Genomic DNA, 115,343 nt, shown 5'->3' on the forward strand with positions numbered 1-115,343 from the left:
GGTAGACCTCGTAATCATTTACTCATGCCAACACGAGAGGCAGCCGTATTGGTGGCTGTACTTTTATTGTCTGCATGCGCACAGTCTGATAATACTGATGACTTAAGTGTCAATACCAATGCTAAAGATGCAAACGTTGATGCGGTGTTAGAATCTACAGCCCAGACGCAAGCGAGCCAGACTGGTATTTTGAAAAATGTATCTGCAACCGTCTACAAAGATGCCAATTGTGGTTGCTGCAAAGAGTGGATAGGTCATGCACAGACACATGGTCTAAGCTCGACAGTACAGCACCCAGCTGATTTGTCATTGATTAAAGACCGTCATAGCGTGCCTGATGAGCTACGCTCTTGCCACACGGCAGTCACGACTGATGGTTACGTGTTTGAAGGCCATGTCCCTGCTAAGTATGTGGCAGAGTTTTTGCAGAATCCACCAGAGCAAGCTATTGGCCTCGCTGTACCCGGCATGCCAGTTGGTAGTCCAGGCATGGAGTATCAAGACCAGTTCATGCCGTATCAAATTATGCAAATAAACAAAGACGGGACAAACCAAGTATATGCGGAGGTTGGGTCTATGGCTCAGCAGCTATAATATTTAGTAGTATAAATAGATTGATAACTACCGTTTTTTGGTGAATATTTTGGGGAGACTGTCTGATGAATCATTCAGAGCAAAACCATATGAACCCTTACGTGAAGTTCACGCTTATGATTCTGACATCCACTGCTGTGATGTATATCATGATGTACTTCAACACCTATCAATGGGATCATATTTATTTTAGTGAGACCAGAGCCTATATGGCGCTATATATGGGTGCAGGTATGGCAGTGGTGATGCTGGCATTTATGACCAATATGTACAAGAAGACCAAGGTCAACTTGATGATTTATGGGTTAAGCGTATTGATGTTTGCTGTTGGAATTTGGGGCGTGAGATCTCAGGCAACGGTCGATCAAGTCGACTGGATGCAAGCGATGATACCGCATCACTCTATTGCAATTTTGACCAGCTCGCGCGCGGATATAGAAGACCCTAGAGTACAGAAGCTTGCCGATGATATTATTGAAGCGCAAAAACGCGAGATAAAAGAAATGCAGGCGCTTATCAAAGAATTAGAGTAAGTGCAGAGTTTCCTTCAAATATCAGCCATAAAAAAACCCCCATCAAACTGATGAGGGTTTTGGCAAATGCCATAATTGAATCTATAGTGACTCAAAACTTTTACTACTAAAATGTGGCTCTCCAACCTGGGCTCGAACCAGGGACACACGGATTAACAGTCCGTTGCTCTACCAACTGAGCTATTGGAGAATAGGCTGTAAGTAACTAATCGCTTACAACGAGCCTTAGAAGTCTCTAACGAGTTCTTGCTAAGTGGGGCGTATTCTAGCAAAGATAAAAAATACGTCAAGCGTTTTTTTTCATAATTCGTAAAAAATATCACTTTAATGATGAGAGAGAGGTCTTTTGCGGATAAATAGTGAAAATGGGCATAAAAAAGACGCCACATAAAAACTACGCGGCGTCTTTTTTATTAAAGCACTTGTAAGGCTAGTGATGCTTTGTGACTTATTCGGCAACGTCCAAGTCAGCAACAGCTTTTTCGATACGTGACAAGGCATCTTTCAATGTGGCTTCATCAGTCGCGTAAGAGATACGCATATAGCCACCAAGACCGAAAGCATCACCAGGTACGACCGCGACACCAACTTTTTCTAGCAACCATGCTGAAAACTCAGTACATGATGATAGGCCAGCGGCTTTGATGAGTGGCACGATATTCGGATACACATAAAACGCACCATCAGGGCGTAGGCAAGTGATACCTTTAATCGCATTTAGGCCATCAACAACTAGGTCACAACGTTTCTCAAACGCCGCTACCATTGGCTCAAGTACGCTCTGATCGCCACTGATTGCTGCTGTCGCTGCCACTTGACTGATCGATGTTGGGCATGAAGTAGACTGTGACTGTACTTTTTTCATCGCGCCGATGAGTTTGGCAGGGCCACCAGCGTAGCCAATACGCCAGCCTGTCATCGCATAGGCTTTAGAGACACCGTTTAGGATAATGGCACGGTCTTTTAACTCAGGCGCTGCATTTAGAATATTGTAGAACTTATCACCCGTCCAGCGGATATGCTCGTACATATCGTCAGAGGCCACATACACGTGTGGATGCTTTTTCAATACTTCAGCGATGGCTTTTAGCTCGTCCAACGTATAAATCATACCAGTCGGGTTAGACGGGCTATTCAATACCAACATTTTGGTTTTTTCAGTGATGGCGTCTTCTAGCTGCTCAGCGGTGATTTTGAAGTCTTGTTCAGCTGGGCATTTTACGATGACTGGTACGCCTTCTGCGATGATAACCATGTCAGGATAGCTCACCCAGTACGGTGCTGGGATGATGACTTCGTCGCCAGGGTTGATAAATGCTTGGGCAAGGTTAAAGAATGATTGCTTACCACCAACCGATACTAGGATTTCGTTTGGCTCGTAGCTGATGTCATTGTCACGTTTGAACTTCTCTATGATGGCTTTTTTGAGTTCTGGCGTACCATCAACAGCAGTGTATTTGGTGAAACCGTCATTAATGGCATCGATTGCAGCTTTTTTGATGTGGTCAGGGGTATCAAAATCAGGTTCGCCTGCGCCCAAACCGATAATGTCTTTGCCAGCTGCTTTTAGTTCTTTTGCTTTATTAGTAATCGCTAGCGTAGGAGAGGGTTTGATGCTATTGACGCGGTCAGACAGTTGCAACTCGCTCATGAGAGATCCTTTTTTATATGGGAGTGGGATTGGTAAAAATCGATATTAATTATATAACGCTTTTATCACTATCAGGACAAGATATCAGGCAGTTTAGATAATTGCCTCATCTTATCGTGAAGATAGCCACAATTCGATCATAAATGAGACGCTCATCCATGTCTGCGCGGCTATTTTAATATTGTAGCATGCTGATATAGCGCTGTCTTATTACCCCGATAACAAAACATTGCGGACCGTCTTGCAGTATGACTCACTATATAAATATAAAAACCACAGTAAAGATAAGATGCTTTTGTTGTAGCAATTGCGAAGTCACAACAATAAACCTATAGCCGACCACTATAATTATTTAGGTTTGTTAAATAAGATGGCGTATAGGTTAATAAAAACAAGCAATATAACAGAGCACAAATACGCTCAGCTAAAAGCTTGCCATCCAAATTTAAAGACAGAGCTATTCAACTCTTTGTTGAGCGATACGCTTTTCATATTATAAGAACATTTAAAAAGGATATTTACGATGACAGACGCTACTAAAAAACTACATATTCTCATTACTGGTGCGACCTCTGGTATTGGTAATCAATTGACCAAGGATTATCTGCTAGAGGGTCACACGGTTTATGCTGTTGGACGTGATGATGACGCGCTGGCTGAGCTCAAGTCTCTCGGCGCAGAGACGATTGATTTGGATCTCATGGATCGGGATAAAGTTATTGAAGCTTTTGAAAAAGTCGAGAACGTTGATTTGGCGATTTGCGGTGCTGGGATGTGTGAGTATTTAGATATGCCAAACTTTGATAGCGAAGTATTTATGAAAGTGATGTCAGTCAATATGGGCACGTTGTCTCATGCCATCGAAGGCGTATTGCCAAAGCTCATTGCGTCTAAAGGTCGCTTAGTCGGTATCGGTTCAGCGTCTGCTTATGTGCCGTTTGCCCGTGCTGAAGCTTATGGTAGCTCAAAAGCTGCTATCCATTATCTGATGAAAACACTACAGATTAGCCTCGCACCACACGATGTGTCGGTGAGCCTCGTTGTACCGGGGTTTGTTGAAACGCCTATGACCAAACAGAATGATTTCCCTATGCCGTTTATCCAGACGCCAAAGCAGGCCAGTCAAGCCATCCGTGATGGCATAGAAAGCGGTCATGAGGTCATTGAGTTCCCCAAAAAACTAACGATGCCTTTGAAAGCATTGGGCACATTGCCTGACTTGGTCTGGCAGCAAGTCAGTGAAAAGCTTAATAAAAAGTAATTTATCATTATTAACAAACCTATTATCCACTATAAAAACAGCAAAAATATAGAAGGGAATGCTTTTATGCCGTTTATTCGTTTCAAGCGTGCAAATAATCAAAAAACTGCAGATAGCAATGATGCCAAAAATGCTGACCATCAGGAAGCACAAAAACGTATCGCCATTATTGGCTCGGGTGTGTCAGGGCTGACTTGTGCGCATTACTTAGGCGCGCAACATGAGGTGACAGTTTTTGAGGCCAATGATTATATCGGCGGGCATGTAAACACCATTGATGTGGCACTACAGGACGGCAAAAAAGCAAAGAGTAGTAACGTAGAGAGCAGCGCCATAGACACCGGTTTTATTGTTTTTAATGAGCGTACTTATCCCAATTTCTTCCGTTTGCTCCACGATCTGCAAGTGCCATTTCAGGCGACAGATATGAGCTTTTCTGTCAAAAATACCGCACGTCATTTTGAATATAATGGTCATACGCTAAACACCTTATTATCGCAGCGCAAAAACGTACTCAATCCGAAATTCTGGCAATTTATCAAAGATGTCTTGCAGTTTAATAAGCACATTAAGCAACTACGTCAAGATTATGATAATGCGCGTGCTGCGGGGCAAGACATTAGCGAATTTACTGAGCAGACACTCGGTGGTTATCTAGCACAAAAAAACTATGGTCAGCTATTTACCAATAATTATCTGCTACCGATGGTCTCAGCTATTTGGTCAACCAGTCTGGATGAAGTACAAGATTTCCCATTGGTGTTTTTTGCGCAATTCTTTGACAATCATGGCTTACTTGATGTGGTCAATCGTCCGCAATGGTTTACGATCAAAGGTGGCTCAAAACAGTACGTTAATAAGTTGATTCCACGCTTTATCAAAGCGGGCGGTAAGGTGCGAGTCAATAGCCCAGTACAGTCTGTGACGCGTGATGGTGAGCAAGTGATTTTGACAATACAGGATAAAGGTAACGTTGACAACCGTAGCGAAAATCTTGTATTCGATGAAGTCATTTTTGCCTGCCATGCAGACACCGCGTTGAAGATTCTAAAAGATGCCAGTACCGATGAGTCTGAGGTGCTGAATCACTTCCGCTTTACCAAAAATACGGCAATATTGCACACCGATACGAGCGTCTTACCTAAGAAACCACTGGCATGGGCAAGCTGGAATTACCTTATCGATGAAAAAACTTCAGACAGTATGACAGGCGATGAACAAGCTGGCGTAAATACACAAGCACCTGAAAAACCAGTGCTAACGTATCATATGAATATCCTGCAGCGTCTGACCAAGAAGCATAATTATTTGGTTACGCTTAACTATGAGGTAGATGATAAGCAAATCGTCAAAAGCATTGATTATAGCCATCCAGTGTTCGATCTAAAGATGATTGAGGCGCAAACCAAATGGTCAAGCATCTCTGGCGCTGGGTTGCACACGCATTTTTGCGGAGCATATTGGTTTAACGGCTTTCATGAAGATGGCGTACGCAGCGGTCTACGTGTGTGTCAGGCGCTCGGCCATTATATCGATATAAAAAATGAAGTTGATCCAGCGCATTTGCCTAATGCGGATAGTGCACATACGCCGTTTCGTTATAAAGACTTGCCTATAAAGGCTGACACAAAGGCACGCAAACTTGATAAGCGTCAGGTTATCACTGCGACTACCAATCAGGAACTGGTTGAGTATGCTGAGCGTTTACAGAGTGCGACTGATGATAGTGCCCAAAATAAAAAACGTGGTTTATTTGCTCGCCGCAAAGCCAAATAGCCTTGCGAGTAATATTGCGAATCGTTCTATCATCATGTGCCGTTACCGAAGAGAGTGTCTATGACCGTGTCCACCAAACCTACTAATGATACGTCACGTCATGAGCTAGCTTGTGATACTACTGCTTTACCGCATCAATTGCTTGAGGGCACGACATGGCATAGTCGGTTGCTACCTAGTGTGAATAAATTTGTTTATCCGTACCGTTATTGGGGTATCAATATCAGTGCATTGGCCGCAGGACAGGAACTTCCTGAAATTAACGCGGCAGCTTTGGGTGACCATAAGTTTTTAGGTGCCTCACACCTGAGCAAGATATTACCAAAGAAGTTATTGGCAAAAGGATTGCCTTTATTTTCAGCCAAGACAAAGGCGCTGCAACAATTTTGCCCTAATGATTATTTAGAGGGTTTCAATAGCCTAAGCAGAAATAAAAGCCTAAATGACAATGAGAACATAAGTGACAATCAAGATATTGATAGCAATTTGCGGTCTAATCAAGCATTGAAGCAGCGTCTAAGCCAAGCATTTGAAAAACATGCAGGTAGCGCGCCTGAAGGCGATATGGTGGGGTTAATCGTCTGCCGTAATGTGGGTATGTATTTTAGCCCGGTCAATTTTTACCTAGGGTTTGATGAGCAGCAGACACCTACGCACTTATTGGCTGAAGTTTCTAATACACCTTGGGATAGGCGTCATTACTATGGGTTTTTGCTAGAGGGAGAGGACACAGAGTTTTGTCATGATAAAGACTTTCATGTGTCACCCTTTAATCCTATCGATCAGCTATACCGTTGGCAGGTGACGGTAAAACGTACACAACGAGATACGGCAGATAAGCAGTCAAATACGGGCTTGCAAGTTCGTATCGCTATTGATATCAGTGATGAGCGTGGTGACGTCCTAAAAACGGGTATAAAGATATCTGGGGTGCCGCTGACAGAAACCACCGTTCGCAATAGCTTGCGAAAAAACCCACTGATGAACATAACATCGTTAGCGCGTATTTATGGGCAAGCCTTTAAACTCTATGCGATCAAAAAGGTGCCTTATATCAATTATGATGAAAAGCTAGCCGACAGCAATCAGAAAACATCTGCCTCTTTAAAAAGCGAAGCTTTAAACGATTGATAATCTAGAAATGCAAAACCCAGCAACACATTTTATATAGTCAATTTCAAAATAAAAGAACCTAAACAAGGACAACCATACGATGTCAGTACGACCGACCGACCGAGCACCAGTGACAAGATTAGAGAAGTTAACCGCTCGCATGAGTAAAGTGGTTAACGAAAGTGCCGTACTACAACCAGTAAGTGACGGCGTGAATCATTTAGCCAGAAAGCTTATCTTTCGCGCACTGCAGCATATCCAGTTTGGCAGTCTTACTTTGATTGAGACATTCGGTAAACAAGAATCTAAGACAACTAGCTTTGGTATTGTCGCCCCTAGCGTGGCAAGTAGTTCAGCGGTTGGTCGTCATCCTCTGCATGTGACGTTACAAATTCATGATCCTGCTGTCTATCGTCAATTGCTGCTTGGTGGCTCTATCGCTTTGGCAGACAGTTATATCAACGGCGAATGGGATACGGATGATTTGACGGGCTTGATCCGATTGGCGGCGCGTAACTTGGAAGTGCTCAATAAGTTAGAAAACCGTTTTGCAGGTGTCAGTAAAGCATTTGAGAAAGCGAAGCATCAGCTGCGTGGTAATGATAAATCTGGGTCTAAATCTAATATCCTAGCGCATTATGATTTGGGCAATGATATGTATCAGCGATTCTTGGACGATACGATGATGTATTCGTCAGCAGTATACTCGACGCCTGATGTGACGCTCAGCGATGCTCAGCAGCACAAACTGTCGCTAATCTGCCAACGTTTACAGCTTAGTGATGATGATAATGTTATTGAAATTGGTACAGGGTGGGGCGGTTTTGCTATTTTTGCGGCCAAGCATTACGGTTGCCATGTGACCACCACGACGATATCTGATGCGCAATATGACGAGGCGCAGAGACGAGTCGAAGCGGCAGGATTGTCTGATAAGATTACGCTTCTTAAGCAAGACTATCGTGAGCTGACGGGAAAGTACGACAAGCTAGTCAGTATCGAGATGATTGAAGCGGTGGGACATGAGTACTTGCCGACGTTCTTTGCTAAGTGTAATAGCTTACTCAAGCCGACGGGTCTTATGGTATTGCAGGCCATTACTTTTAATGATCAGAATTATCAAGACTATATCGATTCGGTTGATTTTATCCAAACGCATATATTCCCAGGTGGTTGTCTGCTTTCCAACCAAGAGCTGACGACACAGTTTACTGAGCAGACTGACATGGTCGTCAAGCAATTACATGATTATGGCTTTGATTATGCATACACGCTGCGTGATTGGCGTGCTGCGTTTATGGCACAGCGTGCAGAGATTCAAGCGCTTGGCTATGACGATGCCTTTATCCGACTATGGGAGTTTTATTTCTGTTACTGCGAAGGGGGATTCTTGGAGCGTACGATCGGTGTGGTCCAAGTCACTGCGGTGAAGCCTAACAATATTGACACGCTGCATTTTTCCGATTTGCCAAGTGCAGTCTTGAAGAACGAAACGGTTTCGAACGATGAGACGGCCTTTCATGATGCAGATATGGCAGGCACAGCATCGGTATAAGTCTGATGATGTAGATATGGTTTGTTCATAATATTCATAGAGTCTCATACTGTATAAACAGTTTGAGACCCATATGTTGAGAGGTTGTACATTGAAAGGTTATATATTGAATGGTTCTATGATATTTGCAGGGCACGCTTATCACGCAGACCTGAATAGCGTGTCACTGCTAATGCCATTAAAGAGATAACAGCACCTATCCAAGCTGTGTCTTGCAATGACATGTTTTCAACCACGCTACCACCGATGATGGAGCCCAGTGCAATACCGATATTGAATGCAGCAATGTTCAGTCCAGAGGCGACATCGACGGCGTTTGGCGTATACTTTTCAGCTTGCTTGACTACGTAGATTTGTAGGCCTGGTACATTACCAAAGGCGAAAGCACCCCATACCAAAATAGTCAGTACAGCAGCAATCTTGGATTGCATAGTAAAGGTGAACAGTAAAAGAATAATACTTAAGGCGCTAAATATAATGCTAAGCGCACTAATAGGGCCGCGTTTATCTGCAAGTTTTCCGCCCCAGATATTACCGATCGCAACGGACACGCCATATACGAGCATGATAAGGCCGATGGCTGATGGCGCAAATTTGGTCTGCTGCTCTAAGATAGGTGCTAGGTAGGTAAATGCCGTAAACGTACCGCCATAGCCGAGAATAGTCATTAGATAGACCAGTAGTAATTGTGGTTTTACAATGACTTGTAATTGCTCTTTGAAGGTTGCAGGGATAGATTTTTTTAGGTTTTTTGGTACTAATATCGCGCTACCGATTAAAGCGATTAAGCCCAGTGCTGAGACGACCAAAAACGTAGCGCGCCAACCAAAATGTTGTCCAATCCATGTGCCAAGAGGTACGCCAGTGACGAGCGCTACAGTAAGTCCTGTAAACATAATGGCAATTGCGCTGGCTTCTTTTTCTTTACTGACAAGGTTGGTAGCAATCATGGAACCAATAGAGAAAAACACACCATGCGCCAGACCGGTCAAGATACGGGCAAGTATTAAGGTTTCATAACTGGGTGCCTGCCAAGCCAGCAAGTTGCCGATGACAAATAGACCCATTAGGCTCATCAGTACTATTTTACGATTCCAGCGACCAGTGAGCGCGGTGAGGATAGGGGCACCGATAGCGACACCGACAGCATATAGGCTGACGAGCAACCCTGCTGAAGGCAAGCTCACGCCCAGATCGGTGGCAATAGTTGGTACCAATCCAACGATGACAAATTCGGTTGTCCCAATTGCAAATGCGCTCAGAGTAAGCGCCCATAAAGCGAGTGGCATAACGACATCCTAATAATTAAATGATGTGCGTAGTTTGACGGATTTATAGTTTGCAAAAAACAGCACAAATGACAAAATACCTTTGTCAATTTTGTAAAGGTCATCATGATGATGGGACATGCTAAAACAGAAGATATAGAGATATTTTTGACGGTAGTAGACACGGGTAGTTTCACTGGCGCTGCCAACGTGCTGAATCAGCAAGTCGCTAAAGTATCTCGTGCGGTGTCCAGACTCGAAGATACGCTGCAATGTACGCTGCTAAATAGAACGACGCGGCGCTTGGAGCTGACGGAGGAAGGGCATGTCTTTATTAGATATGCGCGTGAGGGTTTAAATACGTTATATACCGGTGAAGAGGCGATTAAGCTGTTAAAACAAGCGCCGAGTGGACATCTACGAATTGACGCCGCCAGCCCGTTTGTCTTTCATCAACTAACGCCATTGGTTGGTGATTTTGTGGTGCAATATCCAGATATCACTCTCGACCTCACCTCACATGACAATATTATTGATTTGCTTGAGCATAAGACAGATCTGGCTATCAGAATTGGCGATTTAAAAGACTCAAACCTGCATGCGCGTCTATTGGGTAAGAGTAAGCTGCGGCTAGTAGCCAGTCCTGAATATTTATATCAGCATAATGAAGTAGCTCATATTAATGATTTAAGCACTCATAAATTAATTGGCTTTAACGATGCATCAAAACTAAATAGCTGGCCATTAAAAACACCAGTGAAACTTAATTTTCATATGACTGGCAGTAGCGGCGAGACCTTGCGTCAGCTATGTTTAAATCACCAAGGTATCGCTTTACTGTCACATTTTATGATTGGTGACGATTTGAAATCTGGACGATTGGTTGAGGTGTTACCTGAGGCGATAGTCAGACCAAACAATCGCGAAACCATACAGGCCGTATATTACAAAAACAGTGCCGTATCATCGCGTATTTTAGCATTTTTAGATTTTATTCAGCCACGACTGAAATTATAAGTTTTATCCGTTTTTATTCATTTTATAAAGGGTATTATCATGGGTTATGTTTTTATTTATCTCGCTGCTGTGGTCATCTTTTTGGGCGTGGACGCTGTTTGGCTAACGACCATGAAAGGGGCTTTTTATGAGTCGCGTATCGGTCATCTATTGGCGGATGAGCCAAATATGATGGCCGCTGGTATCTTTTATATGTTTTATGTCTTGGCACTCTGCATATTGATTCTATATCCACAAATTAAAGCAGGCGCATCGGTTGGTCATATTTTCTTACTTGGTGGTTTGATTGGCCTGATGGCTTACGGTACATATGACTTTACCAATTTGGCACTATACAAGGGTTTTACGTTAGATACAGCGCTCGTTGACTTTGTGTGGGGCGGTGTTTTAACGGGTTCGGTTAGCGCCATAGTGGCATGGCTTGCGTATCGCTTTCATTGGTTGAGCTAATCAAAGATCGCCCTTATTCATAAAAGCTGGCCCTATATAGCTCTGATTTACATAACCTAGACCGATTAGAGACACAGGGCTGTTTGCGCTATTTGGTGTCCTACTGTATAAATGGTAGGCACAACAAATAAGTGTCAAACCATTTAAGGAACGTTATGCCGCAATACAATACCAGCTCGACTGCCAAAAAAGCCCCATTAAACCATGAGCTGTACATGTCGATTCTGATGACGCCTGATATGGCAAACTTCATTGGTAACGTACATGGTGGCGATTTGCTCAAGATGCTCGACCAGGTCGCTTACGCTTGTGCCAGTCGCTATAGTGGTAACTATGTAGTGACATTATCGGTGGATCAGGTCATGTTCCGTGAGCCAATATACGTGGGTGAGCTGGTTACCTTTGCGGCTAGCGTCAACTATGTCGGCACCACGTCAGTGGAGATAGGTATTCGCGTCGAAGCGGAAGACGTACGTGCTCGAAAGGTTCGCCACACCAATAGCTGTTACTTTACGATGGTTGCTATTGACGATAATGGTAAACCAACCGCTGCGCCGCCACTTGATATAAAAAATAATCTACAGCAGTGCCGTGCTGATGCTGCAAAAGAGCGAAAAAAACTGCGAATGGATAGCTCACATCGTCCCAGTTGTGACCTTGAAACCATGAATAGCAAGTTTGATGAAGCTGAAGATAATGCTAAATAAGCTAACAATTTTAATTATCAACTTTTAGCTGGTTAATAACCAACACCTTATACAACGACTCACTAAAAAGACACTGATATTGTAAAGCGCTTACTTTAAGCTGATGGGTATTTCAAGCCATTCGTCCATGGTGAATATATTCACTATAAACGTGTTATTCCAGTGAGTTTAGTATGAGTCTAAAGCCATCCGTTGGTAATCCCCAACATCATTCGTCAGCTCCTTCTAAAGTGCCGAGTCATCGTGCGCGCGGAGCTGGCAATCTGACAACCTTCAATGATCCTGAATTAAAGCATACCCTCAACCAAAGTCCTGAAACCAACGATGAGCATTCAGGCTCGCTCATTACGGTGTTGATTGCCGTTGGTGCCAATCTCATTATCGCCATTGCAAAAACAGTTGCCGCCTTTATGACAGGATCTGCCTCCATGATTGCTGAAGCAGCTCACTCATGGGCAGATGCGGGCAATGGTACGTTGCTGATTGTCGCAGAAAAAAAATCTGTCAAACCTGCTGATAAGAGCCATCCATTAGGCTATGGCAAAGAATCCTATGTCTGGTCAATGATTGCTGCTTTTGGTGTATTTACGGCAGGCTCGATTGTGTCTATTTATACGGGCATTAAAGAGTGGAATGCTACTGAATCTGAGACCAACTATACAATTGCTTTTATCGTTTTGGCAGTAGCGTTTGTACTTGAAGGGTTTTCGCTAGTTCAGGCCTATAGACAAAGTAAGAAGCATGGTGAGGCGCTTGATATTAGCGCGCTTGGCTATGTGGTAGATACCTCTAATCCTACATTGCGCGGTGTGTTCTTTGAGGATTTAGCTGCCGTTATTGGTTTGGTGATTGCCGCCGCCGCTATGGGCATGCATGCTTATACTGGAGAGGCTTATTGGGATGCGCTTGGTTCTATCATTGTAGGCTTACTATTGGGTGTGGTCGCGATATTTTTGATTAGCCGTAATCGTGATTTTTTGGTCGGGCATAGAGTTACCGATCGCATGCATGAGTATGTCTTAGGCGAGCTACTTAATCATCCAGATATCGATAGTGTGTCTTATCTGCATTTAGAGTGGGTTGGTCCCAAAAAGATCTTTATGGTCGCCGCAGTGGATATCGCAGGCAATCAGAAAGAAGAGCATATCGCTCGAAAGTTTGAAGAGATTGAAAACTTGTTCCGAGATAACCCTGTATTCCAAGAGGCCATTTTAACACTGTCGGCACCCAATGCTGATATTCTGAAATTAGAAGATATTTGATCCATAAAGTCAGTCAATAAAAGAGAATACAGTAGACGGATTCATTGACAGCAAGCAGAAGACACAAAAAAGCCGTCAATAATGACGGCTTTTTATATCGATAATTATGAGTCTAAAAAACTCATTAATTCATGAATACTTATTTCTTTGGCGCGTTCGCACCGATGAACCAAGCATCTTTATCAATGATGCGGCTGGCTTCAGTGAATAGGTCGGCGGTATCTTCATCACCGGCGTCGCCAGCAGTAGCGATTGCTTCTCTTAATGCCTCTGCTACTTTTTTATAGCGGCTAGTTAGCTCACGTACGTGTTGATCTACTTCAGTAATATCAGTTGGGTAATCATCTAAGATAGACTCTTTTACCACACGACTTGCTAAGCCATTTGGTTGGCCACCCAAAATCACAATACGCTCAGCGATAGTATCTGATACTTCAAGGATACGATCTGACGTTTCGTCTAATAACTGATGCACACCGATGAAACCAGTACCTTGTAGGTTCCAATGGCACTGTTTGCCATCTAAAGTTAAATCGATGACGTTTGCTAGGTTAGCATTTAGCAAATCAATCATTTTTTTTGCGGTATCGTCTGAAATTCCACTTGCGTAACGTTCTCTCATATTTTACTCCGTTATTTATTTAAAATTATTATATTGAATGAAAAGTTCAATGTATTGTTATTAGTCTTTTACTCTTACTTGATGACAATCAATCCAAAATAAACGATATCAGAAATATCTCTATCAATCGGCTGATAAGTCACCTGCTTGTTAATTCATGATCGATAATAGCAGCTTAAATCGATGTTGGAACCCCTGAGTGTTAGGCTTTGTTAGGTGGTCGTGTAACGGGTTTGTTAACCGTGAAAATCTTTGTAAATTTGTCAAAGTCTGTGTGCGTTTTTTATAACAACGGCAGGTTTATTTATCAATAAATAGTATCTTTACAGACTTATATTTTGCGTAGCGCGATATGGCAATATGTATAAGATAAGCCTTGTCACTATCCTTTAAAAAGCCTTTAAAAACCGCTGCTCAGACCCCATATTGTTATAAACTTTAATAAGAAGAAAATCATTATGAGAATGCCTGAACCGCGCTCATCGCGTCAGTTAAACCAATTGGCCACTCAGCTCCAAGGCGAAGCTGAAATCAGTGGTGTTAATGCATCGGGGACGCAAATCTCAAGCCGTGCCTTTGAGATGGTCACAGATTTTGAGCCAGCAGGCGATCAGCCGCAAGCCATCGAAAAGCTGGTCAAAGGTATTGACTCTGGGATGGATGAACAGCTATTGCTAGGTGTGACTGGCTCTGGTAAGACTTATACCATGGCTAAGGTCATCTCTGAATGTCAGCGCCCAACCATCATCATGGCACACAACAAGACGCTTGCTGCTCAGCTATATGGTGAGTTCAAGTCGTTTTTCCCGAACAATGCGGTTGAATACTTCGTTAGCTATTATGACTACTATCAGCCAGAAGCGTATGTCGCTGCTAGCGATACCTTTATCGAAAAAGACAGCGCCATTAACGATCACATTGATCAGATGCGTCTGTCCGCTACACGCGCTTTATTAGAGCGTCGTGATGCGATCATTGTTGCTTCAGTGTCTTGTATTTATGGTTTGGGTGATCCAGAAAGCTATCTAAAAATGCTACTACATGTGGTTGTTGGTGATCAGATAGATCGTACCGCGACGATTAAGCGCTTGGTTGAAATGCAATACACACGTAATGAGCTAGATTTTGGCCGTGGTACGTATCGTTTGCGTGGTGAGCTGTTAGACATCTATCCTGCTGAGTCTGAGCAGTTGGCGGTACGCGTGCATTTGTTTGACAATGAAGTGGAGAAAATCACGTGGTTTGATCCGTTAACGGGCAAAACTGTACGCAGCGTGCCACGTATTACCATTTATCCAAAATCACACTATGTGACGCCGCGCAATAAGTTAGAAGCGGCCAGTGAAACCATACGCGCTGAGCTGGAGCCGCGTTTGGAGTACTTCCGTGAAAACAACAAGCTGATTGAAGCACAGCGTCTCAAAGAGCGTACCCAGTATGATCTTGAGATGATTCAGCAGCTCGGCTACTGTAACGGTATCGAAAACTATTCTCAGCATCTCTCTGGTCGTCCATCAGGGGAAGCGCCGCCGACTTTGTTTGATTATATTCCAGAAGATGCGTTACTGTTCCTCGATGAATCGCATGTTACGGTCTCTCAGATTGGTGCGATGTATAAAGGGGATAGATCACGCAAAGAAAACTTGGTCAACTATGGCTTTCGCCTACCAAGTGCGATGAACAATCGCCCAATGAAGTTTGAAGAATGGGAGCGCATCAAGCCTAAGACGATTTACGTCAGTGCCACGCCAGCGCTGTATGAGCTGGAACACAGTGAGCAGGTGGTTGAGCAGGTCGTACGTCCAACGGGTTTGATTGACCCTGAGATTGAGATACGTCCGGTCTTGACACAGGTCGATGATGTGCTGTCTGAGATTACCAAACGCCGTGAAAAAGACGAGCGTGTACTGATTACGACGCTGACTAAGCGTATGTCAGAAGATTTGACCAGCTATTTGAAAGAATATGGTGTCAAGGTTGCCTATCTGCATTCGGATATCGACACGGTAGAACGCATGGAAATCATTCATGAGCTACGTACTGGCGTGCATGATGTGCTAGTCGGTATCAACTTGCTGCGTGAAGGCTTGGATATGCCTGAGGTCTCATTGGTAGCGATATTTGACGCTGATAAAGAGGGCTTCTTGCGTTCTGAGCGTTCACTTATTCAGACCATTGGTCGTGCAGCACGTCATTTGAACGGTAAAGCCATTCTCTATGCTGATCGTATTACACCAAGTATGCAAAAGGCGATAGACGAGACAGATCGACGCCGTGATAAGCAAATCGCCTTTAACCTTGAGCATAACATCACGCCAAAAGGCGCACGCCGTAGTATCACTGATAAAATTGATACAGGTGATGACCACGATGCCAATGACAATCAAGTGATACCAATCAAGAGCAATTTGCCTGATGTGGATATCAGTATCTTGCGTAGTCCTGATTTGCTTGCCAAAGAAATCAAACGCCTTGAGAAACAAATGCAGCAAATGTCGCGTGACCTGAAATTTGAGGAAGCGGCAAAAACACGTGATAAAGTGTTGGAGCTTAAAGCGCATTTAATCTGATAGATTAGGATGGATATAGCAAAGGTGAGGTACTTAGGAAGTGCTTCACCTTTTTTCATGGTTGAATTCTATAGTAGAGCATCTAAAAAGATTGTGATGTGGAAATTTATATGAACAGAATGCGCGTGCATGGTATTGCTGTTGGTCGGTCGTGAGTTTGTATCTATCACGGGCTTTAATCGATTAACACTGGGTAGGCTTGATGAGATGGCAATATTCGTGTAGGTGCTCAAGTTGTTTCGCGAGAAAGGTTGGTTTAATCAAGACAGCTAGAATAGTGTCACGACAACAGAAAGTCACGTTGCTCATTGGTCGCTTTCTTTTTTGTTACTTCTATATTGAAGATAAAGCCAAACTGCCTTCTTACCAACATCAAACGCAGTTTTACATATCGTACCTTAAAAAATCGCTCTCTATCTTATAAGATAACGGTGTAAAGCATGACCCACTAAGCATCTATGTAAATGCTGTGCAATAACTATAAAGTTAGGCATGCTCACGTATCTGATAATTATAAAGTTAGGGATGTACTTATGTTTGATATCAAGTCGTTTTTTAAAAGAGAAGTAGAAAAAAAGCTCATTAACGTAGATGATTATATTTTTATGCCTGAGCGCGTAGAGATGGAGCTCGAAGGTGGTCAACTGAACTGTGTATTGAATAGTGATGGTCGCGTAGATATTTTTTATAGTAAAGAAGGCGTGACTGAGGTCGGTTCAGCATCGCGTAAGCATCCGTTTACTGCATTCGAAAAAGAGCTATATCACGGTATCTATGACGACGTTATCAGTGATTTGGTTAAGGAAGTGGATAAAATCATCGACGGTTCTTCTAAATATTTCCGCCGTGGCCAGCTATTGCCTTTTACCGCCGCTCTATCACAGAACCCAACGGACTCCAATAAGTTCTAGGCCGCTGTACTGAATTGCGTATATGGTAAAAAAGCAAGCTAATAAAAAGGTGCGTTATCTATAACGCACCTTTTTATTAGCTTGCTTTGACGTGCAACGATAGGATGATGCACATCGTTGTATAGGCTACGGCTTATTTGACAAAACTGGCATAGCAGCTTTGTAGAGATTTTGCGACAACTCTGGCGACCAATTGAGTGCGATACTGTGAGTCGATAGCGGCATTGCCCAATTCAACGATAGTCACTTGCTGCGGCGCTTGCTCACTCACGCAACCACAAACGTTAGTTTTGACAGACTCTTGCTGCGCTTCTGTCATAGCGACACTTGCAACACGCCAAGCGGTTTGTTTTTCAATTTGGCTACGGCATTGGTTGTCGATCGCCGCTCTAAAGACATTCATGCCAATCTCATTTGCGGTACCGATTGCTGTGCCTGTGCCATTATTTGTAGCACCTGTCGTGGTGCAGCCTGCTAGGGCGACAGTAGCCAGCATAACTGTCGAAGCCAAAAGTTTTTTCATACATGAATCCTTTAAGGTATTTGATAATCTCTAAAGTTGTATATTATCAGTAAAACATAGTAATGGCATCATTAACCAGTCGCTTGAGGCAGTCTGCAATGCTATCACTCACAAAAAAGCCAGCTAAAAAAGCTCATAGCTGGCTCTATAGATATGGCGTTATCTAATTTCTATTAGACATTTTTACCATGTTCTTTTTGCTGAATGTCTTTTGCTAGCTTGTAGCACTCGTTGATATGATCAGTGGCGATTTTCTTAAAAATCGTATAACCCATCGTTGCTGCAACCAATTGACCGCCTAATGGGATAAATTTGGTGACTTGTTTTGCGGCGATACGACCACCAAAGCCTTGAATGGTTTTCTTAACGATACCACGTGTCGCCATCAATCCTGCAAAATCGACGGTACGGTCTTTGACAGCGCTCCAATGCACTTCGCGTGATTCTAGGTTAATGGCTGATTGACGGTCTTCGATCAAACCAAAACGTTCGCTAATCTCAGGAATCAATTGTGTCAGCATACCAGCATCAACCGCCACATCAAAGAACGGTACAGGAACGATGGCAACACCAGCAGATACTCTGGCGCGTTTTTTTACCATGCCGAGGCATTCTTTTTTAACTTGATCAAGATCTAAGCTAGGATCAATCGTATTTGGTAGTTTTTCAGCAGCTGGTGTGGTTTTCATAAAGTATCCTTATAAATAATTAAAATATTAATGACGTAAAATTCAATAATTAGCAAGTCTCTCAGTTGTTTACTATTCTATGGATTTATAGGCGTCATACAATCATTGCTTTGTAGCAAAATGCAGAAAAGTACGGTCACTATGCATCCTTTTTGTAAATAAAGAACCATATGCGATACGTGTTCACTGGATAAATCCTTTTTCCAAATTACCATTTAAACCAACATCTTTGGTAAATAAATGCAATATTAGCTAGTGTACAGAGACGCTATAAATTGTCGTTGTGACCCTGCCTTAAAGGCAGTAAAATACGCTCATGCTAAATTTAACCCCCCGTAATACCAGCACTCGCATTGACGAGTTGCCCGCCGCGTTGCAACCACTGGCCGCCCAATCATTGACGCTCGCTCGCTTATATGCGGGTCGAGGTATCACTGCGCCTGATGAGCTGGAGACTGGTTTGTCTGGCCTGTTGCCTGCTGACATGCTGCACGGTATCACTGATGCCGTGCGTCTATTGGACATCGCTATTGATGACGGTCAGCGTATCCTGATCGTTGGTGACTTTGACTGTGATGGCGCAACCAGTACCGCGCTGATGATGCGCGCACTCACGAAGATGGGTGCAGTCGTCGATTTTTTAGTACCCGATCGTTTCAAGTACGGTTATGGGCTAACACCAGAGATTGTCGAATTGGGCATCGCAACCTTTCAGCCAGACATGATAGTGACGGTCGATAACGGTATCTCCAGTCATGAAGGTGTGGCGCGCGCCCAAGCGGATGGTATTACGGTAATTATCACTGACCACCATCTCACAACTAAAGAGACACCACCCGCTGAAGCCGTCGTCAATCCCAATCAGCTTGCTTGCAATTTCACCAGTAAAGCTCTGGTCGGGGTAGGAGTCGCGTTTTATGTGCTGGGACGATTGGCAAAGTTACGCCGCGACGCTGGCAAGTCTACGGTACAGGTCAGTCAGTATTTAGATTTGGTAGCGCTTGGCACGATTGCAGATGTCGGCGTGCTCGATAAAAACAATCGTATCTTAGTGCATCACGGGCTATCTGCTATTCGTCAAGGTCGCTGCTGCATGGGTATTTTGGCGTTGCTTGAGCAAGCAGGCCGTGACCCCAAGCAATTACACGCGCAAGATTTTGGCTTTGTCTTAGGGCCACGTATCAATGCGGCTGGACGTATGGATAATATGCGTATCGGGATTGAGTGCCTATTGACTGAAGATTGGAGCACCGCCCAGCGTTTGGCGCAAGAGCTTGAGCAACTAAACCGTACACGCCGTCATGTAGAAGGCGAGATGCGTGCGCAGGCAGATAGTATCGTACAGGCATTGGCTACTGAAACTGATATTGAGGTCAATGAAAGCATAAGTGACAGTGGCGATGACCTCATTACTCAGGAAGTTAATACTCAATTCGCCACTACTCATAAGACAAGCTATACAGACACTCGTAGTATCGTTCTGTATCAGGATGATTGGCATCAAGGGGTGATTGGTATTGTCGCTGGACGTTTAAAAGAAAGTCATTACCTACCTAGCATTGTCTTTGCGCCAGCCGATACGGAGCAGACTGGTGAAGACGATGCGATCAAAGGCTCTGCACGATCGATCGCTGGCGTGCACATTCGTGATGCGATTGAACAAGTCGCCGAGCGTCAGCCTGATTTAATCAGTCATTTTGGTGGTCACGCGATGGCAGCAGGTCTGACTCTAAAGCGTCGTAATTTTGAGGCATTTGTCGCCGCGTTTAACGAAGTTATGGCTCAAATGGATGATGACGTATTTGCAGAGCAGAAATTCACTGATGGACCTTTGCAAGCGGGAGATTTTAGCTTGTGGTTCGCTGAACATTTAGCAGATGCTAGCATTTGGGGTCATGGATTTGCACCGCCGATCTTTGACGGTGTCTTTGAGGTATTGAGTTTTAAGATATTGAAAGACAAGCACCTTAAACTATCGCTGCGTTATCCAGACGTTCAATATCCGATTGAAGCAATCTGTTTTAACTTTGATAATGACGCTTGGGACTATCGTGCCAAAAAAGTGCATTTATTATTTCAGCTAGATATCAATGAATGGAATGGCAAACAAAGCCTACAGTTGATGGTAAAAGACTTGGCTGTGGTAGAGCAGGGTTAAGGCTTAAATGATATCAGTATAGTCAAGTTTGAGTGTGCTGATACCATTTGCTACTTTTTGATTTAACATCAATATTTCCACTCAAGAGTGGGGAACTGCCAATCATAACGAATAGCCAGCATACGCAAGGTAAAAATCGTACTCATTGCAGAGATATCAGCAACCCAATCGGCAACGCCTAAATTTTTTAGAGCAAAATATAGAATACCTCCAGTTAATGCTGCGGTGATATAAATCTCTTGCTGCAATACCAGTGGAATCTCATTACAGATCATATCGCGAATGATGCCACCAACGATGATGGTAATCACGCCCAATAATAATGCTACTGGTACATTGGTACCCATGCTATCAGCGACCTTGATACCTATGAGCGTAAAGGCGGATAGACCGATTGTATCAGACAGTTTTAGGAACTTATCGACTCGTCTTGAGTTCGGATGAAAAAATATCTGCATGGCTAGTGAAGAGATCGTAATGAGCGTCAGATAGCTCATATCTACCATCCAAAACAGCGGATGACGATCCAAAATCACATCGCGTACGGTGCCGCCGCCGATAGCTGTGACGATAGAGACTAGTAGGCAACCAAAGACATCAAAGTTCTTATGTTTGGCCAGTATCGTCCCTGAAACGCTACAGGCGATAATCCCAATCATGTCAAAGAAATAGATCAAAGAGCGGGGGTCAAAAGTAGTGATTAGAGCTGCAGGATCCAACGCGATAGCCAACATAAGCCATTCTCACTATTTTTAATTATCGTTCGTCATGTCTAGAGCCATCAATCTACCAAGTAGCTAATTAAGCAACCAGACGAATAGAGGGCAGATGCCAGTCGAATCTAAGCGCCAGCATGCGTACCGCAAAGATCACAAACAGCATAATAAACTCATTGATGCCAGCGCTGACACCGACGTATTGTAGGCATAAATACGTCACAGACCCTGCGATACTGGCCGTGATATAAATCTCACGCTGTAATACGAGCGGTATCTCATTACAGATAATATCACGTAGCATCCCACCAATAATGGCTGTCCAGACGCCCATCATAATCGCAACAAGGGGTGACATACCTTGGGTCAATGCGACCTTAAAGCCAATCACGCTAAATGCGGCGAGACCAATGGCATCAAAAAGCTTAAGCGCATTATCAATCTTGTGATAGAGATGAAAGAATATTTGTAAGATAAGGGATGTCACAGTAATGACGATCACATAGTTAAGATCCGTCATCCAAAACAGTGGATGACGATCTAGTGCCATGTCACGTAGCGTACCGCCGCCGATGGCATTGACCATCGAAACCAAGATGCAGCCAGCAATATCAAAGCCTTTGTGCTGAGCGAGCAACGTCCCTGCAATTGCGCAAGCGATGATACCCACCATGTCCAATAAATATAATAGAATATCAGGAAAAATTAAATCATTAACCATGGTTATATTGCCAATTCTTGATCATAAAAAATGATGGATATTCTCGTTTTAAATGGGTGTTTTGTAGATGAGCCAAATAAAATCAGACCATTGTCAGATAGTCATTTAGCCGTCTTTTGCAAACAGTATCAAGCCGATGATAATCAGTACAATACCGACCAGACCTAAGGCTGACGGTAGTGGATTTCCCAGCAGGATCATACCACCAATTAAGGCAAAAATGATTTCACTGGCTTGGGTCGAGTCAACGCCAGCGACCTCGCTTGAGGTCACCGCTTGCTCACGCGCATATAAAAACAGACTGGTCGCGGCCACCCCTGATAACAAGGCGACCAGCAGCGTGTTAAATACCTGCGCGCTGCCCGGTAACTCAGGGCGCACTATGATGCCTAAAACGAGCCAAAATGGCAAACTCCCTACGGTCATCAGCCATACTTTGTTAAAGGCATTTTGTAACAGATCCGTCTCGATAACAGGAATACGTCCGATCAAGGTTTGTAGCGTGGCGCTATTCGCAGTATCACGGTCAGTGCTATGCGTATCAGTAGCATCGTGGGCACTGGCCAATAGCGCTGTTTCTGCACGCATCGGCTGCGAATGGTGCTCACTATCTTGGTGCCTAGCTTTATGCTGTTTCGCATTGTAAGAGGCCTGCCAGACCAACTGATTGCCAATAGGGTAGCTAAACGCCGCGATCAATGCTGGTAGCGCGCCATATAGTAGCATTTGCGTGAGCGGTATGGCATTGGCATCACTAGGTGCATGCAGACCTTCACTGACGTTGACCAGTACGACGCCTATAAAGACAATCAAAGCATAAACGATGAATTTTTTATCAAAGCGTTGTCCGAATGCCAGTAAGACAAGCAAACTGGTCACGACGGTAAACATAAAGGTTGCCGCTACGACCCAACCACTGGCATGATCACCTGCGTAACAGATGCCAGTATAAAACACGCCAAAGCCAATACTACCAGTAAGGCACCAAAACCCTATATGTTGACGAAAAATCGCCCATAGCTCACCGATCCGTCCCACGCCATGCTGAACACCAATCATCGCTGTCAGTAGCAGTAGCATAAAGACATAGCGCAGACTTGCTGACCAAAACCAATGCCCACCAGCAGCGCTCATCAGCTCATTTAATACAAAGGTTGAGCTAAAAAACGCACCTGACAGTAGCCCTAGTAAGATCAGCCGAATCATGTTTCCTCCTTGAAAATGTGTGCCTGCATATGGATTTGTATTTATTGTTCTAAATGGATGTTCTATCAGTGACGAGCGTATAGTTTATCTTTTTATTTGCCTTTGGCATCTGCCCAAATGATTTTATGCAATTGCAACTGGAAGCGAACGGGTAAGGCATCTGCCAGCATCCATTCAGCAAGCTCTCTTGCCAATACAGGCACTTCAGGGCTAAGCGCTTCATCAATATCATCGACAACGTTAAACATCGGAGAAAACCAAACCGTACCGACCAATTCATTTAACTTATGCTCGACTAATTGGTCTTTTGCCCAGTCATAGTCCTTGCGGTTCATGATTACAAACTTGATTTGGTCGTGCTCGGTTAAATGGTCAAGATTTGACCATAAGTTTTTATCGACTTCGCCTGAGCTTGGGGTTTTGAGATCCATCACTTTACTGACGGCTGGCGGTACGTTTTGCACCGAGAGCGCGCCCGCTGTCTCAAGGGATATCTCATAGCCATCGCTTAGCAAGCGTTTCATCAACTCAATCGCGTTTGGCTGTGCTAATGGCTCACCGCCAGTCAAGCAGATACGCTTACATGGGTAGCTTTTGATCGTGTCTATGATGGTTTCTAATGACTGACGCGCGCCGCCCGTAAAGGCATATTCGGTATCACAGTAGACGCAGCGCAGCGGACAGCCGGTTAGGCGTACAAATATCGTCGGCAAGCCAGACGTCAGTGCCTCACCCTGTAGGGAATAAAAAATCTCAGTCAAACGCAACCCTGCTTCAGGGTCAGTGACGGGGATAGCGGCGGTGCGCAATAGTGATTCACTCATAATGTGTCAAATACAGTTAAAGGTTGATAAGGCGATGAAGCGGTTATCAATCGTAATAAAGAAGAAGGCAGGTTGTGGTATTTGTCGTTTTATGTTTGGATAAAACAAAACCAAAAAACGGATTATAACGCAACGCTCTGCATTAGGGTGCAAAAAAGACGCTGAAGTTTTCTTCAGCGTCTTTAGTAAAGATAGTTTATCGCCGTCCGTACCGTTCGGGTAAGAGGCTATGAATATTAAAAATACTAGGCTAAACGTAATAGCTCATTTACTGATGTTTTAGCACGAGTTTGCGCGTCTACCTTTTTCACGATGATGGCAGCGTACAAGCTGTGAGTGCCGTCTTCTGATGGCAAGCTGCCTGGTACGACAACAGAGCCTGCTGGTACACGGCCGCGATGAATCTCGCCAGTCTCACGGTCATAGATACGTGTAGATTGACCGATATAGACACCCATAGAGATAACTGCGCCTTCTTCGACGATCACGCCTTCAACGATTTCAGAGCGTGCACCGATGAAGCAGTTGTCTTCGATGATGGTTGGGTTGGCTTGTAATGGCTCTAAGACACCGCCGATGCCAACACCGCCTGATAGATGTACATTTTTACCGATTTGCGCACATGAGCCAACGGTCGCCCACGTATCAACCATCGCGCCTTGATCGACATACGCACCGATGTTGACATAAGAAGGCATCAATACCGCACCCGCTGCGATGTATGAGCCTTTACGGGCAACTGCTGGCGGTACAACGCGAACGCCTGCTTCTTTGAATTGAGCTTCAGTCCAATTGGCAAATTTGGTCGGTACTTTGTCATAAAACTGGACGTGCTCGCCCGCTGGCATGGCATAGTTGTCGTTTAGGCGGAATGATAGCAAGACCGCTTTTTTTGCCCACTGATTAACGACCCACTCGCCGTCTTTTTTCTCAGCGACACGCAGACTGCCGTCATCAAGCTTAGCCAATACTTCTTCGATGGCATCACGCACGTCTTGTGGCATGGTGCTTGGGCTATATTCGTTGCGGTTTTCAAAAGCTTGTTCGATGGTTTGTTGTAATGACATAAAGGTTCCTAACATAAGTAAAAGGGAGAGGTGATTCGTATTTATAGTGACATAACTTGGGTAGACCAGCTTAAAATACAATGCTTATAAAATATGGACGATTGTACAAGATAACTGGGCCAAAAAACTTGCTTGCCATATTGTCGCTAATTTGACCACTTTTAGCAAACAAGTTCAGTATTTCATTATGGCAGTGCCCGAGGAAAAGCGCTCAAAAGACTACTCAAGATAAATTGTTTATCGTGCTTTAAGCGTCTGGTGCAGTGTTTTTTATCCACGCCAAAATATCTTGATAAACCGTTTGATGGTCTGTTTCATGTAACACTTCGTGGCGCATATCAGGGTACAGTTGAATATCAACATGGCTAAATTTTTGTTTATGTAGGCGTTTGACCACTCGGCGAATACCGCGTCCCATGTTACCAATAGGATCATCTTCACCGCTGATAAATAGCATTGGGAAGTTTTTAGCAATGGTGGTGGCCCAGCCTTTGTTTAGTCCGGTATCCATCAAAGTAAATAATGTCATAAAGCCATTGTTGGTAAAGTCAAAACCAGTCTTTGGATCAGCTTCATAGGCTTCAATATTTGCAGTATTTTCACTTAGCCAAGCAAACTTCGATGATGCGGTGCGATCCTTTAGTTGACTGTTCAATACTTTGTTCATGGTATTGTCAAGTACTGAGTTCGGCTGTCTAGGTGCCACTTTTGCCAATACTTTATTGATAGGTAGCAAAACTTTGGTCAATGGATTGACGTCTGCTGAACCCATCAATATCGCGCCAGTGAAATTATGCGCATGATGCTTAAGTACGTTACGCACGATAAACGAGCCCATGGAGTGGCCCATCACAAAATGCGGTACATCAGGATGACGTGCTTTTAGGCTATCTGCCATAACAATCACATCTTTTAGCAGCGACTGTACTGGATGCTCTTCACCAAAAAAACCCAAATCCGCTTCGGTTTTGATAGTCTGGCCATGTCCAAGATGATCATAGGTTGCGACAGCAATGCCATGGTCCGCCAAGAACTGTGCAAAATCTGCATAGCGACCACTGTGCTCTGCCATACCATGCACAATCAATAGCGTCGCACTGATGGCAACATTTTTGTCACTTGGCTCAAAAAAGTTGTGGTGCAAGTAGTGAGTGTTGTCGGAGGAGAGAATGTTATCATTACTGGTATCGAGAGTGTTACTCATATAAGCTTCCTTGACAGGTTTTAATGGTCTATATTTTTTATGGATCGTTATTTCAAAAATACCGATCAGTTAGGTGGCGTCGTTATGATTTTATTTTACTAGGCGCTGATTGGTCGACCATTTTACCTTATTTTTTTGTGTTACGTGACAGGGTAATGAAATCTATACTTGGTAGCACCATTTAATGACAAAAATGAGTATGGTCAATATTATCTAAATTATCTAAGCCACTTATACCATCCACCCGATCATCAGGGTCGTCTATCAGACATATCTTATTTGTAGGCCGTTTTTTATGCTACTTATATGAAAGGCATTACAACTCGTTCGTCAAACATATATCCATCACTTTGATTAGGATGCCAATGAAACAGCTGTCGCCAAAAAAACTACTATTAGCAGGGGCAGGTCATGCTCATATTGGACTGTTACGTCGGCTTGTTGCTGGGCAGCTAGAGAGTACGGGTTTCAAGGGAACGGCTATAGACATCGCTCTAATTAGCGAGCAGCCGCAGACTATATATTCAGGAATGCTACCTGGTTGGATGGCAGGACATTACTCGCTTGACGATATCAGTATCGATATAAAATCACTTTGTAGGCGAGCGGGTGTGCGCTTTATTGAGCAGTCGATCGTGCAGGTTGATGCGGCATCCAATATGGTCGCGACAACGGGCGATGAGCGATTGGCACTTGATTATGATATGTTGTCATTGAATACTGGCGCAGATACAGATATGCGTTGGTTAGATAAACGAGACAGCTATGCTAAGACGGATACTCACGCCAGCACGGATGTAATCGCTATTCGTCCCTTGTCAGGTTTTATCACGCATTGGCAGCAGATTTTGGCTGAGGCGCGGCAAGCTAGTCAATATCAATTGGCAATCGTTGGTGCTGGGGCTGCCGCGACCGAATTGGTCATGGCAGCTCAAGTCGCGCTACAGCATATCAATCGTAACCATCAAGTGACACTGGTGTGCGGTGAGCATCTGTTATCAGGATTTAATCCACGATTTCAGCAACGCGTTATTAGGCAGCTGCATCGCCATGATATTAAGATAGTCCATGAGCGAGCGACTGGTTATCATGATGGTCATTTATTGACCGCACATGACACGCTGCCCATGAATGCTGTGATCGCTGCAACTGGGGTAGTGGGTTCAGCATGGACCGCTGCCACTGATTTACAGACGGTAGATAATGGTTTCATCGCCGTTAATACCATGCAGCAGAGTGTCTCTCATTCTAATGTATTTGCCGTTGGTGATGTTGCCACGCGAGTAGATGCAGATATGGCGCATTCAGGCGTTCATGCGGTACATGGCGGCTCGATAGAGGCAGATAACCTATTGGCCTATCTCAAAGACGAACCTATGCAAGACTATCAACCCAAGACACGCACGCTATATTTATTGTCTTGCGGGGACAAGTACGCCATTGCCAGTTGGGGAGCGCTCAGTCTGCAAGGTCTCGGGCTTTGGTATCTAAAACGGTATATCGATCAGCGTTTTGTGAAGGCTAAGTAGAGCAGCATTGGTTGGCATAAATAACAAAATTGATCTTACAAAACTGATATTACCAGTGATTCACAATCAGGTATGATTGATTAAACAAAATGTAAAATGACAGGTCAGTAAATAAGGTATGATGTTTATCAAATAGCAAATAAAAGCAATTACTTATATGTAAACATATCTTTTTTGAGTTGTGTTATTAACGGGGTCTATACGATTATGAAATCGACTATCGAACTACTTGAGCACACCGACTTTCCGGCGATCAAACGTCGCGAACTAACGATACTGCAAGTCAACATGGGCTACTTATGCAATATGTCTTGCGTCCATTGCCATGTGGCGGCCAGTCCTTATCGCACGGAGATGATGTCACGTGAGTTGGTTGAGCTGATTCCCAAAGTATTGCAAGCGCAAAATATCGATACGCTCGATTTGACGGGCGGTGCCCCTGAAATGCATGAAGATTTTAAGTATTTGGTCACAGCGGCTCGTGCGCTGGGCGTCAAAGTGATAGACCGCTGTAACCTGACTATTCTTATGGAAGATGGCTATGAGGATATGGCGCAGTTTTTAGCAGATAACCAAGTCGAAGTGGTGGCATCCTTGCCATGTTACTCCTTAGAAAACGTAGATAAGCAGCGCGGCAAAGGGGCATTCGACGACAGTATATTAGGTCTACAAAAACTCAACCAGTTAGGATATGGTAGGACTGATTCAGGACTGACCTTAAACTTGGTCTACAACCCGCAAGGCGCTACCTTACCGCCCAATCAGCAGCAGCTTGAAGCGGACTATAAGCGGGAGCTAAAAGAACACTTTAATATCGAGTTCAACCATTTGTTTGCCCTCACCAATATGCCGATTCAGCGTTTTGGCGCGGTACTATTGGCCAAAAATGAATTTCACCCGTATATGGATTTACTCAAAGAGAACTACGTGGCGGACAACTTGAGTGAAGTGATGTGCCGCTCGACAATCAGTGTTAATTGGCTGGGCGAATTGTTCGACTGTGACTTTAATCAGCAATTAGAGATGCCTGTACCTAATAAATCGCGCCGTCATCTCAGCGATCTACTCACTCAAAATCCCTCTGGCGATGCGATTGCTATTGCGGATCACTGCTATGGATGCACAGCAGGACAAGGGAGCAGCTGCGGCGGCGCGTTAGAAGAAGAGATCGTAGAGCAGACGATAGCAGACACGACTGTTTAGACGCCCATATTTACCATTAAGGGTCGTTGATAATAAATAGTTGTTAGGCTATCGAGCTGGACACTTGCGACAGACAAACATCATCAACTCAAGTGGAGTGAATCTCATGTCAAGATTGAATGTTTCAACAAAGGCCTTGATCGTGCAACCCATCATTGCGCTCGCGATTTTATCATCAAGCGCGGTTGCCTATGCAGATTTCAACCATCAAAGTTGGGATAGCTTATTAAATAAGCATGTCACCATGACCAACGGTGGTAAGGCTTCTGTGGTGAATTATGCGGGCATGCAAGCGGATAAGAGCAAGCTGGCAAGTTATCTTGAAGCGACGAGCAAAGTCTCTCAAGCAGAATTTAATCGTTGGAGTAAAAACGAGCAGTTGGCATTTTTGATCAATGTCTATAATGCAGGTACGGTCGATTTGGTACTCACGAAATATCCTAATATTAAATCCATCAAAGACATTGGCGGTCTGTTTGGCTCGCCGTGGAAGCAAGAGTTTATTCCGCTATTGGGTAAAACGCGCTCGCTTGACGATATCGAGCACAACCTCATTCGTGGTTCCAAACGCTACAAAGATCCGCGTATTCACTTCGCTGTTAATTGCGCGAGTATTGGTTGTCCTGCACTGCAAGATGACGCCTTTACTGGCAAAGGTTTGGATGGTCAATTAGAGCAGGCAACTGCTAAATTCTTGGCAGATGGTAGTCGCAACAATCTTAAGGGTAATACACTAAGGGTGTCGCCGATTTTTAAATGGTATAAGTCGGATTTTGAGAGTAATTGGCGTGGTACAAAAAACTTAGAAGGGTTTTTGGGTCGTTATAGCTCATCACTCGGAATGAGTAAAGCGCAGACAGCAGATCTAAACCAAGGCAAAATAAAAATCAGCTACACTGACTACAATTGGAATTTGAACAAAAAATAAGTCAAGGTTTTAATCAATGCTCGCGAGTTTATTCTTATTAAAACGGGACATACCTTGAACCTCTCTATCATTATTCCATTGTTAAATGAAGTGGATAATTTGCCACACCTCATTTCTCATATCCATACGCTCAGCCCCGCGCCGCAGCAAGTGATAGTGGTTGATGGGGGGTCAACGGATGGCTCGATTACCGCCGTCCATAATTTGCTAAAAGCGTTGCCAAAAACGAGACAGTCATCGATTGACTGGCATGTTATCGAGTCTGTTGCTGGACGCGCTCGGCAGATGAATGCTGGTGCTAAGCGAGCGACTGGGGATGTGCTGCTGTTTTTACATGCGGATACTCAGTTGCCGACTGATGCAATACATCAGGTACAGCGAGCAATGGCAGAGCATGACTGGGGGCGCTTTGATGTGCGCTTAGATAGTCATCATCCGTTATTAAAAGTCGTTGGTATGATGATTAATAAGCGCTCACGTTTAGTCAGTATTGCAACGGGCGACCAGGCTATTTTTATCAAAAAATCTTTATTTGAACGACTGGGTGGCTATCCTGATCAGCCATTGATGGAAGATGTCGAGCTATGTAAGCGCCTAAAAACCATTAGTAGGCCCGCTTGTTTAAAAAGCACAGTGACGACGTCCGCACGGCGTTGGCAGCAACATGGATATTTCCGCACCATATTTTTGATGTGGCATTTGCGCTTTGATTATTGGCGCGGGATATCGCCTGACAGCTTAAAACAGCGTTATTATAAGTAGGAATGATCCAGCCATATTGGACTAATAACAATAACAAAAAGGGCTTCGTATTGATGCATGCGACCAGCGACCGAACCACTACCATAGATGTCAACTCACAGATAAAAGAGCAACCTACCTGCGTCATCTTATTTGCCAAATATCCAGCACGTGATAAAGCAAAGACTCGTCTGCAACCTGCATTGGGTATCGATGGTGCTGCGGATATGGCAAGGCAGTTGTTATTACATAGTGTCGAGCAAGCTGTGGCGAGCGACTTTGCCATTGAGCTATGCGTGAGTCCAGCGCCAATGGATGCCTGCTGGCAATCGCTTGATTTACCCCAGTCTCTACAATGGTCTGCTCAGGCAAAGGGTGATTTGGGTATGCGTATGCTGACAGCCAGTCAGAACGCATTGGAAAAATATGAAAAAGTTGTCCTAATTGGAACAGATTGTCCTAGTCTCACGGCAGAGCGTATACAGACCGCCGTACAGCAGCTAGAGAAAGATAACGCGGTGATGATTCCTGCAACCGATGGGGGATATGTATTGCTCGGATTTAAGCAGATCAATGAAAGCCTTTTTTCAAACATCAACTGGAGTACGTCTAGCGTCGCTGAAGTCACTAAGCAACGTATTGCGGCACTAGGTTGGACATTGGCGTTATTGCCAGCGTTGCATGACATTGATGAGCCTGAAGATCTAAAGCATCTACCATCAGATTGGCGCAATACGCTCAACAAGATCTAAAAATTAAACATGATTTTCTATAGTTATCTACTTAACTTGTAATTGGATTTTACTATTAATAAGGACATTATTATGCATGACGTTGTGCAAAATTACTATGGCAAAGAGTTGCAAGGAACCGATGACCTAAAAACCTCAGCGTGTTGTGATATTAGCAATATGCCTGAGTGGCTTAAGCCGTTATTGGCAAATATCCATGATGAGGTATTGAGCCGCTATTATGGCTGCGGACTGGTGTGTCCTGCATTGCTTGAAGGCTGCCGAATTTTAGACTTGGGCAGTGGCTCAGGCCGAGACGTTTACGCACTGGCGCAATTGGTAGGTGAGAGCGGTCATGTGGTCGGTGTGGATATGACCGATGAGCAGCTGGCAGTTGCCAAGCAGCATCAAGCTTATCATGTTGAGAAGTTTGGCTATGACAATGTGACGTTTTTGCATGGTTATATCGAAAAGCTAGATGAGTTAAACCTTGCTGATGGTAGCTTTGATATTATCGTCTCAAACTGTGTTATCAATTTATCACCAGATAAAGCCGCCGTGATGGCGAGCGTGCAGAGACTGCTGAAACCGGGCGGCGAATTTTACTTTTCTGATGTTTATGCCGATCGCCGTATCCCGCAACACTTGATCGATGATCCTGTATTATATGGAGAGTGCTTGAGTGGCGCGTTGTATTGGAAAGACTTTATCCGTTTATCAAGAGACGCAGGGTTTTTAGACCCACGTCTGGTCGAAGATCGACCGCTTGAGATTACAGATCCTATATTGGCTGCCAAAATCGGTGATATACAGTTTTTCTCAGCCACTTATCGTTTATTCAAAATTGCAACGTTAGAAGATGCCTGTGAAGATCATGGACAAGCGGTGATCTACAAAGGGTCTATCGAGCAATCCCCGCATCGGTTTGATCTAGACAAGCATCATGCGATTGAAGCAGGCCGAGTATTTCCTGTCTGCGGCAATACCTTTCTTATGCTACAAGAGTCACGCTTTGCGCCGCATTTTGAGTTTATCGGTGATGACAGTCGCCACTATGGTATTTTTGCAGGGTGCGGTGAGCTGATGCCATTTGATCAAGCTATGATGCCATCGTCTGGTATGGGCGGTTGCTGTTAAGAGTAAAGGTGTCTCGTTAGCTTAGAGCCCAAACAGACTGATTAAAATCATAAAAAGGCCATTAATATACTTAATGGCCTTTTTGCATGTGCATAGGTAATGTGTATCCTAGACAATCATTTATCTAAATATCTTTAAATATTTACTATAGCAATGCAGCCAGTCTGACTCTAGTGTGTTCATCCATCATATCCACAGGCGTGACCAAAGCTTGGGAAAGGGCATTGTGGGCGATGGATTCGGGTGATTCAGCGGCAATCAAAGCAACCGCTTCTTGAACCACCTTTTGAGCGTTTTCAGCATTTTTCATCAGGTTTTTTATCGCATAGTCTGCACTGACGGCTTCTTCGCTAGGATGCCAACAATCAAAATCTGTCACCAAGGCCAATGTCGCATAAGCCATGCTGGCTTCACGTGCCAATTTGGCTTCTGGCATATTTGTCATTCCGATGATATCCGCTTGCATTTGACGATACCATTCCGACTCTGCACGGGTTGAGAACTGCGGCCCTTCGATACAGACATAGGTCGCCTTTTTGTGACAGATGCCTTCAGCTATATCTGCCTTATTATAGGCACGCGTTAGGATATCTGATAGGGCAGGACAGAGTGGGTCTGCCATTGATACATGAGCGACTGCGCCCTCACCAAAAAACGTACTTGCTCGCTGCTTGGTCATATCAATCATTTGATTTGGTACGACCATATCTAGCGGTTTGAGGTATGCTTGCAACGAGCCGACCGCCGATACTGAGACGATGTAGCGTACGCCTAATACTTTTAGCGCATAGATATTGGCACGGTAGGGTACTTCAGATGGGGTCAGTTTATGACCTTGACCATGCCGCGTCAGAAAAGCAACCGTTACTCCTTCTAATTCACCCAAAACAATGTCATCGGATGGACTGCCATAAGGTGTCTGTATCGTCACGCTGCGCTTATTAGTCAGTGCTTGGATCTGATACAAGCCACTACCACCAATGATGGCAATGTCAGCAGACAACGATTCCAGCGCTTCTGTTGTAGATATTGTCATAAAAATTATCCAAGTTGAGTCATAAAAAATAATGGTTTCGGTTCATATAATGAAGCATTCATCGACTTACGTAAAACATGTTTTAGACAAAGCCAATGAATGAATATCCAGTCAAAATATAGCAGAATCAAAGTGGTAATGAAAATAAATCAAAATATACAGCGTAATGCATATAGACAAACCGCGATAAAGGTTTACAACATCATTAAAATTTGGTTAAATGAAGATGAAACATTGTTTCACATAGCGGAACAATGTAGGTGTCAGCTATTATGTAGAATAAAAATATTTTCTCAAAAAGCCTGAAATATAAGGCATTGAAAGCAAAAGAGAAAACAGTCTTTGGTTTATTTATAACAAAAATTGCTATATCATTACTCAAGTGTAACGGATTAATACCTATATATTAATGCCGTTGGTTGTATTAAATCGATTATTTCAAGGATGAACTCAATGCTCACTTCTCTAAAATCTCCCTTACTTTTGTCAGCGATATTAAGCGCCATGCTAGGCTTAACCGCCTGCTCATCTCCAAGCTCAGAAGGCAATGAGACAGCTGCTGCGGATAGTACGTCAGCTGATGCGGCTACTGACACACTCGATACTAAGTTCCTAACCATTGCCACAGGCGGTGCGTCTGGCCCTTATAACATCATCGGCACTGCATTGTCTGAAGTCTATGTAAAAAACTTTGGCGTCAACTCAAAGACACAAACTACGGGCGCATCGGTTGAAAACGTCAATCTATTGACGCAAGGCAAAGTCGATATGGTATTGGCGCTCAGTGACGTGGTCACGGATGCGGTTGAAGGCAAAAACAACTTTGACAAGCCTATTACCAACATTCAGCAGATTGCAGTCTTGTACCCGAACGTGGTGCAAATCGTAACGACAAAAGACTCTGGCATCAAAAATATTGAGGATTTACGAGGCAAGCGTATTGCCGTTGGCGATCAAGGCTCTGGTACGGAAGTGAATGCTCGAACGCTACTAGAAGGCTTCGGTATCACCTATGATGATATCACTGTTGATTACTTGGGCTTTGCTGAAGCAGCTGATGGTATGAAAGCAGGTAAGATTGAAGCGGCATTCTTTAGTAGTGGTCTACCAAACTCATCGCTTATGGAGCTAGAGCAAGGTTTAGATTTGCAATTAGTTACTATCGATCAAGACAAGTTAAAAGAAATCATTGCGACCAAGCCTTATTTCAAAACCTTTGAAATTCCTGCTGGCACGTATGGCAATGACGCTGCGATTCCAACTGCCGCAATCATGAATGCGCTATTGGTGAGCTCTGATTTATCTGAATCTGATGGCTATAAATTGACTAAGGCGTTATTTGATAATCTGGACGGTCTAAAAACAGCACACCAAGCAGCCAACGATATCAGTCTAGAGACGGCTAGTGAAGGTATGGTCGCTCCAATTCATCCTGGCGCTAAAAAGTACTATGACGAACAAGCGGCCAAATAATTTATTATGGTTATCGACTGGCGCAGCATGTATTGCGGCGCTGGTTTTTTTGACCCTATGGATAGGTGTCGCGCGTCAGTCCGTGGTCGAAGTTCGCGTTGCAATAGAGGGTAGTGACGACAAAGTGTGTTATTTCACTGACCCTGACTTTCAGCTGCGCTGGATACATTCTGTAGAAAAGCAGTGGTGGGAAGAGCAATATCAGCGTCTAGAAAAAAGTAGTACAGAAGACGCTATGCTACTCCTCACCACCACATACTTTGAAGCATTTGGTGCTGGTACGCCTTCGACCGAACCCCTTGCACCCATACAAAAACCTGGCTATCTGGGTTATCAAATCAATGAAAAACTACCTAGCCTAAATTGGGTAGTCTCTAGACTGACCAAAGGCGAGATCGATTACGCTAGTCATCGTTTTTTGATTCATCAGTGGGTGCCAGATTATTCTGAAGTGGTGATCATGCCTAAGACGTATGGTTTAATTGATAGATTTAAAAAGGACTTGTGTCATGAACTCCCAAGTGACGGATCACGGTAGCGTGAATACCACACCAGATGATAGCGTTGACAAAGACGCTGAGGCTGTCAACAGAGCGGTATTGGAAAAATATGACCGAGAGTCAATCACACGTCATATCACGCAAGGACCAGTAAAGTACTTTATCGCTGGTATTTGTATACTCTATTCACTTTTCCATTTGTATATTACCTTTAACCCAATGCCTGCATTGCTACAGCGCTCTGTACACGTCGGTGTCGGTTTTGCCTTAATTTTCTTGATCTTTCCTGCCAGTAAAAAAAGCAGTCGCAGTCGAATCGCATGGTATGACTGGATTTGGTTTTTATTGTCTTTGTCCGGTATGAGCTACCTGATCTACGAGTATCAGGATATTGTGACCTCGCGTGGTGGCATGGCCAATCCGCTTGATGTGATATTTTCTCTGATTACGGTGGTCTGCGTGCTAGAAGGCAGTCGCCGTATCACTGGTTGGATTTTGCCAATATTGGCAGGGATATTTTTGGCGTATCCGTTTGTCAGTCACATGGATTTTATGCCTGATAGATTGCTGACTCGCCCTTATGATATGGGCGATATTTTTGGTCAATTATTTCTAAAAACCGAAGGTCTTTATTCTGTTGCGATTGGCGCGTCAGTGACCTTTATCTTTTTGTTCATTCTCTTTGGTGCATTCTTAGCACGTTCTGGAATGGGACAGCTGTTCAATGATTTGGCATTAGCCATCGCCGGTCACAAAAAAGGCGGACCCGCAAAAGTCGCGGTTATCTCTAGTGGCTTTATGGGTAGTATCAATGGCTCTGCATTATCAAACGTTGTCAGTACTGGTGCCTTTACCATTCCATTGATGAAAAAAGTCGGTTATCACAAAGACTTCGCGGGCGCGGTTGAGGCGAGTGCCTCGGTTGGCGGACAGATTTTGCCTCCGATTATGGGTGCCAGTGCCTTTATTATGGCGGAAACCACCGGTCTGCCGTATAGTACGATTGCGCTTGCCGCTTTGTTGCCTGCGATATTGTACTATTTAGGCGTCATTGCGCAGGTGCATTTCCGCGCTGGACGTCGTGACCTAAAAGGTATCGCTAAAGAGAGTTTGCCCGCGGTAAAAGAAGTGTTAAAAGCTCGCGGTCACATGCTATTACCGATTGTCTTTTTGATTTTCTTATTAATTAGAAACGTCCCTGTGGGATATGCCGCTGCTTATACGATTGGTTTTACCGTGGTGATCAGTATGCTACGCGCTGAGACGCGCATGAGCTTCTCTGATATTTTGGGTGCATTAGAAGACGGTGCGCGCCAGTCGCTTGCGGTCATGGCGGCTTGTGCGGTCGTTGGTATTATCATTGGGGTTGTGAGTTTGACCAGCTTTGGTACAGTAATGACATCTTCTATTGTCACGCTAGGTGCGGGATCGTTGTTCTTTACGCTTATTTTGACGATGCTAGCATCTATGGTTTTGGGAATGGGGCTACCATCTATCCCTGCCTATATCATTACCGCGACCATGGCTGCTCCAGCATTGGCAGGGTTTGATATTCCAATTTTGTCAGCGCATATGTTTGTATTCTACTTTGGTATCTTTGCCAATATTACCCCGCCTGTGTGTCTAGCAGCCTTTGCTGGCGCTGGTATATCCGGTGGCGATCCGATGAAAACAGGGTTCTTGTCGCTTAAACTGGCACTTGCCGGATTCATCGTACCGTTTATGTTTATCTATAATCCAACGATGCTCATGATAGATCCGACCGGTTTGGCAGTTACGGCGAAAGACTTCCCGCTACCGCCTATTTTGGATATCATCACAGTCGTTGTGACCTCAGTGACAGGTGTGATTGCATTAAGCTCGGCACTTGAAGGGTACTTCAAAGGCGATATGAACACCGTGACTCGCGTTATTTTAGCTATTGGTGCTTTATTGCTCATTTATCCTGAAATTACCACAGGTATGATTGGCGCGGTTATCGTGGTGGGTATTGCGGTATTCAATATAAAAACGAGTGCAGCGCCAACCCCGACGATGAGTGTCTAATTTTGAATATAGAGTACCAATCCCAAAACTATGATTAGCTGTGTCAAACTCGTTTAGTCTACAATACGTAGTACTTGCACTCGTTTTCCTTGCTACTCAAAGTTTTGGTAATGGTATAGATATAAAGGATCTAGACTGTAGTTACTGATATTTTAAAGATAGAGCTATTTGATCGAATCATAAAAAAAGGGTGGATAACAAAACATGTTATTCACCCTTTTATATTTTTGGCTACTATCTTTAGTACTTTGATATTGGTTTAACAATAATCAAATCAGCGCTTAGCAGCCAAGTTTGCCTTCAGCTTCTAATGCTTTTTTGCTACGGATAGGTGCTGGGCAATCTTCGCCATAGTATTGACGATCGGCAAAGTAGCTTGAGCGCACCATTGGGCCTGCCCAAATGCTAAAGAAGCCGATCTTTTTGCCGTAGTCCATATAGCGCTGGAACTCATCTGGATGGACATAACGATCAACAGGAGCATGGTTTTTACTAGGCTGTAGATACTGACCAATCGTGATCATATCTACGTCATGCGCTTTTAGATCATCAAGTAGGGCATAGATCTCTTCTTCTGTCTCGCCAAGACCAACCATAAAACCGCATTTGGTCGCGATATCAGGACGACGCTCTTTATAAATCTTAAGCAAGTCGAGTGAATGCTGATAGTCAGAACCTGGACGGAAAGCTTTGTATAGACGTGGCACGGTTTCGATATTGTGGTTAAACACATCTGGCGCGGTCTCTGTCAATAAATCCAACGCAATATCCATACGACCACGGAAATCTGGTACTAGGATTTCAATCAAGCAGTTTGGGCTAAGCGCTCTTGATTCGTTTAGCACCTCTACAAAATGTCCAGCTCCGCCATCTTTGAGATCATCACGATCGACAGAGGTAATGACCGCGTATTTGAGCTGCAGACCTTGGATGGTCTCAGCAGTATGACGTGGCTCATCCTTGTCTAACTCATTAGGACGACCATGACCAACATCACAGAAAGGGCAGCGACGCGTACAGATATCACCCATAATCATAAAGGTGGCGGTACCATCCGCGAAGCACTGCGGCAAGTTAGGGCAGGCCGCTTCTTCACAGACGGTATAGAGCTTTTGCTCACGCAAAGTCGCTTTGATACGCGCCACTTCAGCCGGCGATGACATTTTTACCCGAATCCAGTCAGGCTTTTTCTTTGCCTCAACGGTCGGGATTACTTTAATTGGGATACGGGCAACTTTATCATAGCCACGTAGTTTTTCGCCTTGGATGGCTTTTTTGGGTTTGACCTTAGCAGCAGGTACATGGGTTTGTACGGCAGTTGTCATAATAGAATTATCTCTTAACCCTTTATAGTATAAGGGTTTATGGAATGATCAGAATGTTTTATGAGTGGCGATATTATAGCAGAAATTTATCAGGCAGTTTTTGTACAATATCATTAAGATTACTATGATTAACCTAGCGACCATAGTTTTAAATATCTATATCGATTTCCATCTCATTTAGGGTATCTATGGCGGCGCGAAACGCTTCTTGCGTGGCAGGTGCACCGCAGTACGGCAGGCTATGCATCAGCACTTCGCGAATCTCAGCGACGCTAGCGCCATTGTTGATGGCACCGCGGATATGTCCTTTTAACTCGCTTGGGCTTTTTTGCGCAATCAAAAAGGCAATAGTGATCAATGAGCGATATTTGCGCGGCAATACTGAATCATCTTGCCATGTGCTGCCCCAAGCGTGCTCAATGATCCAGTCTTGTAATGGCTGAGTAAATCCTGTGGCGGCATCAAGCGAGCGTTTGACATGCGCTTCACCCATCACTTCTGTGCGTACCTTGAGGCCATTATCATAGTTGGTGTTGCTATCCATATCAGCTCGTCCTTTGATGTCTTATAAAAATGTCTTATAAAAGCGTATAACAGTCATATGGTGTCTGCGCACTCATAAAGCAAGTTTTTATCGATCAGTGCAGGTACGTAAATACGAGCGATTATAAGGCGTGCAATCATATTATTGATGGGACTATTTTTATAATAAATGTTGGATATGGCCTTACTATGAGCCTTTTCAGGGCTGAGCCATTAACATTTAGAGCGTTTTAAGCTATGATTGCACGGATAATTATTCCCTATAGTATATAGACGCAGGCGGTCATGCTGACTACCCACGTAATGTGCTAAACCCCAACTGACGAGGACGACTATTGTGTTAGAAGCTTATCGTAAACATGTCGAAGAACGTGCTGAGCTAGGAACGGTTCCGCTACCATTGAACGAAAAACAAGTAGCAGAGTTGGTTGAATTACTAAAGAACCCGCCAGCAGGCGAAGATGCATTTTTGATGAACTTGCTAGAAAACCGTATCCCTGCTGGTGTTGACCAAGCAGCCTACGTCAAAGCGGCATTTTTGGCTGCTATCTTAAAAGGTGAGACATCATCACCATTGATCAGCAAGCAAAAAGCGGTTCAAATTTTAGGTACTATGCAAGGTGGTTACAACGTTCAACCATTGGTTGCGGCACTAGATGACAGCGAAGTCGCACAAGACGCTGCTGAAGCATTGAAGAAAACTTTGCTAGTATTTGACGCATTCAATGACGTGACTGAAAAAGCTGAAGCGGGCAACACCATTGCTAAAGAAGTCGTTCAATCTTGGGCTGACGCAGAATGGTTCTTGAACCGCCCTGAAGTACCAAAGAAAACCACTTACACGACGTTTAAAGTCACTGGTGAGACCAACACGGATGATTTGTCACCTGCGCAAGACGCATGGAGCCGTCCTGATATCCCATTGCATTCACTAGCCATGCACAAAAACTCTCGCGACGGCATCAATGCTGACGAAGAGGGTGTTGTTGGTCCAATGAAGCAAATCGAAGAATTGAAAGAAAAAGGCCATCCATTAGCTTATGTTGGTGACGTGGTTGGTACGGGTTCTAGCCGTAAGTCTGCAACCAACTCAGTATTGTGGTTGATGGGTGAAGACATCCCTAACGTGCCAAATAAACGTGGCGGCGGTCTAGTACTCGGTAATAACATTGCTCCGATTTTCTTCAACACCATGGAAGATTCTGGCGCATTGCCAATCGAAAAAGTTGCGGTTGATAACCTAAATATGGGTGATGTGTTTGACATCTACCCACATGACGGCAAAATCACCAAGCATGACTCTGATGAAGTGCTCTCAACGTTTACGCTAAGCTCACCTACTTTGCTTGATGAAGTGCGTGCTGGCGGCCGTATCCCATTGATCGTTGGTCGTGGTTTGACCAACCGTGCGCGTGAGTACATGGGTCTTGGTCACTCAGACGTGTTTGCTAAGCCAGAAGAGCCAGCCGATACGGGTAAAGGCTTTACGCTAGCGCAAAAAATGGTTGGTAAAGCATGTGGCCTAGAAGGCGTACGTCCAGGTATGTACTGTGAGCCTAAGATGACGACGGTCGGCTCTCAGGATACGACTGGCCCAATGACCCGTGACGAGCTAAAAGACTTGGCATGTTTGGGTTTCCAAGCGGATCTCGTGATGCAGTCATTCTGTCATACGGCGGCTTATCCAAAGCCAGTTGACGTTGAGACTCAGCACACACTACCTGACTTTATCATGAATCGTGGCGGCGTCAGCTTACGTCCAGGTGATGGTATCATTCACTCATGGTTGAACCGTATGCTACTGCCAGATACCGTTGGTACTGGTGGTGACTCGCATACTCGTTTCCCAATGGGTATCTCGTTCCCAGCAGGTTCTGGTCTAGTTGCTTTCGCAGCGGCAACTGGTGTGATGCCACTTGATATGCCTGAATCTGTCCGTGTTCGTTTTGTTGGTGAGCGTCAGCCTGGTATCACCTTGCGTGATCTAGTACATGCTATTCCTTATCAAGCGATCAAAGAAGGTTACTTGACTGTTGATAAGAAAGGTAAAATCAACGAGTTCAATGGCCGTATTCTTGAAATCGAAGGTCTAGAAGATTTGACTGCTGAGCAGGCGTTTGAATTGTCTGATGCCTCAGCTGAGCGTAGTGCGGCTGGTTGTACTATCACTTTGTCTGAAGCATCAGTGACTGAGTACCTAAACTCAAACATCACGCTGCTTAAGTGGATGATCAGTGAAGGCTATGGCGATGCGCGTACGATTAGTCGCCGTGTTGAGCAAATGCAAGAGTGGTTGGCTAACCCAAGCCTCATGCGCGCTGATGACGATGCTGAATACGCGATCGACATCACGATCGACATGTCAGACATCAAAGAGCCGATCCTTTGCTGCCCGAACGATCCAGATGATGCAAAAACGCTAGCAGACGTCGCTGGTGATACCATTGATGAAGTATTCATTGGTTCATGTATGACTAACATCGGTCACTTCCGTGCGGCAGGTAAATTGCTACAAGACGTACCAGCAGGTAGCCTGAAAACTCGTCTATGGATTGCACCACCGACCAAGATGGATGCACGCCAGTTGATGGAAGAAGGTTACTACAACATCTATGCACAAGCCGGCGCTCGTACTGAAATGCCAGGTTGTTCACTATGTATGGGTAACCAAGCACGTATCGCACCGAAATCTACTGCGGTATCGACCTCGACTCGTAACTTTCCGAACCGTCTAGGTCAAGGCGCTAACGTATACCTAGCTTCTGCAGAGCTTGCCGCAGTTGCCGCCGTACTTGGTAAATTGCCGACTAACGATGAATATCAGCAGTATGCTGGCATGCTAAATAGCATGGGTGATGAAGTGTATCAATACATGAACTTCGATCGTATGGAAGACTATACGGAAGAAGCAGACAAGATCAACGTTGCTCAATTGAGCTAGTCTTGGTTGACGTTTAAGCTAAACGTTTTTGAATAAATAAAAACCCCGTATCGTGATGATCCGGGGTTTTTTATTGATGACTCTAAGAAAACTAGTATTCATTTACAAACTTTTATTGAGTATCTATAATCAAAGCTAATTGTTGGTAATTTTCACTGACGATTTCTACTTTTCACGACTGAGATAAAAAGCCCTATGGAAAATAATATTAAGCTTGATAAAGCGACTCCGCCGCCACTGCCCAGATCTACGATGGCTAACAATCATAGCGCTGAAGCAAATTACGGCATCATTGACTGGTTTAAAAAGGGCATGAGAAATTATGTCAATTTCTCTGGTCGTGCTCGCCGTAAAGAGTTTTGGTATTTTTCTTTGGTATATATGATCTTGGCAATTTTTGCGATGATAATAGATGCAATTATTTTTGACGCAGAAACAGGGCCTGTTTATATAGTTGTAGCGCTTGGTCTTGCTTTACCCAGTATTGCTGTTGGTATTCGCAGGTTACATGATACGGGTCGCTCAGGATGGTGGTTTTTAATATCCTTAATACCACTGATAGGCGGCATTGTGTTTCTTGTATTTTGTGCTAATGATACTAAGCCTGAAACCAATCAATGGGGCCCGCCAGCAAAATAGTCTGGCCTAGGATAAGGTCGGTTTTTGATAAATCTGTTTACGTCTGTATAAATGTACTGGCTGATTTTCTAAGTCATCTTATGTATAATATAAGTGCAGGCGGAAACCGTGGCTCTGCATTTCACCTCTCTTTTTTATCTCGGGACGGACCGATACTTTGATACGCACTTTTTTGTTTAAGAACAGGTGCTTTGGAGTCTTGGTTGATGATTACGTTATCACCGTTCAAACGTCGTATTGCCTACGTAATTGTGTTCGAGATTGTCGCAATTATCTCTTCTACCTTTGTATTAATGAAACTCAGCAATAGCGATGCATCGGATTCTCTACCTGTCGCGATGATGGTATCGCTGGCTGCAATCATTTGGAACTTTGTATACAACACCGCTTTTGAGACTTGGGAGGAGCGCAGGCAAATAGCAGAGCGTACGCTGCTTATTCGTAGTGTTCATGCCTTGATATTTGAAGTTGGTTTGGTTTTGATCTGCTTACCGTTATATATGATTTGGTATCACGTTGGCTTGCTCCAAGCGTTTATGATGGAAGCGGCCTTACTGGTGTTTTTCTTGATTTACAATTTCGTATTTACCTTTATTTTTGACAAGATATTTACTTTACCGTATCAGTATAAGTCAGCGTCTGCTTCTTAACCGCAGACATAAACGAAAAGAGGGCTACTATATTGGCAGCCCTTTTTTTGATGTTTTCAATATGCTTTATCTGGTTAGGAATGCATTTAGCCGTCAAATCAACCAGCCTACTACTCAGTTATTTACCTTGATAAACAGGCTTACGCTTTTCGATAAAGGCGCTAACACCTTCGATAAAGTCATCGGTTTTTGCCATTACGGTCTGTTGTTCTACTTCCGTATCTAGCGCATCACTTAACCCAGCAAACGCATGTACATTGAAGCTCTCTTTCATAGCGGCTAGGGCTTTACCTGGCAACTGGCTTAATCGTAGCGCCAATGCTTGTACGGTGGCATCTAGCTCGTCAGCACTGACTACGTTGTTTACCAGATTTAAGCGCGCCATATCTTCTGCTTTTAGCTTATCACCCAGCATCACAAGCTCAGTGGCTTTTGCGGCACCAACCAATTGATTCAATAAATAAATACCGCCTGCATCTGGCACTAAACCGATATTAACAAAGGCTTGGACAAACTTTGCATTGTCTGCTGCGATACGAAAATCACAAGTAAGCGCTAAGTTCATACCAGCGCCTGCTACGGCACCTTCTAATTTGGCAATGATTGGTTTATGGACATCACGTAGCTTTAGGCTGACTTCGCCGGCGCCTTCTACCATACCTCTCAACTTGGTTGAGATGACGTTTTTGTCCAGTCCTTCAGATAGCATCTCTTTGATATCGCCGCCGCTTGAAAAATTACCACCAGCGCCTTGCAAGATAATCACTCGTACTTGATCATCAGACGCCGCTTTATCTAGCGCTATTAATACATTGTTTTTTAGTGGCGTGCCAAACGCATTTAGGCTTTTTGGATCGTTAAACGTAATGGTGGCAATGTGATTATTCACTTGATAATCAACGATAGGCTGTGACATCTGAGATTTCCTTATTTTCAATGACTGTTTTAAATGGCGATTCTGGGTGCCCATATAAGAGACAGCAGGACAAATTAATGGTAAAAAATAATGCAATGCTGATTACTATAGCAGCTTGCGCTCATTATAAAAGCAGGTTTTGTGGGCGCTTAAGACACATCTACATGGCGGTTAAGTCTTTGAGTTGCTCGTATAAACTGTCATGTCTGTATGAACAAAAAGAGTGTATGAATAAGATACAGATGAGACGCATGGTTCATAAAAAGGTGACTTCCTGACATATTAATAGACTATGCTACTATGCAGGTAGCGCGTTAGGTCATGCGCAGCCCAACTGATTAATCAAAGTTTTCATCAAACAAGGAAGTGATTATGCCAACGATAAAAGCCAACGATGTCGATATCTATTATGAAGACAGTGCGCCAAATGACACGCAAAAACCCGTTATCGTGTTTGCTCATGGTCTGCTGTGGAGCTCGCAGATGTATGACAAGCAGGTAGAGTATTTTCAAACAGACTATCGCTGTATTGCGTTTGATTTTCGTGGGCAGGGTCAGTCACAGATTACCAAATCTGGCTATGATATGGAGACATTGACCGAAGATACGCTAGGGTTACTTGACGCACTCGCTATTGCTAAATGTCATTTTGTTGGGTTATCCATGGGCGGATTTGTCGCTCAACGTATTGCGCTTAAGCGACCGGATTTGCTGCTATCATTAACGCTGCTTGAGACATCAGCCGACCCTGAAGATCCAAAAAATGTCCCGCAGTATCGTAAGTTAGTCAAAGCCATTCGCTGGCTTGGTATGAAGCGCGTGAGCAATAAAGTCATGCCGATTATGTTTGGCAGCACTTTTTTGGCCGACAAGCTGCGCAAATCTGATCGCAAACAGTGGCTGACGATGCTACAAAGTAATCGCAAGGATGGTGTCGTTAAGGCAACAATGGGTGTCATCGATCGCACTGGCACTTATGAGCAATTGGGTAATATCACGACACCGACACTTATCGTCGTGGGTGATGAAGATGCCGCCACGCCTTATGCAAAGTCTGAGCGCATGCATTTTGCTATTGCTGGGTCGAAGCTTGCTATTGTTAAAGGCGCTGGCCATACGTCGACAGTGGAAGAGCCTGATCAAGTGAACCGAGTGCTCAATCAGTTTTTGGAAAACTGCGTGTAATGTTTAGCGGTTAATGAGAGGTTTTATATTGTCAGGTTGTTTAAGCAGTAGTCTATAAAGATCCATAAAAAAAAGCCGCTATTAATAAAAGGTAGCGGCTTTTTGTATGGTATTAAGAGATATCACATAGTTAACGATTACATTCGTGAGCTGTATTGACTGTGACCATCATCAATGGTGCCAAATGCTTCTGCACGATTGACGATTTCGGTTGCCCATGCACGATGGGTTGCAGGTTCTAGCATGGTATTATTGTACTTAAATACGGCCTTGGCCTCAGAGTGCAGGATCGCTTGCGCTTCATCCAATTTACTTAGCGGTACACAGTAGGCTTGTTGCACGAGTGCAATTTGGCTTGGGTGAATGACGGTTTTGCCTACCAGTCCCAAACTGACATCGCGGTTTAGCTCCTGCATAAAGAGGGTCGGCTGGTCCAAGTACTCAAATACTGGTGCTGTCAGATAAAAGCCATGCGGTACAAAGCAGCCAAGCATTTGATAGGCAAGGGTGCCGATAGGCGTATCATAGACAATGCTATTCTTTGGACGACGCAAGCGCAGCGCAGCAAATAAGTCATTACCACCGATACGTAGCGCAAACACTGGCTGACTAAAGGCTTCTTTAAAGGCAATAGCCAGCTCTTGGTTATGATGCGGGTTAAATAATGCGGCCGTTTCAAGCGTCGGCATCAACAGATGGTCAACACTGAGATTCTGACAAGCCATGCGCCAATTGGATAAGCTATACATATCGACTTTTGGCATGACAAAGCCATCAATAAGATCAATATGCGCATAGTCAGCCAATTGCTGTAGCATCATCGGGCTACGCGGACGTATAAAGACCAGTGGACGCGTTGGGTGCTGTGCGTGAATAGCAGCAGCTCGCGATGGATCATTGATGCTATTGACATGCTCAGCCCACGTACCCAGCAGCGTACGCAAACGCTCAAGTGCCAGATCCACATCTTCGTGACTGACGGCATCTTCTAAACAAATAATAATACTATTGATCGTTGGTAGCTTGTCGCGCTTAATCACTTGCCAGATGTCTTGGCGAGTGGCAGGCATATATAGGCTAGCACCCAGCTGGTATGGATGATGTGTGTGCGGTCTGACCATCGCATGACGCTCAGTAATCAGATGCGCATAAGACTGAGTATCCTGATAAAGCTCTGATTCGTTGTATTGTATATCTGACATAATTGGCATCATAAATAGAGAGGTAAAGGGCAAGCGTTCAATCGCGCTAGTGGTGCTCATGCCAAAAGCATTAACTGTCTTTGGCTCGTTGCTTGATAAGGGTGATGGCTTGATAAGGCAGTATTTTATCACCTAATACATCAATAGTGATGCCTCGTTGCGCACATAAATGACGCAGTAGTACGGTATCGGGATGCGCCGCGGTCGCGAGCAATATACGTTCTGGATCACGGCGCAAGATAGCGCGTGTTGCCTCGGCGATAGTTGGCTTGATACGGTTGCGATTGGTAATATCATAGTCTACTGCGAGCGTATCTATTAATGCTGCCGTCTGGTAGCGCGGCTGCTGATAGGTCGGCAAATGCTCTGGCAGCATAGTCAATGAGCGTCTGGCTGCATCAATATGATCGATAAAAGCCAAGCTATGGTCTACCTCTATCAAATTATCATAGAAGACACTACGGTGTGGCCCTGATTGAGGCTCGGTGTATAAACTGCGTGAAATCAGCCCTGATACGGTACTATTTAACAAACCCGATGGAATTAACCAATCTTCCGCGCTCGCAGCTAACCAAGCAACACCTGCAGGATCAGCAAGAGTCAGTAGCGGAATGACATCAGCACCTTGATGAAAAATATTGGCAAAGTTGGCATGAGCCGTGTCGCTAAATGCTTCTAAGCTACGAGCCAGCTCTTTATAAATCGCACCTTTACCTGTCCAGCCATCGACAAATACAATTGGGCTGTCTGGATAATCGTCCAGCAGCATTTGCAGCGCCACAGGATCAAGCCCACGATCACGAATGATGCTGATGCCATAATGCTTGCTTGGTAAGTGATAGCTACTATCTGTGTCAGACAACGCGCGCTGCAATAGCACGCCAATTGGTAGCCCTGCCCGTACCAAACTGACCAAGACTAGCGGATGCTCATCACTTACTTTATGCTGAAAAACATGATGTATGGTATGCGCTAAGCGTGCGATATCAGTTGCGGCTCTCTCACCACCTTGCGCTAGCGCTTGACTGTATAGCTGCTCATGCATCGCGGTAGGCGCTTGCTCCAAAGTCAACATATCAGAGTAGTGACGTTGCCCATTTTGGATAAGTGCTTCTTTTTGGCTGACGGGCACATCAGCAACAACGTCTTTATCAACGATATCGAGTAGGACTGTCACATCGCTGGCAAGATAGCTACCTGAGCCGTAATTGTTTAGATTGGCTCTATTAGTCTGTATGTTAGGTAAAGTCATAATATGAATAATGGCACTCGTGATGATAAAAGGAGGTTCTGTGACTGTTTTTTGGACTAATTTTCTGGGCTGATTCTTTAGGCTAATGATTTAAACGGGTGCTCTAAACTGATCGTTTAGCCTGACGATCTAGCCCGAACAATTAGACAGATAGCTGAGACTGATATTGCTCGTGCATCTGACCGCGGCTTGGCATACCGTACCAGTCAAGCAGTTGCAGAAAAGGCAAATCTGCCAAGCTATCACCAAAACCAAAACTAGGACGCTGATGGTCTAAATGATTGTCTAATAAAAACTGTACGGCATGACGCTTATGTACCGAGTGCGGTAATATCGCTAGATTATTGGCATTCACATGCACATAAAAATCTTGCTCAAAATCGCGTATTAACGTGGGCAATTTTTTAGCCAAATCTATTAACGCTTGATGGTCTTTTTGCGCGTGTTTAATCGCTAGATAAATCTTTAATTCTTCATTTACAGACCCATTGTCAAAGCTATCGACATGCGGCGTAAATACCAAATGACTCTGCTCACTTTTGCTATGACTAGCAAAAATCTCGCTCAGTTGGTTTAACTTATCTTGCAGCGGTGCAAGCTTGTTATACATATGCTGCTGCCACGCGCTTAGTAGTTGCCCATCAGCCGTCAAAATAATGGCACCATGAGTCAATACTTGCCAACTGTCGAATGGCAGTTTTACACGCTTAATTTCACTGCGGTCACGTGCTGTTACTACGATTAATTCAGTGCTATTGAGTAGCCAATTAAAAAAAGTCACTTGGCGCTGACTCATGAAACTTAGTGGCTCGTTTTGCTTATTGACCGTCGCACAAACCAAGTATTCTGGCTCTGCAGTTGGGACTTGCCAAGTATCAATTTTACGCTGGGTTTGAAATAATGTGTCGTCCAAATCCATTAAGGCATATGGTTTGATAATATCGCGGTTGGGCTTGAAAAATGGGATAGTCATGACATCGTCCATAAACAGTAAGTATGAAGGTGAAAGAATGGTTTAAGTCGTCGGACTGACTACCAAAACATTCTCTAAACTGCGCCACATCGCATCCACGCTATCAGCAGCTGTTTCCACACACAACACAATCAAGTCCCATTCTTTTGAATCGACATTATAAGCAAAGTTGGTCATGCCCAGCCCGTAATTATCATGAAAGCTCAGCATGGTAGTGATGGCCCCGCCAAGCGCAATCGGTGAGCGCGTCAATGCACTAAATTTAACGATAGTATCCGTGTCATCTTTTAGGTTTTGAGACGTTGTCTCAAGCCATTCAGCCAATAAAAACGGCAACCAAACAAACTCATTGCTCCCCAAAACCAATATTTTTTTGGACAATTGAGTGATATCAAAGCTGTCTTGATTATAGAAGCCTGCAAATGCAGCCTGAAAGTTTGATAGGTAATTGTCAAACCCATCTGTGCTATTTAATGTGGGAAAACGTCCCCAATTGCCTGTAAATCCAAGCGCTTGACTACCAGCGGCAGTAGTATCAACCGATGGCATAGTGATAGGCTCTGGGTTGGGCGCGTCTGTCCATTGCCAAGCGCCAGACAGTAAGTGATGGCGATGAAACTCAATACCAGTCAAGCGATCTGCCATACGCGCAGGCTGCTCGCCATCTGTCTGCTGGTTCGTGTTTTCTTGATCCAATGACCAATCAACCAAAGTCGTTAGATGTACTTGCTCTAACTGAGTGAGCCCTGCATCACGTAAGGCAGTGACGACATTGACACAGGTATTGCCGGTTGATGCTTCATCATCGACCATAATCAGCGTTTTGCTGGCAAGCAGCTGCTCTTGCGTGATGGTATCTGTACTTTGATAAATCAAATGCTGGCTGGCATGACTATGATCTTCATTAAACGTTGTTAGTAACGCTTCGGAGTTATTGTCACTATGCTGAGCATGACGAGTAGAGTTCAACAATAGAGCTTGCGGATAGCGTGTTTGCAGCGCTTGATGCACGCCAGCAGATAGACCTACTGCTGTCTCTGCCATACCAATGACCAGAACGGGTGCAGGCAAATCATTAGGAACTAAATTGGCTAAGTCAGTAAAGGCATTTCGCATGGTGCTAGGTGCCACAGGAATATGACGACCCAATACTTTTGAGACAAACAAAAACGCCCGTTTTGGGTTAATGCGTTGGGCAAACCCAAGCAGGTCTTCTAATTGATAACTTTCATTTTGTTCCAAGCTATTTTTGTTAGTTGCTGAGTTGGTCTGATAGGTCAGATCAAGGGTACCGCGAGGTAGGGTGATGCTCGTACTGTGTTGCTTATTTAACATTCATATTCCTTTGCACTTTTCATTTTATATAGGTATAGACTTCTTAACCCTGACAGCCAACCAGCCACAATGCACTGCGACTTTGCTTGCTGAGTTGCGGTGTAGTCAAAGGCATAGCGCTTGATGAATCAGCCTTACTCTCCAAACTGATGCCAGCGCTCGCAATTAAGGCAGATAATAACTGAAATTTCACCGCATAGTTCATGTTTTGTGCATGTTCATGAACGAGACTGGCGGTCACCATACCAACGACCTCGCCAGTTGGTAGTAGTAAAGGACTACCACTAGAGCCAGGCTGAATGGGCGCGGTAAACTGAAGATAACGAATATCATCGTTTAAGCCCGTTAGCCCTGAGATACAGCCTTGTGTGACTTGTAGTTGACTGCTCAGTCCTGATAATGGAAATCCCAGCGTGGTAATGGTCTCACCCAATATATCACTACATTGCTGTGCCAATGGGATATGGCTGGGCAATGGGTCGCTGACTCTGATAATAGCGGAGTCGCTACCGATATCACTGAGCAAGACTTGTGCCTCGCGATCAGGCTGACCTTGCTGACGTATGCCAATTATTTGAGCCGACTCAATCACATGATAGCAGGTAAGCAAGTGGTACGGATCAATGGCAAACGCCGTCCCTGTCCATGTTTCACCTGCCTGCACTTGACGAGGCGGACGCATTTCATTGTGAGGGTAGGCTTGCTGTTGCTGTTGCTGTGCTGCTTGGATACGTGCATGTGTGTTGGGTGGACGAACATCAAGACTGACTTGTACTCTCTGTTCAAGACTCACCAAACCTTGGGTCGAAGCTTCGCCAAGCGCTCGACATTTAAACTGTCCATTACGCTGATATATCTCTAATATAATGGCGGCTTTGACGTGGCGTTCGCGTGCTGTAAAGTCATAGCGAAGTGCACCATGATTGAGATTTAGGCAAACGTCGCTTAGCTCAACCGCAGGCAAGTTCAGGCTAGGCTCATCGTAAGTATAAGCAATCAGCTGTAAAAAATGCACACCTTGTTGCTCAAACAATTTGGGTAGATCAAGCTGCCATTTGCTTGGGTTATTGGCATCATCTATCGTTGCCCAGTCTTTGGGCTCATGTAAATAAGCTGGGCTACAAACGGCCTGACGATTGGCATCTAGAGGCAGCCATAGTAGCCCAAGCTGCTGTCCAAACCTAAGCGGAGAAGCGCTAGAAAATGCGACCAAGCAGCGCACGTCTGCGATAACAGCATTGGCGCCTAACACGAGTGTGGTCTGTGCTGTCATCGTCTACCTCTTATTGGTATATACTCGGTCGTCAGTCGTTCTTTACGTTGCCTGCTTGTTTTTACTTATTCAGCAGCATCTTCAATTTTTACGCCCACCATAATGGAGCGTACTTGACAGGGTGTTATTTGTTGCGTGATATCAGCCAGTGTTGGTTTATCAGTTAGACCAAGCCAATAGCCAAATCCGACCTGTGTCAAATCCACACCGCTATGCGTCGTGTAACCAATACCACCGGACGGACGGCTATTGATCTCAAGCACACGGTGCTGACCGTCATCATCAGCTTTGGTCTGCACACTGACGATACCATCACAGCCAAAAGCTCTAATCAATGGAGTCACCACATCCATGACGGATTGCTCATAGCCGATATGTTGTATTTTGCCGGTTTTATAACGAGTGACAGCGGCCAATACTTCACCGTATTCGCAGACTACATCGATAGAGTATTCTTGCCCTGACAAATATGGCATGAGTAGCATAGGAATAGGTCGCTCACGCACCATCAGACTGTTGGTATAGGCATTGATAAATTGCGCAGTATTGATTTTTTTCTCTTCAGTGAAGTACAAGTGCTCAAAGCTATCGTAGTGCTTATCAGTTTCTTTGCCTAAATCCAATCGCCAAAACCCTTGAGCAAAAATACCAATAACTGGTTTGACACATAGGGGCTGATGACCGTGCTCGGCAAGTAATGCTTCCAGCTCTGTCACATTATCAAAGCGCCAAGCATCAGCGACGGGGATATTGTGCTGGTGACACTGTTGCATAAAGGCAAATTTATCTTCGATCGACTCTAGTGCGGCTACGCTGGTTGCCCCTGTTAGCAAACGAATACCAGCGGCATCAAACGCCTCACGATGCGCTTCATAATCGACCCCATTGCGGCCCGTCAATAAGACTTTAACGTTGTTCTCTTTGGCGTGTTCCAAGACGAATTGCCAGCGAGGCGTCGCTGACTTAGTCATTTCTTCTATATTATCTTCTATATTATCTTCTATCTCATCAACTATGGCTGCTTTTGCCGGATACGGTTCGCGATAGACCTTATCAGCAAATTCAAAAATCTCAGGTCGGTTATGACGGTGTGAGGCGATAATATTAAAAGGAGTATTAGATTTACTTTTTAAGTTCTGTAAGCTCTCTAACATATCGCGCTGGCTGGATTGACCTTCAGCTAACCAAGCAGCTATTGATGTGGAGTGGACGCTATCGTTAGCAAGGTTAGTCATAATTCTCTCAGCGTTATTATCATATGTAGGGGGTTGGATGAGTGGATACGGTTATTGAAAACTGGCGGCAGTATAGTCAAAATTTGATCATTCAGCAGCATATATTATATACAAATGGCACAGGTTATAAATGCCCCTGATGAAATAGGCAAAAGGATTTGTAATAGTGATTTGGTAGCTAGTAGCGCGATTGCTCGGTTTAAAATGTTCGTAATATTCATGCTACTATATGACAATAGTGAGCATGCCAATTACAACGACGACAACATAATAAAGAATCCAAAGGACGTATGATGAATCAACCTCAACAACTGATCGCAGGTGCCAATGCGCCATTACCAACTGATAATATTAGTGTTCGCATCTTAAGCCAAAATGCCATTGATTGCGCCGCTTATCGTCTGACGACTGATGGCAAAGTACGCGGCGATGGTGACATGATATTTTATGGTCAGAAACGTAGCGATGACGGCAATGTTAGTTTTCGTGGTCACGACAGCGACGGATTTTTTGATATCAACCTATCTGCGCAGCCTGCGGATATTGAAAAAATTGCCTTGGCATTCTCTAGCGCGCAGACATTGGCACAAGTTGGTGATGTGGATATTCAAGTACTACAAGGCAGTCAGGTATTGATGACTTGTCAGCTGAGCAGTGCTGGACGTAACGAAAAAGCCATTATTTTGGCCGAATGCTATCGTCGGCAGGGCAGCTGGAAGTTTCGTTTTATCGCTCAAGGATTTGAGGGAGGGTTAAAACCGTTATCTGAACACTTCGGGGTCGAGATTGCAGATGAAGCGCCAGCTCAAAACCAGAACGCATCGCAGAATCAGGCTCAGCCGATCAATACCCAGCGACCCATCAATACGCAAAAAGCAGGCAGTACCTCTCAAGCGAGCACCCCGCCACCGATTCCTGCTACTCCTTCGATTAATCTTAGCAAAATCACCTTAACCAAGAACCAATCGAGCATCAATCTCAAAAAACGTGACGACTTTGGCAAAATTTCCGTAAACTTAGATTGGAACCAACGTCCAGAGAGTAATAAGTCAGCACCCAAAAAAGGCCTATTAGGCGATCTGTTTAAGCAGCATCAATCAAGTGGTATTGATCTAGATGTTGGCGCGATGATTCATCTGAAAAATGGCGAAAAGACCCTCATTCAAGCATTGGGTGACCGTTTTGGTAGTCTGCAATCAGCGCCGTATGTGTGCTTGCGAGCGGATGATAGAACGGGGCAGGTAAGTGGTGGCGAGTGGCTCGATATCAATGGTCAGCAGTGGTCACAGATTGAAGAAGTATTTATCTTTGCCTTTATTTATGAGGGCGCGCCAAACTGGGAAAAAACCGATGGGGTCGTGACGATTCATGTACCCGATCAGTCACCGATCGAGACGCGCCTAACAGAAGGGGCTGGTAACTTGCCGATGTGTGCGATTGCGCGCCTTGTCAATCAGCAAGGCAGTATCAATGTTGAACGTATTAACCAATATTTCAAAGGTCATCAAGAGATGGATAAGGCCTTTAATTGGGGCTTTAGCTGGAAGCGTGGACGTAAATAATATTTGTACTATATAAATGATAAACAAAAAAGAGCGGCCCATCTACTAATAGATGGGCCGCTCTTTTTTGAAATAAACTATTTAACTGGAGTATTAATTAACTAAGTTATTAATAGTCCAGTTAAAGGCTCAACTCAATTAAGCATGTGGCGTAATCGCTGGCATTAAGTCATGGAAGGTGCGACCAGACGCAGTCTCGCCAATAGCGTGCATTTTCCATTCGTTGTTATGACGATAGACTTTTGCCATCACCATCGCTGTATGCCCACCTTGGGCGGATAAGTTGTAGCGAGCTACTTCGCTATTATTATTGGCATTAACGATACGGCAAAACGCATTTTCTACCGTCTCAAATGTCTGACCCGTAAAGCTATTGACCGTAAATACTAATGAAGTCACATTGGCCGGGACTTTTGAGAGATCAACATTGATGACTTCATCATCACCATCGCCGTCGCCAGTACGGTTGTCACCCGTATGAACGATACTGCCATCTTTTGACTTGAGCTGACTGAACCAGATAGCATCGACCGCTTGTTTGTTTGCGTCAAACATGATGCACGAAGCATCCAAATCGATAGAATCGCCGCCGCTACCGCCGCCGAATAATTTACCTAAAAAGCCACCTTTCTTGTCTTGTGGACCTTGAGCAACATCCCAACCTAGACCCAATTTAACTTGAGTCAGCTCGCCGCCTGCTTCTTTGCTTAGGGAGATTTTCTGCCCTTTTTGTAGACTAACTGCCATGTGAGTATCCTTATGGTAATTGTGAGTAAAACTGCTTAAACATAGTTCTAAAAGATGCTATAAGATATTATCTAAAAAACCACCGTTGCCGCCGCGTCCACCTGAGCTAGTGCCTAAGACGCTTTGCAGCCATCCTTGATAACTGTCACGATTACGCGAGCAAATAATGACTTTGCCGTTTCCTGAAAAGTTCAGAACCATACCCTCGCCACTGGTGACGGAATTGATGATATTGCTCATGATGCCTTTTTTCTTACTGGTCGAGACGGACAGTTTATAATCGAGGTTCGAATCCCAGCAAACCACATGACCATTATCAATGATGACATCTTTGTCTGGTGTGACCTCAATCTCAAACAATGAGCCAAAACCAGATACCACAACCTGACCTTTTCCTTGCGTCTGCATGACCATAAAGCCACCAGTATCACCGAATACCGCGCCGCCCAGATTACGCTGAATATTGGCTCTGATATCAACGCCAGTTTGCGCCGCGACAAAAGCACCATCACTCAATGTATATTGCTGTAACCCCACCTCAATGATTTGCATGTCGCCATCTAGTGTGGGCGCAAGCAAGCAATCACCTTCACCATGGACCGCTTCAATCTGCTGTTGAAACAAAGATTCATCATTGGCAAAGCGGCGCATGAGCGATTGCATCAAGCCACCTTGTAGCTTACCTTTTAGCTCAAGGTTAGACTCCATCATCACCATTGCATTGGCTTCACAATAAATTGAATCGCCTTTTTTGAGATTACAATGCAAAAAAGGCTCAATAGTACCGATTAAACTGAATGTTGCGGCCATAGGGTGCAAATCCTTATTCTAATATCTTTGATAGGTGCTCTTAATGTGCGGGTATAGACCTATGTGTTTTAGCGTTTTTATATTGATGAGCCTATTAAATTTAAAGCCATCAAATGCGTTAAAAGGGCACACTTGATGGCTTATAGGCGTCGCTATCAGAAAACTGATAGCAACGCTTGGCTCGCTAGATATTTACGTCAATTTAACGTTATACGTTCACGCCGTAAGACGCTGCTAATGGTCCAAGACCACCGCTGAAACCTTGACCGACGGCACGGAATTTCCAGTCGCCGTTATGACGATATAGCTCACCAAAGATCATAGCCGTTTCAGTGCTGCCATCTTCTGATAGGTCGTAACGGGCAATTTCAGCTGCGCCATTGTCGTTTACAACACGGATATAAGCATCGCCAACTTGACCGAAGTTTTGGTTACGTGCTTGGCCTTCATAGATGATCGCACAAATGGCAACTTTGCTCACATCAGCTGGGATGCTCGCAAGATTGATTTTGATTTTTTCGTCATCGCCATCGCCTTCGCCAGTACGGTTGTCACCAGTGTGCTCAACGGCGCCATTGTCTGACTTTAGGTTATTAAAAAAGATAAAATCTTGGTCGTTACGGACTTTGCCCGCTTCATTGATTAAGAAGCCAATAGCATCCAAGTCAAACTCTTGACCGTCAGTTGCGCGTGGATCCCAGCCTAGACCAACTGTGATGTTGGTTAAACCTGGTGCTTCTTTTGATAAGTTTACGTTGCCGCCTTTTGTTAAGCTAATAGCCATACAAATATCCTTTGGATTAATAATTAAGTGGATTGGGTTTAAAAAATAAACTAAAAGTTGTGCAGTGACTGATATGAAAGGACAACTGGTAAAGAACCTAGCTGTACACCACGTCCTGCATATCATTACGTTTTACTATACTAAGCGTTTGCTCACTAAGCAAGGCGTATTTTGTGCGCTTACTATATGCTTACTAAGCGACATAATAACCCTGCATTTTTGATACTTTTTAATCATCTTAGCAATAGTGGTTAACGTATTGTTATGCAAAGGTAAATTATTTAATGGCTGTTTCCTTTGGATTAAGCTATAGAATGAAGAGGAACCTACGTTAGGTTGCAAAGGCATAACCAAAAAAAGCGGATCGTACCAGATATGTTGGTACGACCCGCTGTAAGCTTGACAACTCAATAAAATTTAGACGTAATATTGTGCTGAATAATCCATCGATGAAAGTATTTAGGTAAAGCTTTTATTCCGCAAAAACCGACCAGCCCGTTTCTTGTACAAACAGCTCTAATGCTTTTAACCCAAGCTTGGAGTTTCCGATATGATCCAGCCCTGGCGACCAGACAGCGATAGAGCCTTTACCGGGAGCTATAGTCAAAATACCGCCACCAACCCCACTTTTACCAGGCAAACCGACGCGATAGGCAAACTCACCAGATCCATCATAATGACCGCACATCATCATTAGCGAGTTAATCCTTCTGGCTCGGTGCTCGTTGATTACACGTACCCCTGAGTGCTTATCAACCCCGTTAGAGACCAAGTACAGACCGGCGCTGGCTAATTGCTGGCAATTCATCTCAATCGAGCATTGATGAAAGTAAGTACCCAACACCTTATCCACATCGTGCTTGAGACGACCAAAGGATTTCATAAAGTGCGCAAGCGAGGCGTTGCGGTCTTTGTGCTCCATCTCAGACGCTGCCACTTTATGGTCAAAGCGGATGGATTCATCGTCCGTAATAAAATGCACAAACTGTAGAATCTCAGCCAATATTTCTCTAGGTTCGTGACCCATCATGATCGCATCTACCACAGCAATGGCACCAGCATTGATGAATGGATTGCGTGGTCGACCAGTTTCATGTTCTAGCATGACGATTGAGTTAAAAGGGTCACCTGAGGGTTCACGACCAACGTGTGTCCAAAGCCCATCGCCCAATTTGCCAAGTGCAATGGTTAGAGTAAATATCTTAGAAATACTTTGGATCGAAAACAGAGTGCTCGCATTGCCTGCTGTATACATCTTTCCGTCAGGTGTCGCTACTGCAATACCAAACTGGTTTGGATCTATATGTGCCAGTTGCGGGATATAGTCCGCTACTTTTCCACGATCGGTTTCAAGTGCCATCTGTGCGGCAATATCATCAAGAATCTGTTGCATAGTAGTTGAAGGGTCTCATTTTTGGTGAGTGATTGAAGGACGAGGATTCTAACCGAATAACGTATAGTAGTGATGAAAAAATTGTATGTGAGGCAAAATACGCACATATTTTGGCGATAGATAAGGATTTGCCGTGTGACTAACGCCTGACATTATAACGCAAAAAAGCAGGCCATATCTGATGATACGACCTGCTCAAAGCTATACAGCATCATGCGGACAACAGGTGCTAATTAAGCCTTGCTGCTTCCGCTTTACGATGTTTCAGCGATGCCCATAATGCAAAACCAATAAAGGCAATACCGATAAGGCCAGTAATGATTTCTGGTACATGGAACTTCACAGACAACAGCATAATGATGGCCAGTGCGCCAATGGCATAATGCGCACCATGCTCAAGATAAATAAACTCATCAAGCGTGCCTTTGTCTACCAAGAAGATAGTCATCGAGCGTACGAACATCGCACCAATGGCAAGACCAAGCATGATAACGATGACATCATTGGTAATGGCAAATGCGCCAATCACACCATCGAAACTAAATGAAGCATCGAGGACTTCTAAGTATAAGAAACCAATGATACCGCCTTTCATGATAGCGCTGGTCGCGGCGGCGCCACTTCCTTCGTTCTCTAAGTCTTCTTCGAGATCACCTTCTAGCATACCAGATACGACCTGTACTCCAAGGTATACTAGAATGCCCCAAACGCCAGCAATGAGCACAGCACTTGACTGCTCTGCGCTGGCCCATGATACGGCAATCATTAGGACGATAAGCGCAACAAATACGCTCATCGCATCGACTTTGCCTAGCTTGACCAAACGGCTCTCAAGCCATTCAAACCAATGGACATCTTTGTCATCAAAAATAAAGTTCAAGAAAACCAATAGTAAGAAAATACCACCAAATGCTGAAATTTCAGCGTGATGTGCCATCAATCTGGCTGAGTATTCTTGAGGATTGTTCAATGCCAAATCGATCACTTGCATCATACCAAGGTCAGCGGTAACCGCAACGATGACAATAGGGAAGACCAAGCGCATACCGAATACCGCGATTAAAATACCCACGGTTAAAAATATCTTTTTCCAAAATTCGTCCCAGCCCTTGAGGACTGAAGCGTTGACCACCGCGTTGTCAAAAGATAGCGAAATCTCCATGACGGCCAAAATAGCAGTAATAGATAGTGTAGTGATTAAACCACCCATACCGCCATGTGAATATCCCCACCATGCCGCTATTGCTAAGGCAATGATTGTGAAGATAATGTCTAAATAAAAATGTCTCATGACACATCCTGTCTGGTTGCGTAAAGCTGGTCTAGTATAGACACAAGCCGCAAAAAAGTGGTTATTGCTAACCACTTTTTATGCATAATTTTAAACGAAACGTAAAGCATTACTAGTCATTGGGGCATTAAAAATTGTGACTATTTGCAACGATGGTCGCTTGATATTTTGGACGTGATAATCGGAATGGCTGATAGCCCAAATGCCAATAAAAATAAGGCTCTAGATATCAACGCCGTACTGATGGCACATCGCCTGTAAGCCACCTGAATAACCTTGACCTACCGCACGGAATTTCCATTCACCGTTGTGGCGATATACTTCACCGAATACCATGGCTGTCTCAACAGAGTAATCTTCTGCTAGATCAAAACGTACCACTTCAGTGCCGGTCTCTTCATTAACAACACGGATAAAGGCATTGGCTACCTGACCGAAGTTTTGGTTGCGAGTAGCAGCGTCATGGATAGTCACCGTCACGACTACTTTATCAACGTCAGCAGGTACTTGGGTTAAATTTACTTTGATAACTTCATCATCACCATCGCCTTCGCCAGTACGGTTGTCACCTGTGTGCTCGACCGCGCCATTATCAGATTTGAGCTGATTATAGAAGATAAAATCATGATCGCCGCGCACTTTACCTGCGCTATTTAACAAAAACACACTGGCATCTAGGTCAAACTCAGCACCAGAAGTCGCGCGCTCATCCCAGCCAAGACCGATAAGCAGTTTGGTTAGGTTTGGATCTGTTTTCGTCAGCGATAGATTGCCGCCTTTATTTAATGATAAAGCCATAAGATTACCCTTGTTATTAGATGTTAGCGATTTTATGAAATAAAAGGCGATGATTACGCTATCACTGCGCAAATCCATCGCCTATTAATGCTCTATCATAACAACAAAAAATGACCCAATCAAAGCCGATTGGGTCATGGTTATATTTCATATACATTGGACAAAAAACCTAAGTTTCAGGTAGTTATGCTGCCGCGATGAATTACTCTATTTATAAATACTAGCTTATAAACTTTAGCGATGGCGAATCTCAAAGCTTTGATGAATGGGCTTTTTGATATTGAAGTCAAAGCCAATCGTCTTTTGCGTGATATTAACGATATCGTAGCGCTCGACTAACTGCTCATCTAGCTCAAAGCGCGTGAAGTTATTAGAAAAATACAAAACGCCATCGGATGTTAAGCGGTTCATCGCACGATTTATAAGGGCCGCATGGTCACGCTGTACATCAAAAGTACCTTGAAACTTCTTCGAGTTTGAGAAAGTCGGCGGATCAATAAAGATAATATCAAACTGTTCGGTATTGTCTTTTATCCATTCAAAGATATCGGCAGCAACGAATTGATATTTATTGCGGCTGACGTCTAGACCATTGAGCACAAAATTCTGTTTGCCCCAATCTAAATAGTTCTGTGACAAATCAACGCTCGTGACTTTTTTGGCACCAGCAAGCGCTGCATGCACACTGGCAGTACAAGTATAAGCAAACAGGTTAAGTACAGATTTGCCGCGGCTGTTGTCTTTGATCCGTGCACGCATATTACGGTGATCGATGAACAGACCCGTATCTAGATAATCCGTAAAATTAACATAGAAATAAGCACCATCTTCGCGGGCGACATGAAACTTGCCGCGTTTTTCTGTGGTGTTCTGTTTGCTGTACTGATCATTACCAGACTGGCGGGCACGTGTTTTGATAAAGATTTGCTCACGATTAATATCAAAGACTTCACGGATACCCATCAGTGCTAGGTTAAAGCGTTTTTTGGCCGTTTCAGGTGGAATTGTTTTAGGCGGTGCATACTCTTGCACGTGGGCATAATCGCCGTATAAATCGATCGCGACTTTGAAGTCAGGCAAGTCAGCATCGTAAACACGAATGTTGCTGACATTGTCTTTTTTAGCCAGTTTCTTAAGCTTGGTCAGGTTTTTTTGTAGACGATTGATAAAGTCCTGTCCGTCTTCTACTTCGATCTCACGCTTTTCAAAACGGCTGACAAGATTGCCTGTCTGCCCAGCGATAAGCGTTCCGTAGCGGAAATAGACGGTGATAGCGCCATTATGACAGCGTAACGTTTTTGGTTCTTTAATCGGTAGGATATCTACTTGCTCGACACGAGCAGCCAATATGCCAAGCATTGGATCGATACCGCTGCCCGCAAAGCTGTCTTGCACAATTAGGCCAATGGCTTGATACAGTGGCTTGATCATTTCCTCATCACCCAAACGCTCACCATAAGGCGGGTTGGTAATGATTAAAGGATTACTCAATCGACCATCATCCACGAGCGGTTTTAGGGCGTTACCGAGTTGATCAAGCGCACGCTGTTCGATGTCGAGTAGCGGGAGCAAATCTTGAAGACCTGCTGCGATGAGGTTTTTTTCGGTTGCGATAATCGCGCCATTATCAGCATCAAAACCCAACACAAGCGGCAGCGTATCTGGTTGCTCATTGGCAATCTCTAATGCTTCGCGAAAACGTGTCTGTGCATCCTCAATCATCTCCTGCCATAGCGTCTCATCATGATGCTGCCACTCATAGAAACCAAATTGATTGGCAGCTTTATCAATACCTACGGCATAATCACAGTGCATGAGTAGCGCTTCGATAAGGAAAGTACCAGAGCCACACATTGGGTCTATTAACGCATTGTAGTAAGGCGCATCGCCTGCTTCGTTTTTCTTGTGCCAACCAGCGCTATAGAGTAGGGCAGCTGCCAAGTTTTCTTTTAATGGGGCTTCTGTCATAGCCACGCGATAACCACGGCGATGCAAACTGGTCCCTGATAAATCTAAATACAGCTCGGCTTGTTTGTCATTGACGGTCGCAAAGATAGAAAAATCTGGGTTTTTGCTATCGACATTCGGACGGCTGTCGTATACTTCGTTGAATGTATCCGCAATGGCATCTTTGACACGTAGCATGGCAAACTGCTGGCTGACGGCAACGCGCTTATCAACAGATAGACGGATGGCAAAGGTTTGCTCCAAATTAAACTGCTCAGTCCAATTGACGGATTTTGCCAAACCATATAGCTGCTCTGCAACATCGTATTCTGCATTGATGTTTTTGCGTTTGATGAGCATTAATACCCGCGAAGCCACACGTGACCAAAGGCAGATAGTATACAAGTCGCGTAAATCACCCGTGACGGCAAGACGACCAGTACTTTTGATTTCGCTATCAATACCGAAACTTGTCAGCTCAGTCTGCAGCGGTGCCTCAAGCCCATCGGCACAAGTAATGATAAGATCAAGCGACAATGTAGAAGAGGGTGCAGCTGCGGTTTGTTCGGTCATACGGGTACCTGTGGGCTAAATTGACAAAAGAGGCAAATAATAAAATAGATGTTTTAACCAGTAATTTTACCATAATTCACGATAGGATGGTTCAAAGTGGCAATGTTTAAGGTGCAATAGGTGCGACAAGTTTGAGGTGCGATAGCGAAATACATGAAAATAAGTTAGCTACTCTCCCTTTGCCAATGATGCCTTTCCTGATACAACTTGAGTAGTGGTTGCAAAAGGTTTAGTAGCGATAGGGTAGTCGACGTCTTTTGGCATAAGCAGGCGCATATGTGGATAGGGCGTCGAGATATTGGCCGCATCAAAGGCAATTTTTATCTCTTCTTGTAGCACTTCTTTGATTTTGGGTATACGTGCCACGGCTGCTGGCTTGACCCAAAAACGCACGATAAAAAATACGCCATACTCCCCAATTTCGGCGACGGTCGCTGAAGTCTCAGGACGATTGAGTACTGCATCGGTATTGCTGAGTACTTGCAAAATCTCTTTGCGCGCCGTTTCGATATCATCTTCAAAGGCAATACGGACACGAATATCAAAACGTATAAAGTTTTTGGAGGTTAAGTTAATCACTTCTGAGGAGGCGACATTAGAGTTTGGAATAATAACAGTAATATTGTCTCGAGTTAGGATATGGGTAGTGCGTAAAGCAATAAGCACCACGCGCCCCTCATTATCGTTGATATGAATCCAGTCCCCAACTTGAAAGGACTGCTCCAGCAAAATAGTGATACCGGCGATAAAGTTGGCAAGCGTCGATTGAGCAGCGAAACCGACAGCTAAGCCGACAATACCCAAACCTGCAACTAACGATACGATATCAAAACCAAATTGTGCCATCACGCTGGCAAGCCCGAGTACCAATAGGAGTACCGACAAGATGTTTTTGAGCAGCTGCTCTATCGAGGCATTGAGTCCATAATGCTGTAGGACTTTATGAATAATCTGACCAGACGATGCCCACAGTACGTAGTAGATACCAGCCCACGTACTTGCTTTTGCTGTCGCCTTGATGGTTTCTGGTTCAAAATTTATCTGACTCATGATCGCTATCAGACTGGCGACAATCCAAACGTAACGTAGCGTTGAGCGGGCAATCTTGGTACGGCGATCATTTAAACGAATTTTGGCTCTGCTTTGCTTGAGAATATAATTGGCCAACCAATAAAAAAATCCCAATACCGCAAGCAGTATCAGGATTTTTATGCCAGTGCTGGCAAGCTCTACTGCTTGAGAAGACCAATTGAGCGACTCTTCGTCTATAGATCCGCCAAGCGCAAGGTAGAGGCTAGTATGCAGGTCACGAATGATTTCTTTAAAAAAGTCGGTAACACTAGCGATTGGCATTTTTTCGTCCATGCAGGGTGTGTTTATACAAAGTTTGATAAATGAGGTGTCTGGTCACATGTCACCTCAAGTTGTCTAGTCAATCAAATATAGCATGAGTGATGCCTAAGCCTAACTCTATTTTTTAGAGCAAGGCTTGGCTGTAAATTAAAAATTGTCTTCCTGAGCGTCCTGAGATTGATAGGGTATTTCCATTTTGTCTTGCACATCACGTAATGCCGTACGCAATCCTTCTAATATCGTAGGGTGATAAAAAGGCGTATCGAGCATGTCTTTAATACTCAAGTCATTGGTAATCGCTGTGGCCAATATATGACCGATGTATTCAGCATCAGGGCCTACCATGCTAGCACCTAATATTCTGTCGGTTTTTTTGCAGCCATAAATATGTAGCAGACCACAATTCACACCCATCACACGGCTGCGCCCTTGGTTATCAAAACTTACGCTACCAATCACAAACTCTAACTCAGGGTCTTTTTGAATCTCGGGTAGAGACATACCGACATTGACGATTTGTGGCGAGCAAAATACGATAGAAAAAGGGGTAGCTGGCGGACGGATATAGGCATCTTCTGTATTTTCACAGACCATGTTACCAGCACTATAGCCCTCATCACTTGCTACGTGCAGCAGAGGAATGTGAGCATTGGCATCACCAACGATGTAGATATTTGAATCACCAATCTGGCCCGTCTTTTTACTTAAGTTTTTCGGACGGTTTTTGTCATCGAGTTCAACGCCTAGATTTTCGATGCCAAGCTGCTTGATATTGTTGCGGCGGCCAGTAGCGACTAACACACACTCACCTTGCCACTGCTGCGATGCACCAGCACTATCTTCGTATTCAATAAACGCACTATCGCTACCTGCATCAGCCTTTGTGCCGACATCAGTAATTTTACTGCCCAAATGCATGGTCAGCTCACTACTTAAGCAGTCGATTGCTTTGTCATTGATGTCATCATCTTTTAGGCCAGCCACTCGTTTGACTCGGTTAAATAGCGTCACCTCTACGCCCAAACGCGTAAATGCTTGCGCAAGCTCTAGACCAATGGCGCCTGCACCTACCACCGCCATAGAGTTGGGTAAATCTGTAAGCTCAAACACACTATCAGAGGTGAGTAGGGTGTCACCAAGCTTATCCGCCCAACCATCCGGTATAAACGGTGAGCTACCTGTCGCTACAATGATTTGCTCAGCTGCAATGCGCTCATCATTGACCTCGATTAGCCCTTGCTCGTTAATATGAGCGCGCCCATCGATTTTTTTGTGATCGGGCCAGCTATCTACTTGTTTTTTGATGTAACTAGCAAAATGACTGCGCTCATCACGTACACGCTGCATCACCTGTTTGCCGTCTATTTGCGCAGTTGCATGAATACCAAACTCAGCCGAATGATTGGCATCATGTGCACGATCTGCCGCTGCAATCAGTAGTTTGCTAGGCATACAGCCGACAGCGATACAGGTTGTTGTCCAAAACCCTTCGTTGATAATGACGACATCGTCTTTGATTTTACTTGCTTGGCGAAAGGCATTTTGACCTGCAGTACCTGCGCCAATAATGGCAACAGATACTTTGCGTGTGACTTCATGCGGTGCATTGTCAGCAGTAGTACCAGACTGTTTATTCATATTATTCTCTAGTAAGGAAGGATGGTAGTGATATTTCCAGTTATCAGCTCAGACTTGCGTATGCGCTCTTTTAGCATTTTTATGGTGAGCAATCTAACCTAGTCTATTGTGTAGATTATGGTGCCAATATGGTGAGTAAGCGACTGGTGTAATCTTTGGCGCGTAGGTTACGCTGTGCGTGAGTCAGCTTGCCCTCTTTATCAAAAACAAATGCCGAGCGTACCAGCCCCAAAGTAATGTTGCCGTACATGTTCTTTTCTTTAATGACTTCAAAATACTGGCATAGTTTTTCATCAGCATCACTGACAAGTGGAATCTGCAAGTCATATTTATCGATGAATTTTTCGTGGGATTCAACGCCATCACGAGAGACACCAACGATGTCATAGCCTAAGTCGTCAAAGTCGTGGATATGCTCCGTGAACTCCGTCGCTTGCGTGGTGCAGCCTGGTGTGTTGTCTTTGGGATAAAAATAGAGAATAAGACCTTTATCGGTATTGGCAACCATCTCTTTGAGACTGATCTCATCATGGATAAAGTTTCCGGCAAGTTTGCGTACAATGGTCACTGGAAAGTCGGGTAGGTTGATGGTTTCTGTTGTTGGCTTTGCCATGGTAAAATCCTTATTGATTTTGGTTATGTATATTGGTTTTTTTGATGGTTTAGATAGGGTTTTACTTATCGTCTTCTTATTATAGGCAGATTGGTAGCAATAAATAATCAGTTTTACACTTTGCTCATTCATTGGCAACAAAAAAGACTGGCAATAGCCAGTCTTTTGTATATCAAACAAATAGTAAATTAAGCAGGCTTTTGCGGCTGCTTCAAGTCTAAGCCGACTGTGCACTGCTGCAAGTCTTTTTGCATGGTCTTGACGTATGGCAAGCTTGAAGGGTCTTTTTTGTCTTTTGCGTAGCTTTCGATTTCCCACATTTGACCAATCGTCATATTGCTACGGACACCGATGGTGCAATTACATAATTTGGTAGCGTCGCCCTTGTCAGCAACTTTATATTTGACTGCGCCATTGACACATGAGTTGATATTACTTTGCTTAATATCAGTAGCATTCGCTTGTGGCATTGCAAATACGGCCACTAAGGCTAGGGGTAATAATGGCAATAACTTCATAAATTTCCTCTTACAGGTAGTGTCAATTTTGTAGATCTTGTAACCAATGCACAGTCAGCTTATTAATATATAGGTGACTGTTACGATTATTGATATCTAATGAAAAATATATCTGGTGGCAGAGATAATTGTCCATACCATAGCAAGTATATTGATTAAAATACAATGTCGACGTGCTGTGTTAATGCAAGCGAATGTTTCGCTAATGTTGATTGATGCCGCTGTTTGATAAAAAGTCAGTATGTCTATCCAGCTTGGTAATGAGTAGGGTCGGTGACGCCAGCTTGAGCAAAGCCCTGACGACGTAATGCACAGCTATCACAAACACCGCAAGCGAGACCATTTGCATCTGCACGATAACAAGAAATAGTCTGTCCATAGTCCACGCCTAATGACAGGCCAAGCTCAATAGTCTGTGCTTTAGATAGCTGTTGCAATGGCGTTTGGATTGATAGGCGGTGGCCGGTAACGCCCGCTTTTGTGGCAAGGTTGGCCATGTGCTCAAATGCTGCTATGTACTCTGGACGGCAATCAGGATAGCCAGAGTAGTCAACTGAGCTGACCCCGATGACGATGTGGTTGGCATCGGCCACTTCTGCAACGGCTAGTGCATAAGACAAAAAGATCGTATTGCGCGCAGGCACATAAGTATTCGGAATGGCATCGTTATCGATCTCATCCCGCTTCTTGCTAGGGAATTTGTCCGAATCGCCATCTGGTACAATCATGCTGTGGTCTGTCAATGAAGAGCCACCAAGTTGAGCGATATCAATATCAATGATTCTATGATTGACGCCTGCTGTCTCAGCGATGGTCTTTGCTGCGACAAGCTCACTATTGTGACGCTGACCATAGTTGAAGCTGACCGCTGTCACAGAGGCATAGCGCGCTTTTGCCCAATACAAACACGTCACCGAATCGAGGCCACCTGATAAAAGTACAACGGCGTTTTGATCTTTATTGAGAGTATCTAGTTCAGTATCGGACGCTTGGTTGGCCGAGTTATTCTGCAAAGTAACGTTAGTCATAGTGGTATCTATTATTGGTTTACGAAAACGGCTATTTTAGCAAAAATACGGCTATTACAGAACCACGAAGCGACCAATCGCGCGTCACTAAGGTGACAAAGCCATGCTAAGCAGCATTGCAATAAAAATAAAGTGCGTATTACTGTCATCTTTTCAATCTGTTAGCAATATTTGTTATAATTGCCGCTTTTAAAGCATCGATAACCCTACCTCATTGATCGTGCTTTATCGCAAACCGCTTTATAGTAAAATCATCCTTATAAAGATATTGAGTAACTTATGACCGCAGCAACCTTATTTACGCCAAACATCCCTCCTAAGTTTGATGAGATGTCTGATCATATGTCTGATGAATCAGACTTTAATCGTTATGTTTTAGAGGCCGATGCTGAAGAGGGTAGCAATGAGGATATCGTTGCTGAGCAATCTACTGACTCACAATCACCTACTGAATCTGCGGCTTTTCGTAAGCTACAAAAAAAGCTTCGTCGCCAAGTCTCTTGGGCCATTCGCGATTTTAATATGATCGAAGACGGCGATGTGGTGATGGTCTGTGTCTCGGGCGGTAAAGACAGCTATACCTTGCTGGATATTTTGCTCCTACTAAAACGTATCGCTCCCATTCATTTCGATATCGTCGCAGTCAATCTTGACCAAAAGCAGCCCGGTTACCCTGAAGATATTTTGCCTGCCTATCTTAATGAGCAAGGTATTGCCCATTATATCTTGGAAAAAGACACGTATAGTATTGTCAAAAGTGTGGTGCCAGAAGGCAAAACCTATTGCTCAGCGTGCTCACGTCTGCGCCGCGGCTCATTGTATGGTTTTGCTAAGCAGATTGGCGCGACCAAAATTGCTTTGGGTCATCATCGTGATGACATGCTTGCGACTTTCTTTTTGAATTTATTCCATGGCGGCGCGCTCAAATCAATGCCGCCTAAACTTTTAAGTGATGATAAGCAAAACCTGCTGATTCGTCCATTGGCTTATGTCGAAGAAAAAGACATCATCGAATACGCTAAGTTAAAAGAGTTTCCGATTATTCCTTGCAACTTATGTGGCAGTCAGACCAATCTACAACGTGCCATTATCAATGACATGTTACGTGAATGGGATGACGCTCATCCGCAGCGTTTGGCGTCGATCTTTAAGGCAATGCAAAACGTAGCGCCATCACAGTTAGCGGATCGTGAGTTGTTTGATTTTGAGACACTCAGTCTTGACCGTGATAACGACGAGCGCTTATTCGAAGGGGATAACATTCAATCAGGGCAGACCGACAGTCTGGCTGAGATTGGTTTGCCAGTATCACCAAAGACGCAAACGTTCAATCCTAAGTTTGCTAGCGATAAGCCCTATGCAACAGAATCAGACAATGATGTAACAAGTAGAACTACACCGCAGAAAATCCCAACAATTAACCCAGTTATTTAGCGTCTCATGAGCGAATACTGATCGAGTAACCCATAAAAAACCAGCCATTCATAAAGAAGAGGCTGGTTTTTTTAAATGTAGATATTAGGACATAGATTAATAATATTAACTTTTATCAAAGACAGGTAAGGGTTTAAAGCTAACCTCTGAGCGCGGAAGCTTGGCGACATCTTGCATACGCCAATCGTCTTTACCGTCGTTATTCACTTGCAGGTAATATTTGGCTTTTACCGAATCAAGATCTACTTGGGCGCTGTATTTATTGCCCTCAACATGCTTTAGCACGACGTCACGGTCTTTTTTGATATCGGTGGCATGCGAGATTGAAAGATCAAGCGTATCAGGATAAGTAAGTGGCTGACCGTTTAATAGCTTGCCTGACTGCACACTTTGCTCAGGATAATTGAGATAAAACACAACATCGCCATTATCCGCAAATTGCATTTTGCCATGCAAGTCCAAATCATAAGCAAGCTTGTCACGTGATACGTCGTGATAGAGCGTTTTGCCATCCATATACCAGTCGTCACGTACCACGCTGTCGCGGATCTGGTAAGAATAGTAGACAAACCAGATACAAGCGATCACGACCGCAGCTGGCATGCCAATCACAAAGATCATAACCATGTAATTCTTGTACCATGGCTGAGTATCTTGATGTTTAAAATTCGGTGCTGGATTAGACATAAAATACCTATTCATCAGATACTTATTTATCAAAGATCTGCTTATCAGATATCGACAAATGGTATCAACGGACAATTGGACGGCTAAGTGCTGCCAGTTTAATCATAAATCATTCACCCGATAGCCTTTGACTTTCAAATTTGCTGGCTACCGAATGACATAAAGGAAACTAAATAATCAGTTCAGTGATGAATTACTGACCTTGAGTCGTAAAGACGTTTTGCTTACTGACTTTGTACTTACCATCTTCACTGGTCACATTTAACGTCACTGGCGTTTGACCAAACTCAATCACATCAGGATCACCATAAATACTGACAGGCATATCGAAGCTTTCGCCTGCTTCTAGGGGTACATCGTTGAAGCGCAGCTCTAAACTCAAACCCTCTTGCGGTGCGAGCGTTATTTTATAATTGTGAGGCTCTTGGGTTTTGTTGGTCAGCTTGACGATATAGCTGTTCTCAATCATGCCTTGGGTATTGATAGATGATAACTGGTTACGATCACGACGTATATCAATCTCTAGTGGTACGCGGTCTGTCAACGCATAGATAACCCCGCCACATAGCACAGCTAACAAAGCCAAATAAGCGAATAGTCGCGGACGCAGCACACGGCTTGGTTCTTTTTCGACCAGCTGACGTTCGGTTGTATAACGAATCAGACCACGCTGATAGCCGACTTTATCCATGATCTCATTGCAGGCATCAATACAGGCTGCACACTGAATACAGCCGACTTGCAAGCCATCACGAATATCAATACCAGTAGGGCAGACCTGCACGCACATCGTACATTCAATACAATCACCCAGCTCTTCAGGATGTGTGCCTTTTTTTCGGGCACCGCGCGGCTCACCACGCTCATAGTCGTACGAGACGATTAGCGTGTCTTTATCAAACATCACGCTCTGAAAACGGCCGTAAGGACAGATCTGTACACACATTTGCTCACGCATGTAACCTGCATTGGCATAGGTGGCAAAAGTAAAGATAAACATCGATACCCATACCCATGTTGGCCAATCAGGGATAGGAATAAGACCCACTGTCTGCCAGCTATGATATAGCGAGTCCGTACCTGCCACGTAGCTGACAAAAGTCGCCGCTGTAATCACAGAAAGCAAAAACCAAATCGCATAGACGACAGTGCGTTTGAAGACTTTACTCGCACTCATCGGCGATTTATCAAACTTCATACGCTTATTGCGATCACCGATGACCCATTTTTCAACGTATTGGTATAAATGTGTCCAAATCGTCTGTGGGCAGGCATACCCGCACCACACACGACCAGCATACACGGTCACCATAAATAGGGTAAACGCTGCAATAATGGCAAATGCCGCAATAAAATAAAAATCTTGGGTCAAAAAAGTCATGCCAAAAATATAGTAATGCTGTGAAGGCACATCAAACCATATTGCTTGTCTGTCATTATAGCGCAGCCATGGCAAAATTAAAAAAGCGGCCAAAAGGGCATACATCGTGATAACACGAATATTTTGATAAAAACCCGTGACAAACCTTGGATGGACGCGTTGCTTGGTCGCATCAAGATCGACCTGCTGTACGGGGATTTTATTAGATTGTTGTTGTGCTGACATAAACGTGCCTCTTTAAAAAAAGAATCAGTCTGCTGGCATGATGAACAAACACCTCTCGTGTTGAGGTATATGAGTGTACGATGTTATCAATGTCAGTAAATAGTGGATAGAGAACTGAACAAAAAAACGCTAGTCCACCTACTAAATAATCGATTGTAAGTAGCTTATTAGATCAAGCTAGGACGTTATAACGTCGTGACTCGTCAGCTATTTTGGAAATAGCTATTCTAACATTCTCCCTACTAATAATGGGGTAATAATCATGAAAAGCAATTAATATGTCTCAATGATTTCTAGCGCTTATATGCGTTTTTGATAGCAACCGTTGAGTACAAATCTGTAAAAAAATATGAAAAAGGGAGAACTGCAATGACAGTTCTCCCTTTATTAAATCTCGTCCATATAAAATACAGTAACAGCGTTTTAGTTGGGAGTTGCTACTTCAGTCGCAGCAGGCTGATTAGCTGTAGCAGCCATTGCTACTTCAGGCGATTTACCTGTCTTATCTGACAATGAGTAGATATAAGCAGCAAGTAGCATAATACGCTCATTACCTAGCTTCGTTTCCCACTGAGGCATTACGCCTGCACGGCCATAACGTAGAGTGTTACGTACAGTTTCACGCTCACCACCATACAACCAGATATTATCAGTCAAGTTTGGTGCACCCGCTGAAATCATACCTTTAGCATCTGGTCCATGACACAACACGCATTGCTGCTTGAAGATAGCCTCACCTTGGTTAACCAACGTCTGGTCAAGCTTGCCATTGCTCTTGCTACCATGGTCGCTAGATAGTGACAGCACGTATTCTGATGCTGCACGTACGCCATCTTCACCGATCTGATCACGCCATGCTGGCATACCGCCAACACGACCGTTGTGCAAGGTAGTCAAGATATTACTGGCTTCGCCACCATACAACCAATCATTATCAGTTAGATTAGGGTAGCCTGTCGCACCTTTAGCGTTAGAGCCATGACATACTGCACAGTTCTGTAAGAACAAACGGCTACCAACTTTCAAAGCATTTGGATTTTCAGACAGTTTTTCAACGTAAGGGGCAAGCTCTGCAACTTTGTCGTCGATTTGAGTCTGCAAATCTGCTGGTGGGTTTTCACTACGACGCATGGTTGCTTGTAATTCGTTTAGCGTACCAAGTGTCGAGGTCGCGCCCGCTGCATTCGCTTTGACCAAGATACTTTTTTCAAAGTTATCTGTAAATACTTTATTATTGCTTTCAAGCTCACTGAACAGCTCGTTCTTAGAGGTCCATGGCACATCTTCACCATCGACTTTTACGGTTGCAAGACCGTTCCAGTTTCCCGGAAGCATCGCTGGGAAAAATACCCAGTAAACCACACCCCAGACGATTGAGCCAAAAAATATCACCAACCACCATTTAGGGAGTGGTTTGTCGTATTCTCGGATGCCATCGTATTCATGACCAGTGGTACCGTCTTCTTCAACCTCTGGCTTGTATTTTAATACAAACAGCAGAACGCCAAGAATGAACGCCCAACAACCAAAACTGATTAGCGTAATCCAAGAACTCCAAAAAAATGTCATCGTTTATCCTTATTGCGCTGCTCTTCAGACAGAGATCTAATATCCTCGTCATCAAGCGCAAGTTGTGCATCTTCTTCGAAGCGTTTTTTGTTTTTTGGCGAATACGCCCACCATGCAACGCCTACAAAGGCAATAAAGGCAGAAACGGTCGCAATTGTTTGTAATTCACCAATACCCATTAGCGCTGTCCTTCCATTGCGGTACCTAACTGCTGTAGATAGGCAACCAGAGCATCAAGCTCAGTGGCACCAAGTACAGCATCTGGAGCACCTTCGATATCTTCTTCAGTATAAGGCACACCGAAGCGATCACGGAATAGACGCATTTTAGCTTGAATGTTCTCACCATCGACTTCGTTCTCGGCCAACCAAGGGAAGCCAGGCATAACTGACTCAGGCACTAGCGAACGTGGGTTGATTAGATGCTGCTTTTGCCAATCTTCAGAATAACGGCCACCAACACGTGCTAAATCTGGTCCAGTACGTTTCGATCCCCATAAGAATGGGTGATCCCACGTCGACTCAGCGGCACGTGAGTATGGTCCATAACGTTCAACTTCTGCACGTAGTGGGCGAACCATTTGTGTATGACAAACGTGACATCCTTCACGGATATAAATATCACGACCTTCAAACTCAAGCGCAGTCCAAGGCTCCATAGCGGGAAGGGGTTTGTTCAAACCGCCTTCTTCAGGACTATCGTTGTTATAAATCAAAGGCACGATTTCAACTAGCGTTGCAAAACTAATGGCAATAACGATACCAATGACTAACAAGCCTGTATTTTTTTCAATAATTTCATGCGGTGTACCAGCCATGATCGCTCCTTATACGTTAGCTGTCGAAGGTTTTTCGACACTAGGTTCATGATCCGTTGGATCAGCGACATCTACAGGCTTACCTTCTGGCATCTTGAGTGTTTTATAGCAGTTATAAGCCATAACAAACATACCCGATACATATAAGAAGCCACCAAACGCACGACCGATATATGGGAAATGCGAGAATTCAACAGTATCAACGAAGCTATATACCAAAGTACCGTCTGGGTTAGTAGCAAGCCACATCATGCCTTGGCCAATACCTGAGATCCACATAGACACGATATAGAAGATCGTTCCTGCAGTTGCAAGCCAGAAATGCGTGGTGATTAAGCTGATAGAGTACATCTTCGGTTTGTTATAAATACGTGGTAACAGCACATATAGCGAACCAATCGTAATCATACCAACCCAGCCAAGTGCACCTGAGTGTACGTGACCAACTGTCCAGTCAGTGTTATGCGATAGCGCATTCACTGTTTTGATCGACATCATTGGACCTTCGAACGTCGACATCGCGTAGAACGACAACGCCACAATCATAAAGCGAATGATCGGATCGGTACGTAGCTTATCCCAGCTGCCTGATAGCGTGAGTACACCATTAATCATACCACCCCAAGATGGAGCAAATAGGATGATTGAGAATACCATTGCCAATGACTGCGTCCAATCAGGAAGCGCTGAATAATGCAAATGGTGACCACCAGCCCACATATATGAAGCAATCAATGCCCAAAAGTGAACGATAGACAAGCGATAAGAGTAGATAGGGCGACCAATCTGTACCGGAACGAAGTAATACATCATTCCAAGGAATGCTGCCGTTAAGTAAAAACCTACCGCGTTGTGCCCATACCACCACTGCACCATCGCATCAGTTGCACCGCCAAATAGCGAATAAGATTTGAACGCGCTAACAGGAATGGCCATACTGTTTACGATATGCAGTAGGGCAATCGTAATAATGAAGGCGGCAAAGAACCAGTTAGCCACATAAATGTGTGAGGTTTTGCGTTTGATGAGTGTACCAAAAAATACGATGGCATAAGAGATCCATACCAAAGCAATTAAGATATCAATAGGCCACTCAAGCTCAGCGTACTCTTTAGTTGACGTCAAACCTAGAGGAAGGGTAATAACAGCAGAAACAATTACTGCCTGCCAACCCCAAAAGGTGAACCAAGCCAAATATGGCGCAAATAAGCGCGTTTTACAGGTACGCTGAACGATATAATAAGACGTTGCGAACAAGGCACAACCACCGAACGCAAAAATCACCGCATTGGTATGCAGTGGTCTTAAATGACTAAAGGTCAGCCATGGAATGTCAAAGTTGAGTGCTGGCCATGCTAACTGTGAAGCAATGAACACACCAAGACTCATGCCGACGATGCCCCAAACGACAGCCATGATCGTAAAAAATCTTACGATAGTAATTTCGTACTCACGGTCAACTGGGGCGACTGCTGTGTTTTGTAAACTCATTGGATGATTCCTTTACAGCCCGAATTATCAACAGAATTAACCAACAGTCCGCATTATAGATATTATAAAAATTTATAAACCTACAATAGCTACGGTACATACTGTTTTTTGACCCTTTTATCACCATAATCTTATTAACTATCAATTTAGGCTTTGACTTTATATCAGTTGATACTGATGGATAAAATGAGGCGCTTCGTGCACCTTGCTTACAGCCAATCGATAGTAGGATTATTAATAGATCGTCAAGATAAATAAAAAGACGCGCCGTTTTTGAACATCAAACATCTTATGAGGCTAAATATGTATCTTAATTATTACGAAAAAATCTGTACTAATGAAGATAGATACCCATATCTATAGGGCTATAAAAATGCACTGACCATAGATGTATGCTAGCGGCGGCTGACAAAAAACATGTTTATGTAATATTTGGTTAAAACTCCCGACTCTGTTTAAGGGTATTGTAACGCAATCCTAATTAAATATCATCAGAACTATGCGGCAAAATACAAACTCTTTGGTATAAATGTTAGCGAGCAACTTATTATTATTGCGCTACTTGCTTATTTTATACACAATTCTGTCACTATTCTAGATGCGTGTTTGCATCAAACTAAGACAAACGTTGCTAAATACAAGCGTGAGCTTCGAAAGGTATTTTGTAACAATCGCATCACTAGTGGCATAAATAGGTTTTACTTCTTATCAACTCGCCCCTTATAATGAGTCTGAACATATCTAATGGCCTCATATTTGCGGTTTATTAATAACAAGCATTTTAATAATTTGCTAGTCAGGTTAATGCGTCAAATAGCAGCGTTAACCCAACAAAACACCCATTAAGGATAATAATATGGCAGTTTTTTTGACAGATGAATGGTTTGAGCAAGTGGAGAAGCTGGGTAGTGAAGCAGGTGAGTTAAACCTACCACCAGCGCTTGCTAACATGATTGTTAACCTAAAAGTATCTGATACTGAGAAAGACATCGAAGCCAACTTTGCTAATGGATTATTACATCGTGGTCTAAATAGTAATGGCACGACGACTTTGTTATTAGATCGTAGCATTCTACAGTCTATCATCACTGATTTTGACACCAACCAAATTATGGGTGCTTTCATGAGCGGTAAAATTCGCGTTGAAGGGGATATGTCACAATTGATGGCAGTACAGACTGCTCGTCCAAGCGCCGAGCAAAAAGAGTTGTACAAGCGTATCAAATCAATGACGACTATGGCTTAATCGTTTTTATCGAAGATTTGTAGATCATAAGCAATAGTAAGTTGTAAAAAAGCCCCTAATTCATATTAGGGGCTTTTTATTGTGTAAAAAACTAGGCATAACACGTAATACAGCAGGCTGTTATATTCAATAACTAGCTGGCTTTTGACTGCTGTGCTGCACTTGTCTGATTTTCTTTATATATCGCTGCCTGCAACCAGACATTGGCTTGTACATAGTCATGCACTTTAATACTGGCGGTCTCTGGCGTATTAAGCGCACCAATACGTACGACAAATGGATCTGCGTCTTGCTCACGCAATGTCACTACATCAAACAAAATGACAGATTTACCATTAAATATCGTTTCTTGTTTGCCAAGCACTTGACCTTGACACCAAGCCTCATCCTCTTGCCCCAAAGTATCCCCAAACAAATAAGCACACATGTGACCTAAGTTGATTTCGACCGGCGCCATTTGTTCTTTGGTTTCAGGTTTCCATTCGCTGATTTGCTCTTGCAGATCGTCTGGAATCTTTCCGTCATTAGCCGCGACGATATCGTTAAACGCACGATGGTAGCGGATAGACTCTTGGTCTTCTACCATGATGACTTCGTTTTGCTCACTGAGCTTGATCTCGTGTGCCCATGCGCTAAAGTTAACGAAATAAGACGTATCGCGCTGATACAAATGACGATTGGTCGTATAGAGCTGATCAAATGCATAGATAATGCTGCCATCAGCGGTACGCAAGCGTAGCACTGCATCATGTGAGTTGTCATTGGCGATGACGCGCTCGATTTTACAGTCAAGCCCATAAGGACTATCAACACAAGGATAAGCATTGATGAATCGCTCAGGCTTACCGTCTTTCATTGCGAGTACTTGATTGATATGGCATGGCTTGTCTTCTGATAACAACAAACAGCTGTCTTTTGCACTGACGTTGTTGTTCAGGCCTTTAGGCATTGCCGCTACTTCGATCATTTTTTGTAGCCACTCTGGCACATCATTGCTCATATCATCGGTCAAAATACGCCAGTGATCGCCATGACCTGCAGACTGCTCGTCGGTCAGTGTGATCTTGGTAGGAGTTTGAATGTTTTTATATTGATAATTTATGGTCATGAAAATACTCAAAATTAAGTCAGCGTGGGGTTTGTGTCTAATACTGTGATACGACGGTTACTTACATACCATTCAGTATTTCAAATAACTGGTTTATGATGTCAGCGACATTGTCAGCAAAGAGTGCACAAACCACAATGAGGGTTAATGACAATTGTCTTTAGCATATAATATATAGGTATTGACACATCTAATAGCAAGGCCTCTATAAAAAATAATAACAAAACCCAGTTTTTTGGTAAAAAATACTCTCAGTATCGGCTAATGACTGGCACATATTGGCTAAATTGTGTCAAACTAGCTCCCTTTTGACGGCTGTCCTCGGCTCGTCTGAAACCCTGTTTTTGTGTTCGATTTATATGTGAGTATGGCGAGTGTCAGTTTATGATGCATTTGCCACTGCTCATTTTGTAGCCTATATAAAGTCGCACGTAGATAAGATAAAGAGTTTGAATATGTTTCGTCCTTTAGCGTTATTTATCGGCTTACGATACACCCGAGCAGAGCGCAGTAATGGCTTTATCTCCTTTATATCCCTTATTTCAATGATTGGTCTGACGCTTGGGGTTGCCGTATTGATTACGGTGCTATCGGTCATGAATGGTTTTGATCGAGAATTAAAAACCCGTATTTTGGGCATGGTGCCGCAAGCCACCGTAGTCTCAACGGAGATTATTGGTGATTGGGAGCAGCTCGCTGATAAGATTAAAGAAGATCCAGAAGTATCAGCTGTCGCACCCTTTATTCAATTGCAAGGGATGCTGACATCAAACGGTCAGGTCGCCGGGATTATGGTGACTGGCGTCGAGCCTGAATACGAAAAAAACGTCTCTATCATTAATGATCATATGGTCGAGGGCAGTATTGATACCTTGCAAAGTGGTGACTTTAGTATTGTATTGGGCGAGGAGATGGTACAGTCTTTGGGCTTGCAGATAGGGGACAAAGTGACTCTAGTGCTACCAGAAGCATCGCCATCGCCAGCCGGTGTGATACCACGATTTAAGCGCTTTACTTTGACAGGTATTTTTACCATCAGCCCAGAGGTAGACAGTCTGATGGCGTTCATCCCGATGGGTGATGCAGCAAAACTGCTGCGCCTGCCAGAAGGGGCGCAAGGCGTGCGTATGAAGCTCAATGATATCTTTACTGCGCCGATCGCGTCACAAAAAGCGGCAGCCATCGCACCTGAACAATTATATCCTAATGATTGGACTCAAACTCATGGCAATCTGTTTGGTGCGATTCAAATGGAAAAAGCCATGGTTGGTTTGCTACTATTTTTGATTATCTTAGTTGCCGCTTTCAACATTGTCTCAAGTCTCGTGATGCTCGTCACTGACAAAAAAGCAGATATTGCCATTCTAAAAACCTTTGGTGCGTCTCCTCGTTTGATTACCCAAGTCTTTATGGTGCAAGGCGTGGTCATTGGTGTGATCGGTACCGTTGCTGGTACGATATTGGGTGTAATATTCGCACTCACCGTCAGTGATATTTTAGGCTTTATTAATCAAGTCTTTAATCTGAATCTGTTTGATGCTTATTTTGTGAATTATTTGCCGTCAGAGCTGCGTTTGCTCGACGTGGTACTTATAACAGGTGCCTCATTTATATTGAGCTTTTTGGCAACCATTTATCCAGCACGCCGAGCAGCTAAGATTCAGCCTGCCCAGACGCTACGTTATGAGTAATTCAATCGCATAAATATCGACATAAATAAAATAAAGGAAGCGCTATGTCTGCCATTTTAAAGGCGACCAATATCAATAAGATATATGATGAAGGAGCCGTTAGTACGCAAGTATTGACTGGCCTCGATCTGACGGTTCATGCTGGTGAGCGCATTGCTATTGTCGGGACCAGTGGTTCAGGAAAAAGTACCTTGCTACATTTGCTTGGTGGTCTAGACACGCCCACGAGTGGTGAAGTCTGGTTACATGGTCAGTTATTAAATAGCATGAATGAGACCGAACGCGGCGCGATGCGCAATAAGCATTTGGGTTTTATTTATCAGTTTCACCATTTGCTAGCAGAGTTTACCGCAGTCGAAAACGTTGCGATGCCTTTATTGATGCGTCCAGAAGTGTCAACGACTGACGCTCGTAAGCAAGCGATTGAGATTCTCGAAAACGTCGGTCTGGATCATCGGTTGATGCATAGGCCGGGTGAGCTGTCAGGTGGTGAACGTCAGCGTGTAGCAATTGCGCGCGCGCTAGTTACCAAGCCTTCGCTTATCTTGGCGGATGAGCCGACTGGTAACTTGGATTATGACAATGCGCAAAGTGTCTTTGGATTGCTATCAGAGCTACAAAGCACTATGCAAACAGCACTTCTGATGGTGACACATGATCGCAACTTGGCGGCGCTTGCTGATCGTCAATTACTGCTACGTAATGGTCATTGGGAACAGTATTAACGTCTATATGTGTTGAGATTTTCAGATGAATATAAGTGTCATGAATTGGCATTTATAAGGGTTGTTCTGACGAAATATATTGTTGTATTATCAAGTAAATATTTCATAGCAAAAGATATAGAAAACTGATTAACTAGCCGCTATATCTATTTTATAGGACTCCAAACAATGAACGAAGATGACAATCCAATCGCCGCTTTTGGCAGTGCTGAAGAAGGTGATGAGCCGTTAAAGCCCTATATCGATCCAACCTTGTTTGAAACGCTCGATAGACAAGAACAAAAGGATCTCATCACACCCGTGTTCGATGCGATTACTTTGGCTGGGGTTGACTACGATTTAAAAGCTCAAGACAGCGCCACAGGTAAGCGTTATACGCTCTGTAAAAACGACGAGGTTATTGAGATCGTCTCTATGGATAAGGATTTTACAGATAAGCTTATAGATGCCATAGAAAGAACCAAAGAAGAGTAATAGCTATTGCTTAAGACGCTGACGTTGATACTGTTTAATATTAATACCGTTTAATGATGTTAAACGGTATTAATATTTAGGCGATTTGTCATCAGGTTTTTGCTGACGCTTTTGCCAACTCACGACCGTCTTGTAACGCCAAATCGCTTTAAAGGCAAGTCCACAAACGATGCTGGTTATAACCGCTAAAATCGTTAACCCTATACAAAATGCTGCCAGCGATACAGTGCCCTTATAAGTAATAAAAGGGTTGGCGCCATCTGATAATGCCCATAAGCTAAAATCAGCAATCATTCTGCCGATAAAGCGCAAACTGATCACTGGTGCATCAATGATTTTTGCACCGATATAATACCCAGCATAAAAGATAGGCAAGCTGGTGACTGGATTGGTAATCCACGTGAGACCGAGAGCCATAGGTACATTGGCTCGAAAAATAAGCGAGCCAATCAAAGCCAGCAACATCTGTCCTGGCAGTGGAAAAAATGCGCTAAGCACGCCAATATAGACCGCTTTATTTAAGCTATGGCGGTTGAAGTGCCATAACCGAGGATCTGCCAAATGCGGGGCGAACAGTTTTAGGGTGCGACTTTCTAGGATTTTTTCCGGTGTAGGAAGCAGGTCTTTTAGACGTTTGTGGGGCACAGTATCGCCTTTAATCGTTAACGACAGTCCGCTCAATTGTATTGATGGGCTGGTATAAAGTAATATTATGGATAAAAAATACCGATGAGGATACATAGAGTGGTGATGGTAGAAAGCCATCATTTTAATATGCCTCATCAGTATAGGGTAATATAAATATAAATGCTATTGCCTCACAGATATGATGCTTCAGTCGCTTCTAAAATGTCGATAAAAATGGCTGCTCTGGTGCTTTATTATCATCAATAACTGGTGTTAGCTGCATTATAATATTTTGCTCATCAAGCAAGGAGTGCTGGTGTATTGGTTAGTTGGTAGCCTAGTAATTATTGCTATGATGGGTGTGTTGGCAGTTGCAGATAATGTAGCGATGCCGATCGACATGCCTTTATTGGATATGGTCAGCGCCTCCGGTTTGCTTTGGTTGCTTGTCGTATTTGCCATTGTACTGCTTATTGCTACGCAACTTAACACCCCTTCAATAAATACTCGTAGTACCAATAAAACGCGCTCTGTCAGCTCACCTAATGATGTTAAGTTGTCACTTTTTAGCAGATACTTCTTATTTGGTCTATTAGCCATTGCGTTGGTCATGGGTAGTGCATTACAAGCGCTAGTTGCACATCAGCAAGCCGAAACGACCAAAATTACTGACTCTATACGTGTACAAGCGATCGTTCGTATCGAAGGGATAAGTGACAGCGTATATGATGCCAGTACAGATAGTGGCTATCGACAAGTAGCAGTGGTTACACAGTTAATGCCATTAGTCGCTGCGTTGACTCCCCAAGATTTGGCAAATAGTACAAGTGATTATTCAGAGGAAAAAAATAATAGCCTAAGTAGAAGCTATGATGACAGTTATGAAAAAAATCACAGTACTGATATCGAATACCGAGTATTGCTCAATGCCTATCCAAAAAACACATCAAATGATGATTCGTTCTCAAATTTAAATGATTTGCAGCCAGGTGATGAGCTATTTATGAGCTTGGCACTGGCACCATTGTCTACCTCCAAGCAAGCAATAAGCAACCCGTCTGGTTTCGATAGTTATCGCTGGTTGCGCGGTCGACACATTGATGGTGTGGCGAATATACTGGCGGTGAGTCCGTTGACTGTCAGCAAGAGCAGTAACGATGAAGCTTTACACCAAGCATCGATGTTTGACTCTTATTTCCAGCGACTCCGTACTCGTATTGATATAGGACGTTGGCAATTAAGGGAGCATTTTTATACAGATTGGTCAGCACAGACTACGGCAGAGCAACAGGCAAAGGTGGTTACTTTGAGCTTGCTCACAGGTGACCGTAGCTTGATTAATCGCGACACCAAGGATTTGTATCAACTGGCGGGTATCTCGCATTTGCTTGCAATATCAGGGACACATGTACTGTTTTTAGCCATTGTATTGGGCGGCGCCGTTGTATTGCTATTCAATCGATTGTGCCCAGTGGTTTATCGCTATATTCCACGCTGGCAAGTGCGTTGGTGGGTAATGATTGGTGCTGCTTTTATCTATGCACTATTTACAGGTTTTGATGTGCCCGCTGCACGTACGGCTTGGATGCTACTGGCTATCGGCTTGGTGAGATTGACATTGCTACCGATTGGTACCATGCGCGTGTTATTAGCATTAGCTGTCTTGATGGCATGGCAAGATCCGTATGTCTTGTGGCAGGCAGGGTATTGGCTATCTTTCATCGCAGTAGCGCTACTACTCAAGTATGAAGACACATCATATCAGCGCAATACAGCCGCTGCACCGCTACCATACAATGATAATGGCGATAATGGGCGTGCTTATACAAGTAATATTTTATTCCATCGTGCATTGCAAATTGCTCGGCGTATATTCAAGCTACAATTCTGGTTGTTTTTGACTTTATTGCCTATCACGCTGCTCTTATTTGGAAAGGCGTCGCTATGGGGGCTTGTTGTCAATTTATTTGCCATTGGGCTGTTTGGGTGGGTGATTGTACCGCTCAATCTGTTAGCAGGGCTTTTTTACCTGTTATCACCCACGATAGCCGACAGCATTTGGTCTTTAGTCAGTGCCATCGTCGGCAATCTACATGAGTTGATTGGTTGGCTGACATCATTGCCAGCATTAACAGACGCATGGCTTTATACACCAGTGAATATGGCGATATTGCTCATGGTGTTGTTAAGTATAGTACCTTGGCTTTTGCCAAGAGGGCTGCTCAGTCGCTGGTTGGCATTGCCTCCACTGACGCTGTTAATGATGACGGTGTATGCCAATCAGCAGTCAATCATAACAATGCCGACGTTATATATTTTGCCAACGAGTGATCCATATATCAGTGCAGCCTTGCTACAATTCCCTTTAAATGATCAGAGAATTAGTAAAAGTAAGGATGATTCCTCACTTGCTAAAAGCAGTACCAGCTGGCTGTTTTTGGCTGATCATAGACCAACCGCAACACGGACCGTGCCAAGTAGTCTTACAGCGGATAGACTATCTGCGTCTTTAGAGCAGCAAATGGGCAGTTTGTCAGTCGATAAGTTAGAAGGCATCATAGTGCAGAGCAGTAGCACCGTACTGACTGACACGTTGAGTGCTAGTGAGCAAAATATGGCCGTTAGTACCAAAAATTCTGAGTTATTCCCGCTGGCAGTTGCGCAGTTAAATCAGCAGCTACCTGTCAGTCAATATTGGCAGGCGGGACGCTCTGAGCGTTGGGCTGCATTTCAGCAAGCGCATAACACAGTAGCCCAATCTAAAGGTAAGACGAATATCAGTGCGCAAGGTTGCGAGCAAGGCAAAACATGGCAGGTAGCTAGTGGTGTTTTATCCATCCAAGCAATGACAGGCTGGAGCGAGATAGGTGATACCAGCGTGTGGGACTGTACAATTGCGATTGATAGCAGCGTACCTATACAAGTCCTAAGATATAACGCAGCCGATCCGCTAAAGTCATTATCTGTAAACTCTCAAACGAAAATAGCAGATAACCAGTTAGATACGGATCACAAAAACTTGTCTCAATCACGGCTTATTTTGAACATCGATACGCATCCACGCGTTTGGCAGATGTGGTCACTGCTATGTTCAGCTGATTCGAATAACGACAGTATGAGGTTTAAAAATATCACTTGGCTTGGTCATAGTGCATCACAGATGACGACTGACGTCATAAGTCGTCAAAGCATCAATGATATTATCACCTACGATGACAAACCTTTAGAAGGGTCTTTATCGCTGGATATAATCGACAACGGTGTTGATGCAGAAGCGATGAGTCCTTAAAAATATCGCTTATATTCGCAGTGTTACAATATGGTGATATTTCACAGTTATACTATTGAACCATTATCGAAATACCACCATACTTAGCAGCCTATTAATACCGATGATTGACATGGCGAGGAGATATTTATCTTTAGCCGTATCTACCAATATCATCTTTTTATTGTTTTAGATTGTTTCTGACTTAGGAAGTTATATGCCCAACTGGCCACCAGACCCAAACAAACGTCCTGATAATTCGGCAAATCAGCCAACGCCAATGCAGCAACCAAACGCGCCGAGCGGACAAGAGTGGAAAGTACTGGAAAACACCTTATTAGCTAGTGTGGTTGAGCAGCGCCGTGCTCGTCGCTGGAGTATTTTCTTTAAACTGTTGACCTTTGGTTATATCTTATTGATATTTTTGACCATAGGCCGCGGGTGTAGTGGTTCGCCAACAGGAATGGATGCCGTTGATACTAGCTCGCCGCATTTAGCAGTGGTTGAGCTGCAAGGTGTGATCAGTAATGATGACGTGGCCAACGCTTACGATGTCAATGAAGCATTGAGAGACGCTTTTGCAAACAGTAACTCTAAAGCGGTGGCGTTAGACATTAACTCACCTGGTGGCTCACCGGTACAGTCTGATGAAATTTGGCAGACCATGATGGATCTGCGTAAAGAATATCCAGATAAAAAGCTTTATGCCGTTATCGGTGATATTGGTGCTTCAGGTGCTTATTATATCGCCTCTGCCGCAGATGAGATCTATGTTAATCCATCGAGCTTGGTTGGTTCTATTGGTGTCATTATGCCAAGCTACAATGTCAAAGGTCTAATGGACAAAGTCGGCGTAGAAGATCGTACTATCACGGCGGGTGAGTACAAAGACATCTTGAGCTTGTCGCGTCCATTGACTGACTACGAAGAAAAACATGTTGAAGGTGTGCTTGCCAATACGCACAAGCATTTCATTAATGCCGTCAAAGAAGGCCGCGGCGATCGCCTGAAAAATCCTGAGCAAAACAAACTGTTTTCAGGACTGTTTTGGACAGGTGAGCAATCTATCGAGTTAGGTCTGGCAGACAAAACAGGCAGTATCACAAGCCTCAGTAAACAATTAGATCTTGATACGATCATCAGCTATAGCCCAACCGATCCGTTCCAAATGTTTATGGATCGTTTTGCGGTACAACTGGGCGCAGGCATCGGTTCTAGCATGAGTCTTGATGGGTTCTTGCCCCAAGAAGAAGGCAATGCAAAAATGCGTTAAGCGTTTAATGTTTTAGATATACTGTGTATGATTGTTGAGGCTGAGCATATAATTATGCTCAGCCTTAATTGTATATAGTGCTAAAAATTACCTTAATATGAAATACAGTTGAATTATTAAAAATAATATATAAACCATCCCACGAGAGCCTGTTATGAGTGATGAAATCAATTTGCAGACCTTTGCTGCGCTACCTGTCTCCAAGATAACAAAAAAGCCTGTACTACATTTTGCCCATGCCAATGGGATGCCAAGTGCTGTGTATGAGCCATTTTTTGCAGGATTATCAGCATTTTTTACAATTGAATATATTGCCATGTTGGGTGACACGCCAGATTATCCAGTGGATAATCATTGGCGCAGTCTGACACAGCAGGTGATCGATAGCGTAAAAACCGCCTGCGAAAAGCACGGCGTCACTCAGGTGGTGGGCGTGGGTCATTCACTTGGCGCCATGTGTACCTTACAGGCGGCTTACCGTGAGCCCAAGCTGTTTGCTCAAGCAGTGCTCATGGATCCGCCTTGGATTTATGGCAAAGTTAGCTTGTTATGGCATTTGGCAAAGACAGTAGATAAATTGCCTCTTACGAGTAAACGTTTGATGGATAAATTGTCGCCAGCGGGTATCTCTAAGCATCGCCGTGATGTGTGGGACAGTCGAGCAGATGCGTATGAAAAAATGCGGCATAAAGGGTTTTTTAAAAACTTTGATGAGCGCAGCTTTCAAGGATATATTGATCATGGCTTGCATGAGCGCGCGGATGGTAAGGTCACATTAGCCATTCCTAAAGCTAGTGAAGTGGAAGTATTCCGTACCAATCCTTCTTGGTATTGGTTGGCACCGAATCGCGGCCCTAAGGTGTCTATTACCTTGATTATCGGTCAAGACAGTATCTTTTTAAAACGTCGGTTTCCCCAACAGATAAAGTCGCGCTTGGGTATCCCTTATGAGACTCATGAGGGTGGCCATATGTTCCCACTTGAGCACCCAGAGTCTGTAGCGCAGCAGGTACTCGAACTGATTAAGCAGCAACTATCAAAATAAAAGCAACGTATCATTATGTAGGCTTGTGTCTAATACAAGCTGACAGCGTATTTTTTAAGTGACATATATATGCCAAAAAACGTGACAGCTTTACCGGATATCGCAACCTCGCCTGAGCGTCCGCCGTTATTTTCGCGCGTTGGTATATTTATGCTAACGGTAGGGATGGTACTTGCGTTTTTTATCAGTCAATTGGTGGGCGTCTATATCGCTGGCAAGCTGGTATTACCTGCGACTAAAAATGCCTCGATGGGCGATATCTTCTTTTTTGGCAGTAACGATGGAACAGTCGTGAGCTTATCGATACTCGTAGGCTGCGTGCTTCTAATGACAACCAGTGTTCTCATTATTCGTATAAGAGGCGGTGAATGGCGGCAGTATTTAGCATTAAAGCCGTTTTCATTTGCGGTAGGTATAGGCATGCTAGGATTGCTGTTGATATTTATGATAGTCAGCCAGACGCTGACCTATATGCTGGATATGACGCCGTTGGTATTTGTAGATCCATTGTACCAGTCTGTTAGTTCAGTGTGGCTGCTAGTATTTGCAATGGTCGTGGTTGCACCTATTTATGAAGAAGTGGTTTTTCGTGGCATATTATGGTCAGCCATCGCAGAGCAGTTCAAGGCGCCGTTGGATCCAGTGCACCGCGGTGCAATAGTTGCGAGTATCGTGACCAGTTTGATATTTGCCATTATCCATGTACAGTATGGCATTTATGAAATCAGTACCATTGTGGTGTTGGCATTCATATTTTGTTATGCACGTATCAAGTCAGGGTCGCTATTACTGCCAATCGTACTGCATATCGTTAATAATGGCGCAGCGATGTGGCAGTATCTTGCGCAAGCGGCGTAGATAACATGCTAGCCATGACAATGGATAGCATGTGAATGCTATCAAGCCAGTTATACCATTAGCTATGCGTCAGGATTTAACGATAACACTTCATCGGCTGCTCGTTTAATGTCATCGAGCGTGAGCTGAGGTTTGCCGCTCAATGCTTGCCGCCATTTGCGTGCACCCATCAACCCTTGAAACAATCCTAGATAATGTCGTGTCATCGTGGGTAGTGCTTCGCCTTTGGCGATTTGTTCTTGTAGATAAGGGTAGAGCTGCTCTAAAATTTCTGAGCGCTTAGGTATTGCGTCGGGTGCTGCCTCGCTCCATAAGCTATTGGCCTCTGCTAATAGATATGGGTTGTGATAAAACGCCCGACCAATCATCACGCCATCGATATGTTGCAGGTGCATTTTGATGTCTTCAATGGTATCGATACCGCCATTGATCTCAATATCAAGCTCAGGAAAGTCTTGTTTGAGACGATAGACATCCTCGTAGCGTAGCGGTGGTATCTCGCGGTTTTGCTTGGGACTCAGCCCTTGTAGCCATGCAGTACGTGCATGAACAATAAAACGTGTACAGCCAGCCGCTGCAACGGTCTGCACAAAATCCACCATAAACTCGTAACTATCAAAATCATCGATACCGATGCGGTGTTTGACCGTCACAGGGATATCGACTGCAGCTTGCATGTGCTTGACCAAATCAGCCACCGTTTTAGGCTCTGCCATTAGACAGGCACCTATCTTGTTGTGTTGTACGCGATCAGAAGGACAACCAACATTGATATTGACTTCATCATAGCCGTATTGCTGAGCAAATTCGGCGCATTGTGTCATCTCACTGATATCTGCTCCGCCAAGCTGTAATACCAGTGGGTGCTCAAGTGTGTCAAAGCGTAGGTGCCGTGCGCGGTTACCGTGTATTAATGCACCAGTGCTAATCATTTCGGTATACAGGTACGTGTGCGGGTTAAATAGTCGCGCAAAATAACGATAGTCTGTCGTTGTCCAATCGATCATTGGCGCAACTGAGAGGCGTTTGTTGGTCATATCAACCATGATTGTTAAGCCTTAATATTTGTGTCTGAAATAAATGGATAAGGTGCAATGGACGAGACGACCCATTGCACCTTAATTGTTAATCTCTATGTAGATATTGATCAGTTGATTACAAGATCACATGATCAATTTTTTTGATTTCGGGCAGATTGTAAAAATATAGCCCCATAATGATACCGATAAAGCCAATAAATGCAATGTATAACGCTGGCGAGAAACTGATGAGTGTCGTCGCATAACCAAGCCCAAAAGGTATCAACACACCAGTAATAACCTGCGTGACATTATTGCAAAAAGCAACGCCTGTGAGACGGATGTTGGTCGGAAATAACTCGATGAGAATGCCAGGAACCATACCGACAATGCCTGCACAGAAGCCCAAAATCGCATACATGATTAAAATATAGTCGCCACCTGCTTGCAAATGGTAAAAGAAAGCCAGCATTTGAGCGATAAGCAAAATAGAACCAGTCACTAGAATTTTGCCAAAGTTGTCATGATTAGAAATCAAACCATAGAATATACAACCAAAAATCATAAAGATGATGCCCAGACTATGAGAAAAATTAAACAAGTCAGTATCTAAAGCAAAGTTTATTGCTATTAAATCAGGCAACATTAGAATAATAACGGAGGTGATGCTAGAGATGATTAATGTCAGTACCATACCGACAAATATAGAATGCTTGCAGTGTTTGAACAGTATGGTGAGCGGTTTACGTACGTCAGTGCCAATTTTGGGCTTGTCTAGCGCTAGAAAAAAGGGGGTTTCTCCAACGAGTCGCCACACCAATAACGGCAAAAAGCTCAATACAGCAGCAACCAAAAATGGCAAACGCCAGCCGTAGTCGGTCAATTGATCCGTCGTCATAATGCTAGAAAGCCACATAAAAAACGTATTTGAAAACAAAACCCCTACTAAAAAGCTGGCAGTCACATAACTACAGGCTACAGATAGGTACTGACGAGGGACATGCTCTGCCACAAATACCCAAGATAAAGGAACATAGAGACCGTACGCCATACCCTGTATTATTCTTAACAAAATAAACAAAGCAGGAGCAAGCGCACCCCACTGTGCATAAGTGGGCAAAAATGCCATTGCTAGCAGACTGCATGCGGTGACAACTATCGCAATCAACAGGACGGGTTTTCGACCTTTTATATCGCCATAACGCCCAAAGAGAATACCTCCGATTGGCCGTGCCAAATAACCGATAACAAACAACCCCATTCCTTGCAGCTTAGCAACCGTAGGATCGCTGTTAGCAGGGAAGATGGCAGCCGAGACAATGTCTGCAATGTACAAATAAATCAAAAAATCAAAAAAGACTACAGCGCTGATAAAGCTGATAAACATCACGACGTTTTTGTCTTTAGCAGACATCAAGGCATACTTAGAACGAGTCGGCATAATAGATCACGCATCCACGGAGTAATGTGGTCATTAAGACGATTATCATTTAGATAACCGCACACAATAAAAACCGGCAAATCAATGCATAGAGATAATGATTTGCCGAAAAAATAAACTTAGAGATTTATACTAAAGACTTCGATGACAGGATGTTGATCTAACAGAGATTAGACTTTTTATCCTGAATGTTTAAGTGTTGATGCGTAGGACATTTCACATGTTATAGCAGCCAATCAATGGGTAACCATGACATGATGGTCAGCCAAACATGGTCACTCATGTCAACGCGTGGCTCTGAGTCATAGACAACTTCTTTGCCATCTTCCATGGTGTGCCACTCCAAGCTACCGTTGTCTAGCAGCTTAACTTCATAGGCTTGGTTTAACAAATCATCACTCAGCGCCCCGTGCAGCTGTCTTGCCAACTCATCATCATTGATTATTACACCCATTTCAGTATTAATATTGGCAGAGCGAGGGTCAACGTTGTAGGAGCCGATAAACACTTGGTAATCGTCTACCGCAAACGTTTTTGCATGCAAGCTCGTTGATGACTGACTGCGCGCGCGCCACAGTTTATTGTCACGTTTTTCTTCAGCTGCCGTTGATTTTAGCTCATATATTTTTACGCCTGAACGAAGCAGGCTAGGGCGCCATTGACTATAACCAGAATGAACAGCGGTCACGTCGGTCGCATCAAATGAGTTGGTCAATATTTTGATATCAACGCCAGATTCGGCTAGCTTCACCAAAGTATCGACCCCGTCTTTGGTCGGGACAAAATAAGACGAGATGATGGTCAGTTTTTTGGTTGGGCTACCGAGTAACGTGCGCAGTTGATGCACCAAGTTGGTCTCAGATGAGACGCTTTTGGACAGCTTACCAACATCGTCACTCAAAAACTGCATGTCTGTCCAACGAAACGGCACACGCTTGTTGATCAGATCAGTGTCTATCGTCGAGTCTTTGATGGCGGCTTTATAGACCGTCAAGCTACTGCCTTCGTTGTTTTCCTCATCTATACCCAGCTTGTCCAAGGCCTTTAAGAAATCAGGCGTGACATCATCGTCGAATTTGGCTAAAGTTTCGATGTCAAACGACAGCGGCGATGACCAATAACTGGCAAAGCTATTATCAATGTCTGCGACGACTTTACCAATCAGTAAAACATCCAAATCTGCAAACTGGCTGCTTTGATCGTTGCTCAGGTATTCATTACCGATATTACGTCCGCCGATAATGGTAATCTGTTTATCAAACGTCATGCTTTTATTGTGCATACGGCGATTGATACGCGGTAAACCAGTGACGTAGTTCAATGTTGAAAACTTACGATGCATCAATGGGTTGATGATACGCACCGCGATGTTAGGGTGGCTCGCAAAACGTAGTAAGTGCTGATCAAACTTTGCACTGTTATTAAAATCATCCAACAACAAACGTACGATCACACCGCGCTCAGCGGCTTCCCACAAGTCTTTTAATAGAAGTTGGCCAGCCTGATCATTGTGCCAAATATAATACTGTGCATCGATATTGCGCGTGGCCATACCCGTTAAGATACTACGGGCGGCAAACGCATTTGCCCCAGTGACGATCGGATGATAGCCTGACAAGTCAGGGTGAATTTCATTTTGTGCACTAACAGCGGCCACTAGATCAGTATTGTTGGTTGTAGTCGCTGTATTTTGCTCAATCTTTGGGCTGTCTTCTTGTTGGTATAAAGCATTGACTCGCGCTGATAGCGCTTGGCTCTCAGGTAGATGCGGCTGTTTGGGTAGGCTCTGGCAAGCGCTCAGACCTAAAGTCAGCCCAAGTGTCAGACTCAACGATAAGCTGCTTGGTTCTATACTGAACATCGACATAACGAATTTACCTTAATGAGCCTAAATATACTGATAAATAAAATGCATGGATAAGTAATTTGCTGAAATTGTTCATCTATTTTTAAGGATGATAGCATTGATTGGACGGTCTATAAAAATATCACCAACGCCAAAATTCAAATCGTCGCTAAGCTTAGCAGCTGTTAGCATATCTGCCTATTATAAATACGTTATTTTTGTTAGGTTGGACGATTGATTTTATCGTGATTTACTGTCGGTTAAATCTGCATAATGGCTGTCATATTGAACATCCAGTTATTTTAAGAAGCAAAATTAATAATTAGATGTTATCTGAAACCAGATGTGTGGAATAAGTCGGCATGTTATGATAACGCTGATGAATTTGCTTGATAATCAAAAAAATAAGCAGTCCTTTTATACCAACCAAAACAAAGCAACGGAACGTCTATGAGTCAGTCGCAAACGAAAGATGAGAATAATTTGAACCAAAAAAACTCAAACGATGGGTTAGATCCAAACTGGCGTAACGATGCCTTAGATTTAGGATTAGATTACGGTATGCAGACGATTGCTGTGCGGGCAGGTCAACACCGTACCGACGAGGGCGAGCATTCAGAGCCGATTTTTACCACCAGCTCTTATGTTTATCAATCAGCCGCTGATGCTGCTGCTCATTTCGATGGTACAAAGACAGGAAACGTTTACTCTCGTCATACCAACCCAAGCGTACGTACTTTTGAGCGTCGTCTCGCCGCGCTAGAAAACGGTGAGCGTGCGGTTGCAACGGCCTCTGGTATGGGCGCTATTTTGACCATGTGTTTGGCGTACCTAAAAGCGGGCGACCATCTGCTCGCTGCCAATCAGTTATTTGGCTCGTCTATCGGTCTATTTAACAACTATATGGCCAAGTTTGGCGTCGAAGTCAGCTATGTTGATTGCTTTGACAATGATGCATGGACCAATGCCGTTCAACCAAACACCAAAGTGATCTATTGTGAAAGTCCAAGTAATCCATTGGCGCAGATTTGCGATATCGGTTATTTGAGTGAGCTGTGCAAAGCCAATGACATATTACTGGTCGTCGATAATTGCTTTGCCACGCCAGCATTGCAGCGCCCGTTAGACTTAGGTGCCGATGTCGTTATTCACTCTGCGACCAAATATTTGGATGGTCAGGGTCGTGTACTTGGCGGGGCGTTAGTTGGTAGTGACAAGCTAATGCAAGAAGCGTTTACGGTGGTACGCTCAGGCGGTATCAGCATGAGCCCGTTTAATGCTTGGGTGTTTACCAAGGGTCTTGAGACACTCAAACTCCGAATGCAAGCGCATTGTAACAACGCCAATCAAGTCGCAGAATTTTTGGTCAATCACCCTAACGTTAGTACGGTGCATTTCTCCGGCCTAAGTGATCATCCTGCACATGAGCTCGCCACTCGCCAACATCATATGAAAGATGGCTACGGTGCTATCATGGGCTTTGAAGTCAAAGCATCTGACAGTCGTAATACAAAAGAAGCGGCTTGGCATGTGATTGACTCGACTCAAATGGTCTCCATCACCAATAACTTGGGCGATGCCAAAACCACGATTACCCATCCTGCGACGACCACGCACTTCCGTCTCACCCCTGAGGCTCGTGCCGAAGCTGGCGTTAAAGACGGTCTGATTCGTCTATCAGTCGGTTTGGAAGATGTCGAAGATATTATCAAAGATTTGGCGCGTGGTTTAGACAGTTTGTAAAGATAGCGGTATAATGCCGTCAGTATTTTATTTTAAACTTTAAATTATCCCATTTATTATTATAAGACAAAGAGGTAACTATGAACATTCAAGCATTGATGCAACAAGCACAAACGATGCAAAAGAAAGTAGAAGCAAACGTTGAAAACGCTAAACAAGAGCTTGCGAACAAAGAAGTGCAAGCAGAAGCGGGCAGTGGTCTGGTTAAAGTCACCATGACTGGTCGCCATGTGGTCAAGCGTTTGACCATCGATCCAAGTTTGCTAGAAGATGAGCCAGATATGATCGAAGATCTTATCGCTGCGGCTATCAATGATGCGGTGCGTCAAGCGGATGAGCTATACGAAGAAACCATGGCTGGCGCGACCTCAGGTATGGGTCTGCCACCAGGTATGCAAGGCATGTTCTAAGCGTTAAATACTTTAGACTGAACACAAAAATGGGGTTGTTATCAACACGATACGACCCCATTTTTATATCTACGGTTTTTTAAATTCAGTTAAATAAAGTCAACTAAAGGAAGCTACTTTGCTTACAGCCAAATTTGATCAGCTGGTCAAACAGCTGCGTATATTGCCAGGCGTGGGTCAAAAAAGTGCCCAACGAATGGCGCTACATTTGCTTAGTAAAAAACGTCCGCAAGGCATGGCGCTTGCCCAAGCACTAGATGAAGCCATGCGCGATATTGTTGAATGTCAGCGCTGTCATAGCTTTAGTGATGAAGCGGTGTGTCCTCTATGCCAAGACCCTAGGCGTGATGATGGGCTGCTGTGTGTGGTCGAGACAGCGGCAGATGTGATGGCTATCGAGCAAACCGCAGGGTATCGTGGTCGCTATTTTGTGCTTGGTGGACATTTATCCCCAATTGATGGGATCAGTGCTGATGACTTAAATATTGATCAGCTGGTATGGCGAGTCAAACAAGAGCCTGTTGAAGAGATTATACTGGCAACAGGTACGACGGTTGAAGGGCAGACCACCGCACATTTTATTAGCGAGGCGGTCAGTCGTCATGTCAATAAAGTCACACGTTTGGCACAAGGGGTACCGATGGGCGGCGAGCTTGAGTATCTGGATAGTATGACGCTGGGTCAAGCCATGCAAAATCGCTCTTTTTTATAAGGTTTTGATTGCATCAAAGTCTTGCACCTTTCATTCTACGAAATTGTTATAATTGCTTTATTATTGTTCTCCTTTTTAATTTTATTAAGACGCAGTATCGCGTTTTATTTTCTCCTATTTATGCAGGTATCTGCCCGTGTCCAACAACGTTTCAAACGCTTCAGTCAAATCAAACCCTTCCGAGATTACTGATAACTCATCACAAAAAGCAGCTAATACTGAGATGACATCAGTGGCGACACCTTCGGAATCAAATGATGTTGATACAATTGATATCGATGCACTGTTGGATATCGCTGATGCCGTCGATGTCACATGGGTGCGCGAGCAGCACCAATTGGCTGAGGTGATCAATGCCTTGGCAACTTGTGGCCGCGTCGCATTGGATACTGAGTTTATCAAGCGCGACACCTACTATCCCCGTCTGGCACTGGTACAATTAAATACTGGTGATCATGTTTATTTGCTGGATGCACCCCAGTTGCAACTGGCTGAACTGTGGGAAGCGCTACGCAAAGTAGATGTTGCTATCTGGCATGCTTGCGGCGAAGATTTAGGCATTTTTTATCTGCTATCTGGTTGTCCGCCATTGACCAATATTTTTGATACGCAAATTGCGTTGTCTTATTTAACCGGTCAATTACAAATGGGCTATCAGCAGGCATTGGCAGATCAGCTAGATATGCATATCGATAAAGAGCACAGTCAGTCTGATTGGCTACAGCGCCCATTGACAGATGAGCAGGAGCAGTATGCCATCGATGATGTGCGTTATTTGCCAGCGCTGTATCTTAGTATCGAGCATGCGCTTAAGGTGCAAGGGTTATATGATTATGTCTGGGCTGACTGTCAGCTCTATGCCAGTGATTTGTATGACTTGCAGCACGTTGAAGATGAAGCGATGTATCTGACAATGGCTGATTATCGTTATAACTCGCAGCAAATGGCGATACTCAAAGGGATTGCGACGTGGCGAGAAGAGCTGGCACGTGCGACCAACCAGCCGCGTACGTTTATCATCAAAAAGCAAGCGGTACGCGAGATCGTCACTGAAAAACCAAACAGTATGCGTGAGCTGGCGCACAAAACGACGATGCACCGTAGCATGCTGCGCTTATATGGTGAAGAGCTGCTTAAGATAATAAGAGAAGCCAAAAGCCTAGCACCTGCTGAGCATCCAGCTTGTCTTGTGCCGCCATATCGCTCAAAAAACAAAATCCTGTCAAAAGCAGTGCAGCAAGCGATTGATGAGCATGCGCGCGAGATTGGTATACCTGCTAGCGTATTGATGCGTAAAAAATGGCTAGGACAGCTATATGAAGTCATTGCTCTTGATAAAGATTTCAGCGAATTACCACAAGGGTTAAAAGGCTGGCGCAATGACTGGGTCGTCCAGACGTTGATCCCAGTAATAAAAAAGCATAAAACTGAATTGCAGCAAGGTATGGGTATCAGATAGCAAAGACAGCTAACTCAAAAAAATTGATGCCTAATTTCACATTGCTTGTTTTTTAAACCAATTTTTTAAATCAATCAATGGCAGTATTAATTTTTTCGCTATCGATAAATGGCCGTTTTGATAATCTTGCTTATACTTTTACTCAGTCATATCTATTCCATTATTCGCTGTCATCTAGGGCATTTTAGGTATTAAAAAATATGCCCTAGTGTTCAAACTCACCGTTTTCCAAAAACAAAATGACTTGCCGAGCCACTTCTTTATTGACCAGCATGCCTGTATGGGTAACGGGAAGGACGATATGGTCGTTGGCGCATTCTAGTCGAGTTTCGCTGACGTAGACAGTGCCATCATGAGCACAGTTTTCTGCCACTGCTGATTCGCCTTCTTTATTCAGTTTGCGATTATGATATTGCAAAAAAGGCTGTCCCAAGCCGCGCGGTTTATCGCCTGCGATCACGCCTAAATGGATATGTTCAGGACAGGACGTCGCTGTACCATCAAGCGCATCAACATAAGAACGTCCTACAATCAAAGGACTCAGACGCCATACATAATCGGCGCAAACACTCCCCACATGCGGCGTGCCCAGCGTGACACAGCGCCCAATTTGCCATTTGGGATAATTGGCCAAAAAATCACGAATAATCAATCCACCCAAACTATGACCGACCAAATCTATCGGTTGATCGGGGTTATGGTTGGCGCTCAGCCACTCATGTAGTCGCTGGCTGTTGGTTTGGATACTGTCGCGCATGCTGCGATAGCTGTATTGATGGGTGGCAAAGCCTTGCGCTTGTAAACGCTTCGCTAATGGACGCATCATCCAAGTTGTTTGATGCAAGCCATGTATCAAAATCACAAGGTTTTTTCGTGTAGGCGCTTTTTGTTCCATGTCTTTTTGTTGCATAACGGTGTCCAAGTGAATAATATTACAACTTTTATCAACGCTGGTTTATTATAACAAGCGAATAAGTAGTCTGCTTATATTAGCGCTTTAGGGGTAAGGGTTGTCAAATTATCTAAGTTTATTAATTTCAATGTTAGCTATTTTTGCGCTGTCAGGTTGTACCACTTATAGAGCGGAGAAACTACCAATTGTTCAAGTAGATATGCCAGAAATGGTTGTAGTAAGCGAACCTGTAGCAGCTAAGACACCTCTGCAAATTGCTACTTGGTCTCCAGATAAAACTGATGGTCGATTTGTAGCGATGACAGCTGGATACTTGACAAAATTTAATAACTGTCTTGCTTTAACTAGGGATAGTGACGAGGTGCCGACAAAAGATAATAGTCTTCTGTTAGTATTAGCAGATACGTCTTTTTCATGGGATGACGCTCAGGAAATATTACTATTTGAAGGAAAGCCTTATAAGATTGGCGATGAGCTTTATCTTGGTGGCGGAGCATTTACTTATCCTAAAGGAATCCTGACAGGTGAAAATATAAAGCTCAACTGGATAGACTGTGGTTTGAATAAAGGTTGGTTGGGCGGTTAAGTCTCATTAATAGTGTAAAAATTTAACAATACACGTATAAAACAAAACCGCCAAATCAGCGACTGATTTGGCGGTTTTTTATAAAAAAACGAGCAGTTATCGAAAATTTCGATTACATATAGTTTTCGATACTTGGACAAGAACACATAAGGTTCTTGTCACCGTACGCATCATCGACGCGTGCCACACTTGGCCAGAACTTGTTTGCACGGATGTAAGGCAGTGGGAACGCAGCAGTCTCACGGCTGTATGGATGTGTCCATTCTTCACCCGTAATCATAGCAGCCGTATGCGGTGCATTGACCAATGGATTGTCTTCTAGCGTCCAGTTGTCTTCGCCCGCTTTAGCTTTCATCGCTTCAGCTTTAATAGATTTCAGCGCGCTGATAAAGCGATCTAGTTCTTCTTTTGACTCAGACTCTGTTGGCTCAATCATCAGCGTGCCAGCGACTGGGAAGCTCATCGTTGGTGAGTGGAAACCATAATCCATCAAGCGCTTAGCGATATCGCTTTCCGTGATGCCAGTTTCTTCTTTTAACGGACGAATATCGATGATACATTCGTGAGCCACGCGGCCGTTTTTGCCTGCATACAGGACAGGGTAGTGACCTTTTAATTCGGCTGCCACATAGTTTGCGTTAAGTAACGCCAGTTCCGTCGCTTTTAATAGACCATCACGGCCCATCATAGCAATATACATCCATGAAATAGGCAAGATGCTCGCTGAACCATAAGGCGCAGCCGATACCGCTGAGCAGTCTTTTTGTGCATTATGAACAGGGCTTAGCGTATGGTTGGCCATGAAGGGTGCCAAATGCGCCTTCATACCGATAGGACCCATACCTGGACCGCCACCGCCATGCGGGATACAGAAGGTTTTGTGCAAGTTCATATGTAGTACATCAGCCCCAACGTCTGCAGGCTGCATCATGCCTACCTGAGCATTCATGTTCGCGCCGTCCATATAGACCTGACCACCATGCTTATGAGTCAAATCACAGATATGACGGATGCCTTCTTCAAACACGCCATGAGTCGATGGGTAAGTGATCATTAAAGCGCCCAAACGCTCGCTGTGCTCTTCACACTTGGCCGTTAGATCATCGATATCGACGTTGCCGTTTTCATCAGTTTTGACCACGACGACTTTCATGCCCATCATCATTGCAGTAGCAGGGTTGGTGCCATGCGCTGACTGAGGAATCAAGCATACATCACGATCCATCTCACCCAATGACTCATGATAACGGCGAATCGCGAGCAGACCAGCATATTCACCAGAGGCACCAGAGTTTGGCTGCATAGAGACATCATCAAAACCGGTAATGGCTTTTAATTGATCTTGCAAGCTATCAATCATCGCAATATAGCCAGTAACTTGATCACGCGGTGCAAAAGGATGCACATTGGCAAATTCAGGCCAAGTGATTGGTAGCATCTCACTGGTGGCGTTGAGCTTCATGGTACAGCTGCCAAGTGAAATCATGCTGCGATTCATCGCTAGATCTTTGTCTTCAAGCGACTTTAGGTAGCGTAGCATTTCATGCTCGGTATGATGCGAGTTGAATACTGGATGAGTCAAGATGTCATCCGTACGTAGGTGTGCGCTGTCAAGTGAGATGCGAGCTGTTTCAGGTAGATCGTGTGACTTGTTGACGAATAGCTGAGTCAAGATTTTGAAATCTTGCTGATCGCTAGTTTCACTAAAAGCAACGCTCAATTTGGTGTCGCTTAGACGCCATAAGTTGTAGCCAACGTTGTCTGCATTTTTAAAGATTTGCGTAGCCAATTTCTCTGAATCACAATCAACCACGACTGTATCGAAGAATTGATCATGTACCACATTTAGGCTGCTGTCATTGGCTTCTTTGATAGCATCAGCAAACGCAGTCGCAAACGCATGAATGCGAGTGGCAATACGTTTCACGCCGCCTGGACCATGATAGACCGCATACATACCAGCGAGGTTAGCTAGCAATACCTGCGAGGTACAGATGTTTGAGTTGGCTTTTTCGCGGCGGATATGCTGCTCACGCGTTTGTAGCGCCATACGTAATGCAGTATTGCCTTGTGCGTCTTTTGATACGCCAATGATACGACCAGGTGCTGAGCGTTTTGCTTTGTCAGAGAATGCAAAATAAGCGGCATGTGGACCGCCAAAGCCCATTGGAATACCAAAGCGCTGAGTACTACCTAGCGCTACGTCAGCACCCATGTCAGCTGGTGATTTTAATAACACCAAGCTCATGATATCACTGACGACACTGACATAGGTCTTGTTTTCTTTTACTGCACTGATGACGTCTGTTAAGTCTTTAACGTCGCCTTCAGCACCAACGTACTGAAATAGCGCACCGAAGTAGTCGCCAGATTTAGCCGTTTCAAAATCACCAACGACCACTTCCCAACCGAAGTATTTGGCACGAGTATTAATAACATCTAGCGTCTGCGGATAGACACGCTCATCGACGAAATACTGTGTTGATTTACTTTTGCTTACGCGCTTTGACATCGCCATCGCTTCTGCAGCGGCCGTTGCTTCATCAAGCAATGACGCACCAGCTAACTCAAGACCAGTCAAATCGATACATACTTGTTGGAAGTTCAGCAATGCTTCTAGACGACCTTGAGCGATTTCCGCTTGATAAGGTGTATAAGCGGTATACCAGCCTGGATTTTCAAGCACATTGCGCTGAATGACGGCAGGCATGCGAACCGGAGAGTAACCTTGACCGATATAGCTTTTGTTAACAGTAATGTCGTCTGCCATCGTGCGCAGTTTGGCAAGTGCAGCGTGCTCACTCATCGCCACTGGCAAGTCCAACTCTTTGTGCAAACGTACTGGCTCAGGCACAGTGTCATTGATAAAGCTTTGCATATCTTTATAACCAACAGCGCTGAGTAGGTCAGCTTGCTTGGTCTCGTTCGAACCTAAGTGGCGATAGACAAATTCAGCTTCGTTGAACAATCCTTGAAAGGTATCAAACGATGGGTTTTGAGAGATAGTCATGACAATCCTTGGTTAAGGGAGTAATAAACAAAATAGCAATTAAAGAAATAATGTGAGCGGTACGTTATACGTAATGCACGAACTGTTTTTGATCAAATCGGAACTGGGTATTATAAACGCCATTGTCAGCGCGCTCGCCTGCGCCAAGCATCATAACGATATGATGGTCGTCGCTAAGATTGAGCAACGCTTTCATGGCAGGCTCATCAAAGCCGCCCATAGGACAGCTATCAAACCCATAAGCACGTAATGCTAGCATGAGGTTTTCGGCGGCAAGCGCGGTGTTATTGGTTGCCCAGTTTTTGGTATCTTCAAACGTATAGTAAGGCGATTTGATCGGGCCTTTTACGCGTCTGACCACTTGCGTTGCACCCCATTTCGCAGCCGAAACCACGTTGGCTGGGCCGCGCAAAAAGTCCATCGTGACGACTTTATTGTAGTAGTCTTTCACTTTCTTAGGCACTGGTTGATCAGGGTATTCGCGCAATACTTGCTGAGCGTGATCGTGCCAAACATCAGTACGAGCAACGATGGCTATCAAACGGGCTGATGTTTTTGCTGCGTTTTGATTCATGCAGTTTTTGACGGCACGTTTGCGATTGTCAGCATCATCGATAACATAAAATTCCCACGGCTGTAGGTTGCTAGAGTTTGGTGCTAGCATGGCCAAACGCAGACAGTCTGCCAATACGTCATCAGGGATAGGTGTGTCAGTGAAACGACGCACGGAACGGCGTGACTCTACAATATCGCGAAACGCTTGTAGCTGCGGCGTATGGTTTGGTGTGGCGATGGGGTCTTTATTATCGGTGTTGGCATTCATACTAGGATCCATGCTGAGAATTGGGTTATCAGTTTGCGTCGTTATTGATAGCACGTATTCATTGGGATTCGAATAGGTGATCAATACGAGTCAATGAGATAACGCTTGAGAGCAATAACATCGGACGATAATGATTGTTGGAGATCTATATATAAAGCTGCTTTCAAATAACAAGCATGGTCAATGAGCCAATACTTTTCATTAGAAAGGTTTTTAAATCGTTTAAATAGAGAGTATAGATACCAGCTGCTGCCAGTATCTATAATGTTTAGTCGGGGCTAGTGCTTTGTATAAGCTAACGTCTTACAAGTGCTAATGTCTTGTGAGAGTATGTTTAGCTTACGTGCTTAGCTTATAAGTCGCTTTCGTACTCGTCAGCAGTCATTAGTGCTTCGTAGTCAGCGATGTTGTCAGGCTTCATTCTGAAGAACCAACCTTCGCCATATGGGTCAGAGTTGATGATTTCAGGATCATCTTCTAGTGCTTCGTTGATAGCGATCACTTCACCTGAAATAGGTGCATAAACGTCAGAAGCGGCTTTTACTGATTCAACGACTGAAACTTCGTCATCAACAGCGATGATATCGCCTACATCTGGTAGTTCAACGAATACCACATCACCCAATAGATCTTGAGCATGGTCAGTGATACCAACAGTGATCGTACCGTCGTCTTCTAGGCGTAGCCACTCGTGACTCGCAATATATTTTAGCTCTGCTGGGATGTTGCTCATGGTCTCTCTCCTAAGTGATAGAGGTTAATTAACAAAAGTAATGGAGGCTGGGCGCGTCGTCATTTTTATAATTATGTCTAAAACGACAACGCGCTCTAATAATAAGATTTATAAGACCTAAGAGTCAAACTGCTGCTTGCCATTACGGACGAAAGGCAGCTTCAATACGCGTACATCAACGAACTTACCTTTGCCGCGCAGATCGACCTGTACGTGATCATCTTCTGATAAACTGGCAGGCACACGGGCAATCGCGATGGAGTTTTTTAGGCTGGGGGAGAATGTGCCGCTGGTGATAATGCCAGTTTGCTCATTGTCAGTGCCTTGATTGATAGTCACTGTCATGCCTTCACGCAATACGCCGCGCGTGGTCAACAGCAGACCCACTTGTTTCATAGCGGTGTTGTCTTCTTTTGACTGCTTGCGTTTGCTGACCAATGCTTCACGGCCGACAAAGGCGCGATCGTCTTTAAGTGCTAGCGTCCAGCCCATGTTGCACTCGTAAGGGCTAATGGTCTCGTCCATGTCATGGCCATAAAGGTTCATGCCCGCTTCCATACGCAATGTATCACGTGCGCCAAGACCAGCAGGTTTGATGCCATTTGCTTTTAGTTGCTCAAAAAAAGCAGGGGCATCATCAGCATGCATAATGACTTCGACGCCATCTTCACCAGTATAGCCAGTACGAGCCACGAACCAATCTGTGCCTTCGATATCGGTCAAGTCAGCACCAACGAAAGGTTTTAGCCCTACTAAGGTATCTGCCCAATCTGGTTTGGCTTGAGCCAGCTTTGCAATAGCATTTGGACCTTGAACGGCGAGCATCGCAAGCTCAGGTCGCTCGGTAATCTCAATATTGAAACCTTCAGCGACTTTATTAAACTGTGCTAAATCTTTGTCACGAGTGGCTGCGTTAGAAACGATACGGTACTCAGTCTCCTCTGCATTCATGAGGTAGACGATCAAATCATCAATGACGCCGCCTTGCTCATTGAGCATGCCAGAGTACAGCGCTTTACCAGCGGTAGTGAGTTTGTTGACATCGTTTGCGAGCAGTCTTTGTAGCCATGCTTTGGTATCTGCGCCTTTGATATCTGTGACAACCATATGTGAGACATCAAACATACCTGCATCTGTACGTACTGCTTCGTGCTCTTCGATTTGTGAACCGTAATGAATTGGCAATTCCCAACCAGAGAAATCGACCAGTTTGCCTTCACTATCAATATGAGACTGGTAAAAAGGGGTGCGCTTTGGGGTTTGGTTGCTGCTAGAGTATTGAGAATGGGTATCAGTCATAACAAATCCTTATGTGTACATCAGTCGTACTCGGCAGAGTAAGGAGTGATGCGCAACGTAAAAGTAGCGAGAAGCAATATTGCAAGGCGCAAATATCACATCAAAGGGTGACACAGAAATCAAAGATAAAGACATAGGCCAAACAGACGCTGAACGTCGGTTTAAGCTAAAGCCCTATCTGTCCTGTGACCTGAGATTTTCAATACGAATCATCATTTTTGAGCAGTTATATGAGCCCTATCGTCGATGATAGCGTATTTTCTCCCCTTCGGTGGGTAAGACGTCGTCCGTTCTTACCACTCTCCAGATTTGTTATGCCTTTTGTTTGTTCGCGATGCGTGATTGATGGCATCAACGTAAACAATAATGACATACGTTTTTCAGTCCTTTTACCTGAGCGATTGGCAGGGTGGATGCGCCTTCGGTGGTCATATGGCAGTTTGTATCACCAATGCGGTTTGATACAAAATCTGTGCCAACAGACTCTCTCCTGAAAAACGCTTTTATTATGAAAGGTTCAAAGCGCTTTTACAAGTCATCAACGCCATTAAAGTAAATAAATTTGGCAAAAATGATGTTTTACTAGGATGGTTTGTTGAAGAGAGGCGAGTAGTAAGAGGAGATTTTTCATGTCTCCCAGTATTTTTTAGACTGCGCAAAACAGCATAGGACGGCAAAAATTACGATAGCAAAACGCAAAGCGACTACTGGTATTTGCCTGAAATATGCTAACCTACGCCCATAGTTACTGATAGGTGGTTTTTATGCATTGCGATATTTATAAATTTCCCAAACATGATGACATGTATGTGTATATTGCGCGTCCTGATTATCCTGATGATACCGATGAGATCAAAGATTGGCTTGGCGTACTGCCAAAGGATTTTCGTGCAGGTTTAGGCCGCAGCAAGTTTGTCATGCATCTTGATTTGGCGACGACGCCTACTCTGGCGCGTGTTGATAAAGAAGAAGTACTGGCAAAGCTAGAGTCCCAAGGCTATTTTGTGCAGATGCCACCACAAGATGTCATGCGCCGCCAAGCAGAGCTGCGCGCTCGTGAAGCGCAAGACAATATCTACGACTAGATACATTTTACGACTAGATAGCATTGACGATTGGTATGCGTATTGGCAAGAGGGTTGTGGCAAGGTGATTGAGAGAATTGTCTCTATAATGCCATGGATAAAATACTCACGACACATTTGGTCACATGCATTTGGGTAGAAAGTCGTGATAAACTGACACCCCATGACATCTACATAAAAAAATACAGATAGAAACTCACATGATGTGTGCATCGATTATGTATTTGATCTTATTTTGGTACGACAGAACGCACCATACACTGCTAGACACACAACGTGTTATCGGTGATAAACGCAGGTAATGAAACACGCATGGACTGGTTAAAAAATATCTTACATAGCTTACCATTAGAATCTATCAGTGACATTCTCGGTGAGATTGCCATCTGGTGGGGTCAAATGGTAAAAAACGTACCGCCCGCCGATTTGCCAATGTATGCGTATCTTGGCGGTTCCATTTTGGTGTTGGTGTTATGGTTGCTAGTCGCTCGCATATTGCCCAAACCACTCGGTGGTATGAGCTGGATGATACTGTTTGCAGTGTTATTGGCGCCAGGCACAGCGCTTGGCGATTCTAGTCAAATTGCACCGGCCAGTATCAGCGTCGTCTACGCTGTTATGATGAAGGACTTTGCAGGCGCGATTGCCAATATGTTACCAATATTGGTGGTACTGGTCATCGGTTTGTTTATCGGTTTTATGTGGCAGCTGATACGCGGCGCATTCGCATCGAGCTTGGACAAAGCTCGAAGTCGTACGGCCGAGGATACGCAAGCGACGATGCAACTGACGACAGGCAGTTATTTGGCAGAAGATGCTACCGTCACCGAAAAGTCCGATACTAACGTAAACCTAGAAAAAGACAGTACATTAGATAAGAAAGCTAATAGCGATATGTCCGATAAATGATAAAAGTAGACTAGGCATTAATATAAAGTTATTGTCTTAAAAAATAACCAAATACCTGAATGAAGAGACACCAATGCGTGTCTTTTTTTATGTCAGAGTGTTTACCAATCATATGAATGGTTAGAGGTATATAACCATGGTTCATAAAGGCGAACGCATGAGTATTTTGGCAATACGTCAGGCTGTGCTAATCTAATTTATCTTTTATTCATTATCAAATTTTTAGTTCTATTTATTTATCACCATATATTCATAACAATTCATCTATAACAACAATCGAGACCTGATTATGAGCAAGCAAACCTTTACCGGCACTCAAAATTATATCGCAACAGACGATTTACAACTGGCAGTGAATGCGGCCATGACATTACAAAAGCCGCTCCTTATCAAGGGTGAACCTGGTACAGGTAAGACACTGCTTGCAGAAGAAGTTGCTGAAAGTCTAGGGATGCCACTGATTACGTGGCACATCAAGTCGACGACCAAAGCTGAGCAGGGTTTATACGAGTACGATGCGGTATCGCGCCTGCGTGATTCGCAGTTGGGTGATGACAAGGTTTATGAGATTGGTAATTACATCAAGCCGGGCAAGCTGTGGGATGCTTTCACTAGCACTGAGCGCAGTGTGCTACTCATCGATGAGATCGATAAAGCAGATATCGAGTTCCCTAATGATTTGCTGCATGAGCTGGATAAGATGTCGTTTTATGTGTATGAGACGGGTGAAACCATTACCGCAGAGCAGCGTCCTGTGGTGATTATCACATCAAACAATGAAAAAGAGCTGCCCGATGCGTTTTTACGTCGCTGCTTCTTTCATTACATCGACTTTCCAGAAGAGCAAACCATGCGCCAAATCGTTGAGGTACATTTCCCCGATATTCAAGAAAAACTGGTCAACGATGCCTTAGATATATTCTACAAACTGCGCAACATTCAAGGCCTAAAAAAACCACCATCAACCTCTGAGTTGGTCGATTGGTTGACGTTATTGCTCGCTGATGACATGGCACAAAATGAGCTAGAAGAAAACTTACGCGGCGAAAAATCTATCCCGCCATTGTATGGGGCGCTACTGAAAAACGAAGCTGATGTGAATTTATTGCAGCGTTTTGCCAACATGATGCGCCGTTAAGCGTATCTAGGTGTTCAGTGATTTTTCCGTTTTACGTCAATCAGTGGTGCGTCTCTTATGTTCATAAAACTATTCTATACCTTGCGGACTTATGGCGTACCAGTCAGTACGCGTGAGCTGCTTGATCTCAATGCCGCGCTAGATAAAGGTCTAATGATGCAGCCGCATCCTGAAGATCCAGCACTGGCGACTTTTGCGAGCCGTGAGGACATGTATCGGCTGATTCGGCTGTGCATGGTCAAAGACGAGCGCCATTTTGATAAATTTGATCGTGCCATGGCAGATTATTTTGAAGGGGTTGATAGCCTTGATATGGATGCGCTGTTGGCTAAGCTGACGGATGTGCCTAAAGAATGGCTCGATCTAAAGCTCGACCCAAAGAACTTGACCGAAGAGCAAAGGCGTCTGCTAAAAAAATACGGCTCGCTTGAGGAGCTAATGAAGGCGTTAGAGGAGCGGTTAAAAGAGCAAAAAGCGCGTCACCAAGGCGGTAGTAAATGGGTAGGGACGGGCGGCACCTCGCCATTTGGTGCTTATGGGGATCATCCAGAAGGAGTACGCGTTGGCGGTGAATCGCGTAAACGTAGCGCAGCAAAAGTCTGGGAACAGCGTAAATATCGTAATCTTGATGATGATAATCAGCTTGGTACCCGTCAAATCCAAATGGCACTACGCAATCTACGTCAGTTCGCGCGCACAGGCAGTGCGGATGAGCTCGATATTCATGAGACCATTAAACGTACTGCCAAAAAAGGCGTGCTTGATATACATATGCAAGCCGAGCGCCGCAACCGTGTCAAGGTATTGATGCTATTTGACGTAGGCGGTAGTATGGATATCCATGTTGAAGCACTTGAGAAACTTTTCTCTGCGGCAAAGAACGAGTTTAAAACATTAGAGTTTTTCTATTTTCATAACTGTCTGTATGACTATGTGTGGAAGGACAATAATCGTCGCCATAGTGCACCGATGCCAACGTTTGAGCTGCTCAATAAATATGGTCGCGAGTATCGTGTCATCTTCGTCGGTGACGCATCGATGTCGCCCTATGAGCTGATGACCGTGGGCGGTAGCGTCGAGTATATGAACAATGAAGCAGGTATTGTATGGCTAAAGCGCGTACTTGAACACTTTGATAAAGTGGCGTGGCTCAATCCTGAAACGCCAAGCTATTGGCAGTACACGCAAACCATCGTTGAGATCAAGAAACTGTTTGAAAATAAGATGTATCCGATGACTTTACATGGTGTTGAGGAGATGACCCAGTATATGGCGCGGTAGTATCAGTCTACCTTTAGACGAGTAATATAAAAAAGCACTTAAAGCGACGTTATCGTTTTAAGTGCTTTTTTTATGTTAAGTAGTGCCAATTTTGAGGAGGCATATTAGCGACAAATGCTATGGTAAAGAGAGATACTAGTTTTTATTTTCAACCAGTCCAATCATCACGCCCATCTCTTTTTTATCTAGTTTATCGATAGTAGGTGCATACAGTGCTGAGGCAATGCCGCCATCCAAAAATAGCGCATTTGAGCAACCTAGCTCGTCTTTGAATAGAGTCGCAAACTGATAAAACGTCACAGGTACGTCTGTATTGACGAATTTTATGCTGCCATCTCGGCAAATACCAGCACCGTTACGCAGTTTGATGGAGGTGCTATCAGGATTGAACTGCGGATGTATCTCGTCATGGATGACTAGCATAGGACCAGATTGCGTCGCATACCAAGGTTGTGCGTTGCCAGTAGTGATCTGCTCATCTAAGGCGTGGCTTTCGGTGATTTGTACGTGACCAGCCTTGTCCCACCACATAACGCCATTGGGTAATAAATGAAAATTGCCACCACCTTCCTTTAGATTGAGCGATTTGACTTCCTTGCCTTTGATGACGGTATAGCCAATCGGTGCATAGTTTTCGTTATACATTCCTGCATTCATGGCAAAGTTTAAAGTTTCAGTCTTTGGTAAAGTAGATAACAACGTATCAAAGGTCAGCAGTGGTTGGTCATGAGAGGCTTGCCAAAATAGCTGCAGTGAGTAACGCGCACTTGCTAATGCAGTTGTATTCACACGGCAGACGCTATACGTAAATGGCGAGTCTTTTGTCTGGCATGACCAATTGTCTGTGTCGCTATTGACAGTATCTGTGTCTGTCTGCTGACAAGCGCTAAGGCCTAGCGTAAGCACTATCAATGATAACGATAAGGTAAAAATGGAGGTTGGCATCAATCACACGTCTTTTAACATAGGGGTATTTGTGGTTTGCTACTGCTTCATGAATAACGCTTGCGTACTATAGTCAATCCATTATAAAAGCGTTACAGCGTTAACCTCGCTTGAAGTATGACAGATACATCTGCGCTCGGTTGCCTTGTACCACTCTTAAATTGAATCAACTATACCTTTTAATTGCTATTAGGCGGATAGTCACGGAATGTATTATTCACATTGCCGATGAGTTGTCCACCATCGGTTATGATCGAGTGGTCAGTATCATACATAGAGCGGTGTCCAGTGGGTGCGCTGGTCTCTTTGCCTCTATCACGGGAGTCTTTATTATAAGCGATAAGCGCATCGTTATTGGCTAAGAAACTATCAGGATTGGCCATCACCCACATTTGATTGAAAATATCCGCACGCGCGCTATTATCAAGTAATGCGCCCTTATCCGTAAAGTAAAAAAACTTAGATAGTAGCTTAATCTGCCCGTCATCTAGACGGCGGGCGATATGATAAGGTTGCAGCTGACTCGGATGCTGTAAACCCACTGCGCCGACGATACTGGCCAATGATTTGAGCGTGTTTTTATGGAAACTTGCTACGCGCTCTGCTTTGCTAGGTACATCGAGCGCCTTTTGACGGTAAGGGTCTTGGGTAGCCACGCCTGTCGGGCAAGTATTAGTGTGGCAAGAGCGCGACTGAATACAGCCAACCGCAAACATAAAGCCGCGTGCCGAGTTACACCAATCGGCACCTAGCGCAATCATCCGTGCAATATCAAACCCTGAGACAATCTTGCCACTGACGCCAAGTCTGATCTTGTCACGAATGCCTGCACCGACCAAAGTGTTATGAACAAGCAAAAACCCTTCGACCATCGGCATGCCGACATTGTCCATAAACTCAACAGGCGCCGCACCTGTACCGCCTTCGGCACCATCAATAACAATAAAATCAGGATAGTTGTCTGTCTCTATCATGGCTTTGACAATCGCCATAAATTGCCAAGGCTGACCCACGCATAGCTTAAAGCCGACTGGCTTGCCGCCAGATAATTCACGTAGCTGCTGCCAAAAGGCGACAAGCTCACGCGGTGTACTAAACGCGGTATGTGAGGAGGGCGAAATACAGTCTTGACCCGTCGGCACTTGGCGAGTATCGGCAATCTCTTGAGTGATTTTGCTCGATGGCAACACGCCGCCTTTACCCGGTTTGGCACCTTGTGACAGTTTGATCTCGATCATTTTGACTTGTGGATCGACGGCTTTTTCGGCAAAAGACTGTGGGTCAAAATTGCCTTCGGCATCACGGCAGCCAAAATATCCTGTACCCAACTCCCAAATCAAATCGCCACCAAACTTGCGATGATAAGGGCTGATCGCGCCCTCTCCAGTATCATGGGTAAAGCCGCCAATCTTGGCACCTTGATTGAGCGCCATAATTGCGTTTGCTGACAGACTGCCAAAACTCATCGCCGAGATGTTGAATACCGACATGTCATGTGGCTGCTGGCAACGCTCGCCACCGACCATGATGCGAAAGTCTTTGTTTTCTAACGGCTGGCTAATGGCGGATTGCAAAAACCATTCTTTACCATGAGTGTAAAGATTGTCTAGCGTACCGAAGGCATTGGTATCGCTGACGTTCTTTGCCCGCTGATACACTAGCGCGCGCTGCTGGCGTGAAAACGGCACCTGCTCTTTGTCATCCTCAAGCAAATACTGACGAATCTCTGGACGAAAATCCTCTAGTACGTAGCGTATATGTCCTGCTATCGGGTAGTTTTTTAGCACTGAATGCTTGGACTGAATCAGATCATAAATACCGAGTCCTACGCCAAAACCGCCAATCACGATCAACCAACCGTGCATCAGTAGCAATCCTGCTAATAATAGACAAATGGCTGCACCCAGCGTGCTATAGCGTAGCAGCAACCCGACAAAATACGGCGATCTGGTTTTGGGTTCAGGGTGTAGATTGGTACGAGATTCAGGCATAACGAGGCTCAATAGTCATTGTAAATATAGATAAGACGCTCAAATTTGTCGCGTACATCATACACTGATGAAGTTGCCACGTCGGTATCATTGGGTAACAGTATACTAATGCTGGCAAATTTCAGCAGGTAATTCTGACCAATATTTGCTCATCCTCTATAGCATCAAACGTGATCGCAACGGGTAAAAACTGCTCAATGAGCCACGCTTGGGTTTTACTGTGTTCGCTAATAATCCGTGCGCTAAATGCACCGCCGCCTGATAAGGCTAATGGTAATAGCAGTTGATCAGTTAAATATTCATCAATCAGCGCACCGGTGTCAAACAAATAACGCTTTACTAAGCCTGACAAACGACCACCTATCTTTTCTGCTGAGCTGCGTTTTTCTCCTAGTAAGGTAAATATTTCAGAGTGATATTCTTTATGATTTTGCATGTCACTAATCTCATGAGTGACTTTTGCATAGCACGTATTGCCTTCCCCGATACCGTGTAATTTATTACCACGCGTTGTAATAAGCGCCTCATCAATCCCTGCCTCAACCAACGCCGCTTTGGCACTGGCAAGCTCACGCTGGCAAATAGCGTATTCTAGATTGAGCACGCTTGCGACCAGCTCTATGCTGACAAGCTTACCGTGTTCCGTGAGGTCTAATCGTGGAGTGGTGGCACGTCGCACAAACGGCGCAATAGTTGCTTTAATCACGCCGCCACCAATAGGGGCAAAGCCTACTTGCTGTAATTCAATACCCATTTGCATACCTAATTTATCCAGCATAGGTACAAACGCCTGCTGCAAAAAATCTGTCGTTGGCGCGAGTGGGTTGTGCGTGCCACCTGTGATGGTAACGGTTGATTTTTGATTTAAGCCAGTGTTGGCAAAGAGTAGGGCAGGCAGCAGCGTTTGTAGCACAAGGCTGGTGCTGCCCGCTGAGCCGATATCAAAGGTATAGTCACCCGCTTGTACAGTACTTGGCGTAAAAGTAAAGACCATACTACCCAAATGCGCGCCTGTGACCACCGCATTTGATATTTGTTGTGACGCTTGCACACACATCAAATGTTGGCGCATCAGCCCAGACTTGGCACGTCCTGCGCGGATATTGATTATTTCAATCGGTGTGCCTGTGAGCATCGATAACGACAGCGCGGTACGGATAATTTGTCCGCCGCCTTCGCCTGTGCTGCCGTCGATTTTTAGAATTTTATGTGTTGATGCTGGCATGATAAATGTCTTTATGGTTTGTATGACTACTGATTGGTGATGTTTTTAATGGGCATAATAAAATGCTTCCCAATACTTTTCGGGTCGCATTTAAAATAAGATTGAAACCGACTGTCAGTGTCTGGTGGTAAGGTCTAAATGGTGCATTGTGCCTAGTGACGAGTACGAGGCATGAGTTGTGAAAAATGCGTTTGCCCGCAACGCGTAGCAGCCACGACAGTATGTTTTCAACCCCCTGCTGTGGGACGCGGGGTCTGACACTCGCCCAATCGGTTCCAAAAGGGGAGTCTGCTGACTTATGCTAAGCTCGCAGAGAATTTGGTATTATTGGTCTAGTATTTATTGCGCGACATTATTATTCAATAAGATCAATTTGCCAGTTATTGGCTTGAATGACAAGATTAATCTTGCGCAGTTTCATGGCAATATCATCGGCTTGTTTTTGTAAGCCTGCTACCGAGACCATGACATGCCACTTAATCTCGCGAGGGCTATAACGATCAACCTCGGTGTCGGTGGCTTCAATCGCCTCCATCAACAGCTTGTGACGCATCTCTAAGGTGTCGCGCTCAATCAACAGCGTCAGCATCGATTGACCGTCATTGGTCTTAGCAATGGCATTAGTGCGATGAATACGCTCAATCAATACACTTAATTCGGTAATGATTTGGCTGGCATCGATCATCAACGCGTTTGGGTCTTCATTTGGCGTATCGCCTTCTTGGACTTTGATATTGCTGCGAATGCGTCCTTTGATTTGTGCTAGTTTTTTTTGCATATCGCTACGGATCAGTAGGGCTTCTGCGAGTTTCATTTTTGTTTTCCTTATTTTTAATCGTAGCGAAGAAATAATGGATTGTCAGCGCTGTCCTCAACTAGCCATACTGAGCTTTTAGCTAAATCCATGATTTCAACAAGCTGTATATCTCTATCATTAAATTCAGTTCTTTGTCTTCTGAGATTAACGTAATTTTCTACTATTACTTGTTTTAAGTTCTCAACAAACAATGGCTTGTTTTCAATTTCATACCAATCGTCAAATGCTTCATCAAAATTGGTATAAAATTGCTCAAAACGTTTTACAGTCGGACACGGATTTGGTAAGTCCAGATAAAGCAAAAATAGTAATATATGCTCTACAAAACTCGATAAACTATAAAAGAAGTAGGTCTCAGTGCCTTGCGTAAACTTAAACTCAGCGCATGCCAGTCCCCAATACAAGTCGTAATATTCTGCGCATAGATACCCTTCTTCTTTACGAGAACGAAGCAGTGGAGTCGTTATTTTTTCGTATTTGTTTTTCATGATTGTCCTTCTATAAATCACCCCTTCACACACACCACCTGCCGCAAGGTATGCACCACTTCCACCAAGTCGCTTTGTGCGCTCATCACGTCTTCAATGTTTTTGTACGCCGCTGGGATTTCGTCAATCACGTCTGCATCTTTACGACATTCTACGCCTTTGGTTTGGGCAATTTGGTCATCAATAGTAAATACTTTTTTCGCCTCAGTGCGTGACATCACGCGACCTGCGCCATGCGAGCAAGAGCAAAACGACTCCTCGTTGCCTTTACCTTTGACGATAAAGGATTTTGCGCCCATGGAGCCTGGGATGATGCCGTATTCGCCGACGCTTGCGCGCACCGCACCTTTACGTGTGACAAAGACTTCCTCGCCGTAGTGCTCTTCTTTTGCCACATAGTTGTGGTGACAGTTGACCGCTTTGACCGCTGCATCGAAAGGTTTTGTCACGATCTGACGCAGTGCTTTGATGGCTTTTTCCATCATGATTTCGCGGTTTTTAAAGGCAAAGCGCTGCGCCCAGCCAACCGCAAACCAATAATCCTCAAAATGCTCTGTGCCCTCGGCAAAGTACGCCAAATCCTTATCAGGCAGATTAATAAACCATTTGCGCATGTCCTCGCGCGCCAGCTCAATAAAGTAGCGCCCGATGGCATTGCCCACGCCGCGTGAGCCTGAATGCAGCATGATCCACACTTGATTGGTCTCATCAAGGCACACCTCGACAAAGTGATTGCCTGTACCCAGCGTGCCCAAATGCTTTAGGTTGTTGGTGTTTTTTAGTTTGGGGTGCTTTTGGGTGATGTAATTAAAATCATCGACCAGCGTACCCCAACCATTCATCACGGTGTCATCAGGGTTTGCCCATGCGCCCACATCACGACGCGAGCCGCGACCGCGCGTTTTGCTACGACCGTGTGGAATGGCTTTTTCCAGCTCCGTGCGCAGTCCGTGCAGATTGTCGGGCAAATCATCTGCGGTTAGGGTAGTTTGCACCGCCATCATGCCACAGCCGATATCAACGCCGACTGCTGCTGGGATAAACGCTTCTTTGGTCGGCAGCACCGTCCCGATGGTCGCGCCGATACCGACATGGACATCAGGCATCACCGCGAGCCACTTATAAATAAAGGGCATCTTTGAGGCTTTGATCAGCTGGTCGTGCGCTTTTGGATCGACAGGCACACCTTTGGTCCATAGGCGGATTGGAGTTCCGCCATCTTGAATAATGTTGTGTGTCATAGGTTGCATCATGTGCTCCTTAGCTTTTTATAAACATGTTTTGTCTGTACTTTATATAATGCGA

At 44.2% G+C, this 115,343-nt stretch carries 100 protein-coding genes, 1 tRNA gene and 2 riboswitches (1 of these 103 cut by a window edge); of the genes, 45 read left to right on the forward strand and 56 right to left on the reverse strand.

The features are described 5' to 3' along the window. Together QO189_RS08555 and QO189_RS08560 are read left to right on the forward strand one after the other, a co-directional pair. Positions 1 to 594: the 3' portion of a DUF411 domain-containing protein gene (locus QO189_RS08555; RefSeq protein ID WP_371532398.1), read on the forward strand. It extends 27 nt beyond the left edge of the window; 594 of the gene's 621 nt are visible here — the last part of the coding sequence; the start codon falls outside the window, past its left edge; it ends in the stop codon at positions 592 to 594. Between the two features lie 65 nt (positions 595 to 659). Then, positions 660 to 1,127 (forward strand): DUF305 domain-containing protein, encoded by a 468-nt coding sequence (locus QO189_RS08560; protein WP_371532399.1) that lies wholly within the window; start codon positions 660 to 662, stop codon positions 1,125 to 1,127. 114 nt (positions 1,128 to 1,241) lie between these two features. On the opposite strand, the gene QO189_RS08565 is transcribed toward QO189_RS08560, so the two are convergent. Both QO189_RS08565 and QO189_RS08570 read right to left on the reverse strand, forming a co-directional pair. Beyond that, positions 1,242 to 1,317: transfer RNA gene (locus QO189_RS08565), tRNA-Asn, on the reverse strand. A gap of 258 nt (positions 1,318 to 1,575) precedes the next feature. Then, positions 1,576 to 2,778: a pyridoxal phosphate-dependent aminotransferase gene (locus QO189_RS08570; protein ID WP_371532400.1), complete on the reverse strand. Its 1,203-nt coding sequence runs from the start codon at positions 2,776 to 2,778 to the stop codon at positions 1,576 to 1,578. A 523-nt stretch (positions 2,779 to 3,301) separates the two neighbouring features. Here QO189_RS08570 and QO189_RS08575 point away from each other — a divergent pair. The 4 genes from QO189_RS08575 (at position 3,302) to QO189_RS08590 (ending at position 8,483) form a co-directional block, all read left to right on the forward strand. Next, a complete protein-coding gene (locus QO189_RS08575) occupies positions 3,302 to 4,039 on the forward strand; it encodes an SDR family NAD(P)-dependent oxidoreductase (protein WP_371532401.1) in 738 nt (245 codons plus the stop codon). A 66-nt stretch (positions 4,040 to 4,105) separates the two neighbouring features. Next, positions 4,106 to 5,815: an NAD(P)/FAD-dependent oxidoreductase gene (locus QO189_RS08580; protein ID WP_371532402.1), complete on the forward strand. Its 1,710-nt coding sequence runs from the start codon at positions 4,106 to 4,108 to the stop codon at positions 5,813 to 5,815. Positions 5,816 to 5,875: 60 nt separating this feature from the next. Then, on the forward strand, positions 5,876 to 6,946 hold the full coding sequence (locus QO189_RS08585; RefSeq protein WP_371532403.1) for a DUF1365 domain-containing protein: 1,071 nt from the start codon (positions 5,876 to 5,878) through the stop codon (positions 6,944 to 6,946). Between the two features lie 82 nt (positions 6,947 to 7,028). Next, positions 7,029 to 8,483: a class I SAM-dependent methyltransferase gene (locus tag QO189_RS08590; protein ID WP_371532404.1), complete on the forward strand. Its 1,455-nt coding sequence runs from the start codon at positions 7,029 to 7,031 to the stop codon at positions 8,481 to 8,483. Between the two features lie 116 nt (positions 8,484 to 8,599). Here the strand turns inward: QO189_RS08590 and QO189_RS08595 are convergent, their stop codons facing one another. Next, the gene (locus QO189_RS08595; RefSeq protein ID WP_371532405.1) at positions 8,600 to 9,772 is read right to left on the reverse strand and encodes an MFS transporter; all 1,173 of its coding nucleotides are present in this window, start codon (positions 9,770 to 9,772) and stop codon (positions 8,600 to 8,602) included. 105 nt (positions 9,773 to 9,877) lie between these two features. Here QO189_RS08595 and QO189_RS08600 point away from each other — a divergent pair, with 105 nt between their 5' ends. The 4 genes from QO189_RS08600 to QO189_RS08615 all read left to right on the forward strand — a co-directional run bounded on the left by QO189_RS08600 (position 9,878) and on the right by QO189_RS08615 (position 13,187). Continuing rightward, positions 9,878 to 10,768, forward strand: coding sequence for a LysR family transcriptional regulator (locus tag QO189_RS08600; protein ID WP_371532406.1), 891 nt, complete (start codon positions 9,878 to 9,880; stop codon positions 10,766 to 10,768). Between the two features lie 39 nt (positions 10,769 to 10,807). Next, complete coding sequence (locus QO189_RS08605) at positions 10,808 to 11,218, forward strand: DUF2177 family protein (protein WP_371532407.1); 411 nt, start codon at positions 10,808 to 10,810, stop codon at positions 11,216 to 11,218. A gap of 155 nt (positions 11,219 to 11,373) precedes the next feature. Next, positions 11,374 to 11,925, forward strand: coding sequence for an acyl-CoA thioesterase (locus tag QO189_RS08610; protein WP_371532408.1), 552 nt, complete (start codon positions 11,374 to 11,376; stop codon positions 11,923 to 11,925). A gap of 173 nt (positions 11,926 to 12,098) precedes the next feature. After that, positions 12,099 to 13,187, forward strand: coding sequence for a cation diffusion facilitator family transporter (locus QO189_RS08615; protein ID WP_371532409.1), 1,089 nt, complete (start codon positions 12,099 to 12,101; stop codon positions 13,185 to 13,187). A gap of 139 nt (positions 13,188 to 13,326) precedes the next feature. Here the strand turns inward: QO189_RS08615 and dps are convergent, their stop codons facing one another. Continuing rightward, positions 13,327 to 13,809: a DNA starvation/stationary phase protection protein Dps gene (dps, locus tag QO189_RS08620; protein WP_201598413.1), complete on the reverse strand. Its 483-nt coding sequence runs from the start codon at positions 13,807 to 13,809 to the stop codon at positions 13,327 to 13,329. A 458-nt stretch (positions 13,810 to 14,267) separates the two neighbouring features. On the opposite strand from dps, the gene uvrB reads away from it, so the two are divergent. Both uvrB and QO189_RS08630 read left to right on the forward strand, forming a co-directional pair. After that, entirely contained in the window at positions 14,268 to 16,379 is a 2,112-nt protein-coding gene (uvrB, locus tag QO189_RS08625) for an excinuclease ABC subunit UvrB (RefSeq protein WP_371532410.1), read from the forward strand. Between the two features lie 533 nt (positions 16,380 to 16,912). Continuing rightward, on the forward strand, positions 16,913 to 17,290 hold the full coding sequence (locus tag QO189_RS08630; RefSeq protein ID WP_238036883.1) for a hypothetical protein: 378 nt from the start codon (positions 16,913 to 16,915) through the stop codon (positions 17,288 to 17,290). A 133-nt stretch (positions 17,291 to 17,423) separates the two neighbouring features. Here the strand turns inward: QO189_RS08630 and QO189_RS08635 are convergent, their stop codons facing one another. Both QO189_RS08635 and QO189_RS08640 read right to left on the reverse strand, forming a co-directional pair. Continuing rightward, positions 17,424 to 17,813 (reverse strand): hypothetical protein, encoded by a 390-nt coding sequence (locus tag QO189_RS08635; protein WP_371532411.1) that lies wholly within the window; start codon positions 17,811 to 17,813, stop codon positions 17,424 to 17,426. Positions 17,814 to 17,986: 173 nt separating this feature from the next. Next, entirely contained in the window at positions 17,987 to 18,502 is a 516-nt protein-coding gene (locus tag QO189_RS08640; protein WP_238036887.1) for a hypothetical protein, read from the reverse strand. Between the two features lie 316 nt (positions 18,503 to 18,818). Here QO189_RS08640 and recJ point away from each other — a divergent pair, with 316 nt between their 5' ends. Then, the gene (recJ, locus tag QO189_RS08645) at positions 18,819 to 20,660 is read left to right on the forward strand and encodes a single-stranded-DNA-specific exonuclease RecJ (protein WP_371532412.1); all 1,842 of its coding nucleotides are present in this window, start codon (positions 18,819 to 18,821) and stop codon (positions 20,658 to 20,660) included. A 68-nt stretch (positions 20,661 to 20,728) separates the two neighbouring features. Here the strand turns inward: recJ and QO189_RS08650 are convergent, their stop codons facing one another. From QO189_RS08650 to QO189_RS08675, 6 genes are all read right to left on the reverse strand, one after another. Then, on the reverse strand, positions 20,729 to 21,394 hold the full coding sequence (locus QO189_RS08650) for a trimeric intracellular cation channel family protein (RefSeq protein WP_371532413.1): 666 nt from the start codon (positions 21,392 to 21,394) through the stop codon (positions 20,729 to 20,731). A gap of 67 nt (positions 21,395 to 21,461) precedes the next feature. Then, positions 21,462 to 22,097: a trimeric intracellular cation channel family protein gene (locus tag QO189_RS08655; RefSeq protein ID WP_201598401.1), complete on the reverse strand. Its 636-nt coding sequence runs from the start codon at positions 22,095 to 22,097 to the stop codon at positions 21,462 to 21,464. 105 nt (positions 22,098 to 22,202) lie between these two features. Then, positions 22,203 to 23,303, reverse strand: coding sequence for a multidrug resistance efflux transporter family protein (locus QO189_RS08660; RefSeq protein ID WP_371532414.1), 1,101 nt, complete (start codon positions 23,301 to 23,303; stop codon positions 22,203 to 22,205). A 92-nt stretch (positions 23,304 to 23,395) separates the two neighbouring features. After that, complete coding sequence (queE, locus tag QO189_RS08665) at positions 23,396 to 24,127, reverse strand: 7-carboxy-7-deazaguanine synthase QueE (RefSeq protein ID WP_371532415.1); 732 nt, start codon at positions 24,125 to 24,127, stop codon at positions 23,396 to 23,398. A gap of 245 nt (positions 24,128 to 24,372) precedes the next feature. Beyond that, positions 24,373 to 25,194, reverse strand: a complete 822-nt coding sequence (gene dapD, locus QO189_RS08670) for a 2,3,4,5-tetrahydropyridine-2,6-dicarboxylate N-succinyltransferase (RefSeq protein ID WP_371532416.1) — start codon at positions 25,192 to 25,194, stop codon at positions 24,373 to 24,375. A gap of 247 nt (positions 25,195 to 25,441) precedes the next feature. Next, entirely contained in the window at positions 25,442 to 26,398 is a 957-nt protein-coding gene (locus tag QO189_RS08675) for an alpha/beta fold hydrolase (RefSeq protein ID WP_371532417.1), read from the reverse strand. Between the two features lie 365 nt (positions 26,399 to 26,763). Here QO189_RS08675 and QO189_RS08680 point away from each other — a divergent pair, with 365 nt between their 5' ends. From QO189_RS08680 to QO189_RS08705, 6 genes are all read left to right on the forward strand, one after another. Further along, entirely contained in the window at positions 26,764 to 27,927 is a 1,164-nt protein-coding gene (locus QO189_RS08680) for an FAD-dependent oxidoreductase (RefSeq protein WP_371532418.1), read from the forward strand. 207 nt (positions 27,928 to 28,134) lie between these two features. After that, the gene (gene arsS / locus QO189_RS08685; protein ID WP_371532419.1) at positions 28,135 to 29,130 is read left to right on the forward strand and encodes an arsenosugar biosynthesis radical SAM (seleno)protein ArsS; all 996 of its coding nucleotides are present in this window, start codon (positions 28,135 to 28,137) and stop codon (positions 29,128 to 29,130) included. Positions 29,131 to 29,272: 142 nt separating this feature from the next. Then, a complete protein-coding gene (locus QO189_RS08690) occupies positions 29,273 to 30,058 on the forward strand; it encodes a DUF547 domain-containing protein (RefSeq protein WP_371532420.1) in 786 nt (261 codons plus the stop codon). A 54-nt stretch (positions 30,059 to 30,112) separates the two neighbouring features. Then, the gene (locus tag QO189_RS08695; RefSeq protein WP_371532421.1) at positions 30,113 to 30,820 is read left to right on the forward strand and encodes a TIGR04283 family arsenosugar biosynthesis glycosyltransferase; all 708 of its coding nucleotides are present in this window, start codon (positions 30,113 to 30,115) and stop codon (positions 30,818 to 30,820) included. A gap of 53 nt (positions 30,821 to 30,873) precedes the next feature. Then, entirely contained in the window at positions 30,874 to 31,551 is a 678-nt protein-coding gene (locus QO189_RS08700; protein ID WP_371532422.1) for a TIGR04282 family arsenosugar biosynthesis glycosyltransferase, read from the forward strand. A 72-nt stretch (positions 31,552 to 31,623) separates the two neighbouring features. Then, positions 31,624 to 32,667, forward strand: coding sequence for a methyltransferase domain-containing protein (locus QO189_RS08705; RefSeq protein WP_371532423.1), 1,044 nt, complete (start codon positions 31,624 to 31,626; stop codon positions 32,665 to 32,667). Between the two features lie 145 nt (positions 32,668 to 32,812). On the opposite strand, the gene mtnP is transcribed toward QO189_RS08705, so the two are convergent. Further along, positions 32,813 to 33,703, reverse strand: coding sequence for an S-methyl-5'-thioadenosine phosphorylase (gene mtnP / locus QO189_RS08710; RefSeq protein ID WP_371532424.1), 891 nt, complete (start codon positions 33,701 to 33,703; stop codon positions 32,813 to 32,815). A gap of 453 nt (positions 33,704 to 34,156) precedes the next feature. Between mtnP and QO189_RS08715 the strand changes: the two genes are divergently transcribed. From QO189_RS08715 to QO189_RS08725, 3 genes are read left to right on the forward strand one after another with little or no spacing between them, the layout of a single operon-like run. Next, positions 34,157 to 35,176: a TAXI family TRAP transporter solute-binding subunit gene (locus tag QO189_RS08715; protein ID WP_371532425.1), complete on the forward strand. Its 1,020-nt coding sequence runs from the start codon at positions 34,157 to 34,159 to the stop codon at positions 35,174 to 35,176. Next, positions 35,154 to 35,714: a DUF1850 domain-containing protein gene (locus QO189_RS08720; RefSeq protein WP_371532426.1), complete on the forward strand. Its 561-nt coding sequence runs from the start codon at positions 35,154 to 35,156 to the stop codon at positions 35,712 to 35,714. The genes QO189_RS08715 and QO189_RS08720 overlap by 23 nt, the downstream gene beginning before the upstream one ends. Continuing rightward, positions 35,686 to 37,722 carry a TRAP transporter permease gene (locus tag QO189_RS08725; protein WP_371532427.1) on the forward strand — a complete coding sequence of 679 codons (2,037 nt, stop codon included), beginning with the start codon at positions 35,686 to 35,688 and terminating at the stop codon, positions 37,720 to 37,722. Before QO189_RS08720 ends, QO189_RS08725 begins: the two co-directional genes overlap by 29 nt. 281 nt (positions 37,723 to 38,003) lie before the next feature. Here QO189_RS08725 and lipA read toward each other — a convergent pair whose 3' ends face one another. Next, positions 38,004 to 39,047, reverse strand: coding sequence for a lipoyl synthase (gene lipA, locus QO189_RS08730; protein WP_298807214.1), 1,044 nt, complete (start codon positions 39,045 to 39,047; stop codon positions 38,004 to 38,006). Positions 39,048 to 39,195: 148 nt separating this feature from the next. Further along, entirely contained in the window at positions 39,196 to 39,591 is a 396-nt protein-coding gene (locus QO189_RS08735) for a carboxymuconolactone decarboxylase family protein (RefSeq protein WP_371532428.1), read from the reverse strand. 336 nt (positions 39,592 to 39,927) lie between these two features. Between QO189_RS08735 and acnB the strand changes: the two genes are divergently transcribed. The 3 genes from acnB to QO189_RS08750 all read left to right on the forward strand — a co-directional run bounded on the left by acnB (position 39,928) and on the right by QO189_RS08750 (position 43,820). Further along, the gene (acnB, locus tag QO189_RS08740; protein WP_371532429.1) at positions 39,928 to 42,531 is read left to right on the forward strand and encodes a bifunctional aconitate hydratase 2/2-methylisocitrate dehydratase; all 2,604 of its coding nucleotides are present in this window, start codon (positions 39,928 to 39,930) and stop codon (positions 42,529 to 42,531) included. A gap of 195 nt (positions 42,532 to 42,726) precedes the next feature. After that, a complete protein-coding gene (locus QO189_RS08745) occupies positions 42,727 to 43,170 on the forward strand; it encodes a DUF805 domain-containing protein (RefSeq protein ID WP_371532430.1) in 444 nt (147 codons plus the stop codon). Between the two features lie 206 nt (positions 43,171 to 43,376). Then, on the forward strand, positions 43,377 to 43,820 hold the full coding sequence (locus QO189_RS08750) for a PACE efflux transporter (RefSeq protein ID WP_371532431.1): 444 nt from the start codon (positions 43,377 to 43,379) through the stop codon (positions 43,818 to 43,820). 118 nt (positions 43,821 to 43,938) lie between these two features. Here the strand turns inward: QO189_RS08750 and QO189_RS08755 are convergent, their stop codons facing one another. Next, on the reverse strand, positions 43,939 to 44,736 hold the full coding sequence (locus QO189_RS08755) for an enoyl-CoA hydratase/isomerase family protein (RefSeq protein ID WP_371532432.1): 798 nt from the start codon (positions 44,734 to 44,736) through the stop codon (positions 43,939 to 43,941). 372 nt (positions 44,737 to 45,108) lie between these two features. Between QO189_RS08755 and QO189_RS08760 the strand changes: the two genes are divergently transcribed. Next, positions 45,109 to 45,921, forward strand: a complete 813-nt coding sequence (locus QO189_RS08760; RefSeq protein ID WP_371532433.1) for an alpha/beta fold hydrolase — start codon at positions 45,109 to 45,111, stop codon at positions 45,919 to 45,921. A 137-nt stretch (positions 45,922 to 46,058) separates the two neighbouring features. Here the strand turns inward: QO189_RS08760 and QO189_RS08765 are convergent, their stop codons facing one another. The 6 genes from QO189_RS08765 to QO189_RS08790 all read right to left on the reverse strand — a co-directional run bounded on the left by QO189_RS08765 (position 46,059) and on the right by QO189_RS08790 (position 53,191). After that, entirely contained in the window at positions 46,059 to 47,183 is a 1,125-nt protein-coding gene (locus QO189_RS08765) for an HpcH/HpaI aldolase/citrate lyase family protein (RefSeq protein WP_371532434.1), read from the reverse strand. 10 nt (positions 47,184 to 47,193) lie between these two features. Continuing rightward, positions 47,194 to 48,375: a cysteine protease StiP domain-containing protein gene (locus tag QO189_RS08770; RefSeq protein ID WP_371532435.1), complete on the reverse strand. Its 1,182-nt coding sequence runs from the start codon at positions 48,373 to 48,375 to the stop codon at positions 47,194 to 47,196. A 142-nt stretch (positions 48,376 to 48,517) separates the two neighbouring features. After that, on the reverse strand, positions 48,518 to 49,348 hold the full coding sequence (locus tag QO189_RS08775) for an HAD hydrolase family protein (protein WP_371532436.1): 831 nt from the start codon (positions 49,346 to 49,348) through the stop codon (positions 48,518 to 48,520). Between the two features lie 42 nt (positions 49,349 to 49,390). After that, positions 49,391 to 50,683, reverse strand: coding sequence for a phosphoribosyltransferase domain-containing protein (locus QO189_RS08780; protein ID WP_371532437.1), 1,293 nt, complete (start codon positions 50,681 to 50,683; stop codon positions 49,391 to 49,393). 43 nt (positions 50,684 to 50,726) lie between these two features. Then, positions 50,727 to 51,956 carry a serine protease gene (locus tag QO189_RS08785; protein WP_371532438.1) on the reverse strand — a complete coding sequence of 410 codons (1,230 nt, stop codon included), beginning with the start codon at positions 51,954 to 51,956 and terminating at the stop codon, positions 50,727 to 50,729. Between the two features lie 65 nt (positions 51,957 to 52,021). Beyond that, positions 52,022 to 53,191 carry an ATP-grasp domain-containing protein gene (locus QO189_RS08790; RefSeq protein WP_371532439.1) on the reverse strand — a complete coding sequence of 390 codons (1,170 nt, stop codon included), beginning with the start codon at positions 53,189 to 53,191 and terminating at the stop codon, positions 52,022 to 52,024. 293 nt (positions 53,192 to 53,484) lie between these two features. Between QO189_RS08790 and QO189_RS08795 the strand changes: the two genes are divergently transcribed. Further along, complete coding sequence (locus QO189_RS08795) at positions 53,485 to 54,753, forward strand: TerD family protein (protein WP_371532440.1); 1,269 nt, start codon at positions 53,485 to 53,487, stop codon at positions 54,751 to 54,753. Between the two features lie 138 nt (positions 54,754 to 54,891). On the opposite strand, the gene QO189_RS08800 is transcribed toward QO189_RS08795, so the two are convergent. The 12 genes from QO189_RS08800 to queC all read right to left on the reverse strand — a co-directional run bounded on the left by QO189_RS08800 (position 54,892) and on the right by queC (position 68,246). Continuing rightward, positions 54,892 to 55,500: a TerD family protein gene (locus QO189_RS08800; RefSeq protein ID WP_371532441.1), complete on the reverse strand. Its 609-nt coding sequence runs from the start codon at positions 55,498 to 55,500 to the stop codon at positions 54,892 to 54,894. 57 nt (positions 55,501 to 55,557) lie between these two features. Beyond that, on the reverse strand, positions 55,558 to 56,310 hold the full coding sequence (locus QO189_RS08805; protein ID WP_371532442.1) for a TIGR00266 family protein: 753 nt from the start codon (positions 56,308 to 56,310) through the stop codon (positions 55,558 to 55,560). 208 nt (positions 56,311 to 56,518) lie between these two features. Next, complete coding sequence (locus tag QO189_RS08810; RefSeq protein ID WP_101206441.1) at positions 56,519 to 57,094, reverse strand: TerD family protein; 576 nt, start codon at positions 57,092 to 57,094, stop codon at positions 56,519 to 56,521. A gap of 472 nt (positions 57,095 to 57,566) precedes the next feature. Next, positions 57,567 to 58,487 (reverse strand): glutaminase, encoded by a 921-nt coding sequence (locus tag QO189_RS08815; RefSeq protein WP_238036965.1) that lies wholly within the window; start codon positions 58,485 to 58,487, stop codon positions 57,567 to 57,569. A gap of 229 nt (positions 58,488 to 58,716) precedes the next feature. After that, complete coding sequence (locus tag QO189_RS08820) at positions 58,717 to 59,778, reverse strand: DUF475 domain-containing protein (protein ID WP_371532443.1); 1,062 nt, start codon at positions 59,776 to 59,778, stop codon at positions 58,717 to 58,719. A gap of 222 nt (positions 59,779 to 60,000) precedes the next feature. Then, positions 60,001 to 60,576, reverse strand: a complete 576-nt coding sequence (locus QO189_RS08825; protein WP_371532444.1) for a TerD family protein — start codon at positions 60,574 to 60,576, stop codon at positions 60,001 to 60,003. Between the two features lie 234 nt (positions 60,577 to 60,810). Then, on the reverse strand, positions 60,811 to 63,096 hold the full coding sequence (gene rlmKL, locus QO189_RS08830) for a bifunctional 23S rRNA (guanine(2069)-N(7))-methyltransferase RlmK/23S rRNA (guanine(2445)-N(2))-methyltransferase RlmL (protein WP_371532445.1): 2,286 nt from the start codon (positions 63,094 to 63,096) through the stop codon (positions 60,811 to 60,813). A gap of 168 nt (positions 63,097 to 63,264) precedes the next feature. Continuing rightward, positions 63,265 to 64,449, reverse strand: a complete 1,185-nt coding sequence (locus tag QO189_RS08835; protein WP_371532446.1) for a mechanosensitive ion channel family protein — start codon at positions 64,447 to 64,449, stop codon at positions 63,265 to 63,267. A 147-nt stretch (positions 64,450 to 64,596) separates the two neighbouring features. Further along, positions 64,597 to 66,087, reverse strand: coding sequence for a dihydrolipoyl dehydrogenase (locus QO189_RS08840; protein ID WP_371532447.1), 1,491 nt, complete (start codon positions 66,085 to 66,087; stop codon positions 64,597 to 64,599). Positions 66,088 to 66,202: 115 nt separating this feature from the next. Further along, positions 66,203 to 66,700, reverse strand: coding sequence for a peroxiredoxin (locus tag QO189_RS08845; RefSeq protein ID WP_371532448.1), 498 nt, complete (start codon positions 66,698 to 66,700; stop codon positions 66,203 to 66,205). Between the two features lie 188 nt (positions 66,701 to 66,888). Next, positions 66,889 to 67,218, reverse strand: a complete 330-nt coding sequence (locus tag QO189_RS08850) for a hypothetical protein (RefSeq protein WP_371532449.1) — start codon at positions 67,216 to 67,218, stop codon at positions 66,889 to 66,891. Between the two features lie 245 nt (positions 67,219 to 67,463). Further along, on the reverse strand, positions 67,464 to 68,246 hold the full coding sequence (gene queC, locus QO189_RS08855; protein ID WP_371532450.1) for a 7-cyano-7-deazaguanine synthase QueC: 783 nt from the start codon (positions 68,244 to 68,246) through the stop codon (positions 67,464 to 67,466). A 279-nt stretch (positions 68,247 to 68,525) separates the two neighbouring features. Between queC and ttcA the strand changes: the two genes are divergently transcribed. Continuing rightward, complete coding sequence (gene ttcA / locus QO189_RS08860) at positions 68,526 to 69,680, forward strand: tRNA 2-thiocytidine(32) synthetase TtcA (protein ID WP_371532451.1); 1,155 nt, start codon at positions 68,526 to 68,528, stop codon at positions 69,678 to 69,680. A gap of 105 nt (positions 69,681 to 69,785) precedes the next feature. On the opposite strand, the gene QO189_RS08865 is transcribed toward ttcA, so the two are convergent. The 6 genes from QO189_RS08865 to ccoN all read right to left on the reverse strand — a co-directional run bounded on the left by QO189_RS08865 (position 69,786) and on the right by ccoN (position 75,850). Next, entirely contained in the window at positions 69,786 to 70,367 is a 582-nt protein-coding gene (locus tag QO189_RS08865) for a FixH family protein (protein WP_201598323.1), read from the reverse strand. A 193-nt stretch (positions 70,368 to 70,560) separates the two neighbouring features. Further along, positions 70,561 to 71,973 carry a cytochrome c oxidase accessory protein CcoG gene (gene ccoG / locus QO189_RS08870; protein ID WP_371532452.1) on the reverse strand — a complete coding sequence of 471 codons (1,413 nt, stop codon included), beginning with the start codon at positions 71,971 to 71,973 and terminating at the stop codon, positions 70,561 to 70,563. Positions 71,974 to 72,396: 423 nt separating this feature from the next. Next, a complete protein-coding gene (gene ccoP / locus QO189_RS08875) occupies positions 72,397 to 73,542 on the reverse strand; it encodes a cytochrome-c oxidase, cbb3-type subunit III (protein ID WP_371532453.1) in 1,146 nt (381 codons plus the stop codon). Beyond that, positions 73,539 to 73,721: a cbb3-type cytochrome c oxidase subunit 3 gene (locus QO189_RS08880; RefSeq protein WP_201598314.1), complete on the reverse strand. Its 183-nt coding sequence runs from the start codon at positions 73,719 to 73,721 to the stop codon at positions 73,539 to 73,541. The genes ccoP and QO189_RS08880 overlap by 4 nt, the downstream gene beginning before the upstream one ends. After that, entirely contained in the window at positions 73,721 to 74,359 is a 639-nt protein-coding gene (gene ccoO, locus QO189_RS08885) for a cytochrome-c oxidase, cbb3-type subunit II (RefSeq protein ID WP_071001898.1), read from the reverse strand. The genes QO189_RS08880 and ccoO overlap by 1 nt, the downstream gene beginning before the upstream one ends. A 9-nt stretch (positions 74,360 to 74,368) precedes the next feature. Beyond that, on the reverse strand, positions 74,369 to 75,850 hold the full coding sequence (gene ccoN / locus QO189_RS08890) for a cytochrome-c oxidase, cbb3-type subunit I (RefSeq protein WP_201598312.1): 1,482 nt from the start codon (positions 75,848 to 75,850) through the stop codon (positions 74,369 to 74,371). Positions 75,851 to 76,706: 856 nt separating this feature from the next. On the opposite strand from ccoN, the gene QO189_RS08895 reads away from it, so the two are divergent. Next, positions 76,707 to 77,096 (forward strand): SCP-2 sterol transfer family protein, encoded by a 390-nt coding sequence (locus QO189_RS08895; RefSeq protein ID WP_371532454.1) that lies wholly within the window; start codon positions 76,707 to 76,709, stop codon positions 77,094 to 77,096. A 133-nt stretch (positions 77,097 to 77,229) separates the two neighbouring features. On the opposite strand, the gene QO189_RS08900 is transcribed toward QO189_RS08895, so the two are convergent. Beyond that, entirely contained in the window at positions 77,230 to 78,204 is a 975-nt protein-coding gene (locus QO189_RS08900; RefSeq protein ID WP_371532455.1) for a hypothetical protein, read from the reverse strand. Positions 78,205 to 78,659: 455 nt separating this feature from the next. On the opposite strand from QO189_RS08900, the gene QO189_RS08905 reads away from it, so the two are divergent. From QO189_RS08905 to QO189_RS08915, 3 genes are all read left to right on the forward strand, one after another. After that, positions 78,660 to 79,895: a lipoprotein-releasing ABC transporter permease subunit gene (locus QO189_RS08905; RefSeq protein WP_201598301.1), complete on the forward strand. Its 1,236-nt coding sequence runs from the start codon at positions 78,660 to 78,662 to the stop codon at positions 79,893 to 79,895. A gap of 44 nt (positions 79,896 to 79,939) precedes the next feature. After that, positions 79,940 to 80,620 carry a lipoprotein-releasing ABC transporter ATP-binding protein LolD gene (gene lolD, locus QO189_RS08910; protein WP_058024770.1) on the forward strand — a complete coding sequence of 227 codons (681 nt, stop codon included), beginning with the start codon at positions 79,940 to 79,942 and terminating at the stop codon, positions 80,618 to 80,620. Positions 80,621 to 80,788: 168 nt separating this feature from the next. Beyond that, entirely contained in the window at positions 80,789 to 81,094 is a 306-nt protein-coding gene (locus QO189_RS08915) for a hypothetical protein (RefSeq protein WP_371532456.1), read from the forward strand. A gap of 69 nt (positions 81,095 to 81,163) precedes the next feature. Here the strand turns inward: QO189_RS08915 and QO189_RS08920 are convergent, their stop codons facing one another. Then, entirely contained in the window at positions 81,164 to 81,739 is a 576-nt protein-coding gene (locus tag QO189_RS08920) for a DUF2062 domain-containing protein (protein WP_227675659.1), read from the reverse strand. A 298-nt stretch (positions 81,740 to 82,037) separates the two neighbouring features. Here QO189_RS08920 and QO189_RS08925 point away from each other — a divergent pair, with 298 nt between their 5' ends. From QO189_RS08925 to QO189_RS08940, 4 genes are all read left to right on the forward strand, one after another. Next, positions 82,038 to 85,010, forward strand: a complete 2,973-nt coding sequence (locus QO189_RS08925; RefSeq protein WP_371532457.1) for a ComEC/Rec2 family competence protein — start codon at positions 82,038 to 82,040, stop codon at positions 85,008 to 85,010. A 196-nt stretch (positions 85,011 to 85,206) separates the two neighbouring features. After that, a complete protein-coding gene (sppA, locus tag QO189_RS08930) occupies positions 85,207 to 86,262 on the forward strand; it encodes a signal peptide peptidase SppA (protein ID WP_058024772.1) in 1,056 nt (351 codons plus the stop codon). A 154-nt stretch (positions 86,263 to 86,416) separates the two neighbouring features. After that, complete coding sequence (locus tag QO189_RS08935; protein WP_371532458.1) at positions 86,417 to 87,307, forward strand: alpha/beta fold hydrolase; 891 nt, start codon at positions 86,417 to 86,419, stop codon at positions 87,305 to 87,307. Between the two features lie 69 nt (positions 87,308 to 87,376). Continuing rightward, the gene (locus tag QO189_RS08940; protein ID WP_371532459.1) at positions 87,377 to 88,165 is read left to right on the forward strand and encodes a lysostaphin resistance A-like protein; all 789 of its coding nucleotides are present in this window, start codon (positions 87,377 to 87,379) and stop codon (positions 88,163 to 88,165) included. A 62-nt stretch (positions 88,166 to 88,227) separates the two neighbouring features. Here the strand turns inward: QO189_RS08940 and dusA are convergent, their stop codons facing one another. The 3 genes from dusA to QO189_RS08955 form a co-directional block, all read right to left on the reverse strand. Next, on the reverse strand, positions 88,228 to 89,211 hold the full coding sequence (gene dusA, locus QO189_RS08945; protein ID WP_371532460.1) for a tRNA dihydrouridine(20/20a) synthase DusA: 984 nt from the start codon (positions 89,209 to 89,211) through the stop codon (positions 88,228 to 88,230). A gap of 109 nt (positions 89,212 to 89,320) precedes the next feature. Then, a complete protein-coding gene (locus QO189_RS08950; RefSeq protein ID WP_371532461.1) occupies positions 89,321 to 90,625 on the reverse strand; it encodes an MFS transporter in 1,305 nt (434 codons plus the stop codon). 223 nt (positions 90,626 to 90,848) lie between these two features. Further along, entirely contained in the window at positions 90,849 to 92,492 is a 1,644-nt protein-coding gene (locus QO189_RS08955; protein ID WP_371532462.1) for a phospholipase D family protein, read from the reverse strand. 429 nt (positions 92,493 to 92,921) lie between these two features. Between QO189_RS08955 and QO189_RS08960 the strand changes: the two genes are divergently transcribed. The 4 genes from QO189_RS08960 (at position 92,922) to QO189_RS08975 (ending at position 96,795) form a co-directional block, all read left to right on the forward strand. Then, positions 92,922 to 94,214, forward strand: coding sequence for an O-succinylhomoserine sulfhydrylase (locus tag QO189_RS08960; protein ID WP_371532463.1), 1,293 nt, complete (start codon positions 92,922 to 92,924; stop codon positions 94,212 to 94,214). A gap of 80 nt (positions 94,215 to 94,294) precedes the next feature. Continuing rightward, positions 94,295 to 94,624 carry a YbaB/EbfC family nucleoid-associated protein gene (locus tag QO189_RS08965; RefSeq protein ID WP_371532464.1) on the forward strand — a complete coding sequence of 110 codons (330 nt, stop codon included), beginning with the start codon at positions 94,295 to 94,297 and terminating at the stop codon, positions 94,622 to 94,624. Positions 94,625 to 94,742: 118 nt separating this feature from the next. Further along, entirely contained in the window at positions 94,743 to 95,336 is a 594-nt protein-coding gene (recR, locus tag QO189_RS08970) for a recombination mediator RecR (protein ID WP_186474225.1), read from the forward strand. 136 nt (positions 95,337 to 95,472) lie between these two features. Beyond that, positions 95,473 to 96,795 carry a ribonuclease D gene (locus QO189_RS08975; protein WP_371532465.1) on the forward strand — a complete coding sequence of 441 codons (1,323 nt, stop codon included), beginning with the start codon at positions 95,473 to 95,475 and terminating at the stop codon, positions 96,793 to 96,795. A 205-nt stretch (positions 96,796 to 97,000) separates the two neighbouring features. Here QO189_RS08975 and QO189_RS08980 read toward each other — a convergent pair whose 3' ends face one another. After that, positions 97,001 to 97,705, reverse strand: a complete 705-nt coding sequence (locus QO189_RS08980) for a lipase family alpha/beta hydrolase (protein ID WP_371532466.1) — start codon at positions 97,703 to 97,705, stop codon at positions 97,001 to 97,003. 100 nt (positions 97,706 to 97,805) lie between these two features. On the opposite strand from QO189_RS08980, the gene QO189_RS08985 reads away from it, so the two are divergent. Further along, entirely contained in the window at positions 97,806 to 98,294 is a 489-nt protein-coding gene (locus tag QO189_RS08985; protein WP_371532467.1) for a hypothetical protein, read from the forward strand. Positions 98,295 to 98,406: 112 nt separating this feature from the next. On the opposite strand, the gene gcvP is transcribed toward QO189_RS08985, so the two are convergent. From gcvP to gcvT, 4 genes are all read right to left on the reverse strand, one after another. Beyond that, a complete protein-coding gene (gcvP, locus tag QO189_RS08990) occupies positions 98,407 to 101,304 on the reverse strand; it encodes an aminomethyl-transferring glycine dehydrogenase (RefSeq protein ID WP_371532468.1) in 2,898 nt (965 codons plus the stop codon). 64 nt (positions 101,305 to 101,368) lie between these two features. Then, complete coding sequence (locus QO189_RS08995; protein WP_371532469.1) at positions 101,369 to 102,127, reverse strand: nitroreductase family protein; 759 nt, start codon at positions 102,125 to 102,127, stop codon at positions 101,369 to 101,371. Between the two features lie 352 nt (positions 102,128 to 102,479). Next, positions 102,480 to 102,860 (reverse strand): glycine cleavage system protein GcvH, encoded by a 381-nt coding sequence (gene gcvH, locus QO189_RS09000; RefSeq protein ID WP_201598259.1) that lies wholly within the window; start codon positions 102,858 to 102,860, stop codon positions 102,480 to 102,482. A 117-nt stretch (positions 102,861 to 102,977) separates the two neighbouring features. Then, positions 102,978 to 104,159 carry a glycine cleavage system aminomethyltransferase GcvT gene (gene gcvT / locus QO189_RS09005; RefSeq protein ID WP_371532470.1) on the reverse strand — a complete coding sequence of 394 codons (1,182 nt, stop codon included), beginning with the start codon at positions 104,157 to 104,159 and terminating at the stop codon, positions 102,978 to 102,980. Between the two features lie 168 nt (positions 104,160 to 104,327). Further along, a riboswitch (glycine riboswitch) is annotated at positions 104,328 to 104,476 on the reverse strand. Positions 104,477 to 104,530: 54 nt separating this feature from the next. Next, positions 104,531 to 104,662, reverse strand: a riboswitch (glycine riboswitch). A gap of 261 nt (positions 104,663 to 104,923) precedes the next feature. Between gcvT and QO189_RS09010 the strand changes: the two genes are divergently transcribed. From QO189_RS09010 to QO189_RS09025, 4 genes are all read left to right on the forward strand, one after another. After that, positions 104,924 to 105,244, forward strand: a complete 321-nt coding sequence (locus tag QO189_RS09010; RefSeq protein ID WP_201598249.1) for a YcgL domain-containing protein — start codon at positions 104,924 to 104,926, stop codon at positions 105,242 to 105,244. Positions 105,245 to 105,556: 312 nt separating this feature from the next. Beyond that, on the forward strand, positions 105,557 to 106,153 hold the full coding sequence (locus QO189_RS09015) for a hypothetical protein (protein ID WP_371532471.1): 597 nt from the start codon (positions 105,557 to 105,559) through the stop codon (positions 106,151 to 106,153). A gap of 289 nt (positions 106,154 to 106,442) precedes the next feature. Beyond that, positions 106,443 to 107,291, forward strand: coding sequence for an AAA family ATPase (locus tag QO189_RS09020; RefSeq protein ID WP_371532472.1), 849 nt, complete (start codon positions 106,443 to 106,445; stop codon positions 107,289 to 107,291). 57 nt (positions 107,292 to 107,348) lie between these two features. Beyond that, positions 107,349 to 108,572, forward strand: coding sequence for a VWA domain-containing protein (locus tag QO189_RS09025; protein WP_371532473.1), 1,224 nt, complete (start codon positions 107,349 to 107,351; stop codon positions 108,570 to 108,572). 135 nt (positions 108,573 to 108,707) lie between these two features. Here the strand turns inward: QO189_RS09025 and QO189_RS09030 are convergent, their stop codons facing one another. The 6 genes from QO189_RS09030 to QO189_RS09055 form a co-directional block, all read right to left on the reverse strand. Further along, on the reverse strand, positions 108,708 to 109,517 hold the full coding sequence (locus tag QO189_RS09030; RefSeq protein WP_371532474.1) for a phosphodiester glycosidase family protein: 810 nt from the start codon (positions 109,515 to 109,517) through the stop codon (positions 108,708 to 108,710). Positions 109,518 to 109,696: 179 nt separating this feature from the next. Further along, positions 109,697 to 111,508 carry an FMN-binding glutamate synthase family protein gene (locus QO189_RS09035; RefSeq protein ID WP_371532475.1) on the reverse strand — a complete coding sequence of 604 codons (1,812 nt, stop codon included), beginning with the start codon at positions 111,506 to 111,508 and terminating at the stop codon, positions 109,697 to 109,699. A gap of 121 nt (positions 111,509 to 111,629) precedes the next feature. Further along, positions 111,630 to 112,733 carry an RNA 3'-terminal phosphate cyclase gene (gene rtcA / locus QO189_RS09040; protein WP_371532476.1) on the reverse strand — a complete coding sequence of 368 codons (1,104 nt, stop codon included), beginning with the start codon at positions 112,731 to 112,733 and terminating at the stop codon, positions 111,630 to 111,632. Between the two features lie 355 nt (positions 112,734 to 113,088). Beyond that, positions 113,089 to 113,547: a DIP1984 family protein gene (locus QO189_RS09045; RefSeq protein WP_371532477.1), complete on the reverse strand. Its 459-nt coding sequence runs from the start codon at positions 113,545 to 113,547 to the stop codon at positions 113,089 to 113,091. Between the two features lie 17 nt (positions 113,548 to 113,564). Further along, on the reverse strand, positions 113,565 to 114,038 hold the full coding sequence (locus QO189_RS09050; RefSeq protein ID WP_371532478.1) for a hypothetical protein: 474 nt from the start codon (positions 114,036 to 114,038) through the stop codon (positions 113,565 to 113,567). A 17-nt stretch (positions 114,039 to 114,055) separates the two neighbouring features. Next, positions 114,056 to 115,291, reverse strand: coding sequence for an RtcB family protein (locus QO189_RS09055; RefSeq protein ID WP_371532479.1), 1,236 nt, complete (start codon positions 115,289 to 115,291; stop codon positions 114,056 to 114,058). Positions 115,292 to 115,343 lie beyond the last annotated feature (52 nt).

The organism is Psychrobacter sp. Arc29 (assembly GCF_041431175.1).
Classification (GTDB): Bacteria; Pseudomonadota; Gammaproteobacteria; order Pseudomonadales; family Moraxellaceae; genus Psychrobacter.

Bases quoted from the DNA above. Each gene is read 5' to 3' on its own strand.
- QO189_RS08560 (WP_371532399.1), top strand. From the start codon at position 660: ATGAATCATTCAGAGCAAAACCATATGAACCCTTACGTGAAGTTCACG.
- QO189_RS08570 (WP_371532400.1), bottom strand. From the start codon at position 2,778: ATGAGCGAGTTGCAACTGTCTGACCGCGTCAATAGCATCAAACCCTCT.
- QO189_RS08575 (WP_371532401.1), top strand. From the start codon at position 3,302: ATGACAGACGCTACTAAAAAACTACATATTCTCATTACTGGTGCGACC.
- QO189_RS08580 (WP_371532402.1), top strand. From the start codon at position 4,106: ATGCCGTTTATTCGTTTCAAGCGTGCAAATAATCAAAAAACTGCAGAT.
- QO189_RS08585 (WP_371532403.1), top strand. From the start codon at position 5,876: ATGACCGTGTCCACCAAACCTACTAATGATACGTCACGTCATGAGCTA.
- QO189_RS08590 (WP_371532404.1), top strand. From the start codon at position 7,029: ATGTCAGTACGACCGACCGACCGAGCACCAGTGACAAGATTAGAGAAG.
- QO189_RS08595 (WP_371532405.1), bottom strand. From the start codon at position 9,772: ATGCCACTCGCTTTATGGGCGCTTACTCTGAGCGCATTTGCAATTGGG.
- QO189_RS08600 (WP_371532406.1), top strand. From the start codon at position 9,878: ATGATGATGGGACATGCTAAAACAGAAGATATAGAGATATTTTTGACG.
- QO189_RS08605 (WP_371532407.1), top strand. From the start codon at position 10,808: ATGGGTTATGTTTTTATTTATCTCGCTGCTGTGGTCATCTTTTTGGGC.
- QO189_RS08610 (WP_371532408.1), top strand. From the start codon at position 11,374: ATGCCGCAATACAATACCAGCTCGACTGCCAAAAAAGCCCCATTAAAC.
- QO189_RS08615 (WP_371532409.1), top strand. From the start codon at position 12,099: ATGAGTCTAAAGCCATCCGTTGGTAATCCCCAACATCATTCGTCAGCT.
- dps (WP_201598413.1), bottom strand. From the start codon at position 13,809: ATGAGAGAACGTTACGCAAGTGGAATTTCAGACGATACCGCAAAAAAA.
- uvrB (WP_371532410.1), top strand. From the start codon at position 14,268: ATGAGAATGCCTGAACCGCGCTCATCGCGTCAGTTAAACCAATTGGCC.
- QO189_RS08630 (WP_238036883.1), top strand. From the start codon at position 16,913: ATGTTTGATATCAAGTCGTTTTTTAAAAGAGAAGTAGAAAAAAAGCTC.
- QO189_RS08635 (WP_371532411.1), bottom strand. From the start codon at position 17,813: ATGAAAAAACTTTTGGCTTCGACAGTTATGCTGGCTACTGTCGCCCTA.
- QO189_RS08640 (WP_238036887.1), bottom strand. From the start codon at position 18,502: ATGAAAACCACACCAGCTGCTGAAAAACTACCAAATACGATTGATCCT.
- recJ (WP_371532412.1), top strand. From the start codon at position 18,819: ATGCTAAATTTAACCCCCCGTAATACCAGCACTCGCATTGACGAGTTG.
- QO189_RS08650 (WP_371532413.1), bottom strand. From the start codon at position 21,394: ATGTTGGCTATCGCGTTGGATCCTGCAGCTCTAATCACTACTTTTGAC.
- QO189_RS08655 (WP_201598401.1), bottom strand. From the start codon at position 22,097: ATGGTTAATGATTTAATTTTTCCTGATATTCTATTATATTTATTGGAC.
- QO189_RS08660 (WP_371532414.1), bottom strand. From the start codon at position 23,303: ATGATTCGGCTGATCTTACTAGGGCTACTGTCAGGTGCGTTTTTTAGC.
- queE (WP_371532415.1), bottom strand. From the start codon at position 24,127: ATGAGTGAATCACTATTGCGCACCGCCGCTATCCCCGTCACTGACCCT.
- dapD (WP_371532416.1), bottom strand. From the start codon at position 25,194: ATGTCATTACAACAAACCATCGAACAAGCTTTTGAAAACCGCAACGAA.
- QO189_RS08675 (WP_371532417.1), bottom strand. From the start codon at position 26,398: ATGAGTAACACTCTCGATACCAGTAATGATAACATTCTCTCCTCCGAC.
- QO189_RS08680 (WP_371532418.1), top strand. From the start codon at position 26,764: ATGAAACAGCTGTCGCCAAAAAAACTACTATTAGCAGGGGCAGGTCAT.
- arsS (WP_371532419.1), top strand. From the start codon at position 28,135: ATGAAATCGACTATCGAACTACTTGAGCACACCGACTTTCCGGCGATC.
- QO189_RS08700 (WP_371532422.1), top strand. From the start codon at position 30,874: ATGCATGCGACCAGCGACCGAACCACTACCATAGATGTCAACTCACAG.
- QO189_RS08705 (WP_371532423.1), top strand. From the start codon at position 31,624: ATGCATGACGTTGTGCAAAATTACTATGGCAAAGAGTTGCAAGGAACC.
- mtnP (WP_371532424.1), bottom strand. From the start codon at position 33,703: ATGACAATATCTACAACAGAAGCGCTGGAATCGTTGTCTGCTGACATT.
- QO189_RS08715 (WP_371532425.1), top strand. From the start codon at position 34,157: ATGCTCACTTCTCTAAAATCTCCCTTACTTTTGTCAGCGATATTAAGC.
- QO189_RS08720 (WP_371532426.1), top strand. From the start codon at position 35,154: ATGACGAACAAGCGGCCAAATAATTTATTATGGTTATCGACTGGCGCA.
- QO189_RS08725 (WP_371532427.1), top strand. From the start codon at position 35,686: ATGAACTCCCAAGTGACGGATCACGGTAGCGTGAATACCACACCAGAT.
- lipA (WP_298807214.1), bottom strand. From the start codon at position 39,047: ATGACAACTGCCGTACAAACCCATGTACCTGCTGCTAAGGTCAAACCC.
- QO189_RS08735 (WP_371532428.1), bottom strand. From the start codon at position 39,591: ATGGATAGCAACACCAACTATGATAATGGCCTCAAGGTACGCACAGAA.
- QO189_RS08745 (WP_371532430.1), top strand. From the start codon at position 42,727: ATGGAAAATAATATTAAGCTTGATAAAGCGACTCCGCCGCCACTGCCC.
- QO189_RS08750 (WP_371532431.1), top strand. From the start codon at position 43,377: ATGATTACGTTATCACCGTTCAAACGTCGTATTGCCTACGTAATTGTG.
- QO189_RS08755 (WP_371532432.1), bottom strand. From the start codon at position 44,736: ATGTCACAGCCTATCGTTGATTATCAAGTGAATAATCACATTGCCACC.
- QO189_RS08760 (WP_371532433.1), top strand. From the start codon at position 45,109: ATGCCAACGATAAAAGCCAACGATGTCGATATCTATTATGAAGACAGT.
- QO189_RS08765 (WP_371532434.1), bottom strand. From the start codon at position 47,183: ATGAGCACCACTAGCGCGATTGAACGCTTGCCCTTTACCTCTCTATTT.
- QO189_RS08770 (WP_371532435.1), bottom strand. From the start codon at position 48,375: ATGACTTTACCTAACATACAGACTAATAGAGCCAATCTAAACAATTAC.
- QO189_RS08775 (WP_371532436.1), bottom strand. From the start codon at position 49,348: ATGACTATCCCATTTTTCAAGCCCAACCGCGATATTATCAAACCATAT.
- QO189_RS08780 (WP_371532437.1), bottom strand. From the start codon at position 50,683: ATGTTAAATAAGCAACACAGTACGAGCATCACCCTACCTCGCGGTACC.
- QO189_RS08785 (WP_371532438.1), bottom strand. From the start codon at position 51,956: ATGACAGCACAGACCACACTCGTGTTAGGCGCCAATGCTGTTATCGCA.
- QO189_RS08790 (WP_371532439.1), bottom strand. From the start codon at position 53,191: ATGACTAACCTTGCTAACGATAGCGTCCACTCCACATCAATAGCTGCT.
- QO189_RS08795 (WP_371532440.1), top strand. From the start codon at position 53,485: ATGAATCAACCTCAACAACTGATCGCAGGTGCCAATGCGCCATTACCA.
- QO189_RS08800 (WP_371532441.1), bottom strand. From the start codon at position 55,500: ATGGCAGTTAGTCTACAAAAAGGGCAGAAAATCTCCCTAAGCAAAGAA.
- QO189_RS08805 (WP_371532442.1), bottom strand. From the start codon at position 56,310: ATGGCCGCAACATTCAGTTTAATCGGTACTATTGAGCCTTTTTTGCAT.
- QO189_RS08810 (WP_101206441.1), bottom strand. From the start codon at position 57,094: ATGGCTATTAGCTTAACAAAAGGCGGCAACGTAAACTTATCAAAAGAA.
- QO189_RS08815 (WP_238036965.1), bottom strand. From the start codon at position 58,487: ATGCAACAGATTCTTGATGATATTGCCGCACAGATGGCACTTGAAACC.
- QO189_RS08820 (WP_371532443.1), bottom strand. From the start codon at position 59,778: ATGAGACATTTTTATTTAGACATTATCTTCACAATCATTGCCTTAGCA.
- QO189_RS08825 (WP_371532444.1), bottom strand. From the start codon at position 60,576: ATGGCTTTATCATTAAATAAAGGCGGCAATCTATCGCTGACGAAAACA.
- rlmKL (WP_371532445.1), bottom strand. From the start codon at position 63,096: ATGACCGAACAAACCGCAGCTGCACCCTCTTCTACATTGTCGCTTGAT.
- QO189_RS08835 (WP_371532446.1), bottom strand. From the start codon at position 64,449: ATGCCAATCGCTAGTGTTACCGACTTTTTTAAAGAAATCATTCGTGAC.
- QO189_RS08840 (WP_371532447.1), bottom strand. From the start codon at position 66,087: ATGAATAAACAGTCTGGTACTACTGCTGACAATGCACCGCATGAAGTC.
- QO189_RS08845 (WP_371532448.1), bottom strand. From the start codon at position 66,700: ATGGCAAAGCCAACAACAGAAACCATCAACCTACCCGACTTTCCAGTG.
- QO189_RS08850 (WP_371532449.1), bottom strand. From the start codon at position 67,218: ATGAAGTTATTGCCATTATTACCCCTAGCCTTAGTGGCCGTATTTGCA.
- queC (WP_371532450.1), bottom strand. From the start codon at position 68,246: ATGACTAACGTTACTTTGCAGAATAACTCGGCCAACCAAGCGTCCGAT.
- ttcA (WP_371532451.1), top strand. From the start codon at position 68,526: ATGACCGCAGCAACCTTATTTACGCCAAACATCCCTCCTAAGTTTGAT.
- QO189_RS08865 (WP_201598323.1), bottom strand. From the start codon at position 70,367: ATGTCTAATCCAGCACCGAATTTTAAACATCAAGATACTCAGCCATGG.
- ccoG (WP_371532452.1), bottom strand. From the start codon at position 71,973: ATGTCAGCACAACAACAATCTAATAAAATCCCCGTACAGCAGGTCGAT.
- ccoP (WP_371532453.1), bottom strand. From the start codon at position 73,542: ATGACATTTTTTTGGAGTTCTTGGATTACGCTAATCAGTTTTGGTTGT.
- QO189_RS08880 (WP_201598314.1), bottom strand. From the start codon at position 73,721: ATGGGTATTGGTGAATTACAAACAATTGCGACCGTTTCTGCCTTTATT.
- ccoO (WP_071001898.1), bottom strand. From the start codon at position 74,359: ATGGCTGGTACACCGCATGAAATTATTGAAAAAAATACAGGCTTGTTA.
- ccoN (WP_201598312.1), bottom strand. From the start codon at position 75,850: ATGAGTTTACAAAACACAGCAGTCGCCCCAGTTGACCGTGAGTACGAA.
- QO189_RS08895 (WP_371532454.1), top strand. From the start codon at position 76,707: ATGGCAGTTTTTTTGACAGATGAATGGTTTGAGCAAGTGGAGAAGCTG.
- QO189_RS08900 (WP_371532455.1), bottom strand. From the start codon at position 78,204: ATGACCATAAATTATCAATATAAAAACATTCAAACTCCTACCAAGATC.
- QO189_RS08905 (WP_201598301.1), top strand. From the start codon at position 78,660: ATGTTTCGTCCTTTAGCGTTATTTATCGGCTTACGATACACCCGAGCA.
- lolD (WP_058024770.1), top strand. From the start codon at position 79,940: ATGTCTGCCATTTTAAAGGCGACCAATATCAATAAGATATATGATGAA.
- QO189_RS08915 (WP_371532456.1), top strand. From the start codon at position 80,789: ATGAACGAAGATGACAATCCAATCGCCGCTTTTGGCAGTGCTGAAGAA.
- sppA (WP_058024772.1), top strand. From the start codon at position 85,207: ATGCCCAACTGGCCACCAGACCCAAACAAACGTCCTGATAATTCGGCA.
- QO189_RS08935 (WP_371532458.1), top strand. From the start codon at position 86,417: ATGAGTGATGAAATCAATTTGCAGACCTTTGCTGCGCTACCTGTCTCC.
- QO189_RS08940 (WP_371532459.1), top strand. From the start codon at position 87,377: ATGCCAAAAAACGTGACAGCTTTACCGGATATCGCAACCTCGCCTGAG.
- dusA (WP_371532460.1), bottom strand. From the start codon at position 89,211: ATGGTTGATATGACCAACAAACGCCTCTCAGTTGCGCCAATGATCGAT.
- QO189_RS08950 (WP_371532461.1), bottom strand. From the start codon at position 90,625: ATGCCGACTCGTTCTAAGTATGCCTTGATGTCTGCTAAAGACAAAAAC.
- QO189_RS08955 (WP_371532462.1), bottom strand. From the start codon at position 92,492: ATGTCGATGTTCAGTATAGAACCAAGCAGCTTATCGTTGAGTCTGACA.
- QO189_RS08960 (WP_371532463.1), top strand. From the start codon at position 92,922: ATGAGTCAGTCGCAAACGAAAGATGAGAATAATTTGAACCAAAAAAAC.
- QO189_RS08965 (WP_371532464.1), top strand. From the start codon at position 94,295: ATGAACATTCAAGCATTGATGCAACAAGCACAAACGATGCAAAAGAAA.
- QO189_RS08980 (WP_371532466.1), bottom strand. From the start codon at position 97,705: ATGCAACAAAAAGACATGGAACAAAAAGCGCCTACACGAAAAAACCTT.
- gcvP (WP_371532468.1), bottom strand. From the start codon at position 101,304: ATGACTATCTCTCAAAACCCATCGTTTGATACCTTTCAAGGATTGTTC.
- QO189_RS08995 (WP_371532469.1), bottom strand. From the start codon at position 102,127: ATGAATGCCAACACCGATAATAAAGACCCCATCGCCACACCAAACCAT.
- gcvH (WP_201598259.1), bottom strand. From the start codon at position 102,860: ATGAGCAACATCCCAGCAGAGCTAAAATATATTGCGAGTCACGAGTGG.
- gcvT (WP_371532470.1), bottom strand. From the start codon at position 104,159: ATGACTGATACCCATTCTCAATACTCTAGCAGCAACCAAACCCCAAAG.
- QO189_RS09010 (WP_201598249.1), top strand. From the start codon at position 104,924: ATGCATTGCGATATTTATAAATTTCCCAAACATGATGACATGTATGTG.
- QO189_RS09015 (WP_371532471.1), top strand. From the start codon at position 105,557: ATGGACTGGTTAAAAAATATCTTACATAGCTTACCATTAGAATCTATC.
- QO189_RS09020 (WP_371532472.1), top strand. From the start codon at position 106,443: ATGAGCAAGCAAACCTTTACCGGCACTCAAAATTATATCGCAACAGAC.
- QO189_RS09025 (WP_371532473.1), top strand. From the start codon at position 107,349: ATGTTCATAAAACTATTCTATACCTTGCGGACTTATGGCGTACCAGTC.
- QO189_RS09030 (WP_371532474.1), bottom strand. From the start codon at position 109,517: ATGCCAACCTCCATTTTTACCTTATCGTTATCATTGATAGTGCTTACG.
- QO189_RS09035 (WP_371532475.1), bottom strand. From the start codon at position 111,508: ATGCCTGAATCTCGTACCAATCTACACCCTGAACCCAAAACCAGATCG.
- rtcA (WP_371532476.1), bottom strand. From the start codon at position 112,733: ATGCCAGCATCAACACATAAAATTCTAAAAATCGACGGCAGCACAGGC.
- QO189_RS09045 (WP_371532477.1), bottom strand. From the start codon at position 113,547: ATGAAACTCGCAGAAGCCCTACTGATCCGTAGCGATATGCAAAAAAAA.
- QO189_RS09050 (WP_371532478.1), bottom strand. From the start codon at position 114,038: ATGAAAAACAAATACGAAAAAATAACGACTCCACTGCTTCGTTCTCGT.
- QO189_RS09055 (WP_371532479.1), bottom strand. From the start codon at position 115,291: ATGATGCAACCTATGACACACAACATTATTCAAGATGGCGGAACTCCA.